The following is a 114380-nucleotide window of genomic DNA, read 5'->3' on the forward strand; positions in this document are numbered from 1 at the left end:
TACGCCCACAGCGTCTGCTTCCCCGCCGGGGCGCGGGAGTCGTCGAGCACGGAGGGCTGCGCGACCAGCACGTAGGGCCGTTCGGAGACGCGCCCCTGGGCGACGGCGTTCTCGCTCGCCCACACCTCCTCGCGGGTGCCGCCCACGTGCACGGTCGGGGCGAGGGCGACCTCCCGGTTCGTCCACGGCACCGGCCCGTCCAGGGCGAAGTCGACCTTGGCGGCGGCGGGGCCGTAGCGGTAGGCCCGGATCGCCGAGGCGTACCGGGCCGGCACGTCGCGCAGCGTGAGCGCGAGCCGCGGTGTGGTGTTGAGGAGCAGCAGATCGCCGCGGTGCGGATCCCCCCAGTCCAGCGCCGAGAGGTCGGCCACGGGGGCGTCCGTGCGGATCGCGCCGCCGTGGGCGCGCAGGTCGTCGGCCAGCGCGTCGGCGATCCGCTGCGCGCCGCCGCGCGGATACGCCCAGCCGCCCGCATGCGCCTGGGCCATGAGCAGGAGCCCGGCCGCGGCCCCGCTGAGCGCGGGCAGCGCCGTGTTCGCGTGCGCGACGACGCCGGCGACCAGCCCGGCCGCCTCGGCGGTGCGGAAGGTGCTCCGGGCCATCATCGATCCCTGTTCCAGCACCCGCAGCCCGTACCGCACCGCCGTGACCGGATCCCGGGGGATCCGCAGCAGCGACCCCCCGGTCACGTCGAGCAGGCCCTCGATGTGCGTGCTCAGGGGACGCAGCAGTGCGCGCCAGGCCCGGGCGTCCGGCCCGAGCGCGTCGGCGGTGCGCTCGAGGTCGTGCCAGGCGATGCCGGCCCTTCCGTCGTCGAGGGGATGCGCATATGCCGCTTCGGGAATGATCCACTCGACGCGGTCCCGGCCGAAGGCCCGCAGGAACGGCGAGGAGTAGGCCGCGGGGTGCACCGCCGAGCAGACGTCGTGCACGAACCCGGGGAGGGTCGACGCCGCGCTGCGCACGCCGCCGCCGATCGTCGGGGCCGCCTCGAGGACCTCGACGGCATAGCCGGCGCGGGCGAGGGAGACGGCGGCGGCGAGCCCGTTCGGTCCGCTGCCGATGACGGTGGCGCGGGGCATGCCGCCAGTCTGGCACGGAGTCGGAGTCGGAGTCGCGCGCCCGCGTGCGGAGCGCGGACGTGCAGGTCGCGTGCAGCAGGACGTGGGATCCTGGAGGGGATGAACGAAGTCCAGGGCCCGACCCCCACCGGCACCTCCCGTCCCTACAAGTCCCTCGCCGAGGCGCTGCGCGGTCAGCGCATCGATCCGGTGAACCACGACTTCATCCGCGCGATCGTCGAGGCGGTGGGCATCAGCACCTTCATCGACCGCGGTCGCTACATCGAGGCGATCCGGCGCGGCGAGGGGGCGGCGCTGCACATCGGGCGCACCTACACGAACGGCTTCGGCGAGGACGAGCAGGTCGTCGTCGCCGGACGCGTGCTGCCGCTCGCGCCCAGCGAGGGGCGGGCGCCGTACTTCTACGTCACGCATCCGAGCGAGCTGCAGGGCGCGCCCGCGGGCGTCGCCCGTCCGTCGCGCGCCGCAGGCACCCGCGCCCCGGGCACCCGCGCCGCGGCGAAGCCCAAGCCGGAGCCGCGCGCCCCGAAGGCGACCCCGCTCGCGGAGCGCGACTACGGCATCTGCGACGTGTGCTTCATGGTGAAGACGCCGTCCGGCGGCTGCGGCTGCGACTGAGTCCCATGCCGTTCTGCAGGGACCCCGCGCCGTTGTGCAGGGAGGCCCGGTCGTTGTGCAGGGAGCCCCGGCTGTTGCGCAGGGCGGCCGCGCCGTTCTGCAGGAGCCCCGGCGCGCATGCCCCGGTAGCCGCCCGTGGAATGGCCGGAATACCGGATCCCGCCCTGCACAACGGCCCCGGGTCCCTGCAGAACGCCACCGGGTCCCTGCACAACGGCCCCGGGTCCCTGCACAATGGCCCCGGGGCCCTGCGCAACGTCGGCGGACCCTGCACAACCTCCGCGGACCGCGCGGAGCGGGCGGATGCGCGCCCGACGCCCGTCAGGCGAACGCGCTCATCCCGGTGATGTTGCGGCCGATGAGCAGCGCCTGCACGCTCTCGGTGCCCTCGTAGGTGTGGATCGCCTCGATGTCGGCCATGTGCTGCATCACGCCGTTCTCGAGCAGGATGCCGTTGCCGCCGAGCAGGTCGCGCGCGGTCTGCGCGATGCGCCGCGCGGCGCGGGTGTTGTGGAACTTCGCCAGCGACGCCTGCGTGGGCCGGAGCGTCCCTGCCCCGTCCATGTCGGCCATGCGACGGCAGTACAGCTGCATCGCCGTGAGCTCCTCCAGCATGTGCGTGAGGCGCTCCTGCACCATCTGGAACCTCGCCAGCGGCTTGCCGAACTGGATCCGGGTCTTCGCATAGGCGAGCGCCGCCTCGTAGCAGGCGGTCGCGTGCCCGAGGGCCGACCAGGCCACGCCGGAGCGCGTCGCGTACAGCACGGTGGACGCGTCCTTGAAGCTGTGCGTGCCGGGCAGCACCGCGTCCAGCGGCACGCGCACGTCGTCGAGGCGGATGTGCGCCTGGTGGATCCCGCGCAGTGACACCTTGCCGGTGATCACCGTGCCCTGGTAGCCCGGGCGCTCCTGCTCGACGAGGAAGCAGCGCACGGCCCCGTGGTCCTCGGCCCCCTCGTCGTCGACGCGTGCCCACACGAACGTGATGCCGCCGGAGGCGCCGTTGCCGATCCACTTCTTCGCCCCGCGCAGCACCCAGTCGTCGCCGTCGCGACGGGCGACCGTCTCGAGCGAGACGGAATCGGATCCGTGATCGGGCTCGGTGAGGGCGAAGGATCCGAGCACGGAGCCGTCGGCGAGGGGGACGAGCCAGCGCTCCTGCTGCTCGGGGCTGCCGAACAGCGCGAGGGTGCGCAGCGCGAGTCCGCCCTGCACGGCGAGCACGGTGCCGAGGGAGCCGTCGCCGCGTGAGATCTCCATGTTGACCAGGCCCGCTGCGAGCGGGCTCATCCGGGTGAGGGCAGGGTGGTCGATGCCGTCCACGACGAGGTCCATCTCGCCCATGCGGCGGGCGACGTCGAGCGGGTACTCCGCGCGGTCCCAGGCGGCCTGCATGCGCGGGCCGACCTCGTCGACGTAGGCCTGGGCGCGCTCCCAGTGCGCGCGATCGGCGGCCGGGATGTCGGAGAAGACCTCGTAGTAGTCGGTGCCGCCGCGACCGGTCAGGTCGTAGGAGGTGACGGCTTCACCGGGGAAGCGGGCGTCGTTGCTCATGGGGTCTCCGTCCGAGGAGTGAGACTGAGTCTCAGGTTTCATGAGACAGCGTACCGCCATTCGCGAGGCGCGACGAGCATCGGATCCACCGGGGATCCGTCGTGCCGCGCCGAGCTCAGTCCAGTTCGTCGCGCAGGCGGCGGGTGATCTCCGCCATCGGCATGGAACGCGGGAACACGGCCACCACGACCGCGTCCTCGCCGGGCTCCTTCATGCCGTCCGGGTGCACGCCGTACCGGCGCAGCACGTCGTCGAGCGCGCGACGCAGGGCGGCCGCCGAGGTGCGCGATCCGCGGAGCAGCCGGCGCAGCACATGGTTGTGCACGGCGGTGACGAGGGCGGCGAAGCCGACCGCGTCGAGCGGATCCAGATCCGGGAGCGAGCGGCGCAGGTACTCGTCGAACAGGCGCTCGTAGCGGAACACCGCGACGATCTCACGATCGCGCAGGGTGGGCACCTCGCGCACCACCTGATAGCGCAGGCGCGCCAGGTCGGGGTCGGCGGCGAACGCGCGGAACACCATCATCGACGCGTCGCACACCGCGCTCCAGGGATTGGGATGCGCGCGGTCCAGATAGCGGCGCAGCCCCTCCAGGAGCTCCTCGTGGTCGGCGAAAACGACGTCGTCCTTACCGCCGAACTGGCGGAAGAAGGTGGAACGGGAGATGCCCGCGGCCCGCGCGATCTGCTCGACGGAGGTCGAATCGAAGCCCTGGGCGGAGAACAGCTCGAGCGCCGCACGCACCACGGCGGTGCGGGCGGGCGACACGTCGGCGTGCTCGGTCATAGAAGGAGAGCCTAGTTGTCCGGATCCTGCGCCGGGACTGCCGAGTCACCCGAGGTCTCGGGGGCCGGACAGGTGGCCGGGTCCGCGGTCAGGAAGCGCGATTCCGCGGTAGTAGGCTGGTTGATCGGGTCGAATCACATCGACACCCGACAGAATTCCTGTCGCGTCCCATTCGTCGCAACCAGCGAAGGACTGCACGTGGACCTCTACGAGTACCAGGCACGAGACCTTTTCGAGAAGTACGGAGTGCCGGTCCTCGCCGGCATCGTCGCCGACACCCCCGAGGAGGTGAAGGCAGCGGCGGAGAAGCTCGGCGGAGTGGTCGTCGTCAAGGCGCAGGTCAAGACCGGCGGCCGCGGCAAGGCCGGCGGCGTGAAGGTCGCGAAGAACCCCGATGAGGCGTACGAGGCCGCGAAGGCGATCCTGGGCCTGGACATCAAGGGCCACGTCGTCAAGCGCGTCATGGTCGCCGCCGGCGCCCGCATCGCCCGCGAGTTCTACTTCTCCGTGCTGCTGGACCGCTCCAACCGCTCCTACCTGAGCCTCGCCTCGGTCGAGGGCGGCATGGAGATCGAGCAGCTCGCCGTGGAGAAGCCCGAGGCGCTCGCCCGCGTCGAGGTCAACCCGCTCGAGGGCATCACCCCGGAGAAGGCGCTCGAGATCGCGAAGGCCGGCAACTTCGAGCCGGGCCTCGCCGAGAAGGTCGCCGACGTCTTCGTCAAGCTCTACGAGGTCTACAAGGGCGAGGACGCGACCCTGGTCGAGGTCAACCCGCTCGTGCAGACCGAGGACGGGGACATCATCGCCCTGGACGGCAAGGTCACGCTCGACGACAACGCCTCCGAGGTGCGCCACCCCGAGCACGAGGAGCTCGCCGACAAGGCGACCGAGAACCCGCTCGAGGCCAAGGCCAAGGAGTCGGGCCTGAACTACGTCAAGCTCGACGGCCAGGTCGGCATCATCGGCAACGGCGCGGGCCTGGTCATGTCGACCCTCGACGTCGTCGCCTACGCGGGCGAGAACCACGGCGGCGTGAAGCCGGCGAACTTCCTCGACATCGGCGGCGGCGCGAACGCGCAGGTCATGGCCTCCGGCCTCGACGTGATCCTCGGCGACGAGCAGGTCAAGAGCGTCTTCGTCAACGTCTTCGGCGGCATCACCAGCTGCGTGGCCGTGGCGGAGGGCATCGTCAAGGCGCTCGAGATCCTCGGCGACGCGGCCACCAAGCCGCTTGTCGTGCGCCTCGACGGCAACCAGGTCGAGGAGGGGCGCGCGATCCTCACGGCCGCGAACCACCCGCTCGTCACGCTCGCCGCCACCATGGACGAGGGCGCCGACAAGGCCGCCGAGCTGGCGAACGCCTGACCTTCCGACGAGACAAGGACTAGGAACATGTCTATCTACCTCAACAAGGACTCCAAGGTCATCGTCCAGGGCATCACGGGCGGCGAGGGCACCAAGCACACCGCGCTCATGCTGAAGGCCGGCACCAACGTCGTCGGCGGCGTCAACGCGCGCAAGGCCGGCACCACCGTCTCGCACACCGACAAGGACGGCAACGCCGTCGAGCTGCCGGTGTTCGCCTCGGTCGCCGAGGCCATCGAGAAGACCGGCGCCAACGTGTCCGTCGCCTTCGTGCCGCCGGCGTTCACGAAGGACGCGATGATCGAGGCCATCGACGCCGAGATCCCGCTGCTCGTCGTCATCACCGAGGGCGTGCCCGTCGGCGACTCCGCCGAGGCGTGGGCGTACGCGACCGAGAAGGGCAACAAGACCCGCATCATCGGCCCGAACTGCCCCGGCATCATCACCCCGGGCGAGGCGCTCGCGGGCATCACGCCGGCGAACATCACGGGCAAGGGCCCGATCGGCCTCGTCTCGAAGTCGGGCACCCTGACCTACCAGATGATGTTCGAGCTGCGCGACCTGGGCTTCTCCACCGCCATCGGCATCGGCGGCGACCCGATCATCGGGACCACGCACATCGACGCGCTCGCCGCGTTCGAGGCCGACCCCGAGACCAAGGCGATCGTGATGATCGGCGAGATCGGCGGCGACGCCGAGGAGCGCGCGGCCGAGTTCATCAAGGCCAACGTCACCAAGCCCGTCGTCGGCTACGTCGCGGGCTTCACCGCCCCCGAGGGCAAGACCATGGGCCACGCCGGCGCCATCGTCTCCGGCTCCGCGGGCACCGCCCAGGCGAAGAAGGAGGCCCTCGAGGCCGCCGGGGTCAAGGTCGGCAAGACGCCGTCCGAGACCGCCGCCCTGCTGCGCGAGGTGTTCGCCGCGCTGTAAGCAGCCGCCGATCGAAGGGCCCCGGGCGGATCTGCCCGGGGCCCTTCATTGTGCCGTCCGGTGAGGCCCGGAGAGCGCTCCGGCCCTGCCGGGAAGAGGTGAATCGACCGAGATCGGGCGGATCTGGCGGGATCCGCCTGATCTCGGTCGATGGTCCTGATCTGGGGGCAGGAGGCGGGCCAGGAGGCGGGCAGGAGGCGGGGCAGGACGGGCTGGAGGCGGGCCGGGAGGCGGGGCAGGAGGCAGGCCGGGACGGGCGGGACTCTGCCGGAAGCCCACGGCGCGACGGTCAGGCGGGGCCGGCGAACGCCCGGCGGTGCGCGCCCGGGGTGGTGCCGAAGCGCGCGCGGAAGTGGTGGCGCAGGGTCACGGCGCTGCCGAAGCCGGTGCGGTGCGCGACGGCCTCGACGGGCAGATCCGAGGTCTCCAGCAGCCGTCGCGCCTCGTCCAGGCGGCGCTGCAGCAGCCAGTCGCCGGGGCTGCTGCCGGTGCGGTCGCGGAAGCGCCGGGTGAACGTGCGGCGGGAGAGGTGCACGGCGCCCGCCCAGGCGTCGAGGGGCGCCGGGGTGTCGAGCCGCTCGAGCGCCCAGGCGATGGCACGGTCGATCTCGTCCCCGTCCCGGTCGGCGGCGAGCGGGCGGGAGAGGAACTGCGCCTGGGATCCCTCGCGGTGCGGCGCCATCACGAGCGAGCGGGCCAGGTCGGCGGCGACGGCGCTGCCCTGCTCCGTGCGGACGACGTGCAGGCAGCAGTCCAGGGCGGCTGCCACGCCGGCGGAGGTCACGACGTCGCCGAGGTCGGTCCACAGCGCCTCGCACCGCACCGTGAGCTCGGGGTGGCGCGCGGCGAGCTGCGGGCCCGCGGACCAGTGCGTGGAGACCTCCCTGCCCTGCGCGATGCCGCTCGCGGCCACCACGAAGGCGCCGAGGCACAGGCCGAGCACCTTCGCCCCGTGCGCGTGCGCCGTGCGGACCGCGTCCAGGAGCTCGGCGCTCGGCACCAGATCCGGATCCCAGCTCGGCAGCACGACGAGATCCGCGGTCGCGAGGAGGTCCAGCCCGTCGGTCACCAGGAGGTCGAGCCCGGCGGCGGTGCGGACGGCTCCGGGGCGCTCCGCGACGGTGACGACGCGGTAGGCGGCCTCGACCGAGCGGACGCCGACCCCGCCGAAGACCATCAGCGGGACGGAGAGGTGGAAGGGGCTGATCCCGGGGAACGCGAGGACGGCGGCGGTGCGCATGGCCCGATCTTATCGAAAGGTGTCATCAGGGCCACTCCCGCGCCGTCTACCGGCTCGACACGATGGATCCATGACCCAGAACCCTCTGACCCTCACCCTCGTCGGCGGACCGACCGCCGTGATCGACTACGCCGGCCTGCGTCTGCTCACGGATCCCACCTTCGACGCCCCGCAGACGTATCCGGGCGGCATCCCGCTGCACAAGCTCACCGGCCCCGCCCTCGACGCCGACGCGGTGGGCGAGATCGATGCGGTCCTGCTCTCGCACGACCAGCACCCGGACAACCTCGACGAGGCGGGGCGGGCCTTCCTGCCGCGCGCGGGCGTCGTGCTCTCCACCCCGGAGGCCGAGGATCGGGTGGAAGGGGTCACCGGGCTCGCGCCGTGGCAGACCCACCGCATCGGCGACGTGGAGATCACGGCGGTGCCGGCGCTGCACGGGCCGGAGGGCGCCGAGGAGCTGTCCGGCACGGTGACCGGCTTCGTGCTGAGCGCACCGGGGGAGCGGGTCGTCTACGTCTCGGGCGACAACGCCTCGGTCGCGCTCGTCACGGCCATCGCGGAGCGGATCGGGCGCATCGACGTCGCGGTGCTCTTCGCCGGTGCGGCGAACGTCGGCCGCTTCGGCGACGCCGACCTCACCCTCAACGCGCGCACCGCGGTCGAGGCGGCGCGCGAGCTCGGCGACGCCGTGATCGTGCCCGTGCACGCCGAGGGCTGGCACCACTTCTCCGAGACCCGCGAGCGGCTCGTGCGGGAGTTCGGCTACGCGGGCCTGTCCGACCGGCTGCGCGTGCCAGAGGCAGGCGTCCCGCTCCCGCTCTGAGCCCCGGGACGCGGTGCGCCGCCGGGCGCACGTCGAAGCCCCCTCTGCGCATCGAGGCCCCCTCCCGGAAACGTTCCGGGGAGGGGGCCTCGATGCTGCGAGGGGGCCTCGACGGATCTGGACGGATCCGGGCGCGGCCGGCGGATCCTCAGGCGCCGAGCAGCGCCTCGATGGGGCCGCGGGCGAAGAACAGCACGAACCCGATGCCGACCGCCCACAGCAGCGGATGGATCGTCTTCGCACGGCCGGTGAGGGCGTTCACGACGATCCAGCTGACGAAGCCGGCGCCGATGCCGTTGGCGATCGAGTAGGTCATCGGCATGACCGTGACCGTGAGGAACACCGGCAGCAGGACGCGGAAGTCGGTCAGGTCGATGTTCTTGATCTGCGACAGCATCATCGCGCCGACGAGCACGAGCGCTGCCGCCGCGACCGCGCTCGGGACCAGGGCGGTGAGCGGCGTGAAGAACATCGCGAGCAGGAACAGCACGCCGGTGACGGTGGTCGCGAGGCCCGTGCGCGCGCCCTCGCCGATGCCCGCGCCGGACTCGACGAACACGGTCGCGGACGAGGACGACGTGCCCCCGCCGACGATCGCGCCGACGCCCTCGACGACGAGCGCCGACTTGATGCGCGGGAAGTCGCCCTTCTCGTTCGCCAGGTCGGCCTCCTTCGCGAGACCGGTCATCGTGCCCATCGCGTCGAAGAAGTTCGAGAACAGCAGCGTGAAGACGAACATCACCAGGGTGACGCCGCCGACCTTCGCGAGGTCGAAGCCGAAGCCGACCCGCCCGATCAGACTGAGGTCGGGGATGCTCACGATGCTGCCCGAGAAGCCGAAGTTCAGCCCGAACGGCCAGATCAGGTTGAGGATCGCGGCGAGCACGGTTCCGCCGACGAGCGCGATCAGGATCGCTCCCTTGACCCGCAGGGCGATGAGCACCCCGCCGATCAGCAGGGTGAGCACGAACAGCAGCGTGGGGATCGAGGCGACGGATCCGCCGACGCCGAGGTCGACCGGCGGGGAGGGCTGCTTGGTCGAGGTGACGAAGCCCGCGTTCACGAAGCCGATGAAGGCGATGAAGAGGCCGATGCCGACCGTGATGGCGAGCTTGAGCTGCACGGGAACGGCGTCGAAGATGAGCTTGCGCAGTCCGGTCGCGGCGAGCAGGACGATGATGAGGCCGTTGATCATCACCAGTGCCATCGCCTCGGGCCAGGTGACCGACTTCACGACCGTGAACGCGAGGAACGCGTTGATGCCGAGCCCGGCCGCGAAGGCGAAGGGCAGCCGGGCGACGAGCCCGAACAGGATCGTCATCACGCCCGCGGTCAGCGCCGTGGCGGCGGCGACGGCAGTGCCGGGGAGGGTGTGGCCGGCGACGTCGGGCGTGGCCAGGATGATCGGGTTGAGGATCACGATGTAGGCCATCGTCACGAAGGTGACGATGCCGCCGCGGACCTCGGTGCCGAGGGTGGATCCGCGTCGGGTGATCTCGAAGAACCGGTCGAGGGCGTTCTTCGGCTCCGCGGCGGTCTGGTCGGTCGTGGGCGGGGGGACTGTTGTCATGGGGGACCTCCGCGGAAAACCGTATCGCGTCGCGGATGTCGTCCGTGTGTCGCGCTGCGGGCGGCGTCGCCCGCGTGCCCGCAGGGGAGCGCGAAGGGGAGGACGTAGGCTCGAAACCGTCATGCAACGCCTCCTCATCGTGCTCCTGGCGGCGGTCGACGCCGTGGTCGCGGCCGCGATCGGCCTCGCCCTGCTGCTCGCCCCGCTCACCGTGATCTGGGCGGTGGCGTTCGGGCAGCGCGCCGACTGGGGGGCGCTGTGGCCGACGACGGCGACGCTGTGGCAGTTCGGCCACGGGGTGCCGCTCACGGTCGCCCTGCCCGACGCGCTGGTGCGATCGACCGGACTGGATCCCTCCGCCGCGCGTTTCGTCCTGTCGGTCGCTCCGCTGCTGCTGCTCTGCTTCACGGCGATCTTCGCGGCGCGTTCCGGCCGCCGCGCGGCACTCGCCGGATCCTGGCCCAGCGGCGTGATCAGCGGCACGGTCGTCTTCGCGGCGATCTCCGCCGGCGCCGCGCTCACGGGCGCGCTCGGGGCGGTGCAGACCCCGTTGTGGATGGCGATGCTCTTCCCGCCGCTCGTCTTCCTCTGCGGTGCGCTCGCCGGTGCGATCGCCACCGCGTGGGGCGAGGGCGACGGAGGCCTCGTCGACCGGGTGCAGGACGCCCTCGACCGCCACCCCGACTGGGCGCACACGCCGGGCGACATCGTACGAGGGGCGGCCGTCGCGGTCGCCGGCGTCGTCGGTGCGGCCGCGGTCGTCGTGGCCGTCGCGGCGCTGGTGCGGGGCGGTCAGGTCGTCGCGCTGTTCGAGGCCCTGCGCGCCGACGGGCTCGGCGTCGTGGTGATCGGGCTCGCACAGCTCGCCTACGTCCCCACGCTCGTCGCGTGGGCCGTCGCCTGGATCGCAGGCCCCGGCTTCTCGATCGGCGCCGGCACCGCCGTGTCTCCGGCGGGCACCGCACTCGGAGTGGTCCCCGGAGTCCCGGCGCTGGGCCTCGTGCCGGACAGCTCCTCGCCGTGGTTCCTCATCATCGTGCTCGTGCCGATCGCCGCGGGCGCCCTCGCCGGCTGGCTCATCCGCTCGCAGCAGGTCGCCGCTGGGGCCGAGGCCCCTTTCGGCCCGCGCGCCGCGACGGCGGCGGGCATCGCGGTGCTGGCCGGGGGAGCGGGCGCGCTGCTCGCGGCGCTGTCGCGCGGATCCCTCGGGCCGGGGCGGCTCGCCGTCGCGGGGCCGGATCCGGGACCGGTGGCGCTCGCGCTCGGGCTCGAGGTCCTCGTCGGCGCCGGCATCCTGCTCCTCGCCCCTCGGCGCCGCGGTCCGCTCGACGCCGCCTGGCTCGACGACGAGGACGCGCTCCGCTCCGACCGCGTATGAGCGCGGCGCCTCCGCGGCCCGTCGCCCGCGACGACTCGCCACGGCGGACACCCCCTAGACTGTTCGGGTGCTGACGGTCGCCGTACTCATCTCGGGCACCGGCTCGAATCTTCGTGCCCTCCTCGACGCGGCCGACGACCCCGGATTCCCGGCCCGCGTCATCGTGATCGGGGCGGACCGGGAGGCCGACGGGCTCGCCCACGCCGAGGCCTTCGGGATCCCCTCGTTCGTCGTGCCGTGGGAGGCCTTCGCCACCCGGGAGGAGTGGGGCGCCGAGCTCGACGCGCAGCTGAAGGTCTGGAACCCCGACCTGATCGTGCTGTCCGGCCTCATGCGCCTGCTGCCGCACGACGTCGTGGCGGCCTGGGCGCCGAACATCATCAACACGCATCCCGCCTACCTGCCCGAGTTCCCCGGGGCGCACGGCGTGCGCGACGCGATCGCCGCGGGCGTGAGCGAGACCGGAGCCAGCGTGATCGTGGTCGACGACGGCGTCGACAGCGGACCGATCCTCGCGCAGGAGCGCGTGGCGGTGCACGAGGGCGACACCGAGTCCGCGCTGCACGAGCGCATCAAGCCCGTCGAGCGGCGCCTGCTGATCGACGTCGTCCGCCGCATCGCCGAGGGCGAGCTCGACCTCGGCGCACGCCCCCCTGCTCGGGACGCGCACCGGCCGCAGGCCGGCGACGCGACCTGACGCCAACCCGGAAGGAAACCCCGATGGCCGGTCCCGCCCACGACCCGTCCCTCTACCGTCCCCGCGATGCGGTGCGCATCCGCCGCGCTCTCGTCTCCGTGAGCGACAAGACCGGTCTCGTCCCCCTCGCGCAGGCGCTGGCCGACAACGGCATCGAGATCGTGTCGACCGGATCCACCGCCCAGACCATCCGTGCCGCGGGGCTCGACGTCACCGATGTGGCGGCCGTCACGGGCGTCGCCGAGATGCTCGACGGCCGCGTGAAGACGCTGCACCCGTCGATCCACGGGGCCGTGCTGGCCGACCTGCGGCTGGAGGACCACGAGCAGCAGCTCGCCGAGCTCGGGATCAGCCCGTTCGAGCTCGTCGTGGTGAACCTCTACCCGTTCGTGGAGACCGTCGCCTCGGGCGCGGCCGGCGACGACGTCGTGGAGCAGATCGACATCGGCGGCCCGGCGATGGTGCGCGCGGCGGCGAAGAACCACGCCAACGTCGCGATCGTCGTCTCGCCCGAGTCCTACCCGTCGCTGCTGCGCGCCCTCGAGGAGGGCGGCACCACGCTCGCGCAGCGCCGCGAGTTCGCCGCGCGCGCTTTCGCGCACACGGCCGCCTACGACACGGCCGTCGCGCAGTGGTTCTCCGACGGCACCCTGTCCAGCGACACCGAGCTGCCGGAGCACCTCACCATCTCGGCGTCGCGCCTGGCCACCCTGCGGTACGGCGAGAACTCGCACCAGCGCGCCGCGATCTACACGCGCGCGGGCGGGCATGGCATCGCCCAGGCCACGCAGCTGCAGGGCAAGGAGATGTCGTACAACAACTACGTCGACGCCGACGCCGCCCTCCGCGCGGCCTACGACATGGTGCACCCCGCGGTCGCCATCATCAAGCACGCCAACCCGTGCGGCATCGCGACGACGGCGCCGAACGCGCTGGATCCCATCGCGAGCGCGCACCTGCGCGCGCACGAGTGCGACCCCGTGTCCGCGTACGGCGGCGTGATCGCGGCGAACGGCACCGTGACGCTGAAGATGGCGGAGAACCTGAAGGACATCTTCACCGAGGTCATCGTCGCCCCCGCGTTCGAGCCGGCGGCGCTCGAGGTGTTCAAGGCGAAGAAGAACCTCCGCCTGCTGCAGCTGCCCGACGACTGGCAGCAGGAGCGCATGGACGTGCGCCTCGTCTCCGGCGGACTGCTGCTGCAGGACGCGGACCGGTTCCCGGACGACATCGTCTCGGTCGCCGCGAACTGGGAACTCGTCTCGGGCGAGCGCCCCGACGATCTGGAGATGGAGAACCTCATCTTCGCCTGGAAGGCGTGCCGCGCGGTGAAGTCGAACGCGATCGTGCTCGCCAAGGCGAACGCGACGGTCGGCGTCGGCATGGGGCAGGTCAACCGGGTCGACTCCTGCCGTCTCGCCGTCGAGCGCGCGGGCGACCGCGCGGCCGGATCCGTCGCCGCCTCCGATGCGTTCTTCCCGTTCGCGGACGGCGCCCAGGTGCTCATCGACGCCGGTGTCACGGCGATCGTGCAGCCGGGCGGATCGGTGCGGGACGAGGAGGTCGTGGACGCGGCGCGCAAGGCCGGCGTGACGATGTTCTTCACCGGGGAGCGGCACTTCTTCCACTGATCTTCCACTGAGCCGGAGGTCTCCACGGCTCCCAGCCGGCCCGAACTCTGCAGGACGATCGCACGTTTGCAGGATGGATCCGCGGATCCTGTCCTGCAGACGTGCGATCGTCCTTTTCTCTTGAGTCGAGAGGACCGGGTGGGAGCGCACTGTCATGTCCGATTTCCGCGAGCCTGCGGGAATCGGACATGACAGGGTGGAGGCATGAGCCTTCCCGCGATGACCTTCGACGAGCGGTACCGCGCCATCGACGCGCGGGACACCCGCTTCGACGGCCAGTTCGTCACGGCCGTGCGCTCGACCGGGATCTACTGCCGGCCGAGCTGTCCGGCCCGCACGCCCCGGCCCGAGAACGTCACGTTCTTCCCCACCAGCGCCGCGGCGCACGAGGCGGGCTACCGCGCCTGCAAGCGGTGCCTGCCCGAGGCGGCGCCCGGATCGCCGGAGTGGAACCTGCGCGGCGACGTCGTGGCCCGCGCGATGCGGCTCATCGCCGACGGCGTCGTCGAGCGCGAGGGCGTGCCGGGGCTCGCCGCGCGGCTCGGCTACTCCTCGCGCCACCTCACCCGGCTGCTCGCCGCCGAGCTCGGGGCGGGCCCGCTCGCGCTCGCCCGCGCCCACCGTGCACACACCGCGCGGATGCTCCTCGTCGGCACCGACCTGGCGATCGCCGACGTCGCGTTCTCGGCGGGGTTCGCGAGCGTGCGCCAGTTCAACGACACGGTGCGCGAGGTGTTCGGCCTGACCCCGGGGGAGCTGCGCGCACGCCGCCACGGCCGCGACGAGCGGACCGCCGCCGCCGCGGCGCCCGGGGAGATCGGCCTGCTGCTGCCGTACCGTGCGCCGTTCGACGCCGCAGGGCTGTTCGCGTGGATGCGGGCGCGGGCGCTGCCCGGGGTGGAGGAGGCCGGCGAGCGCTTCTTCCGCAGGAACCTGCGGCTGGACGGCGGACCGGGATGGTTCGAGCTGCGCCTCGACGACGCCGACCGGCTGCATCTGCGGGCGGGGCTGACGGGTCTCGGCGACCTCGCGCCGGTCGTCGCCCGCGCCCGGAGGCTCTTCGACCTCGACGCCGATCCGCAGGCCGTGGACGCCGCGCTGTCCGCGCACGCGCCGCTCGCGCCGCTCGTCGCCCGGGTCCCGGGCATCCGGGTGCCGGGGGCCGCGGATCCGCACGAGATGCTCATCCGCACGATGGTCGGACAGCAGGTCACCGTCGCAGCGGCGCGCACCGCGCTGACCCGGCTGGCCGAGGAGCTGGGGGAGCGGATCGGATCCGACAGCTCGTTCCCGTCGCAGAAGACGTCGTCCTCCGCCGCGGATCCGGACGACTTCGGCGACGGGAACGCGGCGGACGACCCGGAGTCGCGGATCCTGTTCCCGACGATGGCGGCGATCGCCGAGCACGGGCACGAGGTGCTGCGCGGACCCGCCGCGCGGATCAGGGCCGTCACCGGCGCCGCGGCCGCCCTCGCCGACGGCTCGCTCCGGCTCACGCTCGCGGACGACGGCGCGGAGCAGCGCAGGGCGCTCCTGGCGATGCCGGGGATCGGACCGTGGACCGCCGACTACGTGCGGATGCGGGTGCTCGGGGATCCCGACGTGTTCCTGCCCGGCGACGTGGCCGCGCGCGCCGGGGCCGGCGGCGCCGGGCTGCCGGCGGAGGCCGGTCCCCTGGACGCGTGGGCGGCCCGCACGGCCCCCTGGCGCAGCTACCTCACCGCCCACCTCTGGCGCGCGGCGCCCGCGAGGGTCGCACGGAGCGGCCGGCCGGAGGCGCCGGGCGCCGGTTCGCCGGGTGCCTCCGCGCCGCGTCCCGCCTCACGCCGATGACCCCACCCACCCCCTCGACCACGGAGAGCCCGAGAATGACCGCCATCATCCAGACCATCGCCACCCCCGACGGCCCGTTCACGATCCTCGCGGATGCACAGGACCGCGTGCTCGCGTCCGGATGGACCGCCGACCGCGACGCCATCCTGCATCGTCTCGCCGACCGGAACCGCCCGGCCGACGTCGTCGCCGGGACCACCCGGGCGGCCGCCGCGGTCGACGCGTACTACGCGGGCGACCTCGCCGCGATCGACGCCGTCGAGGTGCACCAGTCCGGCACCGGGATGCAGGACGCCGGGTGGGACGCCCTGCGGCGGATCGCGCCGGGCGCGCCGCTGACCTACACCGGGTTCGCCGCCGCGCTCGGCCGGCCGGGGGCCGTGCGCCCCGCCGCCTCGATCTGCGCCCGCAACGCCGCAGCGCTGTTCGTGCCGTGCCATCGGGTGCTGCGCGTGGACGGGACGCTCGGCGGGTTCGCCTGGGGCGAGGACGTGAAGCGCCGGCTGCTGGATCGGGAGGCCGCCCAGGCGATCCGCGCCTGAGCGCTGGCGGTCCCGACGATCCGGGATGGTCCCGCTGGTGCGGATCGACGAATCGGGAGCCCCCGGAGCGCTCTAGCCTCGACCTGAGCCGACGTCGAGGAGGACCATGCCCGAGCTCGCCACCGTCCAGGCCTGGATCGAGGAGAACCTTCCCACGCTGATGGCACGCCATCGCGTGCCCGCCGTCTCCCTGGCGATCGGCGCCGGAGACGCGACGTTCGTCTGGGCCGGGGGGATCCTCCACCGCGGCACCGGCGTCACGGCCGACCCCGGATCCGTGTTCCAGATCGGATCCGTCACCAAGGTGCTCACGGCCACACTGGTCCTGCAGCTCGTCGAGGAGGGGGTGCTGGATCCGGACGCCCCGGTGCGGAGCATCCTCCCGGGGTTCCGCGTCCTAGACGACGACGCGTCCGCGACGATCACGACGCGCCAGCTGCTCAGCCACACAGCCGGTTTCGAGGGCGACGTGTTCGTCGACACGGGCGACGGCGACGACGCCCTGGCGCGCTATGTCGGCCTCCTCGCGCAGACGCCGCAGCTCTTCGCGCCGGGGGAGATGTTCTCGTACAACAACGCGGGGTTCTCCACGCTCGGGCGCATCGTCGAGGTGCTCCGCGGAGCGCCGTACGAGCGGGTGCTGCGCGATCGCCTGCTCGCGCCCCTGGGGCTGCGTCACGCGGCGGTGGACGCCTCCGAGGCGATCCTGCATCGTGCCGCCGTGGGGCATCTGCGCCAGGACGACGGCGAGTTCGCCCCGACCGCGGTCTGGGCGATGGAACGCGCGGGGGCGGCGGCAGGTTCGCGGCTCGCGATGAGTGCGGCCGATCTGCTCGCATTCGCCCGGCTGCATCTGCGCGCCGGGGTCGCCCGGGACGGCACCCGCCTGCTCTCCCGGGAGGGAGCGGAGGCGATGCGCACCCCGCAGATCCTCCTGCCCGACATCGACCAGGGAGCCGCCTGGGGGCTCGGCTGGGAGCTGTTCGACCGCGCGGGGCGCCTGATCCCGGGTCACGACGGGAACACGATCGGGCAGTCGTCGTGCCTGCGGCTGCTGCCGGACCAGGATGCGGCGATCGCCGTGCTCGCCAACGGCGGCGACCCCCATCCCGTGTTCGCGGCGCTCGTGGACGTCGTGCTCGAGGAGCTCGCCGGCATCGCGGCGAAGCCCGCTCCCGCTCCCTCCGGTGCCGTGCCGGCGGACGCCGACCGCTTCGTCGGCCGGTACGCGTCGAGCACCGCGCTCACCACGATCAGCCGCACCGCGGACGGCCGGGTGTGGCTCGACCGCGTCCCGCACGGCGTGGTCGCCGACCTCGGCGACCTGCCGTTCCGCACGGAGCTGGTGGGCTGGCGCGGAGACGTGCTCCTGCCGGTGGAGACCGACGGCGGGATGCGGCAGCCCGTCGCCTTCCTCGGCGACGACGGCGCCGGCCGCGCCCTGTTCCTGCACACCGGCCGCGCCGACCGGCGGGTGGCGTCATGACGCCGTCGCGCGCCGCCGAGGCGCTGCACCATCGCGCGGTCGTCGCGGACGCGCACAACGACCTGCTCTGCGCGGTCGTCGCCCGTCCTCCGGAGCTGTGGGGCGCGTTCTTCCGGGAGCGCTGGCTGCCGCAGCTCGTGGCGGGCGGGGTCGACCTGCAGGTGCTCCCGGTGTTCGTCGAAGACCCGTATCGTCCCGAGGGGGCGCTGCGCCGCACGCTGCGCATGATCGAGGCGGCGCACCGTCTGGCCGAGGAGAACGCCGGACGCGTGGCCCTGTGCCGCACCGGGGCGGAGGTCGACCGCACGATCGCGGACGGCCGGATCGCGCTGGTGCTCGCCCTCGAGGGCATGCCGGGGCTGGACGGCGACGTCGAGCTCCTCGCCACGATGCACCGGCTCGGCGTGCGCGTCGGCTCGCTCACGCATGTGGGACGCGGCGCGTTCGCGGACGGGTCGGGCGAGGATGCGGCCCGCAGCCGCCTGACCGCGGCCGGCGTCGCCGCGGTCCAGGAGATGGAGCGCATCGGGATGCTCGTCGACCTCAGCCATCTCGGCGCCGCGGGGGTCTCGCACGTCCTGGAGATCGCGACCCGACCGGTGATCGCGACGCACTCCTCGGCGCGGGCGCTGCGCGACCACCACCGCAACCTCCCCGACGACCAGCTCGTGGCGATCGCGGCGGGCGGAGGGGTCGTCTGCGCCAACTTCTTCGCCCCGTTCCTCGACGACGGGCACCCCACGATCGACCGGCTCGTCGACCACCTCGAGCACATCGCCGCCGTCGCGGGTGTGGAGCACACCGGGATCGGCCCGGACTTCGTGCAGGAGGTCATCGCGGAGACCACCCCGCCCTGCTGCACCGTCACCGAGGTGCAGGGGGTGCCGGCCGACATCTATCTCCCGGGGCTGGAGGGCCCGCGGGGACTCCCGCTGCTCACGGACGCGCTGCTGCGCCGGGGGTGGCCGGAGGCCGATATCCTCGGCGTGCTCGGCGGGAACGTGCAGCGGCTGCTCCGCCGCGAACTCGGCGTGCCCGGCGGACGATGAGCGGCCAGGTCCGCGGAGTCGTGCAGGGGGACGAACTCGCACGGGTCCGTTCGACGGATCGGACGAACGAGCGGCCGACCCGGTGCCGCAGGATCATGAGAGAAGCCAAGCCCGGCGGCGCCGAACACGCGCGGCGGGCGCAAGGGAGCGCGCAATGCTGACGATTCGAGACCTCTCGGTCCAGATCCGCACCGGCGACCGGATCGTGCGTCCGATCAGCGGAGTGGACCTCGACCTCGCCCGCGGCGAGACGCTCGGCATCGTGGGCGAGACCGGCTCGGGCAAGTCGATGACCGGTCTCGCCATCATGGGGATGCTGCCGGGCGGATCCGAGATCACGAACGGATCCATCCGCTTCGACGGCGAGGAGCTCGTCGGCCGCGACCCCCGGGCGTACCGGTCGCTGCGCGGACGCCGGATCTCCATGGTGTTCCAGGACTCGCTGACCGCCCTGAACCCGACCCGGCGCATCGGCGACCAGGTCGCGGAGCCGCTGCTGCTGCACGGTCTCGCGCACCGGGCGGAGGCGCTGCGCCGGGCCGAGGAGATGCTGGCGCTGGTCGGCATCCCTCGCCCGTCCGAGCGCATGCGCGACTATCCGCACCAGCTCTCCGGCGGCATGCGGCAGCGCGTGATGATCGCCATGGCGCTCATCGCCGAGCCCGATCTGCTCATCGCCGACGAGCCGACGACCGCCCTCGACGTGACGATCCAGGCGGAGATCCTGGAGCTGCTGGGAAGGCTCAAGGAGCAGCTCGGCATGGCGATGATCCTCGTCACGCACGACATGGGCGTGGTGGCGCGGCACGCCGACCGGGTGGGCGTCATGTACGCCGGACGGCTCGTGGAGACCGGTCCGACGCGCGCGCTGTTCCGGCGCACCCGGCACCGCTACACGCGCGCGCTGCTCGATTCGATCCCCTCGCTCGAGCAGGACCGCGGCGTCGAGCTGTTCTCGATCCCCGGATCCCCGCCGGATCCCGCCGAGATGGTTCTCGGATGCCGGTTCGCGCCGCGCTGCGCCGCCGCCACGGATCGCTGCCGGGCCGAGCGCCCGCCGCTCGAGGGCGAGGGCGGGCACGTCTTCGCCTGCTGGAACCCGGTCGCCGACGCGCCGCCCGTGCTCCCGGGCCGCGCGCTCCCGGCTGCCCCCGTGGTCGAGACGTCGTCGGAGCCGCGGCTCGAGGTCGTCGACCTCGTGCAGGAGCACCCCGTCTCCGGCTGGGCTCCGAAGGGTCGCCGGCGCACGGTGAAGGCGGTCTCCGGGGTGAGCTTCACGGTGCAGGCAGGGGAGACCCTGGGGCTGGTCGGAGAGTCCGGATGCGGCAAGTCGTCGCTCGGGCGCATGCTCGTCGCGATGGACCGGCCCACGGCGGGGGAGGTGCGCCTCGAGGGCACGAAGGTCTCCGGCGTCGGCCGGCGCGGGCTCGGCGCTCGCCGGGCGCGGCTGCAGATGATGTTCCAGGACTCCGGCGCCGCGCTGGATCCGAAGATGACGATCGGCACGATCCTGCGGGAGCCCCTCGCGATCCAGGGGATCGGCACGACCGCCGAGCGGACCGAACGGGCGATCGCGCTGCTGGACGGCGTCGGCCTCGGCCCGTCGATCCTGGAACGGTATCCGCATGAGCTCTCCGGCGGGCAGCGGCAGCGCATCGGGCTCGCCCGCGCTCTCGCACTGGATCCCGACGTCCTCGTCGCGGACGAGCCGGTGAGCGCGCTCGACGTCTCGATCCGCTCCCAGGTGCTCAACCTCATGCGCACCCAGCAGCGCGAGCGCGGGCTCAGCAGCGTCGTGATCTCGCACGACCTGTCGGTCATCCGGTACCTCTCCGACCGGGTCGGCGTGATGTACCTCGGCAAGATCGTCGAGGTCGGCGCCACCGACGAGGTGTACGAGCGCCCGGCGCACCCGTACACCGCCGGCCTGCTCGCCGCGGTGCCGATCGCGGATCCGGATGCGCCGCCGCCGGACGCCGCAGAGCGCGTCCGGGGCGAGCTGCCCAGCCCCCTGGAGCCGCCGAGCGGCTGCCGGTTCCGCACCCGGTGCCCGCTCGCGACCGAGCTGTGCGCGACGGTCGAGCCGACGCTGGAGGCGGTCGGGGACGCGCACGACGTGGCGTGCCACTTCCCGCTGCAGCCCAAGGCACAGGCGCCGGCGGACGCGAGCGCCCCGGGCGCGCGGCCGGGCGAGACGGAGGCGGCGGCGTGATCTCCTACCTGCTGCGGCGGATCCTCGTCTCGCTGCTCGTGCTCATCGGCATCTCGATCGTGATCTTCGTGATGCTGCACCTCATCTCCGACAGCCCGGGCCGCGTGGTGCTCGGGCCCCAGGCCTCCGCCGCGGCGGTCGAGGCATTCAACCGGGAGAACGGCTACGACCGGCCGCTGTTCGTGCAGTACGCGGACTACGTGGTACAGCTCCTGCACGGCGACCTCGGCCGCTCCTACAAGCTGAACGAGGAGGTCACGGTGCTGTTCGCGCAGAACGCGGGACGCAGCGCCGTGCTGTCGCTCTCCGGGCTCGTGCTCGCGCTGCTCATCGCGATCCCGCTCGGGATCCTCCAGGCGGTGCGCCGCAACAGCGTCGTCGACCGGGCCGCCACCGGCGTCGCCTACCTCCTCTACGCGACCCCCTCGTTCCTCGTCGCGCTGCTGCTGATCGCGCTGCTCAGCCAGCTCGTGCCGCTCTTCCCCGCGGAGGCCTCGCAGTCGACCTCGCCCTGGGTCGTGTTCACGGATCCGCGGGCCATGGCGCTGCCGCTGATCACGCTCGCGCTCACGAACGTCGTGGTGTTCTCCCAGTACCAGCGCTCGGCGGCGCTCGAACAGCTCGGCATGGACTACATCAAGGTCGCCCGGGCCAAGGGCGCCCCGGAGCGGATCGTGCTGCTGCGCCACCTGCTGCGCAACGCCTGCATCCCGCTCATCACGCTCGTCGGAGTCACGATCCCGACGCTGCTGGCCGGAAACCTCATCGTCGAGTCGGTGTTCAACTACCCCGGCCTCGGCCTCCTGTTCCTCAACAGCCTGCATCGGGAGGACTACCCGGTGCTGCTGGCCTACACCCTCATCGGTGGCGCGCTCACCGTGCTGGGCAACCTCCTCGCCGACCTCGTGGTCGCACGCGCGGACCGACGGATCGAGCTGAGCAGATGACCACCGCACACCCCGAGATGTCCGAGAAGACCGACGTCATCGTGGCCACCGCCACGGCGGCGCGACCTCTCGCGGCCGCCGCCGTGCTGCGCGCGCTGCGACGCAGTCCGATGGCGGTGGCGGGCGCGTCGCTGCTCGTGCTGCTCGTGCTGTTCAGCTTCGTCGGACCGCTGCTGTACCCGACGAACCAGACCGACGTGAACCTCCTCGACGCGCTGCTGCCCCCCGGCGAGGGCTACCCGCTCGGCACGGATCCGAACGGCTTCGACGTGCTCGGCCGGCTCATGCTCGGCGGTCAGGTGTCGCTCGAGATCGGTCTGCTCGCCGCGGTCTTCGCGACCACCCTGGGCACCGTCTACGGCGCCGTCGCGGGACTCGTGGGCGGGGTGGTGGACGGGATCATGATGCGCTTCGTCGACGTGCTGCTGGCGATCCCGTTCCTGTTCTTCGTGCTCATCATCGCGGCGCGCTTCACCGCGACGCCGCTCACCCTGAGCCTCGTGATCGGAGGGTTCTCCTGGCTCGTCTCGGCCCGGCTGATCCGCGGCGAGGTGCTGTCCCTGCGGGTGCGCGAGTTCGTGCAGGCGGCGCGTCTCATGGGCGCCAGCGATCGCCGGCTGATCTTCACCCACCTGATCCCGAACACCATGGGCGTGATCATCGTGAACCTCACGTTCCAGGTCGCCGACGCCATCCTGGTGATCGCCGCCCTCGGATTCCTCGGCTTCGGGCTGAGCTATCCCGTCACGGACTGGGGCAGCCAGCTCTCCAGCGGCGTCGCCTACATCACCGCCGGCAACTGGTGGCTCATCTACCCCGCAGGGCTCTGCATCGTGCTCGTGGTGCTCGGGCTGAACCTGCTCGGAGACGCCCTGCGCGACGTCCTGGACCGGCGCCGATGAGCGGCCGCCGGGGTGTGTCCGCGCACACAGGCGCACCGCATCGAAACTGTCCGGATCGCTGAACGGGCGGCCGCGCCCGTCCTGCACCCTCGAATCACCGGAATACGACGCCGGCGTCCGCAGCGCCGATAGCGTCCGCCCGACCCGACCCACCCGAACAAGGAGCACAGCATGAACCCGCAGGTTCCCCGGAGGCGACGGCGCCTCCTGATCGCCCTCACGGTCGCCGCCGCACTGATCACCACGGGCTGCAGCGCCGGCACCGCCAAGGTCGACCCCTCCCAGTACCGCACCATCCCCGCCTCGAGCGGCAAGGCCGTCGACGGAGGCGTCATCACGGTCGCCATGACGCCGGGCCTCGCGCCGAACTACATCTTCCCGTACCCGCCCGCCGAGGCGAACGGCGCCGTCATCGGCTACGACCTGATGTGGCGCACCCTGTACCGGGCCGACGTCGACGGCAAGAGCAACGCGGACACGAGCCTCGCCGAGGCCCCCGTGTACGGCGACGACGGGCGCACCGTCACGATCACCCTCAAGAAGAACGACTGGTCCAACGGCAAGCCCCTCACCGCGGGCGACGTGGTCTTCTCCCTCGACATCCTCAAGGCGGCCGTCGCCGCGAGCGCGGCCAACTGGGCGTTCTACACCCCGGGCCAGTTCCCCGACGGCGTGACCGCGACCGCGAGCGGCGCCGACACCGTCGTGCTGACGCTCGAGAAGGCGTACAACCCCGCCTACCTCGAGTCGCTCCTGCAACAGCTCGTCGTGCTCCCCTCGGCGGACTGGAGCATCGCGACGGCGGGAGGGCCCGTCCTGGACTACACCGATCCGGCCAACGCGGCCGCGATCTACACGTTCCTCACCGGCCAGTCCGCCGACCAGTCGTCGTTCGCGACGAACCCGCTCTGGCAGGTCGTCAGCGGCCCCTACGCGCTGAAGAGCTTCGAGCCCACCACCGGCTCCTTCTCGCTCACGCCGAACCCCGCGTACACGGGTCCGGGCGAGCACAAGCTCGCGCAGGTCGACTTCAAGGCGTTCACGTCGGCGGCCGCTGTCTACAACCAGTATCAGGCGGGAACGGTGACCGTCGGGCGCCTCGACTCCAGCTACTCGTCGAAGATCGAGGACCTGCGCAAGAAGGGCTACGACGTCTACGCGGCTCCGGCGCCGGCGCGATCGGATCCGCTGGTGATCAACTTCGCCAACACGACCGGCGGCTTCGACAGGATCATCGCGCAGCCGTACGTGCGCCAGGCGCTGCAGCACCTCGTCGACCAGCCGGGCTACATCAAGAGCCGCGGGGTCTACAACGGGGCGGCCAGCGAGAACTACGCGACCGTGGGACTCGGCTCCGCCTTCCCTCCCGCGTTCGGGGACAAGGCCCCGTACCCGTTCGACCCGAAGGCCGCGGAGAAGCTGCTGACCGAGCACGGCTGGAAGGTCGACAAGGCCGGGACCGTCTGCGAGAAGCCGGGAGCGGGATCCGGTCAGTGCGGCGAGGGCATCGAGAAGGGGCAGAAGATCTCGTTCACGCTCGCCTCGGCGAGCTCGCCGAGCTACGTCGGCGCCCGCGATCTGGCGTTCTCCTCGGAGGCGAAGAACCTCGGCATCGACGTGAAGGTCGTCACGAAGTCGCTGAACTACATGTACGAGAACTACACGAACCCGGGCGCTCCGGCGAACGCGGACGAGTGGGGGATGCAGGACACCGGTCCCCTCGTGATGACGTCGTACCCGACGGCGAACGGCGCGTTCAACACCGACGGCAGCTTCAACCTGGGCAGCTACAGCAACCCCGAGGCCGACAAGGCGATCGAGGCGAGCGTGTTCGGCTCGGATCCGAAGGCGCTGAGCGCGGAGACCACCCTGATCTCGAAGGATCTGCCGGTGCTGTTCCTGCCGACCCCCGACAACCTCATCGTCTGGAAGAGCACGCTCTCCGGACCGCCCGAGACGTTCGAGGGCCTGCTGAAGTTCATCTACTCCCCGGAGCAGTGGTACTTCACCGAGAAGCAGAAGTAGCGGATCCGGATCCGGGGCCGGCCGAGCAAGGCCGGCCCCGGCACGGTGAGAGGATCGACCCCGATGCATGAGACGGACCGGACGCACGTCCTGCCCGTGGCGGCACCCGGCGAGCCCTGGGATCCCGCGCTCGTCAGGGAGCTGGTCGGCGATGCGCGCATCGTGCTGCTCGGCGAGGGCGCGCACGGCGTCGACGACTTCGCCCGGCTCGCCGACGGGCTGTTCCGCACGCTCGCGAGCGATCTCGGCTTCACGGCGTTCGTGAGGGAGTCGGGCTTCGCCGAGGGCATCGAGGTGGACGACTGGATCCAGGGCGGTCCCGGGGAGGTCGGCGACATCGCCCGCGCCGGGCTCACCTACGGCTTCGGCGAGTCCGAGGCGGTGCGGCGCCAGCTGACGTGGATGCGCGCGGAGAACGCCCGTGGCCGGTCGCCGCTGCGCTTCTGGGGCATGGACCTGCCCGGCTCCGCCACGTCCCCGGGCTCCGCCGTGCGGCTGTGCCTGGCCCGGATCCCCGCGGAGGCGGGCGACGACGAGCTGCGCCGGATCACCGACCTCGGAGGGCGCACGGAGGCGGCGATCGCCTGGGAGACCAGGGACGAGGCGGCCCGCGAGCAGATCCGGGCGGGCATCAGGGGGCTCCTGGACCGCGTCGAGCGTCACGGCGACGACCTCGCGCGCCGCTCGGCCGAGACCCTGCGCGCCTTCCTCGCCGAGCTGTCGTGGTCGGGCGGCGAGGGACCCTATCCACGCGAGTCGCTCATGGCCGGCACCGTGAGCTGGATCGCCGAGCGCGAGGAGCGGATCCTCGTGCTCGCGCACAACGCGCACGTCCGCCGGGAGCCGCTGCACGGCCGGCCCACCCTGGGCTCCCTGCTGCAGGAGCGCTGGGGATCCGACCTGCGTGTGATCGGCATGACCTCCGGCCGCGGCCCGGTCGTCTCCTTCGCCGAGCGCTCGCCGCGGCCCTTCGACTGGGAGGCGACGCTCGCCGAGCGGGAGCCCGTGCCCGGTTCCCTGGAGCACGCCCTCGACCCGCTCGGCGACGCGGTCGTCGACCTGCGCAGGGCGCCGGCCGCGCTCCTCGCGGGGGTCGTGGGCACGCTCGCCGGCACCGGGCTCGACCCGCTCGCCGATGCCGCCACCGCCTTCGACGCGATCGCCCACCTCCGGCGCGCGTCGCTCGTGGAGGGCCGCCTGGAGAGGCTGCGCGCCGAGTTCGGCGCCCCGGCAGCGGCCGGTGCGCCGCCGCTGGCGCGCACCGGAGCGACGGTCGAGACCGTCGCCGGGATCGCCGTCGCGGATCCGTACCGCTGGCTGGAGGGGGACGCGGCCGCCGACCCCGAGGTCGGCGCCTGGCAGCGCGCGCAGGCCGCCTACGCCGAGGAGACGATCTGGGCGGGCCGGGACCGCGACGCCGTGCGCGCCCTCATCGAGCGCAGCCACGCCGGCGCCCGCCCGGAGCTGCCCGTCGGCGCCGGCGGCCGGTGGTTCCGCGCCGAGGGGCGCCGCATCGTCGTCGCGGACGAGCCGTACGGTCCCGGGCGCGCGCTCGTCGACCTGGCGGAGTTCGACGGACCCGGGCGCACGGCGGTGCTCAGCTGGTTCGCCCCGTCCCCGGACGGCACGGTGCTCGCGGTCGGGGTCTGCACCGACGGCAGCGAGCACAACCGTGTCGAGCTGGTCGACGTGCGCTCGGCCACGCGGCGCGACGACGCCCCGCCGGAGCTGCTGCACAGCGCCTGGGGCGGCGGGATCTCGTGGCGTCCGGACAGCGGCGGATTCTCGTTCCTCGGGCTCAGCGGCCCGGCGCACGACTTCCACCAGGTCGTGTACCGCCGGGACCTGGGCGTCCGCGGCCCCTCCGAGCTCGAGCACGTGCCCCTGCCGGAGGGCTCCCGCGAGTACACCCGGATCCAGTTCTCGCCGGACGGCCGCTGGGCGGTCGCCAGCCATCGGGTCGGCACGCCGTTCCCCGTCGCGGTGCGCGACCTGCACGATCCCTCCGGCGGCTGGCGGCCCTTCCTCGCCCCGGGGCAGGAGACGGTGGCCGGGCACGTCGTCGGAGACCGCTACGTCGCCGTCACCGACCGGGGCGCGCCGCGCCGGCGGCTCGTGGCGATCCCGCTGGACGCCGCCGATCCCGACGACCCGGCCTGCTGGGCGGAGCTGGTACCGGAGAGCGACGCAGTGCTGCGGTCGGTCCTCCCCGTCGGCGACGCGCTCTACCTGAGCGAGTTCCACCGCACGGCGGCGCGGGTGCGGATCCTGCGCGGCGACGGCACCGAGCAGGGCGTGCTGCCGCTGCCCGGGGAGGGGACGCTCGCCGCCCCGTTCTTCCCGCTCACCGGGCTCGCGGCCACGAGCGACGGATCCTTCGTCTTCGCGTTCTCGACGCTCACGTCGTCCTGGGGCGTCTACCGGCACCGTCCCGGCGGCGCGCTCGAGATGCTGCGGGAGCCGGCGGTGACGATCGACGCGCACGCGGAGCTGCGCGCGGCGACCGCCCCCGACGGCACCCCGATCCCGTACCACGTGGTGCGCCCGCGCGGCGCGTCCGGGCCCGGTCCCGTGCTCATCTCGGCATATGGTGCGGCCGGGATCCCCACGCTGCCCCAGTACCAGCCCGACCTCGCGGCCTTCGTCGCCGCCGGGGGCACCCTCGTGCAGGCCTATCTGCGCGGCGGGGGAGAGTTCGGCAGCGCCTGGTTCCGCGCCGCCGACCGCGAGCGCCGCGGCGTCCGCGACGAGGACCTGCTCGCGGTCGCGGAGCACCTGCTCGCCGAGGGGGTGGCCGCGCCGGGGCGGCTGGCGCTCACCGGAGGCTCCGACGGCGGGCTGATGTGCGGCAACGCGATCACGGCCCGCCCGGAGCTGTGGCACGCCGTGCTGCCCCGCGCCCCTCTGCTCGACCTCGTCGGCGGGTTCCGCAACCCGTACCTGGACTTCGTGATCCGCAAGGCCTGGGGCGACCCCGCCGACCCCGTCGACGTGGCGCGGATGATCGCACTGTCGCCCTACGAGCGGGTGCGTCCGGCCGAGTATCCGCTGCTGTACGTGGAGGCCGGGGCCAACGATCCGCGCTGCCCTCCCTGGCAGGCGCGCAAGTTCGTCGCGCGTCTGCAGGCCGCGCAGCGCGGGCCGGCGCCGATCCTGCTGCACGTGTACGAGAACGCCGGACACGGATCCGGCACGGGCCACGACGTGATCGTCGCGCAGGACGCGGCCTGGCTGGCCTGCCTGCTGGGCGCGCTCGGGCTCCCGGATCCGGATCCGGATCCGGTCAGCGTTCCGCGTTGATCGCGCGCAGCCGCAGCTGCATCATCGCGCCGAAGCGCGCGTTCGGGTCGTCGAGGTCGATCCGGCCGACCTCGGCCACACGGCGCAGGCGGTACCGGAAGGTGTTCGGGTGCACGAACTTCGCGGCCGAGGCGACGGTCACGTCGCCGAACGCGTCCAGCCAGGCCTCGAGGGTCTCGGTGAGGCTGGATCCGTGGGTCTCGTCATAGGCGATCAGCCGCGCCAGGGGTCCTGACGGGATGTCCCGCGCGGCCCCGGCGACCTCGAGCAGCAGCGCCTCCGCGTGCACCTCGTCGAGACGGACGACCTGCCGGTCGACGATCCCGGCGCGGAGCACGCGCAGCGCGCGGTCGGCGCTGGTCCGCGAGCGGGGCAGCAGCGAGGTCTCCGCGACCGCGACCCCGACGCCGATCAGGGGACGCAGCGCCGAGCGCATCCGGGCGAGGAACTCCGTGGCGACCCGTGCCGCGCTGTCGCCCTCGTCGTCCGCGTCCGCGGCGAGGGGGAGCACCCCGTAGGCGACGTCTCCGACGAGCCCCGACACCGAGCGCGGGTGCGCGAACGAGAGGTGCACCGCGAGCGCATCGGCGACGCGTTTGCGCTCCGCGGCGAGGTGCGCGTGCGGGAGCTGCTCGGCCGCAGGGCCGTGCAGGGTCAGCGCGAGCACGACGCAGGGCTCCTCGCGCAGGCCGAGCCGGTGCACGGCCTCACCGGCGGAGGGGCCGCCGGCGAGGGCGGTGCGCAGCAGCTCGGCCCGCAGCCGTCGCTCGACGTCGGCGTCGGTGCGCTGCCACACCAGGTGCATGGCGACGAGCTTGGCGCCCTCGCGCAGTGACGCGCCGCGCTCGGGGGTGAGGGAGCCGGCGACCCAGATCGTGCCGAGCACCTCGTCGCCCGCGCGCACCGCGATCGCGGTGCGCACCTCGTCGCCGGCGGATCCGGCGGTGACCTCGACCGGCCATTCGCTGCGGGCGATCCGCGCGAGCGTCCCGCTCTCCTCCAGCGCGCGCATGTCCTGCGGCGGCAGCGGCCTGGCACGGATCCCGGGGGCCCGCTGCGACTCCGGGCCGTTGGAGAAGGCGAGCAGCTGCGCGTTGCGGTCCTCGATCGTGACGGGGGACTCCAGCAGGGCGGCGATCGCGTCCGCCACCGCGAACAGGTCTCCCGCGAGTATTCCGCCGAAGGTGACCGGACGCGCGTCGTCCGGATCCCCCGGCGTCATCAGCGAGCGCAGCATGCCGGCCAGGTGCGCCCAGGTGGTGCCGGGGTTGAGGGCGAGCACGACGACCCCGGTCGCCTCGGCCTCGGCACGCAGGGCCTCTCCCGCGGCGAACGGCGCCCGCACCACGAGCGCCGTGACCCCGGCCTGCGCGAGCAGGGGGAGCAGGCCCAGGACGAGGTCGGGATCCTCGACGCCGACGCCCATGACGAGCGAGTTGCGCGGGGCGTCCGGGACGTCGCGCGGATCGTGGATGACGATCGCCTCGACCGTGCGATCGGGCCGGACCGTCCCGCATACGACCGTGAGCAGCGTGGTGTCGAGCGCCTCGAGCACCCGCACCAGGGTCACCTGCGGACGGTGGTTCATCGGGGGCACCTTCGCGACGCTAGCACGGCGGGCGCGGGCGCTCCCGGGCGTTCGTCGCCGCCCTGGGCGGGGCCGGGACGCGTCTCGACGGGCGCCGCGCCGCTCATGACGCGAGCGGGATCCAGGCGCGCGATTCCGTGACCGCCTCCAGCAGGTCCGGATCCGGGGCCACGCCGATGCCCGGGCCCGTCGGCACCGTCATGTGCCCGTCCTCGAGCCGGAACGGCGGGGTCAGATCGGTGGCGTAATAGCGCTCCGACGCCGAGGTGTCGCCCGGCAGCGTGAAGCCGGGGAGGGCGGCGAGGGCGAGGTTGGCCGCGCGGCCGATGCCGGTCTCCAACATCCCTCCGCACCAGACCGGGACCCCGTGCGCCCGGCAGAGGTCGTGGATCCGGCGGGACTCGAGGTAGCCGCCCACGCGTCCCGGCTTGATGTTGACGATGCGGCACGCGCCGAGCTCGATCGCCTGGGCCGCATGCTCGGCGGAGAGGATCGACTCGTCCAGGCAGATCGGCGTGCCGATCCGTCGTGCGAGCGCCGCATGGCCCACGAGGTCGTCGGCGGCCAGGGGCTGCTCCAGAAGCGAGAGGTCGAACGCGTCCAGCTTCGCGAGGTGCTCGATGTCGGCTCGTCCGTAGGCGGCGTTCGCGTCCACCTGCAGCAGGATGTCGCCGAAGCGCTCGCGCACGGCGCGGACGGGCTCCAGATCCCAGCCGTGCTCGATCTTCAGCTTGATCCGCACGTAGCCGTCGGCGAGGTAGCCCTCGACGACGTCCAGGAGTGCGGGGATCGTCGGGGTGATGCCCACCGAGACCCCGCAGGCGACCCGGTCCTTCACGGCGCCGAGGTGGTACGAGAGCGGCACGTCCCGGGCGCGGAGGTCGGCGTCCAGGATCGCGGTCTCCAGCGCGGCCTTGGCCTGGCGGTGCCCCTTGAACGGCGACAGCACCGCGGCGACGCGGTGCGGATCCAGGTCCCCCTGGCCGGCGAGCGCGGGCACGAGCACGTCCGCCAGCACCGCCGACGCCGCCGGGGTGTACTCCGAGCTGTACAGCGGCAGCGCGCTCGCTCCGCACTCGCCCCAGCCCTCGCCGCCCGCGCCCACCGCTCGCACGAGCACCGCCTCGCGCACGGTCTCGGTGCCGAACGAGGTGCGGAACGGGCTCACCAGCGGCATCCGGATCGTCCGGATCTCCACGCCCTCGAGCTTCATGACCTCTCCCGTCTGTCGATGATGTACCAGCCCGCGCGGTCGAAGCCGCGCACGGTCGCGCCCTCGGCGAGGAGCGCCCCGAGCACGTCGCGCAGGGCGAGCCGCCAGTCGGCGGCTCGCCGCGGATCCGTCTCGCGCATGCCCTCGATATCGGCGGGCACCCCGATCAGCACCGTGTCGGCGTCGGACGCCGCGACGAGCGGGGCGTCGGCATCGTCCGGCCGCAGCGCGACGGCGGCGCCCTCGGCGCGCGCCCGGTCGGCGTCGACCACGAGCGGCCGGTGCGCGGCCGCGGCGAGGACCGGCGACGAGGCCAGCTCCCACCGCACCAGGATCCGGTCGGTCTCGTCGCCGCCGTTGATGCGGTCGTCGAGCGCGCCGTAGAGGCGGGGCAGATAGGCGCCGACCGATGCGGCGAGCTTGCCGAGGTTGAAGTGCGCGTTGCGGCGGATGAGCGGATCGTAGGTCCAGGTGACCGTGTCGATCCCGCGGTGCAGCGCCCAGGCGCGCTGGTGCAGCTTCAAGGCGAAGCCGAGGTGCCGCCCGCGTGCCCGCGGGACCGTGCCGGCGATGTGGCTGTGCAGGGTGCGCGCGGCGGGCGGGCCGAAGAAGCCGAAGCAGGCGCCGACGAGCTCCGGGTCGCCGCGGTCGTCGAAGGCGCCGGCGACGTAGTTGCCCGCCTGCACGAGCGCGCGCAGCAGATCGGCGGTGACCGGGGGGTTCGTCGCTCCCGTGCGCCAGATGCCCTCGTACAGCGCGCGCACGGCCGCCAGGTCGCGCACGTCGTCGAGCAGGCGGATCACCACGCCGGACGCGGCCTCCGCGTCTGCGGCCGCGCGGTCGGCGCCGGCCGCCAGGGCGCTCCGTGCGCCCGGGGCGAGGGCGGTGGCGCCGTTCATCGGGCCGTGGTCGAGATCGGGGCCGGCGTCGAGGACGCGGCCGGCGCGGGCGGGCCGGGCGGCGCGGCGCGGAGGTCGTCGATGAGACCGGCGAGCAGCCGCACCCGGGGCTCGAGCTCGGCGATCAGCACGTGCTCGTGCGCGGCGTGGGCGCCGCCGCCGACGGCACCGAGGCCGTCGAGCGTGGGCGTGCCGACGCCGGCGGTGAAGTTGCCGTCCGAGGCTCCGCCGACGCTGATCCCGGTGAGCGGGGGCAGCGCGAGCCGATCCGCGACGCGCTGCGCCCGGCGGAACAGCTCGGCGGACGAGTCTGCGGCAAGGGGGGAGCGGTTGACACCGCCGTCGACCACGACGCGGGCGCCGTCGATCCGGGGGCTGAGCGCGAGCATCCCGGCATGCACGCGCTCCTGCTCCGCGGCGGAGAGGGCGCGCACGTCGACCGAGAACGAGGCCAGCGCCGGGACGGTGTTCGTCGTCGTGCCCGAGCTCGTGCGCGTCGGGGTGACCGTGGTGCCCGCCGCGGCGTCGCCGAGGAGGGCGACGGCCTGCACCTGGTGCGCGAGCTCCAGGGTGGCGTTCACGCCTCGCTCGGGGTCGAGCCCGGCGTGCGACGCCCGGCCGTGCACCGCGATCTCGTAGCGGGAGACCCCCTTGCGGGCGATCTTCAGAGCGCCGTCCGGACCCGCGGCCTCGAGCACGAGGGCGGCGATCGAGGCACGGGCCTCGTCCTCGATGAGCGCCCGCGAGGTCGCCGAGCCGGGTTCCTCGTCGCCGGTCACGAGCACGGTGATCCCGGCCAGGTCGGTCAGCCGGCTCAGCGCGTGGAAGGCGATGACCAGCCCGGCCTTCATGTCGAAGGAACCGGGGCCGGCGAGGGTCTCGTCGTCGGCTCGGGCGGGGAGCTCGTCGAGGGATCCGACCGGCCACACCGTGTCGTGATGGCCGAGCACGAGGATCCGCGGTGCGCCGTCGAAGCGCCAGCGCAGATGGGTGCGTCCGTCGATGACGATCCGCTCCGGCGCCGCGCCGAGGCGGGTCGTGCCCAGTTCGGCCACGGCGTCGGCGCTGCGGGCGACGGCGGCGAGGTCGTCCGACGGCGACTCGCAGCGGACGAGGCGCAGGATCTCCGCGACCATCGTCTCGACGGGTTCCGGCATGGCGGCTCCTTCGGATGGGGATGGTCCCATCCTGCTGAGGCCCGGGAGCCGCCCGACTGTCCGCTCGACCGAAACCCGCTGCCCCGTTTGATCCGATCCGACGATCGGGCCGTCAGGGAAGGGATCCGGGCCGCGGGACGTTCCCCCTCGCACCGGAGAATCGCCCCGGTGCGGCGCCCGCGGCCGGTGCCGCGGGACCGTGAGACCGATTTCGGGAAAACGCTTGCGCTCCCGTGGATCCCGAACATAGGCTGGACGGCTGTCGCGTCAACCGACCGGCGGCCGTCGAACCGAGGAGGACACCATGCCCACGATCACCACTGCGTCGTCGATCAGCGCTGTCACCGGTTCGCCCCTCACCCCGGCCGAGGACTGACCGCTCCGGTCCTCCTCGGCCCACACCGGCCGCTCATCGCACGGATGCATCGCATCCGCTCCTTCTCGTCCCTTCCCTCCGTTGCCGCGATACGTCACTTCTGAGAATCATGTCTGAACACATCACGCCCTCATCCGCCTCCTCCCTGTCCACTCCCCGCGCGCTCGCGCGCCTGGCGCCCTTCGTCAAACCGGTCGCCTGGCGCCTGGTCGGCGGCGGGCTCTCGGCGCTCGCCGCCGCCGTCATCGCGCTGTGCGTGCCGCTGCTGCTGCAGGTCGTGCTCGAAGGCCCCATCGCGACCGGCGAGATCGGCGCCATCGTCTGGGGCGCCGTGGCCGTGACCGTGCTCGCCCTCGGCGAGGCGCTCATGGTGTGGCTGCGCCGCCAGTTCGTGCTGAACCCCGCGACGCAGGTGGAGTACCGCATGCGCACGCAGCTGTACTCCAACCTGCAGCGCCTCCCGGTCGCCTTCCACGACCGCTGGCAGTCCGGACAGCTGCTGAGCCGCATGATGCAGGACATCGGCCTGATCCGCCGCTGGCTGGCGTTCGGCCTCGTGCTGCTCGTCGTCAACCTGCTCACGATCGTCATCGGCGCCGCCCTGCTGTTCCGCTGGCACTGGCTGCTCGGCACGATCTTCCTGATCACGGCCGTGCCGCTGTGGATCTCGGGCTTCCTCTTCGAGAAGCGCTACGGCGTGCTCACGCGGCGCAGCCAGGACCAGGCCGGCGACCTCGCCACGAGCGTCGAGGAGAGCGTGCACGGCATCCGCGTGCTCAAGGCGTTCGGACGCGGCAAGCACGCCCTGGTCAAGTTCGCCCGGCAGGCCGAGTCCCTCCGCGAGACCGAGCTGAGCAAGGCGCGCTCGGTGGGCTGGATCTGGTTCTGGCTCGTGCTCATGCCCGAGATCGCGTTCGCGCTGAACCTCGTCGCGGGCATCTGGCTGATCGCCCAGGGAGCGCTGAACGCGCCCGAGCTCTTCGCGTACTTCGCGATGGCGACCGTGCTGCGCTGGCCGATCGAGTCGATCGGCTTCCTGTTCTCGTTCATGCTCGACGCGCGCACGGCCACCGATCGGGTGTTCGAGATCTACGACGAGCAGAACACGATCACCGACCCGGAGAACCCGGTCACCATCGCCGAGCCGCGCGGCGAGCTCGCGTTCGAGGGCGCCCGGTTCCGCTATCAGGACGCCCGGCCGCACGAGCGCGACCTGCTCGACGGCATCGATCTCGTGCTGCGGCCGGGGGAGACGATGGCGCTGGTCGGCATCACCGGATCCGGCAAGACCACGCTCACGACACTTCCGACGCGTCTGTACGACGTGACGGGAGGACGCGTGACGCTCGACGGCGTGGACGTGCGCGACCTCACCCTGGCGGAGCTGCGCACGCACATCGCCATGGCGTTCGAGGATGCGACGCTGTTCTCGGCGACCGTGCGGGAGAACGTGCTGCTCGGCCGGGCCGATCTGGACATCCGCAGCCCGGAGGCGGAGCGCGTGCTCCGCGAGGCGCTCGACGTCGCCCAGGCCTCGTTCGTCGACACGCTCCCGGAGGGCGTCGAGACGATGATCGGCGAGGAGGGCATGAGCCTGTCCGGCGGTCAGCGCCAGCGGCTCGCCCTCGCGCGCGCCGTGGCCGCGTCGCCCAAGGTGCTCGTGCTGGACGACCCGCTGTCCGCGCTCGACGTCGACACCGAGGCGCTCGTCGAGGAGGCGCTGCGCCACGTGCTCGCCGAGACCACGGCGCTCATCGTCGCGCACCGCCCGTCGACCGTGGCCCTGGCCGACCGCGTCGCGCTGCTGCAGGACGGGAGGGTGACGGCCGTGGGCACGCACTCCGAGCTGCTGCGCACGAATGCGCACTACCGCCATGTGATCTCCAGCCTGGAGGCGGAGGAGGCGGTGCGCACCGGAGCGATCCCCGTCATCACGGTGACCGAACGCGACGAAGGCGGCTCCGAGGCTCCCGAAGGGGGCTCCGAGCCCGTCGAAGAGCGCACAGAAGCAGAGGAGGTGCAGGCATGAGCGTCGTCGGAACGCAGGACGAGGACCGCTCCGTCCTGACCAAGGAGGAGAGCCGGGCGATCCGGAACAGGTCCATGCGGCTGTTCGGATCGCTGATGGCGCCGCTCAAGGTGCAGATCACGCTCACGGCGCTCGTGCTCGTGATCTCGACCGCCGCACAGGTGGCCGGTCCCGCGCTGATCGCCTACGGGCTGAACTCGGCTCTTCCCGCCGTGCTGAAGCACGGGGACTGGATGCCGACGTTCGTCGTGGGCGCGGCGTTCCTCGTGATCGGCGGACTCGGATCCGCCCTCATCGGCTGGTACGCCGTGCTCACCGCCCGGATCACCCAGGCGGTGCTGCTCGACCTGCGCAAGCGCATGTTCCTGCACACTCAGCGGCTGAGCCTGGAGTTCCACGAGAGCTACACCTCCGGCCGGATCATCTCGCGCCAGACCAGCGACCTGGACTCGATCCGGGAGCTCCTGGACGGAGGCCTGAACGAGCTCACCTCGGGACTCCTCTACGGGGTGTTCACGTTCATCGCGCTCGTGCTGGTGGACTGGGAGTCGGGCGTGGTGCTCGTGCTCGCGGGGATCCCTCTCGTGTACCTGATGCGGTGGTTCTACCAGCGCTCCCAGCTCGTGTACCGCGAGTCGCGCGTGATCAGCGCCAAGGTCATCGTGCAGTTCGTGGAGACCATGACCGGCATCCGCGCGGTGAAGGCGTTCCGCAAGGAGCCGCGCAACGACGTCTCCTTCCAGGAGGTCGCCGGAGACTACCGCGACGTGAACCGCCGCTCGATGCTGCTCTTCGGCACGTTCGAGCCCGGGCTCATGGCGGTCGCCGCGCTCACCCTCGGCGTGGTCGTGGTGTGGGGCGGCATCCGCATGGCGCAGGGCGAGATCCAGGTCGGCATCCTGCTCGCGGCGGTGCTGTACGTGCGCAACTTCTTCGCGCCGATGCAGGAGATCGCCATGTTCCTGAACTCCTTCCAGTCGGCCACGGCCGCGCTGGAGAAGGTGTCCGGGGTGCTGGAGGAGGTGCCGACGGTTCCGGATCCCGCGAAGCCGAAGGACCTGTGGGAGTCGAAGGGGCACGTGCGCTTCGACGACGTCGAGTTCGGCTACGCGGCGGATCGGGTGATCCTGCCCGACTTCACGCTGGACATCCCCGCGGGGGAGACCATCGCCCTGGTCGGCACGACCGGCGCGGGGAAGTCGACCCTGGCGAAGCTCGTGTCGCGCTTCTACGACCCGACCGCCGGATCCGTGACGCTGGACGGCGTTGATCTGCGCGATCTGCATCCGAAGGACCTCCGCCGGGCGATCGTCATGGTCACGCAGGAGGCCTACCTGTTCAGCGGCACGGTCGCCGACAACATCGCGCTGGGCAAGCCCGACGCGACGCTGGAGGAGATCCGCGCCGCGGCGAAGGCGGTGGGCGCCGACGCGTTCATCGAATCCCTGCCCGACGGCTATGCCACCGACGTGAACAAGCGCGGCGGCCGCGTCTCGGCGGGACAGCGTCAGCTGATCTCGTTCGCGCGCGCCTTCCTCGCCGATCCCGCGGTGCTGATCCTCGACGAGGCGACCGCCTCGCTCGACATCCCGTCGGAGCGGCTGATCCAGGACGCGCTGCAGACGCTGCTCGCCGACCGCACGGCGATCATCATCGCGCACCGGCTGTCCACGGTGGCGATCGCGGACCGCGTGCTGGTGATGGAGCACGGCCGCATCATCGAGGACGACGCCCCCGCCGCCCTCATCGCCGGCACGGGCAAGTTCGCGCAGCTGCACGCCGCCTGGCAGCAGACCCTGGTCTGATCGGCCAGGAGACACGATTCTGCAGGACGTTTGCAGCTCTGCAGGATGGATCCGCGTGGATCGTCCTGCAGAGTTGCGAACGTCCTGCGCGGGACGCCTCGTCGTCATGCGCGGAACGGGGCGAGATGTGCACCGCGACTGATCGCGGCGATGAGGATCCGCTCGACGCTCGGCCAGTCGTACATGATCTGCGCAGAGGAGAACCGGAACACGGTGTAGCCGCGCAGACGCAGCTCGGCGTCGTGCGCGATGTCACGGGTGCGGTCTGCCGACGACGAGTGATAGGCCCAGCCGTCGACCTGGACGATGAGGTGCGTGCCGATCACGAAGTTCACGTCGTGGCCGGCCAGATGCACCTGGAAGCGCAGGCGCACGCCCCAGCCGCTCAGCCGCACGTGGAAGATCGTCTCCAGCGAGGATCCGGTGTCGTTGCGCGTGTGCTCGGCGACGCGACGCGCAGCCGTGCTGCGCCACTTCACCTGCTGCAGGGAATCCAGGGTGATCGCCTCGGTGCGGATCGCCGATTCCCAGATCGCCGTCGCCTGGTCGAGTTCGAAGCACTCCGCTGCGTGGGCGAGCGCGTCTTCCACCGACGCCTCCAGGGATCTCGGCCGAGTCGGGCCGAGCGGCTTCGCCCAGTGCGCCCGAAGGCCGCCCTCCCGGATCGACTCGTGTCCCGGCAGGTGGACATGCAGCGCATCGTCCGCCTCGGGCGGCACCCACCACTTCCTCCGTCGCGCCAGAGAGACGCAGGTGAGCGCGCCACCGGCCGCAGCTGCTCGTTTCAGCTCGACCGGAGCGGACGGGAGCGCGATCCATCTGGCGCGGATGCGCTGAACCCCGCCCGTGCGGATCACGGCCCGCACCCGGACAGGAGAGAAGCCGGCCGCCGCGGCGTCGTCTCGGTGACCGATGCCTTCGCGAAGAGAGAGCCAGGTGAGCAGATCCATGCGGACAGCCTGCGGTGCGGCAGAGGCGAGCGGGAGCCGATCTGCGGAACAGGGGGACAGGTCGCGCCGACATGCCGATGTGGAGGACGATCCGCCGCCGGCGGGCGGTCGTGCACCCGCCGCACGTTGTGCAGGACGTCGGCGACTCTGCAGGATGGATCCGGAGGAACTTTCCTATGGAACTGCAATCGTCCTGTGGAGTGGTGCGCCGTGTGCGCGCGGGCGACGCCCCCACCATGACGGACGGCCGAGGCGGCGAGTGCGAGATCGGTAGGCTCGAGGCGTGGATCCGTTCTGGGCCGCGGCCGCGGAATTCTGGTGGGTCGCGCCGGTGCTCGCCGGCGGGGCGGTGCTGAGCGTGGCCGGCGCACGGCAGCGGCTCCGCTCCAGCGGCCGTCGCCTCGGGTACGACGCCGCGCGGCTCGATCTGCGGAACGCCCTGCGAGAGGCGAACGAGTCCCGCGTCGCCGTGCGCGTCGCCCGGGCCGAGCTCACGGGCCTGGTCGCGGGCCGCGCCGCGGGGGCGACGGATGCAGCGACGGTCGCCGAGGCGCGTCGCCTCGCCCGCGACGCCGAGCAGCGTTCGCGTGCCGCGGCGGCCGCGGTGCGCGCGCGGCGCGCCCAGCTCGACGCGGCCCGCGCGGAACTGGCGATCGGCGCGGATCCGCAGCGCCGTCCCCTTCCGCGCACCCTCGCGGCGCACGACGCGGTGCTCACCCGCTGGATGGCCTACGAGACCGATCCCGGCCTGCTCCTCGCCTTCCCGACGATGGGCGATGCGCGGGATCCCTCGACGCACGCCTTCCTGACGGCGATGGCCGAGGCCCGTGATGCGCGACCCGCGCCGACCGCCAAGGTGACGCCCGCGGAGTTCGGCGCCTATCGCGACGCCGTGGACCGCCTCCGCCGCACCTTCGGCCTGGCGGAGGCCGACGCCCGGGCGCGCGCGGAAGGACGGGATCCGCTCAGCGAGCGCGAGCGTGCGGAGCGCGCGACCGGATGGCAGGACGCGGCGCAGCAGGTGCTCGCGCTCTCGTCGGACGTGCTGGACCGCGCCACGGACGCGGCGGCCTCCTGGGTCGCCGCGTGGAACGCCCGCGGCCGGGGCTCGAAGCGTCGCGACGGGCGCGACTGAGAAGAGGGCGGCGGAGGACCGGCGGGCCGTCGGTCGGCGGCTCCGGTGCCGATGTGCAGGGCATCCGGGACGTGACTCGAGGTGACGGAGGACGACGGGGCTTCGATGGGGGAGGGGATTCGAAGCCCCGCCGCCGGTCTCAGATTACTGTGCAACCCGGCCGTACCGTGCAACTCGGCCGCACCGAAGATCAGAAACGGATCTCGGCGATCACTTCCGCGTACTCGGTCTCGCCGACCGGGCTGAAGCCGACGCGCTGGAAGAACGCCTCCGGACCCCCGTCACCGGCTTCGTAGATCACGTTCAGATGCTCGAAGCCGCGCGTGCGCGCCTCGGCGATCATGCTCTCGACGGCGAACCGGCCGACGCCGCGGCCCTGGTCGTCGGCATCGACGTTGATCCGCCACAGGACCGAGCGGAAGTGCTCCTCGGGGGCGTCGTGATCGAAGTTCGCACTGACGAAGCCGACGACCTCGTCGCCGTCCAGCACGACCCGCTGCCAGCTGGTCTGCGGGTTCATGACGGTCGAGGCGATGCCGTAGGAGACCGGCGCGAGGTACTGCTCCTGCCCGGGCTTCAGGGAGAGGTTGTTGACGGCGACGATCGTCGCCGCGGACAGTTCGACCAGTCGCAGTTCCGTCATGGTCCCCAGGCTAACCCCTGGACGGCGCTCGTGGCGGAGCGCGGTGAAACGTGGGGAGAAGTTCATCTTCGGCCCGGACCGGCCGGAGCAGGCCGCGACGGTCCGGATCCGCACGGAGCAGGACCGGGGGAAGGTATCTTGGTATCGAGACAAATCCTGCGTGAAATCCGCCCTGTGCGAAACGGAGACCCCGGTGACCGACGACGCCATCATCTACACCTACACAGACGAGGCGCCGGCTCTGGCCACGGCCTCGCTGCTGCCGATCGTCCAGGCCTACGCCCACCAGGCGGGGGTCGACATCGAGACCCGCGACATCTCGCTCGCCGGCCGGATCCTGGCCGCCTTCCCGGAGCGCCTGAGCGCAGGGCAGGCCGTCGGCGACGCGCTCGCCGAGCTCGGGGGACTGGCCACCACCCCCGAGGCCAACATCATCAAGCTGCCGAACATCTCGGCCTCCATCCCGCAGCTCAAGGCCGCCATCGCCGAGCTGCAGCAGAAGGGCTTCGACGTCCCGGACTATCCGGACGACGCGAACACGGTCGAGGAGAAGGACGTCCGCGCCCGCTACGACCGCATCAAGGGCTCCGCGGTGAACCCGGTGCTGCGCGAGGGCAACAGCGACCGCCGCGCCCCGCTCGCGGTCAAGAACTACGCGAAGAAGCACCCGCACCGCAACAAGGCGTTCGGCGCCGGATCCAAGACCCGCGTCGCGACCCTCGGGCACGACGACTTCAAGGCGAACGAGAAGAGCTGGGTCTCGCCCGGCGACGACGTGCTGATGATCCAGCACGTCTCCGGCGACGGCCAGGTCACCGTCCTCAAGGAGAACCTCAAGGTGCTCCCCGGCGAGATCGTCGACGCGACCTTCCTGAACGCAGCCGCCCTCGACGCCTTCCTCGCCGAGACCCTCGCCACGGCGGCGGCCGAGGACGTGCTGTACTCCGTGCACCTCAAGGCCACGATGATGAAGGTCTCCGACCCGATCATCTTCGGCCACGTGGTGCGCGCCTACTTCAAGGACGTGTTCGCGACCTACGGCGACACGCTCGCCGCCGCCGGGCTCACCGGCAACGACGGACTCGGCGCCATCCTCGCCGGCCTCGCGAACGTCGAGGGCGGCGCCGAGATCGCGGCGGCGTTCGCGGCGGCGATGGACAACGGCCCGCGCCTCAGCTACGTGAACTCGGACAAGGGCATCACGAACCTGCACGTGCCGAGCGATGTGATCGTGGACGCCTCGATGCCCGCGCTGGTGCGCAACGGCGGCAAGCTCTGGGGCAAGGACGGCGGCGAGGCCGACACCCTCGCGGTCATCCCCGACTCCTCCTACGCCGGCGTCTACCAGGCCACGATCGAGGACGTCATCGCGAACGGCCCGCTGGATCCCGCCACGATCGGCACCGTGCCGAACGTGGGCCTGATGGCCCAGGCCGCCGAGGAGTACGGCAGCCACGACAAGACGTTCGAGATCGCCGCGGACGGCCGCGTGCAGGTCGTGAACGCGGCCGGCGAGGTCGTCCTCGAGCACGAGGTGCACAAGGGCGACATCTGGCGTGCGACGCAGACCAAGGACGTCCCGGTGCGCGACTGGGTCAAGCTCGCCGTGAGCCGCGCCCGCGCGACCGGCGCTCCCGCCGTCTTCTGGCTGAACCCGGCGCGCTCGCACGACGCCGCGCTGATCGCCAAGGTGACCGAGTACCTGAAGGACTACGACACCACCGGGCTGACGATCGAGATCCTCACCCCGGAGGAGGCCACGCGCTACTCGCTCGCGCGCATGCGCAAGGGCGAGGACACCATCTCGGTGACCGGCAACGTGCTGCGCGACTACCTCACCGACCTCTTCCCGATCCTCGAGGTCGGCACGAGCGCGAAGATGCTGTCGATCGTCCCGCTCCTCGCGGGTGGCGGCCTGTTCGAGACCGGGGCGGGCGGGTCCGCGCCGAAGCACGTGCAGCAGCTCGTCGAGGAGAACTACCTGCGCTGGGACTCGCTGGGCGAGTTCTTCGCGCTGGCCGCCTCGTTCGAGCACTACGCCGACCGCACGGGCAATGCGAAGGCCGCGATCCTCGCGAAGACCCTCGACGCGGCGACCGGCACCTTCCTAGAGAACGACCGTTCGCCGGGCCGCGCGCTCGGCACGATCGACAACCGCGGCAGCCACTTCTACCTCGCGCTGTACTGGGCGCAGGAGCTGGCGAAGCAGACGGAGGACGCGGAGCTCGCCGCGGTGTTCGCTCCCGTGGCCGCGGCGCTCGCCGCGGACGAGGACCGCATCGTCGCCGAGCTCATCGCGGTGCAGGGCAAGCCCGCCGAGATCGGCGGCTACTACCGTCCCGACGGCGCGCTGGTGGCGAAGGTCATGCGCCCGTCCGCCACGCTCAACGCGGTCGTCGACGGCCTGAGCTGATCGGAACGCCGAAGGGGCGGACGCGCGCTGCGTCCGCCCCTTCGGCGTCTTCGCTCAAGGCCCCCCGGATGCGAGAGGATCCGGCTCAGTAGTGGACGTTGACCTCGGTGCCCTGCGGGCTCCAGTCGAACAGCCACTCGGCGCGCCACTCCGGCATGCCGACGCAGCCGTGGCTCATCGGGGTGCCCCAGTTGTCGTGCCAGTACACGCCGTGCAGCGCCTCGTCGCCGTTGAAGTACATGACCCACTTCACATCGGGCTGGTAGTAGAACGGCGCCTTCGTGAGGTCGGTGTTGCCCATGTTCTGGCTGTCGAGCTTCCAGTTCACGGTGAACGAGCCGGTGTGCGTGGCGAAGTCGCCGCGGCCCGAGGAGATCAGCCAGGAATCCACGACGTTGCCGTTCTCGGTGACCGTCAGCGTCTCAGTGCTGAGGTTGACGTCGATCTTGCGCAGCAGCGTCGTGGAGGCGAACGGGGTGTCCTTGACCGGCAGGGTGAAGCTCCCCTTGCCCTCGGCGAGCTGCGCGGCGAACGCGGCCGCCGCTCCGGAGACGTCGCCGAGCTGCCGCCCGGCGACGCCGGGGGTCACGTCGTCGAGCACGGAGCCCGAGGAGTCGACGATGCTGGTGGCGTTGACGGGCGCCCGGTTGACGAGTGCGGGCAGCGCATCGACCGACTTCTGGATGGCCGCCTGGTCGGCCCGGATGGTGAGCTTGCCGTCCTCCGGGGCGACGGTGAGCCACTTCGAGGCGGTCGCCGCGTCGATCGGGACGGTGCGCTCGGTGCCGACGTAGAAGCCGACCGTGGAGAGCAGGGTGTTGAGCTCGCCGACCGTGGCCGCGGCGTCCTTGTCGCTGATCGCCGGGGAGACCGCTGCAGGCTCGGCCCGGAACGACAGGGTGCTGCGACCCTTCTCCGCCGCGTCGGAGATCGCCGCGGTGAGCGCCTTCAGGTCGATTCCGGAGCCATTCTTGGCCGGCGTGGCGGTGTAGCCCGCGCCGGTGAACGACACGGTGGCGTCGGTGGCGTCCTGATAGACCGTGGGCACCTGCGCGCGCAGCGCGTGATCGGCGGCCCGGTCGTCGAGGGTGAGGGGCGCGCTGATCGGCGCGGCCATCCAGCTCGTGATGTTCCACATCGGGCGCTCGGCGAAGGCCTTGTCGGCGAGCTTGGTCGCATCGACGCGGACGCCCAGATCGGATCCGGTGACCTGCTTGCCGCCGCCCTCTCCGGTGAGCGTGACCTGCATCCCGTTCAGGTGGTTGCTCACGGCCTCGGCCGCGGCGCCCGCCGTCATGCCGCCGACCTGCACGCCGGCGATCGCGGTGCCGGGGGCGATGAGGATCGTCGAGGCGGCCCCGAGACCGAGCGCGATGACACCCAGTCCGATGCCGATCCAGCGGCCGATGTGGCGCTTCTTCTTCGGTGCGTCCTCTGCGGGAGCCCACTCCACGGGGCGGTCTCCTGCGCCGTCACCGCCCGCGGACTCCGCGGAACCGGTCGCATCCGTGCCGTCGACGATCGCGTTCTCCTCGGTCGGAGCCCCCGCTGCCGTTGCCAGATCCGTCACGTGCACACCCCCCCCCTGCTTCAGAGCATTGTCAGTCTTTCCAGGATACGCGAAGCCATATCACAAAACGGCAACGGAGGCACATCGGTGGAGGGTCACGTGGAGCCAGGCGGGCGGACGCGTGAGACGGCATGACGGGAAAGCCGGGCCTGGGCCTGCGGATCCGGTAACCTGTGGCAGGTCCCGAAACGCGCCACGCGCGTGAGGGCTTGATTTTCACCTCGTTCGTAAGGTGTACTTACAAACATGGTCGCACGAATGAGCAGGGTCGCCCGGTGAGCGCGGAGAACGGCGGCGCGAGTCCGCACCGCTTCGGGTCGGCGCGCCAGCTGCGCACGAGCACCAAAGTGCTGCCCGAGCACGCCCGCGGGCACAACAGGGCTCTCGTCCTGCAGACGCTCTACCACTCCGGCGCCATGAGCCGTGCCGATCTCTCCCGTGAGACCGGACTGACCCGCGTGACGATCTCCGACCTCGTCGGGGAGTTCATCCACGACGGGATCGTCGTGGAGAGGGGCATCCGGGAGACGACCGGCCCCGGCAAGCCGCCCATCCTCATCGACATCGCCCGCGAAGGGCACCGCATCGTCGGTCTCGACCTCTCCGGTCCCGGAGTCTTCGAGGGCGCCCTGATGAGCCTCGACGGGGTCGTCCTGGAGCGCCGCGAACTGCCGCGGCCCGCCGGGGGCACCGCGGCCTATGAGGCGGTGCGCTCCCTCGCCGAGGAGCTGGTCGCCCTGTCCACCGTGCCCGTGCTGGGGGTCGGCGTCGGCGCTCCGGGCATCGTGCGACCCGATGGGGTGGTGCTGAACTCGCCGAACCTCGGCTGGAGCGACTTCCCGCTCGAGGCACTGCTGGGGGCGGCGCTCGATCTGCCGGTGCTGGTGCGCAACGACGCGAACGCGGCGGTCCTCGCCGAGTACACGTTCGGCCAGGCGCTGCCCGACATGCTGCTGATCCGGATCGGCCGCGGCGTCGGCGCCGGGCTCATCTCGGACGGCCAGCCGCTCGTCGGGAGCAGGTACGCGGCCGGCGAGATCGGCCACGTCGTGGTCGGCACCGACGGGGGACCGCGCTGCGCCTGCGGCAAGCACGGCTGTCTGGAGGCGTGGCTGAACGCCACGAGCCTGCGGGCGCGCATCGCCGAGGATCCCGCCTCCGAGGAGGAGGTCCTCCGCGAGGCCGGAACCAGGCTGGGAGTGGCCATCGCCCCGATCGTGGCGGCCCTCGACCTGTCCGAGATCGTGCTCTCGGGTCCGGCGGATCTGCTCGCGGGCACCCTGATCGACGCCGCGCGCAGCACGCTGACCGCGCGGACCCTCGAGGGCGTGTTCGACGACCTCGTGATCCGTCTCACCGCCCAGGACGACATCGTGCTGCGTGGCGCCGCCGTGATGGTGCTCTCCGGCGAACTGGGCGTGTCATGAGCGCGATCCGGGTGGGCCTGGACGTCGGCGGCACGAAGATCGAGGCGCTCGCGCTCAGCGCGGAGGACACGATCCTCGCGCGCACGCGGATCCCGACGGGCTGGGGTGACGAGGGCGTCATCGCCGCCGTGTTCGCCGCGATCGCGGCGCTGTCCGACGAGGGGGGCTTCACCGCCAGCGAGGTGATCTCGATCGGCATCGGCATCCCCGGCCTCGTCGATGCCGCCGGCGGACGGGTGCTGCACGCGGTGAACCTGGGGGTGGAGGAGCTCGACCTCGCGGCGGCGATCCGCGCGCGGATCCCCGTCCCGGTCGCCGTGGAGAACGACGTGAAGGCCGCCGCCGTGGGGGCGGGGTCGCTTCGCGGCGACTCCCGGTCGATGGCCTACCTGAACCTCGGCACCGGGGTCGCCGCCGGCATCGTGATCGACGGCGTGCTCTGGCGCGGCGCGCGCGGCACCGCCGGAGAGGTCGGGCATCTCTCGGTGGATCCGGCGGGCCGCGTGTGCGGCTGCGGACAGCACGGCTGCATCGAGACGTTCTGCGGCGGGGGCGCCGTCATGAAGGCCTGGGGCCGCGGCGGGGAGCTGCCCATCCGCGACATCTTCGATCTGGCCGAGACGGGGGACCCGCTGGCCGCCGAGCTGCGCGCGGGGATCGCCTTCGGCGCCGCCTCGGCCGTGCGCAGCCTGGTGCTCAGCGCCGACGTGGAGACCGTCGTCATCGGGGGCGGGATCACCGCCCTCGGCGACCGGCTGCTCGACGACCTCCTCGCGCGACTGCGCCGCGAGAACGCGGAGTCGCCGTTCCTCGCCTCGCTGCGGCTGGACGAGCGCGTCGAGCTGCTGCCGGCGGGATCGCCGGCGGCCTCTCTCGGCGCCGCTCTGGTGGGCGCCGCGCTGCGGGAGGGCGAGAACCCGCACACAGGTCGTGTCATCCTGGGCGCGGGTGCCGCGCCGAGCATTCCCGTCGGGACCGGACGTCCCGAGATCGAAACAGAAGGAGCCGTGCATGGCTGAAGTCGTCATCGTGGAGAACTCCGCCGCCGCGGGTGAGCTGGTGGCCGCCGAGATCGGCCGGCTCATCGCCCGCCGCTCCGACGCGGTCCTGGGGCTCGCGACCGGATCCACGCCGCTGCCGGTGTACTCGGCCCTGCGCACGCAGCTGAAGGGGGTCGATCTGTCGCGGGTGCGGGGCTTCGCCCTGGACGAGTACGTCGGGATCGACCCGTCGCACCCGGAGAGCTACCGCTCGGTGATCACGCGGGAGGTCGTCGAGCCCCTGGGCCTGACCCCCTCGCTCGTGCACGTGCCGGACGGATCCGAGGACGGCATCGAGCATGCCGGAGCCGAGTACGACGCCAAGATCCACGCGGCGGGCGGCGTCGACCTGCAGCTGCTCGGCATCGGCACCGACGGGCACATCGGGTTCAACGAGCCGGGCAGCTCGTTCGCGTCCCGCACCAGGGTGAAGACGCTCACCGAGCAGACCCGCGAGGACAACGCCCGCTTCTTCGATTCCCCCGACCAGGTGCCGATGCACTGCATCACCCAGGGGCTCGGCACGATCCTCGAGGCGCGCCACCTGGTCCTGCTCGCCTACGGTGCGGGCAAGGCGCAGGCGATCGCGGACGCGGTGGAGGGTCCGTTGTCGGCCTTCGTCCCCGGATCGGCGATCCAGCTGCACCCGCACGCCACGGTCGTCGTGGACGAGGAGGCGGCGTCGAAGCTCAAGCTCGCGGACTACTACCGCTACACCTTCGCGCACAAGCCGTCGTGGCAGGGGATCTGACAAGACCCCGCCGGGGCTGCCGGGCGAGCACCGACTCGCTCAGCGGCCCCTCACGCCGGGCCACGCCAGCGGGAGCAGGTGCTCCTCGCTGAGCGGGGCCAGCGGCAGCGTCTCCGCATCGGCCGGCGTGATCCAGCGCAGCTCGGCGAGTTCGGCCTGCACGCGCACGTCGGCCGGCTCGGCCGTGGTCGCGAACGCCGTGGCGATCACGCGGTGCCCGGGTTCGTTGGCGGCGGCCGAGACGAACACGCCCAGCGGCACCAGCGCGTCCTCCTCGATCCGCAGGCCGAGCTCCTCGTGCAGCTCCCGGGCGAGCGTCTGAGCGGGCGTCTCGCCCGCCTCGGGCTTCCCGCCGGGCTGCATGAAGCGCTCGGTCCCCTCCTTGCGCACCACGAGCACGCGTCCGGCGCCGTCGGTGATGATCGCGGCCGAGACGTGGATGTCAGGCATGGGGCTCCTCGGAGGTGTGCGCGGCGGCGGGTCGTGGATCGGCGGCCTGCGGTGCGAAGACGCGGCCGGGCGCGAGGATCCCGCGCGGGTCGAAGACCCGGACGATCTCGCGCTGCAGCTCCCACTGATCCTCGCCGAGCTCGTCGGCGAGCCAGCGGCTCTTGAGGATGCCGATGCCGTGCTCGCCGGTGAGCGTGCCGCCGAGGCGGAGTGCGGCGCGGAACAGGTCGTCCGCGGCCTGCCAGACGCGGTCCGGGATCTCGGGTCCCGGCACGATGAAGTTCGGATGCAGATTGCCGTCCCCGGCGTGCGCGACCGTGGGGATCACGATGCCGTAGGCCCGCTCGATCCGGGCGATCTCGTCGAACATCGCGGGCAGCGCGCTGCGGGGCACGGACACGTCCTCGATGAGCGTGGTCCCGAGGCTGGCCATCGCCGCGTGCATTGAGCGGCGGATCCGGAGCAGCTCCTCGCCTTCCGCGGGATCGTCGGTGACGGTCACCGCGCCGCCCGCCTCGCGCAGGACCGTCGCGATCCGGTCGGCCTCGGCGGCGGCCGAACGGCCGTCCGTCCGGATGGTGAGCTGGGCGAGCTCGGCGGCAGGAGGCTCGAGCTGCAGCAGGGCGTGCACGGCGGCGAGGCTGTGCGCGTCCATGAGCTCCATGATCGCCGGCTGCGCACCCGACGCCGTCACGGCCGCCGACGCCCGTGCGGCGTCGCGCACCGCGGGGAAGGTCGCCACGATCGTGCATTCGGCGCCCGGCTCGAGGCGGCGCAGCTTGAGGGTGGCTCCGACGATCACGCCGAGTCGTCCCTCGGATCCGATCACGAGGGAGGTCAGATCCAGGCCCGTCACGCCCTTCACACTGCGATGCCCGAGGTGGAGCAGGCGTCCGTCGGCGAGCACGAGGTCGACCGCCAGCACGGCGTCGCGGACCACGCCGTACTTCGCGCAGAGCAGGCCGCCGGCCCCCGTGGCGATGTTCCCGCCGACCGTCGAGATGTCGCGACTGGCCGGATCCGGCGGCCACCACAGCCCGAGCGGAGAGAGCACCGCGTCGAGTTCGCCGTTGAGGAGTCCCGGTTCGACGACCGCCAGGAGGTCGTCGGGGCGCACCTCGAGCACGCGCCGCATCCGCAGGGTGGAGAGGACGATCTCGCCCGCGCCGGCGATCGCGGCTCCGGCGAGCCCGGTTCCGGCGCCGCGCACGACGACGGGCGTCCCGGTGTCGTGCGCGATGCGCAGCACGGCCTGCACGTCGGCGGTCGACGTGGCGTGGACCACGGCGAGCGGCGGCGTCGGGGACGAATGGCCCGAGCGGTCGGCCCGGGCGGCGTCGAGGGCTGCGGAACCGGTGTCGACGAGCTCTCCCAGGGCGGCTCGCAGCCGATCCAGCACCGAGTCGCCCACGGCAGCCCTCAGGACAGGGCGCGGCGTCCGGCCATGAGGCCGGACGCGACCGCGACGACGGCGAAACCGATGCCGATCCAGGCCTGACCCATCGTCCACCAGGCGACGGTCACCCCGGCGTAGACGACGAGCTCGACGGCGGCGCGGAGGAACGGATGCACGGCCAGCACCGGCCGCGGCGACAGGAACAGCGCCCAGAGCAGCAGGGTGATGACGGGCGCGCCGATCGCGGCGACGAGGTTCCACGGCAGGGTCCACGCGACCAGGCCCCACAGGGCCAGGGACGCCAGCGCGGCGACGAGGACGACGACGCGGACGATGTCGAGCGGCGTGGCGCGCGGCAGCATGCCCTGAGGCGGGGTCGGCACCGGCTCAGTGGGAAGCGGCGGGGTCGCCCGGGGACTTTCGGCGGCAGGGGTGTCGGCGGGCATGAGGACGATTCTACGCGGGGGCGATGGGAGGATCCGCGGAGGATCCGGCGGGCGTGCGGCTCAGGCTGCCGGGACGCTCGAGGCGGGGTCGGAGGACGGGGTCGGCTCGCCCGACGTCGCGGGCGCGGGGGAGACGGGATCCGTCTCCGGAGCGTTCTGCGGTGCGGGTGCGGGATCGACCGTCGGGGGGTCGGCGGGGGCCGGTTCGGTCGGCGCCGGTGTCTCGGCGGGAGCCGGGGTGTCCGCCGGGGCGAAGGAGTCGGCCGGAGGGGCGGCGGGATCGGTCGCGGGGGCGTCGGCGGGCGGCGTCGGGTCGGCGACGTCCGAGAGCAGGCACTCCCACCAGTGCAGCGGGCCGAGCGTGCCGAGATCGAGCACCGCCGATCCGCCGACCTTGTCGCCCAGGACGTAGGCGATCGTCACGAGGGCGCCGCTGTTGATCTGGCTGCGGCTCGGGGCGAGTTCGATCACGCCGTTTCCTGCGGCGTTCAGGACGACGCTCGTCGTGAGGTTCGCGCCGTTGTCCGAGGTCGCGCGCAGCGTGGTGCCGGGCACGCCGCTGACGGGCACGGTCACCCGGATGCCGTCGATCAGCGAGAGGATGCCGCAGTGCAGGGAGGCCGTCCCGAGCACCGGCGCCGAGGCCGGCGGAGTCGCGGGACCCGGATCGGTGCCGGGGTCCGTGCCGGGGTCGGTTCCCGGGTCCGTTCCCGGGTCCGTGCCAGGATCCGTTCCCGGGTCAGTGCCAGGATCCGTGCCGGGATCGGTACCGGGGTCGGTTCCCGGGTCCGTGCCGGGGTTGGTGGGCGGCTTCTCCTCCGCCGGGGGATCCGGAGGGAGCACGGGGTCGGCGGCGGGCTCCGGGGCGGTCGTGGTGTCGACCGGGGCGCTCACCACCGGCTTCGGCTTGTCGACGTGCGGTGCGGGGTCGGCCGGGGGCTCCGTCGGCACCGGGGCCGGCGCGGGGACGGTCGTGGTGGAGGGGGGCGTGACCTGCGCGACGATGCTGGAGTCGCCCTGGTCCGACGCGGACGGGGCGGAGGTCGATGCCGGATTCGCCGTGAGCCCGGGGACGACCGCGGCGGCGACGATGGCGCCGGCGATCACCAGTGCCGCGGAACCCGCGCCCACCAGGGCGCCGAATCCTGCGATGGCGCCGCCGGACGAGCCCGTCGCCCCGCCCGAAGCGGTCGAGGACGCCGCGGCGGCGCCGTGCGCCGCGCCGACGCCGGCCGCGCTCGCGCCACCCGCGACGACGGCCCCCTGCACGACGCTCGACGGCATCGCCGCGAGAGCCACGGCCGGCAGGGCGCCGCCCTGCAGCATCGCGAGGTAGGCGCTCGATCCGCCGACGCCCAGGACGAGCGGGAGGAGCACGAAGGCCAGCCGGTGCGAGACCTCCTTGGCCTCGGCGGCGACGATCAGGCAGCGCGCGCACTCGCCCAGATGCCGCTCCAGCTTGGCGCGATCACGGGTGCCGAGGTTGCCGCGCGAGTACGCACCGAGGCGCTCGATCGTCCATTCGCAGACGGATCCCGGCACGGCGGTGCTGAGGTGGGCCTGGATCCAGGCCTCGCGCAGGCCCTCTCTGGCCCGGAACGCGAGCTGTGCGGTCGCCCCGGCGGTCATCCCGAGCAGAGGCCCGATCTCGGCCGGCTTCATCTGCTCGATCTCGGAGTACCAGAGCACCTCCTGCCAGCGCGAGGGAAGGCTGCGGAACGCCTGGGCCGAGAGGCTGCGATCGAGGGCGTCGTTCGTGGCCTGCTCCGTCGAGGACGGATCGGCGACCGTGTCGAGCTCGTCGATCGGCGCCTCCCGGCGCGCGCGCCCCCAGCCGGCCGCGGTGTTGCGGATGCTCGTGAACAGATACGCGCGGAAGGAGCCGGTCGGGCCGCCGCCCTTCTGGATCGCCTGATAGGTGCGCGCGAACGCCTCCTGGACGAGGTCGTCGGCATCGAAGGTGCTCGTGATCGACCGTGCGACCGTGATGCCCGACGCGTAGTGACGACGCCACAACTGGGCGAAGGCTTCGGGGTCGCCTGAGCGCGTGCGCAGCACCAGATCGGCGTCGCTGCGCGGCGATGCGGCCGCGGCATCGTGCGAGTGTTCGGTGTAGTCGGTCATCTCTCGGTTCTCAGGTCGGAAGCGCTCTCGGCAAAGAGACGCGGACCCAGTCTTCTCATCACGCGGACTCCCCATTCTTCACCCTCTGGCTGGGAACGCGCCAGGGTGCGAACGAAATCCCCGAACCGAAGTCGGGTTCTGCGCTCACGGGACTCGGTGTCGGGGAGGCTGAGACGCGGTTTCCCGACACGGTGCCGGTCGGCCCCCGGCCCCGCGGATCCGGGGCTTCAGAAAAAATCCGAAGAAATCTTGCGAAGTCGCGTAATGGATCCGTTGCGACCCCATCTCTCCTGTCAGAGACAGTCTGCGAAAGCCACCGGGGGGCGGCGAACAACGACTCCGGCGGATGGGGATCCGCCGGCGGGGTCGGCCCGGCGCCTCGGGGGAGGAGTTCCGGGCCGCCCCGCTCTGAACACGGGGGGATCCTCCGATTTCGGGTTGCGTGAGGATCTGGGGAAGGGTCGAGGGTACGGGGGTCGCCGCTGGGGAGCGGCAGGCCCCCGGCCCTCGCCGGATCCGCGTCTCGCGGATCAGCGCGTCAGCGCGCCGCCGGTCCACACCACCGCGACGTCCAGGTCGGCGGTCAGGAGCACCGCGTCCCCCAGCTTTCCCGGCTCGAGGCCGCCGAGCCGGTCGCCCACGCCGATCGCCCGCGCCGGGGTGCGCGTGAGCGCGTCGATCACGTCGGGCAGCGGCACGCCGGCCTCCACGGCGCGGCGCAGCGCCACATCCTGGGTCAGCGTGGATCCCGCGATCGAGCCGCTCTCGACGCGAGCGACGCCGTCCAGGACCGTGACCCGCAGCGAGCCCAGCATGTAGTCGCCGTCGGCCGCTCCGGCCGCGGCCATGGCATCGGTGACCAGGGCGACCCGGCCAGGGGCCTCGTCGAACACGAGCTTGATCACGTGCGGGTGCAGGTGGATGTTGTCGGCGATCGCCTCGAGCGTGACGCGCTCGTCGTGCGCGGCCGTGAGCACGGGGCCCGGGTTGCGGTGGTGCACGGGGCGCATCGCGTTGAAGGCGTGCGTGAGGATCGTCGCGCCGGCGTCGAAGGCCTCGCGCAGCGTGTCGTCATCCGCATCGGTGTGCCCGACCGCTGCGGCGGCGCCCGCCGCGACGACGAGGCGGATCGCCTCCATGCCGCCGGGGAGCTCGGGTGCGAGCGTGACCTGCCGCACCGTGCCGCGGCCGGCGTCGAGCAGGCGCTGGACGTCCGCGGCTTCGGGCAGGCGCAGGAGCTCGGGGTCGTGGGCGCCCTTGTGGCCGGGATCGAGGAAGGGACCCTCCAGGTGCGAGCCCAGCAGGTCCCGGTCCGTCTCCATCAGGTCGGCGACCATGCCGATGCGCTCGGCGAGCTGGTCGAGGGCCGCGGTGATCAGCGACACCACGGCCCGGGTGGTGCCGTGGCTGCGGTGCATGGCGCGCGCGGTGCGGATCGCCTCCACGCCGTCGTCGAACGCGGCCGTCGCGCCGCCGTGCCCGTGGATGTCCACGAACCCGGGGGTGAGGATCGCTCCGGGTCCGGCCGCCTCCCGCGCGTCGACCACCGTCTCGGCCGGAGTCCAGCCGGACCCGGTTCCGCGCGCGACGACGGCGCCGTTCTCGAAGCGCACCCACCCGTCGTCGACGGAGGACCCGCCGGAGACGATGCGGGCGGAGTGGATGACGAGCGTTCCCTGCGCGGAGCTCTCGGTGCGGGCGGTCATGCGGTCTCCTGGTCGGTCGTGGTCGAAGGGGCGTGCGGGGTCTCGGTGTCCGCCGTTCGCGCCGGCGGATCGTCCTCGAGTGCGGCGCGATCGACGGCGATGCCGGCCGCCTCCCAGGCGGGGACCAGCTCCGCGACGCGCGTGCGGAACGACTCCCAGGAGCGCTCCGGGCCGTCCTGCGCCGACCAGCCGACCTCGGCCTGCGCGGCGATCCGCGGGAACGCGAGGCCGTCGGCCTCGGCGAGGGTCGTCACGGACTCGGTCCACAGCGGCGCCTCGATGCCGAGGATCGCCTCGACCGGCACTCCGTCGATCACCCGTGCGGGATCCCAGTCATAGGAGGTGCGCAGCGGCACGATGCCGGCCCAGGCCAGCCCGCGCGGATGATCGGCGCGGGGCTTCATGTCGAGGTAGGCGCGGTCGGACGGCGACAGGATCAGCGCGCCGCCGCGCTCGACGAACCGGCGCGCGTGCGCGGCGTGATCCCCCTCCGGCGTGACGGATCCCCAGTACTGGCCGATCATCCCGGCGGGGAGGCCCTCGACGGCGCCGGCCTCGTGCCAGGCCACGGGAACCTTGCCGGTCTCGGCGGCCAGCTGTCCCGCGCGCTCGAAGAACAGGGCGAAGTCGGCGGCCGAGGTGCCCAGGCACTCGTCGCCGCCGATGTGCAGGAACGGGCCGGGGGTGAGCGCGGCGATCTCGCCGAGCACGTCGCGGATGAGGTCGTAGGTGCGCTCGTTGTGGATGCGCACCGAGGAGTGCCCGACGCCCCAGCCGGCGTACTGCTCTCCGTGCACCGGCAGCGGCTGGCCGAGCTCGGCGGCCTCGGTGAGGTTCGCCTCGGTGAGGGTCGGCTCCTCGACGAGCTCGGGGTAGCCCAGGCCGACCGCGTGGGTGTGCCCGGGCAGGTCGATCTCGGGGATCACCGTGACGTGGCGCGCGGCCGCGTAGTCGACGATCGCGCGATAGTCGTCCTGGGTGTAGAAGCCGCCGGGTCCGCCGGTCGCGTCGCCGGCCGCGCCGCGACCGGTGAGCTGGGGCCATGAGGCGATCTCGATGCGCCAGCCCTGGTCGTCCGTGAGGTGCAGGTGGAGGCGGTTGAACTTCAGCCCCGCCGCGCGGTCGATGTAGCGCTGCACGTCGGCGACGGAGAAGAAGTGGCGCGCCACGTCGAGCATGACCCCGCGATAGCCGAAGCGCGGGGCGTCCTCGATGCGCACGACGGGCAGCGTCCCGTCGCGGCGCACCAACTGCAGGAGCGTGCGGGTGCCGTGGTACAGCCCGGCCCGGTCGTGCCCCGTGATGCGGACCCCGCCTGCGGACGAATCGAGCAGGTAGCCCTCGGCGGATCCGATCGCCGGATCGATCACGAGGCTGATCGCGGTGCCGCCGTCGGTCGTGAGGGCCTCTGAGCCGAGGATCGCGGCGAGGTCGGTGCGCAGCAGCGCGGCCGTCTCGGGATCCCCGTCGACCCGCACGGAGGCGATCGGGACGGATCCCTCCCCGAGGCTCGCGGAGGACGGGAACGGGATGAGCGGCAGCGCATCATGCAGGACCATGAACAAAAACTACCGCGCCCGCGGGCCGACCGGGGCATCCGCCGCTCGTCATCGCCCGACGGATCCGCATCCCGATCGGGTAGGCTCGGGATGTCGCGACTGGCGTCTGGGTGGGTCACCACCGGGGAGCGACCGTCATGGATTCGACCGCGCGCCTGGGCCGATGAGCACCCCTCTTTCGCAACCGTCAAAGGAGCACGCCATGACCGACCGTTACTTCAACGCGCCTCTCTCCGAGGTCGATCCCGAGATCGCCCAGGTCCTCGACCGTGAGCTGAAGCGTCAGCAGACCTTCCTCGAGATGATCGCCTCGGAGAACTTCGTCCCCGTCTCGGTCCTGCAGTCGCAGGGCTCGGTGCTGACGAACAAGTACGCCGAGGGCTACCCGGGCCGCCGCTACTACGGCGGCTGCGAGGAGGTCGACGTCGCCGAGGAGCTGGCGATCGCCCGCGCCAAGGAGCTGTTCGGCGCCGAGTTCGCGAACGTCCAGCCGCACTCCGGCGCGACCGCGAACGCCGCCGTGCTGCACGCGATCGCCCGTCCCGGCGACACCCTGCTCGGCCTCTCGCTCGACCAGGGCGGTCACCTCACCCACGGCATGAAGATCAACTTCTCCGGCCGCCTGTACGACATCGTCGCCTACGGCGTGAACCCGGAGACCTCGACCATCGACATGGACGAGGTGCGCCGTCTCGCGATCGAGCACAAGCCGAAGGTCATCATCGCCGGCTGGTCGGCGTACCCGCGCACGCTGGACTTCGCCGCGTTCCGCGAGATCGCCGACGAGGTCGGCGCCCTGCTGTGGGTCGACATGGCACACTTCGCCGGTCTCGTCGCCGCGGGCCTGCACCCGAACCCGGTGCCGCACGCCCACGTCGTCTCGTCGACCGTGCACAAGACCATCGGCGGCCCCCGCTCGGGCTTCATCCTCACGAACGACGCCGAGATCGCGAAGAAGATCAACTCGGCCGTCTTCCCCGGCCAGCAGGGCGGCCCGCTCATGCACGTGATCGCCGCGAAGGCGACCGCGTTCAAGATCGCCGGCACCCCGGAGTTCAAGGAGCGCCAGGAGCGCGTGCTGCGCGGTGCGGCGATCATCGCCGACCGTCTCTCGCAGCAGGACGTGAAGGATGCGGGCATCGCGGTGCGCTCGGGCGGCACCGACGTGCACCTCGTGCTCGTCGACCTGCGCGACGCCGAGATCGACGGCAAGCAGGCGGAGGACCTGCTGCACGACATCCACATCACGGTCAACCGCAACGCCGTCCCGAACGACCCGCGTCCGCCGATGGTCACCTCGGGCCTGCGCATCGGCACGCCCGCGCTCGCGACCCGCGGCTTCGGGGATGCGGAGTTCACCGAGGTGGCCGACGTCATCGCGCTCGCGCTGCAGCCCGGCGCGGACGTCGAGGCCCTGCGCGCCCGTGTCGACGCGCTCGCCGGCGCCTTCCCGCTGTACCCCGACCTGCAGCAGTAGACCCGACGGGATACTGCCCCCGGGGTCGTTGAGCGAGCACGGCCGCAGGCCGAGCGAGACGAAACGCGGCAAATGTCGCAAGAGCGCCGCGTTTCGTCTCGGTCGCCGCCGGCGTCCTCGCTCAACGCCCCCGAGGGGCGGGCGACAGAACACCTTCGACGAGAGAATGGAAGACCTCGATGACCGCGAAGATTCTTGACGGCAAGGCGGCAGCGGCGGAGATCAAGGCGGAGCTCGCCGAGCGGGTCTCCGCACTGAGGGAGCGGGGGATCGTCCCCGGCATCGGCACCGTCCTCGTCGGGGCCGATCCGGCCTCGCAGCTGTACGTGGGCATGAAGCACCGGCAGTCCGAGGCGATCGGGATGAACTCGATCCAGCGCGAGCTGCCGGCCGACGCGACCCAGGCCGAGGTCGAGGCCGTGATCGACGAGCTCAACGCGGATCCGGCCTGCCACGGCTACATCGTGCAGCTGCCGCTGCCGAAGCACCTGGACACCGATGCGATCCTGGAGCGGATCGACCCGGCGAAGGACGCGGACGGGCTGCACCCGACGAACCTCGGCCGGCTCGTGCTCAACGTGAACGCGCCGATCCACACGCCGCTGCCGTGCACGCCGCGCGGCGTGATCGAGCTGCTGCTGCGCAACGACTACGACCTCAAGGGCAAGCACGTGGTGGTCGTCGGCCGCGGCGTCACGATCGGCCGCCCGATCGGGCTGCTGCTCACCCGCCGCGACATCAACGCCACGGTGACGCAGGTGCACACCGGGACGCCGGACATGTCGCCGTATCTGCGTCAGGCCGACGTGATCGTCGCGGGCGCCGGGGTGAAGCACCTCATCCGCGCCGAGGACGTGAAGCCGGGTGCGGCGGTGCTCGACGTGGGAGTGACGCGCGAGGACGACCCGGAGACCGGGAAGAGCAGGGTCTACGGCGACGTGGAGCCCGCGGTCGCCGAGGTGGCCGGCTGGGTCTCGCCGAACCCCGGCGGGGTCGGGCCGATGACGGTCGCGCTGCTCATGACGAACGTGGTGGAGGCCGCCGAGCGCGCCGCAGCCTGAGCACGCAGACGAGAACGGGCGGATCCGACGACGCGTCGGATCCGCCCGTTCCCCGTCCGGGACGGGAGATCAGCCGAGTTCGTCGAGCATGCGACGCTGCTCGGGCGTGAGGCCGTCGTCGAGCTCCTGCCGGCCGGCGGCGGTCGCGGCGGAGGACGGTGCGGACGACGCGGAGGGCGCAGGCGAGGCCGAAGAACGGGATCCGGCGATCCTCGCCCCGGCGGCGTCGTACAGCTCACCGGCCTTGCGGGACAGCGCGTCGTCGACCTGGTCGTAGACGACCCAGCCGACCAGCAGGATCACGGGCGGGACGATCCAGCCCCAGACGTTGCCGGCGCGCACGCCGCTCAGCCAGACCGTGAGCGCCCAGATCAGGAACTCGACCGCGAACACGGCGAGGTACTGCACGAACTTCGTGCCGCTCGACGACATCGAGGTGGCGGCCCTCTTCAGCAGCGGCTTGAGGAAGAGCGTCGCCAGGGTCAGGATCACGGACGCCCACAGCGCGTGCAGGCCGACCCGCGCCGGGGTCAGCCAGCCGACCACGAGCAGCACGACCACGTTGAAGACGTAGAGCGACGCGAACCGCACGATCAGATTCCTCATGCGTCCAGACTGTCATGCGACGGAGCGCGCCGGGAGGGGCGCCGCGCCGGGCAGGGGGTGCGCGGCCGGACCGCAGGCCAATATGCTGGCCGCGTCCGCGACCCTCGAGGAGACGCACATGCAGATCGCCCTGTTCATCGCCGAACTGATCGTGGTCCTCGGCTGCATCGTCATGGGCACGCGCTCGAGCGGCGTGGGGCTCGGCCTCTGGGGAGGGACGGGCGTCGCGATCCTCGTGTTCGTGTTCCGGGTGCCGCCCGGGTCGCCGCCCGTGGATGCGCTCCTCATCGTGCTGTCGGTCGTGCTCGCCTCCTCGATGATGCAGTCAGCGGGAGGGATCGACTGGATGGTGTCGGTCGCGGCGAAGCTCATCGCGCGCAGCCCGAAGCAGATCACGCTCGTCGCCCCGCTCATCTCCTTCCTCTTCTCGGTCGGCGCGGGCACCTCGAACATCCTCTATCCGCTGCTGCCCGTGATCCAGGACCTCTCGTACCGCAACGGCATCCGGCCGTCGCGCCCCCTCTCGCTCTCCGTGGTCGCGACCGGCGTCGCGCTGGCCTGCAGCCCGGTCTCGGCGGCGATGGCCGCGATGGTGACGCTCACCGACGTGGCGCCGTGGAACTTCGAGCTCATCGACATCCTCAAGGTGACGATCCCGGCCGCCGTCGTCGGCATCGTGGTGTCGAGCTTCGTCGTGAACCGTCTCGGCAAGGAGCTCGCCGACGACCCGGAGGTGCAGGCGAAGATCGCCCGCGGCGAGCTCGCACCGCCGCGGGCGGGCGCCGCCGAGGTCAAGGCGGACGTGACCGTGACCGCCGCGGGACGCAACGCGGCGATCATCTTCCTGCTCGGCGTCGCCGTGATCGTGCTGTTCGGCCTGTTCAAGGGGCTCCGCCCGCTCGACGGCTCGGGCGACCCGGTGAGCATGACGCCGATCATCGAGATCGTGATGTTCGTGGCCGGAACCGTGATCCTCCTCGTGTCGCGCCCCAAGGTCGGCGAGATCCCGACGATGTCGGTGTTCAAGGCCGGCATGGTCTCGGCGATCGCGCTGTTCGGCCTCGCGTGGCTCACCGACACCTTCCTCGGCGCGCACGCGACGCTCATCTCGGAGGGCGTCGGCGGCCTCGTCACCGCGGCCCCGTGGATCTTCGCCCTCGGCGTCTTCCTCGTCTGCGTGCTCACGACCAGCCAGTCCACGGCCACCCGCACGATCGTGCCGATCGGCCTCGCGGCGGGGATCCCGCTCGGGCTGCTGTCGGGCATGTGGGCGGGCGCGTTCGCGGGCATCTACCTGCTGCCGACCAACGGCTCGCAGATCGCCGCGGCGAACTTCGACACCTCGGGGACGACGAAGCTCGGCACGAAGCTCGTGGACCACTCGTTCTTCGCCCCCACGCTCATCCTCGCCGTGACGACGATCGGCTTCGGCGCCCTCTTCGGCGTGCTCTGGGGCGGCTGATCCGCCCTCGTCGGCGGGCGGGCTCCGCCGGGATCAGCCCGCTCGGTACAGGTCCCAGGAGCGGCGGCAGGCCGTGGCGATCCTGTCGACGTGCGCGGGGTCCTCGGTGATCCAGTCGGTGCCGGGCCGGTGCAGCTGCGCGGTGGCCGCGTCGCCGAGCAGGAACTCGCGGAGGAACTCGGCCTGCACGGCGTCGAGCACGGCTCCCGCCGCGGCGGCCTCGTCCGCGAGCGTGCGGAAGCGGGCGCCGGCGGCGAGGATCTCCTGGCTGCCGAGATAGGGCTGGTTGAGGGCGACATCACCCGGCTGCGCGGCGTCGAAGCCGACGCGGTGCGCTTCGGCGAGGGCGCGCAGGCGCTCCGGCGCCATGGTCGGGGGGTCGGCGGGGTCGCGCTCCTCGCCGCGGGCGTCGCCCCGGTTGGAGAGCGCGACGATGTTCGGCAGGCGGTCCTTCTCGGCGCGCGGGACGTCGACCGCGCCGTCCTTCGTGGTCGTGGTGTTCATGGTGTCGTGGAACGACAGCCGGGTGAGCGCGCCTCCGGTGCGCAGCCGCTCGGCGACCATCCGCTCGGTCAGCTCGTCGCGGGTGCGCTCGTAGACGCCGAGACCGCGCTCGGCGACCTCGACGAACGTCTCGACGAGCCGGTGCAGGCCGGCCCCGGTGTCCGGCACCTCGATGATCGGGAAGAACGAGAACGTGACGGGGCGGATCGCGTCGACCCCGGAGAGGTCGACCCTCTGCCAGGGGCCGGCGGCGCGGACGCGCTCGATCGCCGCGGTCAGGTCGGCGGCGACGTCGGCGGGCCGTGCGCGGTTCGGATCGCGGACGAGACGCGGATGCGGGTTGATCACGGCGACGACCCGGGGATCCTGCGATGCCCAGCGCCGCACGACGGCCGCCGTCGCGACATCGGTGAAGTCGTACTGCAGCCGTCGCGTGAGCGCGGGGGAGAGGAACTCGGCGAGCTCCTCGGGGATCGCGGCGCCGGCGTGCGGGCAGCTGACGAGCAGGTCGGCGTCGCGCAGCGCGTCGTCGAGGGAGCGGTGCTCCGGATCCGCGTAGACGACGATGTCGTCGGGGGTGAACGTGCGGCCGGCGGGGATGAGGTCGAGGGCGCCCATGCGGCTCATGCTACCCAGCGGCCCACCGGGCGAGCGGTCCGGGCTCGCGGTCGTCCTCCGGGACCCAGCGCCCGGGGTGCACCGCGGCGATCGCGTCGAGCACCGTCGCGTACACGGCGTCGGCGTCGATCCAGGGCGGGGCGACGCGCGCGAGCTCGAGGCTGACCGCGCCGTGCACCTGCGCCCAGACGGCCAGGGTGCTGCGCAGATCGACGTCCTCGTCGACGCGATCGGCGCCGGTGAGGGTGCGGGCGAGGGGGAGGAGCGCATCCAGCTCCGGATCGGGCTCCGGGTCACCGCCGGCGCTCGGGGCGCCGTGAGGTGCTCCGGCGATCGCGCCGCTGAACATGAGCCGGTAGCGATCGGGGTGCTGCAGCGCCCAGGCGCGATACGCCTCGCCGAGAGCGCGCAGGCCCCCGGGCTCCGCCTCGCGCTGCGCGCGGGCGAACGAGGCGAAGGAGTCCGCGACCACGGCGGTGATGAGGTCCGCCTTGCTGCCGAACAGCGAGTAGACCGCCGATGTCGAAGTCCCTGCCTCGCCCGCCGCCTCGCGCACGGAGAAGCGGTCGGGGCCGTCCCGGTCGATCATCGCCGAGGCGACCTCGATCAGTCGCGAACGCAGGGCCGCGTCGTGGGTGATGGGTCTTGCCATGGAAAGGATCTTATCGTAACGTCGTTCTGTAACAATGTTCTATAACGACGTTCGCAAGGAGTGGCGATGAGCAGGCAGGTCTTCCCCGGTCGGTACACGGCAGCCGTGGACCGCAGCGACATCACGGTGTTCGTCATCGGGATGCGGGCGAACAGATGGTGGCAGCTGGGCCGGGTGCAGCGCGTGGCGCGGCAGATGCCGAAGATCCTGCGGCATCTCGCAGAGCACCCGGAGGCAGGCATGCTCGGCTGCGAGAGCTGGCTCGGGCGCACCACGATCCTGCTCTCCTACTGGGAGAGCCCGGAGCACCTGCAGCGCTTCGCCGCCGATCGGGACGCCCCGCATCTGCAGCCGTGGCGCGACTTCATGCGCACGATGCTCGGATCTGGCAGCGTCGGGGTCTGGCACGAGACGTACCAGGTGCCGGCGGGGGAGATGGAGGCGATCTACGCCGACATGCCGCTGTTCGGACTCGCCGCCGCGACGGCGCACGAGCCGGTCGGCGCGGGCCGGAACACCGCGCGCCAGCGGCTCGGCCGCTGAGCGGGCCGGCGGGCGTCTGCAGGCAGGCGACGGCCTCAGGGAGCGCCGGGCAGGCCGAGTGCCCGCATCACGAACCAGATCAGGCCGAACAGGAGCACCACGGCGGTGACGGCGACGCCCAGCGCGGTCGCCGTCCGGGGCATCCGGCGGCGGAGCAGCAGGAGGGGCGGGAAGACCACCAGGATGATCGAGAGCTGCACCGCCTCGATCCCCAGGTTGAAGACGAGGAGCGACCAGAGCAGGGTCCAGGACCACGGCTCCTCGATCTTCAGCGCGGTCGCGAAGCCGAGGCCGTGAATGAGTCCGAATCCGAACACGATCCCGAGGCGCAGGAGGGCTGCCCTGCGACTGGGCGGAGGCGCCGGCTCTCCGCGGTGGCGTGCGGCGCGGCGGAGCCGTTCCTCCCAGAGGTGCCAGCCCGCGACCGCGGCGATCGACAGCGCGATCGCGGGCTCGACGACGTTCGCGCCGATGTGCACCAGACCGAGCGCGGAGAGGAGGAACGTGATCGAGTGCGCGACCGTGAAGCATGTCGCCGCGAAGACCACGTCGCGCAGGCGCCGCGAGCTGATGACGAGCGCGACGAGGAACAGGATGTGGTCGATCCCCGTGAGCAGGTGCTCGGCCCCGAGGAGGAAGAACTCGGCGAAGCGCGCGGTCCACGGCTGAGCTGTCGAGAACTGCGGATGCGCGGCATCGAGCGCGGCGCTGCCGCTGCGCCCGTCGAGGGCGTACGTCACGATCGTCTTGGTGTCCTTGACCATGCCCTCGGAGTCGGGGAACAGCGCGCTCCGCACGACGAACGCCCCGTCGTGCCCGGCGCCGCACGCGTAGCGCACCGCGAAGCGCGCATAATCGGTCGCATCCCTGGTGTGGAATGCGGCGGGCCCGTCCGGTCGGGGGACGCAGCCTGCTCCGCCCTCGACCGCGACGCGGAAGCGCGCCGTCGTGTAGGCGAGGATCGCTGCGGCGTGGTCGGCCAGCACCTGACCCTCGGCGCCCTGCCGAGGGTGCTCGATCGCGTCGTCGAACAGCGCGGGATCGTGCTGCGCCCTCGCCGCCGAGGCGCTCAGCAGCTCGTACTGCAGATCGAATTCGACGCGGACGTCGGTCGTGCCCGCCGGGGTCAGATCTGCGTACGCAACCGTGGTCACATGCGCGGCGGCGGGGCCGGCCGAGAGCAGGAGCGCGGCGGCGACGAGCGCGAGGACGACCGCGACGCGCGGCGCCGAGCGCATCGTCGGGAGCATTGCTCCGGCCCGGGTCAGGCCTGCGGGACCTGCCCGAGCTGCGACTCGATCCCGGCGATGCGCGCGTACTCGTCGAAGCGGAACGTCGCGCTGCCGCTCGCGTCGCTGACGACCGCCGCGGAGTAGGCCTCGTCGGCCCACTGCATGCTCCAGCCGGCGAGACGGGCCAGATCCCAGACCGAGGAGCGCGCGTCGGAGAGCGTCAGCTCGGAGAGGATCCGCGGGAGCGCGACGACGGCGTCGGCGACGGTGAGCGGCGGGAGGGGCGCGTCGAGCAGGAAGATGGCGCGCGTGCCGCTGCCGACGGGCGCGGAGTAGTACGGCGAGCGGCCGGTGATCTCCTCCGCGATCGCGCCGACCTGATGCGCGGCGCCGGCGATCCAGCCGTCCAGATCGGCGTCGGCCTCGGCCGGGAACGGCAGTTCCGGGGTCGAGAGCTCGGCGATCGAGTAGGTCGTGCCGTAGTCGCGGAGTCCTGCGACCGACGGGTCGGATCCGCCCTGCGGGTGCGCCCAGGCCCACATCAGCGAGCGGGGTCCGGGCGCGATCGTCGCGACGAGCGACGCGCGTGCGACGAGGGTGCGGCTCGGATCCGTCTCGGACGTGAAGGTCAGTGTGCCCGCCGCGAGGTCTGCGTCCCAGCGGTGCTCGCCCAGGGCGGCGGTCGCGGCGACCAGCTGGTCCTGGCGGAGGGCGGCGAACAGTGCCGCGCGGTCGGCGAGGGGCGCGAGGGCGGGGAAGGTCATGGGTTCATCCTGCCGCGGACGCCTATGAATGCGCCAGTCAGACGCCATCCGGCGCCTGTTCGCGGGCGCCGGACGCGGCCGTCGCCCGTCCCATGCGCCAGATGCCGGGGATCAGCATGGTGCCCAGGGCGATGACCGCGTAGACGATCGCCGAGCCGACCATGAGCGCGGTCACGTCGGCGCGCGCGATCAGCCAGCCGAAGGCGAGCGTGCCGAGCGGCATCGCGATGTAGCTGCCGAGCATGTCGTAACTGGACACCCGGGACAGTTTGTCCTCGGGGATCTGCTCCATCATCGTGACGTTCCACCCGGTGCTGAACACCTCGACGCCCGCACCCGCGATGAACGCGGCGGCGATGAGGAGCAGGACCGAGGGGTGCACGCCCAGGAGCGTGAGCGGGATCGCGAGGGCGCTCATCCCGAGCATGCCCAGCCGCAGCGGGCGCCGCAGCGGCAGCCAGAGCAGCACGAGGGTCATCACGAGCACGCCCGCGCCCTCGGCGCTCACGACCCACCCCCAGCCGGCGATGCCGAGGAGCGGGTCGTTCTTGGCGATGTACGGACCAGCGACGCCCCAGGCGCCGACGTGGATCGCGTTGAGGACCATGAACGCGAGCACGACGATCCACAGCCAGGGGCGGGACCAGAACTCGCGCCATCCGTCGTGCAGGTCGTGGAACAGGCCCGCCCGCTGCCCGCGCACGGGCGGCGGCAGGCGCACGAGCGCGAGGAACACGATCGCGAGCGCCCAGCCCGCCGCCTGGATCACCATGACCCAGGCGGGGCCGGCGAGCGCGACGATGCCTCCTGCGACGACCGGGCCCGCGATCGTGGTGGCGGAGCGGGCGAAGGACAGCAGCGCGTTGGCCTGCTGCAGATGAGCGGGCGTCGTCAGCTGCGGGATGAGCCCCTGCATCGCGGGCATGACGAAGGCGGCGGATGCGCCGTTCAGTGCGGCGAGGCCGGCCAGCAGCGGGACCGTCGCGGTGTGCGTGAAGAGCAGTGCGGCCGTCGTGCCGATCGAGAGGATGTCGACCACGTAGCTGGTCTGGATCACGAGCGCCCGCGGCAGCCGGTCCGCGACGACGCCGCCGAGCAGCAGGAAGAGGACGTTCGCCACCGTGAACGCCGTGAGCACGATCGAGAGCGCACCGGCATCGTTGTCGATGCTCAGCACGGCGAACGCGAGGGCAATCGACGACATCGAGCCGGTGACGAGCGTGAGGGTGCGCGCCAGGAAGAACCAGCGGAACCCGCGGTCCTGCAGCGCGGCGAGGGCCTTCTTCACTCGCCCCATCCTGACAGCTTCGGCGCACCGCACGCCGGACGGCACGCACTACTCAGGCCGGATGTCGCCCGGACCGGGATCCACGGCCGGTTCCCTCGCGTGAGCGACATCCGGCCTGAATTGTGCGCACCGGACCTCGGGCACCCCGGGTGAGGAGGCCGAGGTCAGTAGCTGGAGGCGGGGCCGGTGGCCGAGGCGGGGAGGAACCGGGTCGCGAGTGCCTCCGAGGCGCGGGCGAGGAGGGCGACGTCGGCGCCCACCGCGACGAACGCGGCGCCCGCGGCGATGTACGCATCGGCCGCGGCCGGGTCGAACGCGTTCACGCCCACCGGCTTGCCCGCAGCGGTCACCGCGGCGAACACCTGCTCCACGGCGGCCATCACGTCGGGGTGCGTCTGCTGTCCGAGCAGCCCCAGCGACGCAGCGAGATCGGACGGCCCGACGAACACCGCGTCCACGCCGTCGACCGCGGCGATCTCCGCCGCCCGGGCGACGCCCGCGGCGGTCTCGATCTGCACGGTGACCGACACGTGCTGCGCGGCCTCGGCGAGGTATCCCTCGACCCGGTTCCAGCGGGCGCTGCGGGCCAGGGCGGATCCGACGCCGCGCACGCCCTGCGGCGAATAACGGGTCGCGGCGACCGCGGCGCGCGCCTCGTCGGCGGACGACACCATCGGCACGATGAGGTTCTGCGCGCCGAGGTCCAGGACCTGCTTGATGATGACGGGATCGTTCCACGGCACGCGCACGAGCGGGGTGATCGGGTAGGCCGCGGCGACCTGCAGCTGCACCTGGAGGGTGTCCAGCGTGTTGGCGGAGTGCTCGCCGTCGACGAGCAGCCAGTCCAGTCCGGATCCGGCCGCGATCTCGGTGACGACGGGGCTGCCGGTGCACGCCCACATCCCGATCAGGGGGCGGTCGGCGCCGGCGAGGCGCTCGCGGAACGTCGGGCTCAGACGAAGCGGCATTCGATGACTCCCATCGGCCCATAGTCGCAGCGCACCTCGTCGCCGCGCGAGACCCACATCGGCCGGGTGAAGGATCCGGCCAGGATGATCTCTCCCGCCTCGAGGCGCGCGCCGTGCTGGTGGAACTTGTTCGCGAGCCAGGCGACGCCCGTCGCGGGGTGACCGAGGACGCCGGCGGCGACCCCGGTCTCCTCGATCTCGCCGTTGCGGCTGAGCACCCCGGGCACCCAGCGCAGGTCGATCTCGTCCGGGCGCTTGTGCACGGTGCCGAGCACCATCGCCCCGTAGGCCGCGTTGTCGCTGATCGTGTCGACGATCGTGCGGCCCTCGAGCTCGATGTGCGAGTTGAGCACCTCGAGGGCCGGCACGGCGTAGTCGATCGCGGCGAGGGCGTCCTCGAGCGTGCAGTCGGGGCCTTCGAGCGGCTCCTTGAGCACGAACGCGAGCTCGACCTCGATCCGCACGTTCGAGAAGTGGTCGACCGGGATCTCGGATCCGGACGGGTACACCGTGTCGTCGAACATGACGCCGTAGTCGGGCTCGGTGATGCCCGTCGCCTGCTGCATCGCCTTGCTCGTCAGGCCGATCTTGCGCCCCACCAGCCGGCGTCCCGCGGCGACCTGCGCGTCGCGCCAGACGCCCTGGATCGCGTACGAGTCCTCGACGGTCGCCTCGGGGTGCCGTGCCGTGATGCGCGGGATCACCCCGTGCGCGCGGTCGGCCTCGGCGAGCTCCGCGGCGAGCTGCGCGATGGTGCCGGCGTCGAGGCTCACAGCTGGTGTCCGAGCTTGTACTCGCCCTGCTTCCACTCCGGCATGGCCTCCTCGTCGGCGGGACGGGTGTAGCTGAACCCGTCGGCGCCGATCGTGACGGCCATCTCGCTGCTGTCCGTGCGGGCCACGACCGGCTGCGGGTTGCCGTCGAGGTCGAGCACGAGCGAGGCGTCGGTGTACCAGCTCGGCACGACGGGGTTGCCCCACCAGTCGCGGCGCTGGTTGTCGTGCACGTCCCAGGTGACCACGGGGTTGTCCGGGTCGCCGGTGTAGTAGTCCTGCGTGTAGACCTCGACGCGGTGGCCGTCGGGGTCGCGGAGGTACAGGTAGAACGCGTTGCTCACGCCGTGGCGGCCGGGTCCCCGCTCGATCGCGTCGGAGCGGCGGAGCGCGCCGAGCTTGTCGCAGATCGCGAGGATGTTGTGCTTCTCATGCGTCGCGAAGCACACGTGGTGCATGCGCGGGCCGTCGCCGCCGGTCATCGCGGTGTCGTGCACGGTGGGCTTGCGGCGCATCCACGCGGCGTACACCGTGCCCTCCTCGTCCTGGATGTCCTCCGTGACGCGGAAACCGAGGTCCTGCATGTACTTCACGGCGCGCGGCACGTCGGGGGTGACCTGATTGAAGTGGTCCAGGCGCACGAGCTCGCCGGGGATGTGCAGGTCGTAGCGCCAGCTCATCCGCTCGACGTGGTCGGTCTGGTGGAAGAACTCGTACGGGAAGCCGAGCGGATCCACGACGCGCACGGAGTCGCCGATCCCCTTCACGAAGCCGTCGGGGTTGCGTCGCACGTCGCAGCCGAGCTCGGTGTAGAACGCGACGGCGAGGTCGAGGTCCGAGGGCTCCCGCACCCGGTACGAGAACGCGGCGACGGCCGCGACGGGGCCCTTGCGCAGCACGAGGTTGTGATGGATGAACTCCTCGGTGGAGCGGAGGTAGATCGTCTCGTCGTCCTCCTCCGTCACGTACAGCCCGAGCACGTCGACGTAGAAGACCCGCGAGGCGGCGAGGTCGGTGACGACGAGCTCCATGTAGGCGCAGCGGAGCACGTCCGGGGCGGGGGAGGAGGGGGTCGGGATCGGGTTGTCGGTGGAGATGGGCGCCTCCTGGCTCGTGAAGAAGCCGGAGGAGGTGAGCGTCATGTCGGCGCGATTGGTCATGTCAGCGTCCTTGCGTGAAAGAGAAGTCGGTCCGGTGATCGGGTCAGCGGGGGTCCGGGTCGTCGAGGTCCTGCTCGGCCGGCGGCGCCTGCTTGCCGAAGACCGGGTTGTGCGGGGCGCCGAGGGTGATGTGCACGCTCTGCTGGTCGGTGTAGAAGTCGATCGAGCGGTAGCCGCCCTCGTGGCCGAGGCCCGACGCCTTCACCCCGCCGAACGGAGTGCGCAGGTCCCGCACGTTGTTCGAGTTCAGCCACACCATGCCCGCCTCGACGGCGCCCGCGAAGTTGTGCGCGCGCTTGAGGTCGTTCGTCCAGATGTAGGCGGCGAGGCCGTAGCGGGTGTTGTTCGCGAGCGCCAGTGCCTCCTCGTCGGTGTCGAAGGGGGTGATCGCGACGACCGGGCCGAAGATCTCCTCCTGGAAGATGCGCGCGTCGGGGGCCACGTCGGCGAACACCGTCGGGGCGACGTAGTTGCCGGTGGAGAAGCCCTCGGGGCGCCCGCCGCCGGCGACGAGGCGGCCCTCGCCCTTGCCGATCTCGACGTAGCTCATGACCTTCTCGTAGTGCTCCGGGTGCACCAGCGCTCCGACCTCGGTGGTCGGGTCGTGCGGCAGGCCGACCTTGACGCGCTTCGCCTGCGCCGCGAAGCGCTCGACGAACTCGTCGTACACGTCGCGCTGCACGATCACGCGGGATCCGGCCGTGCACCGCTCGCCGTTCAGGGAGAAGACGCCGAAGATGCAGGCGTCGATCGCGGTGTCGAGGTCGGCGTCGGCGAAGACGACGGCCGGGCTCTTGCCGCCCAGCTCCATCGACAGGCCCTTCAGGAAGGGCGCCGCGTTGCCGAAGATCAGCTGACCGGTGCGGCTCTCGCCGGTGAACGAGATGAGCGGCACGTCGGGGTGCTTCACGAGGGCGTCGCCGGCATCCTCGCCGAGGCCGTGCACGAGGTTGAAGACGCCCTGGGGCAGCCCCGCCTCCTCGAAGATGCCCGCCCAGAGGGAAGCGGACAGCGGCGTGAACTCGGCGGGCTTCAGCACGACCGTGTTGCCCGTCGCGAGCGCGGGGCCGAGCTTCCAGGACTCGAGCATGAACGGCGTGTTCCACGGCGTAATGAGGCCGGCGACGCCGATCGGCTTGCGGTTGACGTAGTTCATCTGCTTGCCGGGCACCTTGAACGCGTCGTCGGCCTGCGCGACGATCAGGTCGGCGAAGAAGCGGAAGTTCTCGGCGGCACGGCGGGCCTGGCCGAGCGCCTGGGTGATCGGAAGACCCGAGTCGAAGGACTCGAGCTCGGCGAGGCGCGCATCGCGGGACTCGACGATGTCGGCGATCTTGTGCAGCACGCGCGAGCGCTCGCGGGGGAGCATGCGCGGCCAGGGGCCCTCGTCGAAGGCGCGCTTGGCGGCCGCGACGGCGCGCTCGATGTCGGCCTTCTTGCCGGCGGCGGCGCGCACGTAGGTCTCGTTCGTGACGGGGTTGAGCACCTCGAAGGTGTCGCCGTCGAGGGAGTCGACGAACTCGCCGTCGATGTAGTGCTGGATCTTCTCGGGGAGATCGGCGGGGGTGTAGGCGTCGGTCATCATCGTCCTTCCGGGTGGTTCCTGGGTTGTTCCGGCCCTTCTCGGGGCCGGTCGTGCGGTCAGAGTGTCTCGGAGCGGCGGGCGTCGAGGAACGCGTCCATCGTGCGCCAGCGGTGGTTGCGGGCGGCGAGCTCGATCTCGAGGGGATCGGCGCCGGAGCGGATGAGATCCAGGATCTGCACGTGCTCCTCGACGGAGTGCCCCGCCCGTCCCGGCACGAAGGCGAACGTGGAATCGCGGATCCCGGACAGCCGGGCCCAGCCGCGGTGCACGAGGTCGAGGATGTGCGGGTTGGGGCAGGGCTCGTAGAGCACGGAGTGGAACTGGCGGTTCAGCTCGGTGAAGCGGTGCGCGTCGAAGCTGTCCAGCAGCCGGGTCATGCGGTCGTTGACCTCGGCCGCGCGGGCGAGAGCATCGGCGTCGAGCAGCGGGGCGGAAAGCGCGGTCGCCGCGCCCTCGACCAGGCCCAGGGTCTGCATGGTGTGCGCGTACTCGCTCTCGTCCACGAGCGAGACCCGCGCCCCGACGTTGCGCTCGAAGGTGACGAGGCCCTCGGCCTCGAGCCGGCGGATCGCCTCGCGCACGGGCACCACGCTCATCCCGAGCTCGTCGGCGATCGTGCCGAGCACCAGCCGGAAGCCGGGGCCGAAGGCGTGCGAGGCGATGCGGGAGCGGATCCACGAGTAGGCCTGCTCCGACTTGCTCGCCGTGAGCAGGTCGGTCATGCCCCGGGCTCCGCGGATGCGGCCTTCGCGGCGTCGTACTTCGCCCGCCAGGCGGCGTTCATCGGGAACAGCCCGTCGACGGGATGCCCGGCCTCGACCTGCTCGGCGATCCAGGCGTCCTCCTCCTCCTGGGCGAGGGTGGCGTCGACGACCTCTTCGACGAGCGCGGGCGGGATCACGATCACGCCGTCGCTGTCGCCGACGATGATGTCGCCCGGCTGCACCGTGGCGCCGCCGCAGGCGATCGTCACGTCGACGTCCCACGGCACGTGCTTGCGGCCGAGCACCGAGGGGTGCGCGCCCTGGGAGAAGACCGGAAGGCCGATCTCGGCGACCGCGGCGAAGTCGCGCACGCCGCCGTCGGTGACCACGCCGGCGGCGCGGCGGGCCTGGGCGCGCAGGGCGAGGATGTCGCCGAGCGTTCCCGTGGTGGCGTCCCCCCGGGCCTCGATCACGATGATCTCGCCCTCCTCGACGGCATCGAACGCGCGCTTCTGCGCGTTGTAGCCGCCGCCGTGGGTCTTGAACAGATCCTCGCGGGCGGGGACGAACCGCAGCGTCTTCGCGGTCCCGACGATCTTGGCGCCGGGGAGGTTCGCCGAGACCCCGTCGATGAAGCAGGCGTGCAGGCCGCGCTTGCGGAGCTGGGCGCTGAGGCCCGCCGTCGGGGCGGCCGCGAGTTTGGCGCGGAGCTGCGGGTCGAGTCCGGGCTCCGTCGCGGGGGCTTCCGCGGCGGCTTCGGCGGGCAGCCCGGCCGCCTCGCGCGATCCCCAGGCCTCGGCGCGCTGCAGGTCGTCCACGGCGGGGAGGGATCCGAGGGAGCCGTCGAAGGCGACGGTGCCCTGCGTGACGGTGGTGCGCAGCCCGCCGGAGGTGAACGTCCGGGAGGAGTGCGGGGCGTCGACCTCGACGACGACGACGTCCCCAGGGACGATCACGCTGGATCCGGCCGGGGTGCCGGTGAGGATGATGTCGCCGGGTTCGAGCGTGAAGTGCTGGGAGAGGTCAGCGATCAGCTGCGGCAGCGGGAACAGGAGGCCGCTGGTCTCATCGTCCTGCCGCAGGTCGCCGTTCACCCAGGCGCGCACGCGGAGCTCGGCGGGGTCGACCTCGGCGGCCGGGATGAGGTCGGGCCCGATCGGGGTGTAGCCGTCGCCGCCCTTCGAGCGCACATTGGAGCCCTTGTCGTTCGCGCGCAGGTCGTAGAGCCCGAGGTCGTTCGACGCGGTCACCCAGGCGACGTGCGACCAGGCGTCCTCGACGCTCACCCGGTGGGCGGCGGTGCCGATGATGAGTGCGATCTCGCCCTCGAAGGCGAGCAGCTCGGTGCCGGCGGGGCGCTCCACGACGCCGTCGGTGCCGGCCATGGAGGAGGACGGCTTGAAGAAGTAGGAGGGGGTCGCGGGGGTGCGGCCGCGCTGGTCGGCACGGGAGCGGTAGTTGAGGTGGATCGCGATGATCTTGCCGGGCCGGTCGATCGGTGCGGACATGGGCGCCTCCTCGCGCGGTGGGTGCCAGGGGTGCCTTGGCGTCGTATTCGAAATCGTATATCATCGTGTCGAGCCCGGCAAGCAGGGAATCCGGATCCGTCCGCAACGGGATCCGAGGCCCCCGACGGGCACGACGACGATGTCGGCCAAGACGACGACGTCCCATGCAAAGGAGTACGCAATGTCCGCAGAATCCTCCCCGGGCTTCACGCCCACCGGCACCATCGCCTCGGCCGCCGACCGGCGCCGGGTGGTCTTCGCCACCGTCATCGGCACCACGGTCGAGTGGTACGACTTCTTCATCTACGCCACCGCGGTGGGGCTGGTGTTCGGCCAGCTCTTCTTCAAGGACCTCGGTGCGAACAGCGCCCTCGTCGGGTTCGCGACCGTCGGCGTGAGCTTCCTGTTCCGCCCTCTCGGCGCGTTCCTGGCGGGCCACTTCGGCGACAAGTTCGGCCGCAAGGCCGTGCTGATGTGGACGCTGATCCTCATGGGCGCGGCGACGGCGCTGATCGGCGTGCTGCCCGATGCGAACGCGATCGGGGTCGCGGCTCCGATCCTCCTGGTGCTGCTGCGCATCCTGCAGGGGATCTCGGCCGGCGGCGAGTGGGGCGGGGCGGTGCTGATGGCCGTCGAGCACGCCCCCAAGGCCAAGCGCGGCATCTTCGGCGCGGCGCCGCAGATCGGCGTGCCCCTGGGCCTGCTGATCGCCTCCGGCGTGATGGCGATCATGGCGCTCGTCGCGCCGGGCGACCAGTTCCTGTCCTGGGGCTGGCGGATCCCGTTCCTGCTCAGCGTGGTGCTGATCGTGGTCGGCTACTACGTGCGCCGTCGGGTCGAGGAGAGCCCGGTGTTCACCGAGCTCGCCGAGCGCAAGGAGGCCGCGAGCATGCCGATCGTGCAGCTGTTCCGCAAGCACCTGCTGCTCGTGATCATCGCCGCCCTCGTCTTCGCCGGCAACAACGCGGTCGGGTACATGACCACCGGCGGGTACATCCAGGGATACGCGACCAACCCCGAGGGCGCGCTCAAGCTCGACCGCGGACCCGTGCTCTGGGCGGTGGCCGGCTCTGCCGTCACCTGGTTGCTGTCGACCCTGGTCGCCGGGTGGATCTCGGACCGGATCGGGCGTCGCACCACCTACATCATCGGCTGGATCCTGCAGCTGATCGGCGTGTTCACGCTGTTCCCGCTGGTGAACACCGGGCAGATCGGACTGCTGTTCGTGGCCCTCGCGATCCTCACGATCGGACTCGGCTTCACCTACGGCCCGCAGGCGGCGCTCTACACCGAGCTGTTCCCCGCCTCGATCCGCTTCTCCGGGGTCTCGATCTCCTACGCGATCGGCGCCATCGTCGGAGGCGCCTTCGCGCCGACCATCGCGACCGCGATCGTGCAGGCGACGGGCTCGACGCAGGCGGTCACCTGGTACCTCGCCGGCATGACGGTGATCGGCCTCGTCGCGACGCTGCTGCTGCGCGACCGCAGCGGCATCCCGCTCGGCCCCGACGCGGAGGCCGAGCAGGCGGTGAGCCCGATCTACGGGATGTCCCGGGCCTAGACCGGAAGACCGGGCGCGGCGCCGTATTCAGGCTGGGCTGCCGGTGGTGGGGGTTCTGGCCCGTGGTTTCGCGGGGTGGGGCTGGTCTGGCCTGAGTTGGGCGGGGTCCGGCTCAGGCCCGGAGCGCGTGGCGGATGGTTGCGGCGGAGCGCCGCAGGCGCGCGGCGAGTCGCGAGTCTCGCTATCGGCCGCGCCTGCGGCGCCGTATTCAGGCTGGGCTGCCGGTGGTGGGGGTTCTGGCCCGTGGTTTCGCGGGATGGGGCTGGTCTGACCTGAGTTGGGTCGGCTCAGGCTCCGAGGGCGTCGCGGATGGTCGCGGCGGAGTGCTGCAGGCGTGCGGCGATCTCGGCGTCGGTGCGGTCGGTGGCGACGTGCACCACGGCGATCGCGGCGGGGCGCTGTCCGCGCAGGGCGAGCGGAACCGCCACCGACTGCACGGTCGGGATGACCTCGTCGTGGCTGGTCGCGAAGCCCGCCAGGCGGGATCCGGCGACCGCGTCGTGCAGCGCCGCGGGGGCTCCCTCGGGCCACTCGACCTCGGGCAGTTGCGCGAGGATCGCCTTGCCGGGGGCGCCGACCGTCACGGGATGCCGGGCGCCCGGGCGCTGCGCCACGCTCGCGACGGTGTGCCGCGGCTCGACGCTGACCAGGGTGATGCACTCCTCGCCGTCGAGCACGGCGAGGAAGCAGGTCATGCCGAGCTCGTTCGCGACGGCGGTCAGCTCGGGAAGGGCCTCGGCCTGCAGATCCTGCGCGACCCCGGCGGCGAGTGCGGCCATGCGCGGCCCCAGCGCGACGAGGCCCGCCGCGTCCCGCCCGATCAGGCGGTGGTCCTCGAGGGTGCGGAGCAGGCGGTACGCGATCGAGCGGTGCACGCCGAGGCGTGCGGCGATCTCGTCGATCGAGAGGGGGCCGCGCTCGTCGCCGAGGATCTCGAGGATCCGGATTCCGCGGCTGAGCGTCTGGGATGCAGGGGCTTCGGCCATGGATCCGCCTTCCGATGTTGATCGACGTCGCGACCTCGGCTAGTCTGTGTTCAATAGTAGAACGTTGCGTTCGAATATAGAACACGGATCACCCGGTGCGCAAGAGCCGCCGACGATCCCGAACCACGCCCGACGGCGCCGTCAGGAAGGAATCGACGACGATGCAGTTCCACCACCACGGATACGTCTCCCACGACCCGCGGGTGCTCCCGGCCGCCGGCACCGGTATCGACCGCCCCGCCGACCTCCCCGACGAGGTCGATGTGCTCATCGTCGGATCCGGGCCTGCGGGAATGCTGCTGGCGGCTCAGATGTCGCAGTACCCCGGCATCACGACCCGGATCATCGAGCGCCGCGGCGGTCGGCTGGAGCTCGGTCAGGCCGACGGGATCCAGCCGCGCAGCGTCGAGACCTTCCAGGCGTTCGGCTTCGCCGAGCGCATCGTCGCCGAGGCCTACAACATCGGCTGGATGAACTTCTGGGGGCCGGATCCGGAGAACCCGCAGAACATCGTCCGCACCGCGCGCACGGCCGACTACGCGTACGACATCTGCGAGTTCCCGCACCTCATCGTGAACCAGGCGCGGGTGCTCGACTACTTCGCCGAGGCGGCCGCCGACGGGCCCGCCCGGATCGTCCCCGACTACGGCGTGCAGTTCACCGGCCTCACCGTCCACGAGGACGGCGAGCACCCGGTCGAGGTGCAGGTGCGCTACGTCACCGGCGACCGCGAGGGGGAGGAGCGCACGATCCGCGCGACCTACGTCGTGGGCTGCGACGGCGCGCGCAGCGGGGTGCGCGAGGCGATCGGCCGCACGCACGTGGGCGCGATGGCCGCGCACGCCTGGGGCGTCATGGACGTGCTCGTGAACACCGACTTCCCGGACTGGCGCACCAAGTGCGCGATCAACGCGGAGGCCGGCAACATCCTGCACATCCCGCGCGAGGGCGGCTACCTGAGCCGCATGTACATCGACCTCGGCGAGGTCGCGGCGGGGGACGACCGCCAGGTCAGGCACACTCCCATCGAGGCGATCATCGCCAAGGCGAACGAGATCCTGCACCCCTATGCGATCGACGTGAAGCAGGTCGCCTGGCACAGCGTCTACGAGGTGGGGCACCGGATCACGGACGGCTTCGACGATGTGGGGGAGGGCAGCACCCGTCATCCGCGGGTCTTCCTCACCGGCGACGCCTGCCACACCCACAGCGCCAAGGCGGGCCAGGGCATGAACGTCTCGATGCAGGACGGGTTCAACCTCGGCTGGAAGCTGGGGTCGGTGCTCACCGGCCGCAGCCCGCAGGAGCTGCTCTCGACGTACGGCGCCGAGCGGCACCCCGTGGCGCAGCAGCTCATCGACTTCGATCGCGAGTGGTCCTCGCTCATGGCGCGCAAGCCCGAGGAGATCTCGGATCCGCAGGAGCTCGCGAACTACTACCTCGCGACCGCCGAGTTCCCCTCCGGGTTCATGACCCAGTACACGAGCTCGATGATCACCGGATCCGCCGCGCATCAGCCGCTCGCCGCGGGCTTCCCGCTCGGCAAGCGCTTCAAGAGCGCCGAGGTCGTCCGCGTCTCCGACGGCAACGTCGTGCACCTCGGACACCACGCGAAGGCGGACGGACGCTGGCGCGTGTACGCGTTCGGCGACGCGACCGGCTCCGGACTCGACGCCTGGGCCGAGGCCGCGGCGCCGGTGCTCGCCCGGTTCACGCCCGCCGACGGCGACGTGGACGCGGTGTTCGACGTGAAGGCCGTCTACCAGCAGTCCGCCGAGGACCTCGATGTCACGACCGCGCCGGCGCTCTTCCAGCCGAAGACGGGCCCGCTCGGGCTCACCGACTGGGAGAAGCTCTACGCCGCCGCGCCCTCGCACTGGTCGAAGGGCGACATCTTCGTCGAGCGCGAGCTGTCCCGCGACGGCGTCGTGATCGTCGTGCGTCCCGACCAGTACGTCGCCGCGATCCTGCCGCTCGGCGCGATCGGCGAGCTGGAGTCGTTCCTCGAGGGGGCGTTCCTGGAGGCCTGAGACTCCGGAGCCGGCGCCGGGCGTTCGGCCTCAGCCGCGGATCGGCGTCGCCCCGCCGGTGACGACGATGCCGCCGACCTCCGGGATCGTGACCGTCAGCAGGCTCGGGCGGCCGACGTGCGCGCCCTGGTGGATCCGCACCACGCGGTCCTCGGGGACGCGGCCGATCGCCCGCAGGTAGGCGCCGGTCGCCGCGGCGGCCGATCCGGTCGCCGGGTCCTCGGTGATCCGGCCGACGGGGAAGAGGTTGCGTGCGAGCAGCTCTCCGCCGGCCACCGGGTGCAGCACCGTGATCGTGCCGGTCCAGCCGCGCTCGCTCATGAGCGCGGCCACGGGCTCGGGCGCGAAGCGGAACTGATGGAAGATCTCCGGATCCCGCAGTACCAGCACCGGATGCCAGTTGCCCGCGAACGACTCGCGCGCGGGATGGGCCGGATCCAGATCCTCGGCGCGCAGCGAGAGCACCTCGAGCAGGCGGGCGAGGACGCCGGGATCCAGCTCCCGCACCACCGGCTCGACGCTGGTGAAGGCGACCTCGATGCCGCCCGCGCCGGTCGACGCCGTGAGGGCCACGTCGCCGACGGGGGTCTCGAAGGTCATGTCGCCGTCGCCCTCGCGCTCCGCGAGCAGCACGGCGGTCGCCACGGTCGCGTGTCCGCAGAACGGCACCTCCGCCGCCGGCGACCAGTACCGGATCCGGTAGCGGCGCTCGCCCGCCTCGGCGCTCCTGCCGAGCAGGAACGCCGTCTCGGGGTAGCCCACCTCGGCCGCGATCCGCTGCATGTCCGCGTCGGTCAGCGCCCCCGCGTCGAGCACGATGCCGGCGGGATTGCCGCCTTCCGGGGCGGCGGCGAAGGCGGCGTAGCGGAGGATCTCGGGGGTGGCGCTCATGGGGTCGAGCCTACGGCGACCCTGGCCCGGGGGCGTTCGGGTCGGGTTGATCGAGGGAGGCGAGGATCCGCCGGGTCGCCTCCGCGAGGGCGGGTACGCTCGCGCGCGCCGTTTCGAGCACCACCGCGTGCGCCGTGTCGAAATAGTGATGCGCCAGGTGGTCGCGCATGCGGGCGATGTGCGACCAGGCGACGCCCGGCTCCGTTTCGAGGAGTGACGTGGGCAAAGCCTTCGTCGCCTCTCCGATCTCGAAGAGCCGCATGCGGATCGCATCGAAGCGCATCCCCTCGTCGATGTCGACGGCGCCCAGATGCTCGGCGATCGCTTCGGCGGCGCTGAGGAGGTCATTCAGGCGCGCTCGTGGCGAGCGCTTCACAGCATCACGACATCTCGCGTGACAGAAGGGGTGACATCTGCCTTCAATCCGTCGCGCGGAACGAGATCGACCGAGCGGCCGAGAAGGTCTTCGAGTTCGACCTGAGCGCCGATGATAGCGAGCAGCCCCGTTCCGTCGGCGATGTCGACGAGCAGGTCGATATCGCTGGTGCTCGTCTCCTCGCCCCGCGCCACGCTGCCGAAGACGCCCACGTTCGTCAGGCCGTGCGCGGCCAGGACGTCGACGATCTCGTCGCGTCGCCGTCGGATGCGTTCCAGCTCGGAGAGCGGCGCGTACTCGATGGTGAGCCCGGCGGCCCCCAGTAGCAGGTCGACGGCGCCGAAGGAGGGCTCGCGCTTGCCGCGTTCGTAGTCGCTGATCACGTTCTGCGCGATGCCGCTGCGACGGGCGAGCTCGATCTGGGTCATGCCGGCGCGCTTTCGCGCCTCCCGGATCACTTCCGCCGCTCGTGCCATGACGCCACGATATCACTGATCCGCGATATCCCGGATCAGTGATATCGAAGAGTTCTTGGCGTGGTCCGTGTGGGGCAGGGGTGCACCGGCCGACGTTCAGGAGTTCACGCGGATGATCTCCTCCTGGTACGGGGCGATCACGTCGCCGGAGATGCGCAGGTCGAGCACGAGGAACGGGCGGGTCGCGGGATCCTCGGACGTCCAGGCGGCGAGTCGGTCGAGGTCGGCGAGGGTGCGCACCGCGACGCCCTCGGCGCCCACCGCCGCGGCGAAGGCGGCGAAGTCGACCTGCGGGATGAGCATGGGCTCGCGGGCCAGGCCCTTGAGGCCGTAGAGGTTGACCTCGGCGCCGTAGGCCGCGTCGTTCCAGATCACGGCGAGGCCCCGGCCGCCGGCGGAGCGCACGGCCGACTCCAGGTCGGCGATCGCCATGAGGCCGCCGCCGTCGCCGGAGGTGAGCACGACGGTCGCCTCCGGGCGGGCGCGGGTGGCGCCCACGACGCTCGGCCAGCCCTGGCCGATGGCCTGGAAGGCGGTGCCGATCATCATCATCCGGTCGGGGGACGCGACGGGCCAGTACATGTTCGCCCAGCCGATGAAGTGCCCGCCGTCCGAGACGACGACGCGATCCTCGGGCAGCAGCTCGGCGATGCGGCGGGCCGCGGAGCGCGGGTCGAGCCGGCCGTCGGGCGCCGCCTCGTCGCCGGGCGCGTACGCGCGGGCTGCGACGACGTCGACGCCCTCCCGCCAGCCGGATCCCTCGGCGCCCTGCAGCCGGGCGACCAGCGCCTCGGCCGCGAGCCGGGCGTCGGCCCGCACGAACCCGCCGACGTGCGCGTGCGTGGCCGCGGGCGCCACATCGATCTGGAAGACCTGCGTGCCCGGGGCGAACAGGGCGCCGAACCGCATCGTGAACTGGTTCAGCGAGGCGCCGAACACCACGGCGACGTCGGCCTCGCGGATGAGGTCCATCGCGCCCTCCGCGCCGAAGCCTCCGGTCACGCCGAGGTCGAAGCGCTGGTCGGGGAACACCCCGCGGCCGAGCGCGGAGGACGCGGTGAGCGCGCCCGTCGCGTCGGCGAGCGCGCCCAGCGCCTCGCCGGCCCCGGCGAGCCAGGCGCCGCGCCCCGCGAGCAGGAACGGGCGCTTCGCGGAACCCAGGGCCTCGGCGATGCGGTCGAGCATCCCCTCGGCGAACTCGCCCTTCACCGCGAGCGCCGCCGGCACGCGCGGCGCGGGAGCGGCGGGCACCTCGCCGGCCTCGAGGGCGGCGACGTCGTAGGGGATCGCGAGGACGACCGGCACGCGATAGGTGAGGGCGTGCTCGATCGCGATGACCGAGGTCGCGGCGGCATCGGCCCGGCCGACGGTGTACGTGCGGGCGCCGACGCCCGAGGCGAGGGCGATCTGGTCGACGTCCCAGGGGCGCGGGCCGCTCGTGGGCTCGTCGCCGACGACGAGCACGAGCGGGATGTGCGCCTGCACCGACTCGGCCAGCGCTGTGAGCGTGTTGGTGAAGCCGGCGCCATAGGTGCTGGTCGCGGCGGCGATGCGCCCGGAGGCGCGGAAGTGCGCGTCGGCGGCGACCACGGCGCCCTGCTCATGACGGACGGCGGTGAAGCCGGCATCGGTCTGCTTCTCGATCGCGTCGAGGAAGTAGGCGTTGCCGTTGCCCATCACGCCGAAGACGGCGTCGATGTGCTGGGCGAGGGTGAGCGCGACGTGCGCGGAGACGGTGGGCATGCGGAACGTCCTTTCGAGACGACAACGGAACAGGATCCGTATGTGTCTCGCCGGAGCTGCTGCGCACCGTCGTCGGTGCGTGCGCTGCGGGCTTCGTGCCCCTTTTTCGAGCACCGGCGCACGGAGGCGGGTGACGCGCGGGCGCCGGACGAGCCGATTCTATCGCGCCAGGCCGCCCCGGCGGATCCGGCGTCCTTCCCCGAGCGCGACGGTTTCGGATCCGCGCCCGATCGCGATGGTTTCGGATCCGCGCCTCACTCGCGCAGGAGTCCGCGCAGGGTGTGGATCGTGTCGGCCTCGGCGGCCGGCTTGTCGGGGCGGTAGTGCTTCACCCGGGCGAACCGCAGCGCGACGCCGCCGGGGTAGCGGGGCGAGCGCTGCACCCCGTCGATCGCGATCTCGACGACGATCTCGGGGCGCATGAACACGGCGGACGCGGTGCGCCGCGTCTCGTAGCCGGGGAAGGTCTCGGTCTGCCAGCGCAGCACCTCGTCGGTGAGCCCCTTGAAGGTCTTGCCGACCATGACGAAGCCGCCGGGCTCGCCGAACTCGCCCTCGGGATCCCGGGCCCCCAGGTGCAGGTTCGAGAGCAGGCCGCGCCGCCGCCCGGATCCCCACTCGGCGCCGAGCACGACGAGGTCGTAGGTCAGCACGGGCTTGACCTTCACCCAGCTCTTGCCGCGCCGGCCCGCCGCATAGGCGGATCCGATGGCCTTGACGACGACGCCCTCGTGCCCCGCGGCCAGCGCCTCCCTGGACACGCGCTCCGCCGCCTCGGGATCGGCGGTCACGACCCCGGGCATGCGCCACCCGCCGACCACGCGCTCGAGCTCGCCGAGACGCGCGGCGAGCGGCTCATCGATGAGATCGCGACCGTCGACGTGCAGGAGGTCGAAGAACCACGGCCGCAGGGCGAGTTCGCGGGAGGCGTCCGCGCCGAAACGGGACATGGTCTCCTGGAACGGCCGCGGGCCGCCGTCCTCGTCGAGCGCGAGCGTCTCCCCGTCCAGGATGAGGTCGTGCGCGGGCAGGGCGCGCACGATGTCGACGATCTCGGGGAGCCGGTGCGTCACATCGGCGAGGCTGCGCGTGAAGACGCGGACCTCATCGCCGTGCCGGTGCACCTGGATGCGCGCTCCGTCGAGCTTGTACTCGACCGACGCCTCGCCGGTGATCTCCAGTGCCGCGCCCGGAGTCGTGGCGCTCGCCGCGAGCATCGGGAGCACCGGCCGGCCCACCGCGAGCCCCACCGCCTCCAGGTCCTCCGCGGTGCCGGTGAGGGCGATGAGCGCGGTCGCGCCGAGGTCGCCCGAGAGCATCGCGGCCCGTCGGACCGCCGCGGGAGCGCGGTCCGACGCGCGGGCGACCGCATCGAGCAGCACGCCTGCGAGCGCGCCGGTACGGAGCTCGCCGAGCATCGCGCGCGCCAGGAAGTCCCATTCCGTGGCGGTGGCACGGGCGGCGAGCCCTTCGAGCGCGGCGGAGCGCGCGGACGAGGACCCCGAACCGGAGACCGCGGCGAGCTCATCCAGGGCGCGGTCGACGTCGGCGATCGTCAGGGATGCCGATTCGGCGGGCGCCACGTCGACGGCGGCGATGCCCCGCCAGCCGACTCCGAGCCTGCCCTGCCTCGGCGAGGCGAGCAGCAGCCCGACGAGGGGCGCGAGCTCGTCGGGCTCGGCGCCGCGCAGCAGTCCCGCCAAGACGTCGATCTTGGCCAGGCGCGACGAGGTGGCGGCGGCCCGGCCGACCGCGGCGACGACCTCGCTGAGCTTCATGACGGCATTGTCGCACCGGGGTCGGACATCGTGAGCGCGCTCGTCCGCCCCGCACCGCTCTCAGCGCGAGCGGTCGATGAGCGCGAGCAGGGCACGCCCGTACGCCTCGGACGGATCCGGATGCTCGAAGCGCAGCTGCTCCGGGCCGATCTCGATCTCGACGCGGAACGCGTCGTCGAGTCGCGTGAGCTGTCGGAACGTGCCACGCAGCAGGTCGCGCAGCTGGTCCTCGCGGGGCAGCCAGACCGCCTCCGTGAGCGGCACCGCGTCGAGCGCCCACTCGGTCGTGCCGTTGAACGCGAGGATCATGCCGGTCGGCGTGCGCCGGGCCTCGATCGTCATCGTGCTGACGGTGAAGACGTCGGCCTCGACCTCCAGCTCCACCTCGTCGGGCAGGACGAGCTGGAAGCGGTCGCCCTCGGCCGGGTGCCACACCAGGCCGGCGTCGCGCAGCGCGATCGCGAGTTCACGCGTGATCACGAGACGGGCCTCGGCGCGATTGCGGCGCGGAGACCGGTCGTCCGTCGCGCCGATGTGCTCATCGTCCGAGCGTAGCCGGATGCCCGGGAAGGACGGCCGCGCGCATGTCGGAGGAGTGCGGCAGGCTGGGAGCATGACGCAGCACGGCTCCTCGCCCGAGACGCACGCCGCAGCCCTCGCGGCGCTGCGGTCCCTCGTCGGCCGCCCCGACGCCGAGTTCCACGACGGGCAGTACGCGGCGATCGAGGCGCTGGTCGCCGAGCGGCGGCGGGCGCTGGTGGTGCAGCGCACCGGCTGGGGCAAGTCGGCGGTCTACTTCGTCGCGACGCTGCTGCTGCGTCAGCAGGGGGCCGGGCCCACTGTGCTCGTCTCCCCGCTCCTCGCGCTCATGCGCGACCAGATCGCCGCGGCCGAGCGCGCGGGCGTGCGCGCGGTGGCGATCAACTCCACGAACGCGCACGAGTGGGCCGACGTGCTCGCGCAGCTGGACCGCGACGAGGTCGACGTGCTCCTGGTGTCTCCCGAGCGGCTCAACAACCCGTCGTTCCGCGAAGAGCAGCTGCCCGCGCTCGTGCGCCGCATCGGCATGCTCGTCGTCGACGAGGCGCACTGCATCAGCGACTGGGGGCACGACTTCCGCCCCGACTACCGGCGGTTGCGCGAGCTCATCGCGCGGATGCCCGCCGACGTGCCGGTGCTCGCCACCACCGCGACCGCGAACAGCCGGGTCGTCGCCGACGTCGCCGAGCAGCTCGGCGCCGCGGAGGCGGGAGGCGGATCCGAGGTGCTCACGATCCGGGGCCCGCTCGCCCGCGCCTCCCTCCGGCTCGGGGTGCTGCGCCTGCCCGATGCGCCCAGCCGGCTGGCCTGGCTGCTCAGCCATCTGGACGAGCTGCCCGGATCCGGCATCATCTACGCGCTGACGGTCGCGGCGGCCGTGGACACGGCGCGCCTGCTGCGCGAGCGCGGGCACGAGGTCCGCGCCTACACGGGCCAGACGGATCCGGAGGAGCGCGCCGAGTCGGAGTCGATGCTCAAGCGCAACGAGGTGAAGGCGCTGGTCGCGACGAGTGCGCTGGGGATGGGGTTCGACAAGCCCGATCTCGGGTTCGTGCTGCATCTGGGGGCTCCGTCCTCTCCGGTCGCGTACTACCAGCAGGTGGGCCGCGCCGGGCGCGCGAGCGAGAGCGCGGACGTGCTGCTGCTGCCGGGGGCCGAGGACCGCGACATCTGGCACTACTTCGCGACCGCGTCGATGCCGGATCGGGAGCGGGCGGAGCGGGTCATCGCGGCGCTGGGGGACGCGCCGGTGTCGACCCCCGTCCTCGAGGCGATGGTCGACATCCGCCGCACGCCGCTGGAGCTGCTGCTCAAGGTGCTCGACGTCGACGGTGCGGTGCGCCGGGTGCAGGGCGGCTGGGTCGCGACGGGCGAGCCCTGGGTCTACGACGCCGAGCGGTACGAGCGGATCGCGGCGGAGCGCCGGGCGGAGCAGCAGCACATGGTGGAGTACGAGCAGGGCTCGGGATGCCGCATGGAATTCCTGCAGCGCACGCTCGACGATGACACCGCCGCACCCTGCGGGCGGTGCGACAACTGCGCCGGGGCCTGGTATCCGACCGGCGTCGGCGCCGATGCGAGTGCCGCGGCCTCGGCGTCGCTCGATCGCGTCGGAGTGCCGGTCGAGCCCCGGCGGGCGTGGCCGACCGGCGCCGACCGGCTCGGCGTCCCGGTGAAGGGACGCATCGCCGTGGACGAGCAGGCGGGGGAGGGGCGCGCGCTCGCCCGTCTCACCGACCTCGGCTGGGGCGGTGCGCTGCGCGAGCTCTTCACCGCCGGAGCGCCGGATGCCCCGGTTCCCGATCGGCTGCGCGACGCCTGCGTGCGCGTACTCGCCGGCTGGGGCTGGGCCGAGCGTCCGGTCGCGGTCGTCTCGGTGCCCTCGCGCACCCGACCGCTTCTCGTCGGGTCGCTCGCGCGGAGCCTCGCCGAGATCGGCCGGCTGCCGTACCTGGGCGAGCTGGCCACGACCGGAGGAGGGCCGAGCGGCGGGCCCGGCGGCAACAGCGCGTTCCGCCTCGCCGGCGTCTGGGACCGGTTCTCCGCCGATGCCCTTGCCGTCCCGGCCGGGCCGGTGCTGCTCGTGGACGATCAGGCCGACAGCCGCTGGACGCTCACCGTCGCCGCCCGATCCCTCCGTCGTGCCGGAGCGACCGACGTGCTCCCGTTCGTGCTCGCGCTGCGGGGCTGAGCCGAGCGATCGCCGATCGGGGGCCGCGACGCCCCTCGGGGCGTCGCCCGGGTCTCAGCGTCCGTCGGCGAGCGGGCGCCGCTCCAGGCACAGGATCATCACCGCGGCGGCGAACGCCAGCGGGGCGATCGCCAGGAACAGCGGGGGAAGCGCCTGAGCGTAGGCGTCCGACACCGCGGCGCGCACCGGCGCGGACAGGAAGGCGAGTTCGCCCGGCGACACGGCGGTGAGGGAGACCCCGGATGGGATCGTCGTGCCGTGCGCGCGGATCGACGCGTCCAGCGCGTCCTGGATCCGGGCCGCGAAGGCCAGGCCGATGAGCGAGATCCCGAGGGTCGCGCCCGCCTGGCGGAAGAAGTTGTTGGCCGCGGTGCCCACGCCGATGCTCGCGGCGGGGATCGCGTTCTGCGCGAGCAGGGTCAACAGCAGCACGTTCGTGCCCACTCCGGCGCCGAGGAGCGCGGCCGACAGGGCGAGCACGTGGGGGCCGCCGTGCGGGCCGACCAGCCCGAGCAGGAGCAGGCCCGTTCCCACCGCGCAGGCGCCGCTCGCCGGGATGAGGACGTACCGGCCGGTGCGGGTCACGGCGAATCCGGTCAGCGTGGAGGCGAGCACCGTGCTGACGATCATCGGCAGCAGGAGCAGGCCCGCCTGGAAGGCGGTCAGCCCGAACACCATCTGGAGGAACGACGGCAGATAGGAGAGCACGACGAAGGAGGAGACGCCGCTGGAGAGGGTCCCGGCCAGCGTCGCGAGCACGAAGGTGCGGCTGCGGAACAGCACCGCGGGAAGGACGGGCTGCGCGGCCCGGCGCTCCACGAGCACGAGTCCGAGCACCGCGGCGATCCCCGTGCCCGCCGCAACCCAGACCCCTCCCGGCGCCAGGGACGGCGAGGTCGCGGCGACCAGGGCCGTCGTGGCGACGCAGAGCAGGAGCATCCCCGGGACGTCGGGGGTCGCTCTCGCGGACGTGGGCGCGGATGCGGGGATCGCCCGCAGCGACAGCACGGTCGCGGCCACTGCGAGGGGGATCGTGCCCCCGAACACCCAGCGCCATCCCGGGCCGTCGGTGAGCCAGCCGCCGATGAGCACGCCTCCGGTCGTCGCCACGGCCCACACGGACCCGAAGGCACCGGCGTACTTCGCGCGCTCCCGCGACGGCACCGCGGCGGCCATGATCGTCTGGGTGAGGACCATCACCGCCCCACCGCCGACGCCCTGGACGAGGCGGGCGGCGATGAGCAGGTCGAGACTCCCCGCGACGGCCCCGCCCAGGGTCCCCAGAGTGAACAGGGCGCTCGCGCCGATCAGGAGGCGCTTGCGGTCCAGGACATCGGAGACGGCGCCGGTGAGCGGCATCGCCAGCGTCGCGGTGAGCACGAAGGCGGCGACGATCCAGCCGATCCTGTCCAGTCCGCCGAGTTCGGCGACGATCGTGGGCAGGGCGGTGTTCAGCACCGTCTGATTGAACGAGACGACCAGCATCGAGGCCATCAGGCTCAGGACGAGCATCCGCACCGAGCGCGTCCCGGAGCGGCCGGGCATGCCGGCCCTCAGCAGGCGGGCCGGCTGAGCACGTCGGAGGACACGCGCTGCTGCTGAAGCTCGCCGAGCGGGCCGGTCATCATCGTACGGTCCTCGACGATCACGTTCCCGCGCAGCAGCGTCATCGTGTTCCAGGCGCGCGTGCGGTAGCCCTCCCAGGCCGTGTAGTCGGCCTCGTGCAGGTCGGCGGCGGCGACGCGCCTGTCGACGTCGACGTCGAGCACGGCGAGGTCGGCGTCGCTGCCCACCGCGATCGCTCCCTTGCGGGGATAGAGTCCGAGGATCTTGGCCGCGTTGGCGGAGGTCAGATCGACGAAGCGGACGAGGTCGAGACCGCGGTCCACGACGCCCTCGGTGTACGCCACGGCCATCCGCATCTCGACGCCGGCGAAACCGCCCGTCGCGTCGAAGATGGTCTTGCCGCGGGTCTTCACGTCGAAGTCGGTGCAGACGCCGTCGGTCGCCAGAGTGCTCAGGGTGCCGTCGATCAGGGCGGGCCACATGCCGTCTCGGTCGTGCTCGTCCTTGAGCGAGGGGTAGGTGTGGTAGATCGCGCCATGCGGTTGGCGGTAGTCCTCCGCCGAGAAGTAGGCGTAGTGCGGCAGGATCTCGCCGTAGATGGGCGCGCCCTCGCCGCGGGCCTGGCGGATCGCCTCGATCCCGGCGTTCGCGCTCACGTGCATGAGGTAGATGGCGGCGCCGACGTGCCGGGCGAGCGTGATCGCGCGCTGGAACGACAGGCGCTCGGAGAGCACGTTGTGCGCGTGGTGCATGTTCTCCAGGCCGATGGCGCCCTGGCGCTGCAGGCGGCGGTACGCGTACATGACGATGTCGTCGTCCTCGGCGTGCACGGCGAGCATAGCCCCGGCCGCCGCGGTCTGCTCCATGATCCCCCACATGGTGCCGAGGTCGGTCTTCTGATGCGGCCGGGTGGGGGTGGTGTTCGTCATCCACACCTTCCAGCTGCCGTGGCCGTTCCGCACCGCATCGGGGATCTGCTCCAGCACGGAGAAGGGCACCTCCGGCTCCTTGAACGTGCCGTGGAACGCGAAGTCGGTGAAGCTGAGCCCGTTCCATTCCGTGGCCTTGCGCCGGAACGAGTCCTCCAGGTCGTCGCCGGGCTGCCAGTGCGCGAAGTCGACGAGGGTGGTCGTGCCGCCGTAGACGGCGCCCTCGCTCACCCGGTCGGAGCCGAAGCACTTGATGCCGCTCTCGGCGGCCGTGGGCAGCACCGAGTTCGTGTGCACGTGCGGGTCGATGCCGCCCGGGACGACGAGCTTGCCGGCGACGTCGATGACGCGGTGCGCGTCGTCGTGCGGCGTGCTCCCGGCGAGCGCGAGTGCGGCGATCCTGCCGTCTGCGATGGCGACGTCCAGGCGCGCGGGGCCGGACGGGGTGACGACGATACCGCCGGTGATGAGGAGGTCGTACATGTCAATCCTCTTTCCGTTCGAAGGGGCAGGTGAGCAGATAGCGCTCGTCGAGGGAGACCTTGACGCCCTTGCGGGCGTTGACGAGCTGGGTGACGGAGACGTCGGCGGCCGCCGAGAGCAGCATCGCCGTGCGCTCCCTGGTCCAGCCGCGGTCGGCGCGGAGGATCGCCATCGTCTCGTCGAGCGCGAGGGTCGCCGCCTCGTCGAGGGTCTCGCCGTCGCCGATGACGACCATCCGCCCCTCCGCGAACACCACGGGGCCGCGGACGGGGCCGGGGCGCACGATGCGCACGGACAGCTCGACCGCGCCCTCCATCTCGACGGCCGTCAGGGAGCACTCGCCGTCGCCCTGGACGGCATGCAGATCGCCGGCGTACAGGAGCCCGCCGTCGACCTGGGCGGTCACGAACAGCGAGGCGCCGGCGATGACGTCGCGGCAGTCCATGTTGCCGCCGTAGCGGCCGACCGTCGAGGAGTTCGGGCTCTCGCCGGCCGGAGCGACGCCGATCTTGCCGATCATGGGGCGGATCGGCACCAGGACGTCGTCGGGGAAACACGCGTGGCCGTCGCGCACCGGAACGACGAGGCCGGCCATCTCCAGCGGCTCGCCGAACCCGCCGCGACCGGGGAGCGTCACCATGCCGCCGCGGTCGGCGAGGCGGATCTCGTGCACGTCGATGCGCAGCAGGTCGCCGGGTCGCACATCGGCGATCGCGACGGGGCCGGTGACCGGGATCGCAGCGCCGCGGAAGTCGGTGGCGGTCTCGAAGGTGCCGTCGGTGAGCAGGCTGCGCGCCTCGAGCAGGAAGCGCTCGCCCTGGCGCACCCGCAGCACGGGCCGCGCCGCGGGGTCGAACTCGGTCCTCGCATGCAGGAAGCCGGCGTGCGGCGCCGTCGCCGTCACCGGTCGCCCGAGGTCGCGTAGACCGGCGTCACCCAGTGCTCCAGGCCCGGCACGCGGCCGCGCACGGCGCGCTGGTACAGCTCCTGCAGCTGCTGCGTGATCGGGCCGGCGCTCGCCCCGTCGCCGATCGGGGTGCGATCGACCGAGGTGACGTGGTTGACCTCTGCCGCACTGCCGCAGACGAAGATCTCGTCGGCGGAGTAGAGCTCGGTGCGGTCGATGGGGCGCAGGTCGACGTCGAGCCCGAGCTGCGTCGCCGCCAGCTGCAGCACGCTGTCGCGGGTGATGCCCTCGAGGATGCTCTCGGTCGACGGGGGAGTGCACAACCGCCCCTGGCGCACGACGAACACGTTGTACCCGGCGCCCTCGGCGACGTGTCCGCTCTCGGTGAGCAGGAGCGCGGCGCCGTAGCCGTTGCGTCGCGCCTCGAGCAGCGCGAGGCGCCCGTTCTGATAGTTCGCGATCGACTTCACACGAGGCGGCATCGCCCGATCGGAGAGGCGCGCCCAGCTGGAGATCTGCACGTCGAGACCGGTCGCCCCGAAATAGTTGCCCATCGGGATCGCGGCCATGTAGACCGTGGACGGACCCGTGTCGTCGGGCTTGCCGTCGGGGGAGTCGACGAACACCTGGGTGCGCATGTGCAGGTTCGCGCGCAGCTCGTTGGCGCGGATGAGTCCGAGCAGCTGCTGCGAGAGCAGGGCGATGTCGGTCGGGCCGTCGATCTCGACGACGCGCATCGAGTCGACGAGCCGGCGCATGTGGTCGGCGACACGGAAGGCGTACAGCTCGCCGTCCTCCTCGCTCCAGTACGCGCGGAAGCCCTCGAACACGCCGACGCCGTACTTGGCCGTGGTGGAGAGCACGTGCAGGCGGGCGTCGGCGTATTCGACGAGCTCGCCGTCGTGCAGCAGGTAGCGGACCGGAGCGGAAGAGGTCGACATCGTCGGGAACCATCCTGTCTGTCTTCATTGAAAGAAGGTTGTCATCACCATAATGAAGATGATGCCGGTGGATGTCAACGTTCGATGAAGACGCGATAGCGCGTCTGAGGCCTGCCGCGGGCGATTCATCGCCTTGTTCTTCTGGAATAGAGAGCCAAGGGGCTTGACGCGGCGGGGGGATCATGTCTTCAATAAAGTGATGATCCGATCGGGTCATCGCGACGATGAGGTCACCACGGGAGTTCTGATGCCGGAACCATCGCAGTCCCCCGCGCTCCGCCGGAGCGCCCGAGACGCCGGGCGGGGCGCATGAGCGCGCCGGGGTTCCCGCAGACGTCCCCGAGCATCCGGGCGGTCCGCTGGAGCAGGCGGGGCAGGCTGCGCCTGAGCGGCCACGCCGGCGTCGTCGCCGTCGCGCTCGCGCTGCTCGTGCTCATCGGCCTGCCCCTGCTCGCGATCCTCGGCGCCTATCCGGCGGACCCGCTGCACCCGGATCCGAACGCCATCGGCATCGGTCCGGGCGCGCAGCACTGGTTCGGCACCGACGGCAACGGCATGGACGTCTTCTCGCGCACGATCGAGGCGGCCAAGCTCGACGTGCCCATCTCGATCGCCGCGACGGTGCTGGCGCTGGTGGTCGGGGTCCCGATCGGGCTGTTCGCGACCTCGGGCCGCGTCGGCGACGCCGTCATGCGCGTCGTGGACGCCTTCGCCGCGCTGCCGATCATCGTGCTCGCGATCGTCGCCATCCAGCTCATGGGCGGCGGGCCCGCGAACGTCATCCTGGCGATCGCGATCGTCGGCGCACCGCGATTCGTCCGGCTGTCGCGGGCCGCGGCGCTCTCGCTGCGCTCCTCGCGCTACGTCGAGGCCGCGGTCGCGATCGGGTGCTCGCCCCTGCGCGTCGCCTTCAACCACGTGTTCCGCAACGCCTACGGCGTCGTGCTCGTGCAGGCCACGCTGACCGCGGCGAACGCGCTCGGCACGATCGCCGCACTGAACTTCCTCGGCGTCGGGGTGAAGCCTCCGACGCCGTCCTGGGGCGCGATGATCAGCGACGGCGCGAGCATGCTGATCCGCGGGCAGTGGTGGGCGGCGGCGTTCCCCACGCTGGCCATGCTGCTCGTGATCGCCTCCTTCAACGTGATCGCCGGTGCGATCGAGAACAGGATCGAGCGAGTGGAGCGGGCGCGATGAGCGAGGGGCTCGAGGTGACCGGCCTGGTCACCGACTTCGAGACGAGGCGCAGCTCGATCCGGGCGCTGCACGGCGTCTCGTTCGAGGTGGGCGAGAGCGAGATCGTCGGGATCGTCGGCGAGTCGGGCTCCGGCAAGTCGACCGTCGTGCGCTCGATCATCAAGCTGCTGATGCCGCCCGGACGAGTGACGGAGGGACACGTCGACTTCTTCGGCCGCTCGCTGCTGGACATGCGCGAGCGCGACCTCAGGGCGATCCGGGGCAAGGAGATCGGCTTCGTCGCGCAGAACCCGTTCAGCGCGCTCAACCCCGTGCTCCGCATCGAGCGGCAGTTCCGCAACATCGCGAAGGCGCACGGCGTCGACCGCGGGGATCAGACGCGCGTGCACGCGATCGAGCTGCTCGACGCGACGGGCGTGAAGGATCCGGACCGCGTGATCGACGGCTATGCGCACGAGCTCTCCGGAGGCATGGCGCAGCGCGTCGTCATCGCGATGGCGTTGTTCCTGAACCCGCGTCTCGTGATCGCCGACGAACCGACCACCGCACTCGACCTGACCGTGCAGCGGCAGGTGCTGGACACCCTGGCCCGGCTGACCAGCGGCAGCGGCCGGTCGATGCTGATCGTGACGCACGATCTCGGCGTCGTCGCGAACTACTGCGACCGGGTGCTCGTGATGTATCAGGGGCGGCTCGTCGAGCAGGGCCCCGTGTCGCGCGTCTTCGTGACGCCGGAGCACGAGTACACCGCATCGCTGCTGGAATCGGTGGTCCGGCCCGACGCCGCGCCCCCCGGGGGGACGGCGACGATCGCGACCGCGGGCGCGGGAAGGGCGGGGCGCTGACATGGCCCTCATCGAACTGGACGACGTCACGAAGACGTTCGCGCTTCCGCACGGCGGGACCAAGGTCGCCGTCGATGGGATCACGCTCGCCGTCGAGCGCGGGGAGTGCCTCGGCATCATCGGAGAGTCGGGGTCGGGCAAATCGACCCTCGGCCGGCTGATCCTGCGTCTGCTGGAGGCGGACAGCGGCACCATCCGGCTGGAGGGGCAGGACATCCGGGCGCTCGGAGCGCGAGAGCTGCGCCGCAACCGGCATCGCTGGCAGATCGTGTTCCAAGAGCCGTTCGCCTCGCTGAACCCGCGGCTCACGATCGGCCAGATCGTCGAGGAGCCGCTCATCGTCGCCGGCGGCTACGGATCGCGCGCCGAGCGGCGCCGGCGCGTGATCGACACGCTGGAGGAGGTCGGTCTCTCCGAGGACTTCCTCGACCGGCGCCCGGCGAACCTCTCCGGCGGGCAGCAGCAGCGGGTCGGCATCGCCCGCGCCCTCGTGACGGATCCCTCCCTCGTCGTGCTGGACGAGCCCACGGCCTCGCTCGACCTGACGATCCGGGCCTCGATCCTCCGGATGCTGAACCGACTCCGCGAGGCACGCGGGCTCACCTACGTGTTCATCTCCCACGACATCGAGACGGTGCGTCATTTCTGCTCGCACGTGGTCGTGATGCATCACGGCCGCTTCGTGGAGAGCGGCTCGGCGCAGCAGGTCCTGGACGAGCCGCGCGAGGAGTACACCCGCAACCTCATGGCGGCCGCGATGCCGCCGATCCCGTACCGCGGTCGCGCGGAGGCCGCAGGCGCCACGTCAGGAGCATCATGATCCGCTACATCGTCTCCCGGGTCCTCATCGCCGTCGTGCTGCTGTGGGGCCTGATCACGCTGAGCTTCGGCCTCGTCTCGCTGCTGCCCGGCAACCCCGCGGTCGCGCTCCTCGGCGAATACGCGACGCCGACCGATGTCGCCCGGATCAACGCGCAGCTGGGCCTGGACAAGCCGTTCCTCGAGCGTTACCTCGACTACCTGGTGCGCGTGCTGCACGGCGATCTCGGCACCTCGTTCTTCACCGGGTCCTCGGTCTCGCAGGAGCTGTGGACGCGTCTGCCCAACACCCTGGTCTACCTCGTTCCCGGGCTGCTGCTCGCCCTGGCGATCGGGCTCGGACTCGGCGCCCTGGCCGCCTATCGTGCGGGCCGGGCGGCGGACAAGGTCTTCGGCGTCTCGGTCTCCCTCCTCATGGCGATGCCGGAGTTCGTGCTCGCCCTGCTCCTGCTGTTCGTGTTCTACCAGCAGTTGCACATCGCGCCGGCTCCGCTCGGAATGCTCTCGCCGGCCGACCCCACGCCGCCGAAGATCACCGGCCTCGTCCCGATCGACGTCGTGCTCGCCGGTCAGTGGCAGACGGTCGGCTCGATCCTGAGCCGCGCGGCCTTGCCGATCCTCACGCTGGGCCTGTTCTTCGCGGCGCCGTTCGGCAAGACCGTGCGCTCCGGCCTCCTGCAGATCCTGAACTCGCCGCAGATCGAGTTCGCCAAGGCCTGCGGGCTGCGACCGGGGCAGGTCTTCCGGTACGCCCTGACCGATGTGCGCGGAGCCCTGATGACCTACATGGTGCTGCTGTTCGCCGCATCCCTGAGCGGCGCGGCCATCATCGAGAGCGTCTTCTCCTGGCCGGGCGTCGGCGGATGGTCGCTCGACGGCGTACTCAAGGGCGACGTGCCCGTGATCCAGGGCTTCGTGCTCATCATGGGCGCCACGAGCCTGCTCGGCTACGTGATCCTCGACACCCTCATCACCCTGATGGATCCGCGCGCGCGGCAGCTCTCCGGGGTCTCCCGCCGGACGCGCGACGGTGCGTCCCGCTCCGCGCTCGCGAAGGCCGCCTGAGCAGGGAATTCCCGCGTGGAATCCCTTGACAACGGCTCCTGACTTCAATAAGTTGAAGGCATGTTCACTAAAGTGCATGACGGCGGGCTGACCGTTCTCGGCGGGGCCTACCCGCTCGACGACCGGGTCAGCTGGGTGCCTCGTGGATCCACCGGTTTCCAGAGCTCGAACTGCTACCTGCTGTCCGAGGGCGATGAGCATCTGCTCATCGACTCCGGGATGGCCGTGCACAGCGAGGCCGTGCTGGACGACCTGGCCGAACTGCTCGGCGAGGGCGGGGGAGTGTCGATCTTCTTCACCCGGCCCGAGATGGACTGCGTCTCCAACCTCGAGCCGATCTCGCGGCGCTTCGACATCCTGCGCCTCTTCACCGGCGGAGTGATCAACCCCTTCGACGCCTTCGACGACGTGAGCCGCTTCGCGCTGCGCGGACGGCGCCAGCAGATCGACGGCACCCGCACCACCGAGGGCGACGCGCTCGAGCGCTCCATGAGCATCGAGGTCGCCCCGGGGCGCGTGCTCGACGTGCAGTCCCCGCTGCTGCGGCTCCTGCCGACGTTCTGGGGATGGGACGCGAAGACCGGCGCACTGTTCACGTCGGACACCTTCACGCACGGTGTGCTGGACCGTGCGGACGGATACCGCTTCATCGACGACACGGTGCAGGACGACACGACGAGCGACCAGGTCGCCGCTCATCTGTTCGCCAAGTACGAATGGCTGCCGCGGGCCACGAAGCACCCGCTGCGGGACTGGCTCGTCGCGACCTTCGACGACCTGGATCCGGAGATCATCGCACCCTCGCGCGGATCCGTGATCCGCGGCAGGAGCTCGGTCCGCCGCCACCTCGACCTCATGCTGGCCGCGCTGGCCGACGCCGCCTAGGAGAACGCCATGGATCAGACCGAAGAGATCGTCACAGAGACGATGAGCGCGGACTTCCCGCGCGAGATCAAGCCCGGAGTGTTCTGGATGGGCGCCTGCCTGCCGTTCCACCTGGCCGACCGGGTCATCCACGGCCACAACTCCGCGTACGTCGTGCGCGGCGCCGACGCGTCGATCATCATCGACACCGGCAACCCGTCGAGCTGGCCGACCATCTCCGCCAAGCTCGACGAGCTCCTCGGCGACGAGCCGCTCACCTACGTCTTCCCGACCCATCCCGAGCTACCGCACACCGGGAACCTGCCCCGGCTGGTCGAGAAGTACCCCGACATCACGATCGTCGGAGATCTGCACGACTACCACCTCTTCTACCCGCAGATCGTCGGCAATCTGCACCCGCGCGTCCCCGGGGATGTGATCGACCTCGGCGGAGGGCAGCGGATCCGCATCGTCGAGGCGCTCATCCGCGACCTCCCCAACACCCAGTGGGCGTTCGCCGAGGAGGGCAGGGTGCTCTTCACCGCCGACGGCTTCTGCTACATGCACCGCCCGGACCTCGACGACGAGGATCCGCTGCACCTCCCGGGCGAATGCGCGCTGACGACGGACGAGCTCTCGCAGCCGATCGCTGTCGAGAACGCGGCCTTCTTCACGGGCAGCGCTCTGTACTGGGCACGCTTCAACGACGACGCCGACCGCGTCTACGACCGCGTGCTCCAGTTGGTGGACGACCTCGGCGTCGAGGCCGTCGCACCGACCCACGGCAACGTCATCACCAACGTGCGCGACGTCGAGCCGATCATCCGCGCGGGCCACAAGCAGGCGTACCGGTACTGACCGGTCCGCCCCGCGTCCACCGCCCCTCCACCGGCAGTTCCCTCTACACCCGAAAACCAGAACGGAACGATGCAATGAAGCATTCACGTCTGGCCGCGGTCGGCGCTCTCGCCGCAGCGGCACTCGCCCTCGCCGGCTGCTCCGGCGGCGCCTCCGGTTCCCCGACGCAGTCCAAGGCGGCTCAGCCCGCCAGCGTCGTCGTCGCCGTCGGCGCCCTGCCCGACAGCCTCACCCCGGCGCCCTGGGGCGGGAGCGCGTCGCACGTCGTGCTGAGCGGGCTCGGCTCGCAACTGCTCGCGTACGACAGCGGATCCTCCGACAAGGCCGCCTGCGCGGCATCTCCCACCGAGGTGACCGGCCGCCTGGCCGAGAGCGCCGAGATCAACCCCGACAAGACCGGCGTCATCGTCAAGCTCAAGAAGATGACCAGCCAGTTCGGGAACACCCTCTCCGCCGAGGACGTCGCGTGGAGCCTGCAGATCGGCATGGTCCGTCAGCCCGTGATGAAGGGCACTCTCAAGAGCAGCGGGTTCAACGTCGACAACCTCACCACGGTCATCGACGACCACACGATCCAGCTGAACACCACTTCGATCACCTCGTACACGCTGGCCTCGCTGCAGAACAACCTCTTCTACATCCATGACAGCGTGGAGGCGAAGAAGCACGTCACACCGGACGACCCGACCGCGAACAACTGGCTGTCCAAGAACCTGGCCGACTACTCGGGCTGGGACCTCGAGGAGTTCACGCCCGGCACCTCGCTCACGCTCAAGGCGGACCCGAAGTGGGAGGGGACACGCGGATCCGTGAAGCGGATCGTCGTCAAGGCGGTCCCCAGCACCGCGACCCGCAGCCAGCTCGTCGAATCGGGTGAGGCTCAGGTCGCCGGATCCTTCGAGTACAGCCAGTACGCGTCGCTCGCCAAGGCCACCGGGGTCGAGGTCTCCGACTGCACCAGCCAGACCCGCGACACCATGATGATGAACACCAAGACGGGCCCGCTGGCGAACGCCGAGGTGCGCCGCGCCATCTCCATGGCGATCGATCGCAAGGCCCTCGTCAAGGGCGCCTATGCGGGCTACGGCGATCCGGCCACCGCGATCTTCCCCGGTGCGGACCCGACCGCGAGCTACACCTTCGACCCGGACGCCGCGAAGAAGGCCCTCGCCGCCGCGGGGTACGCGAACGGATTCGACCTGACGCTGAGCTACAGCGTGACCCGCCCCGGTCCCGTGGCCGAGCGCTCGGCCGTGCTGATCCAGTCGATGCTGGGCAAGGTCGGCGTCAAGGTCGAGCTGCAGAACATCGCGAGCTCGACGGACTTCTCGACGGCGCTCATCGAGGGCCGCTTCCAGGCGGTGCTCTACTCCGAGCCGATCGTGATCGCCGACCCCGCGTTCTACAGCTACGCGTTCTACGCCGGCGACGCGCCGAGCAACAGCACCGGCTGGAAGGACCCGCGATTCGACGAGGCGCGGCTCGCTCTCGCCGGCACGCCGACCACGGACACGGCGGCGCGCACCAAGCTGCTCAACCAGATGGCGGGCTACGTCGACGAGGGCGCTCCGATCCTCTCCCTGGTGCAGACGAAGAACATGCTCGCGCACTCCGCGGGGCTGACCGGGGCGGTCCCGCTCACCAACGGTCAGATCTACTTCAACGCCCTCGGTCGCTGACCGGGAAGACCCCACCAGACCTCGGGGGCCGGCCGGCCCGATCCGGCCGGCTCCCGGGCAGAAAGGACAAGGACATGATCGAGATCTGCGGAAAGCCCGTGCGCGACACGTTCGCCGAGCTGCTGGATCCGACCACGACGGCCCTCGTCGTCATCGACATGCAGAAGGGCGCCGTCTCGAAAGGCGGTGCGATCGCCGACTCGGGGCACGACATGAGCATGATGCCGCGGATCGTGGACCAGTGCGCCAGAGCGATCCGCGCCGCGCGGGCCGCAGGGGTGCCGGTCTTCCACATCTGCGTGGAGAACCTGCCCGACGGTCGCAGTTCGACGCCCGCATGGCTGCGGGCGCTCTACACCGTCGGCCACGGTCGCTCGACCGACCTCGGCCGGCTCAGCGCGAAGGGCGACCCGCTCACCGAGTTCACCGAGTCCTGCGCGCCGGAGGGCGACGAGATCGTCATCCGCAAGCGCCGGCAGAGCGCCTTCGTCGGCACCGAGCTCGCGCTGCTGCTGCGCAGCCAGGGCATCGAGTCGGTCGCGATCGTCGGCGTCTCCACGGGGGGCTGCGTCGAGGCGACGCTGCGCGACGCGGGCTCCCATGACTTCTACGCCGTGCTCCTGGACGACGCCGTCGGCGCCTACGACGAGGTCGTGCACGAGGCGGCGCTCACCGTGATGCGCGCTCGGCACGACACCTGCTCGCTGGACGAGGCCATCGCGGTCTGGGAAGGCGCCACCCGCTGACGCGGGGCGAGCGGTCACCGGGATGTCCCTCACGACCATCCACCGTCTCGGCGGGACGATCGAGCTCGACGAGCGGGTCAGCTGGTGCCCTCCCGGCACCCGTTCGACCCAGCCGGTGAACTGCTACCTCATCCGCGGCGAGCACGGCGCGCTGCTCGTCGACACCGGATTGCGCGTGCACGAAGCGGAGATCCTCGAGGGTCTCGGCGCCCTGCTCGCCGATGGCACGCGGCTCTCCGTGCTGCTCACCCGCACCGAGATGGAGTGCTGCCTGAACCTGCCCGCGATCGAGGAGCGGTTCGGCCTCGACGCCGTCTGGTACACGGGCGGGATCACGGTCCCGCGCAGCCGCGCCGAGGCCCGCCGCGTGAGCGTCGAGCCCGGCACCGCGCAGTGGGTGGAGCCCTATCCGGGCCTGCGGATCGAGCTGATCTCGCCGCTGCTGCGGCTGCTGCCCACGCTGTGGGTGCACGAGCCCGCGAGCGGCTGGCTGCTCACCTCGGACGCCTTCACCCACGGGGACGCGGCGGCCGCGGACGGCCTCAGCAAGTTCCGCTGGTTCTCCCTGGCGGACACGCGGCCGATCGCGGAGCACGTGCGGGCCGTCGTCGACGGACGCGCGGTGCGCGCGGTCGGTCCGGGCTACGGACGTCTGTTCGCCGCGGATGAAGTCGCCGCCGCAACCGGGGCCGTGGCCGCGGAGATCGAGAGGAGGGGGATCGCATGAGTGTCGTCTTCGAAAGCGCACGGCCGATCGCCGACGGCGTGCACTGGCTCGGCGGATGCCTGTCGGCCTTCGGGCACGGCGAGGAGGTGCACTATCACGTCAACGCCTACCTCGTGATCGGCCGGCGGCGCACCGCCCTCATCGACACCGGGGATCCCGCGCACCGGGATCTCGTGCTCGCGCAGCTCGACGAGGCGCTCGCGGGGCGCACGCTGGACTACCTCGTGCCGACGCACCCCGAGATCCCGCACGCCGGCAATCTGCCTGCGCTGCTGGAGCGCTATCCGGATGCGCTCGTCGTGGGCGAGACCCGCGACTACCACCTGCACTTCCCGGAGCATGCGCACCGGCTGCGGCCGCGCGCGGCGGGGGAGTCGATCGACCTCGGGGGGCGCGAGCTGGTGCTCCTGCCCGCGCACATCCGGGACCTGGAGAACACGACCTGGGCCTGGGACTCGGGAGCCGGCGTGCTCTTCGTCTCGGACGGGTTCTCGTTCATCCACGACGTCCCCGGTCCCGACGACGAGGACGAGCCGGTGCACCGTCCCGGCCAGTGCCGGCTTCTGTCCGGCGAGATGCCCGAGCCGCCGAGTGTCGCCCAGGCGGCGTACGGCACCGGCCGCGCGCTGTACTGGACCAGGTTCGTCGACGTGAGCGAAGCGTTCGGCGCGATCGAGCGGGTGCTCGACGCCCACCCCACGACGCTCATCGGGCCGGCGCACGGCAACGTCATCGACGACGTGGACGGGATGCTGCGCACGTCGCTCGCTGCGCACCGTGCGGTCTACGCGGGAGGCGGGCTGGGGCAGTGATTCAGAATAGTGAAGATGTGTTTGATTTGATGAACATCCACACGGATCCGGGCGCGACGAGGCGTCCGGGTCCCGGCGAGGAAGCAGGCGGACGCAATGCGTGATCTCATCGGCTATGGAGAGCACCCGCCGGTCGTCGGCTGGCCCGGCGGAGCGAGGGTCGCGGTCTCCCTGGTCCTCAACTTCGAAGAGGGCGCCGAGAGCTCGATCGAGGCGGGGGACGCACGGGACGAGGACATCTCGATCTTCGGCGGCTGGTCCGCGGATCCGACACGGCGCAGTCTCATGAAGGAGTCCTTCTTCGAATACGGCAGCCGGGTGGGCATCTGGCGTTATCTCGGCCTGTTCCGCGAGTTCGGCGTCCGCTCCACCGTCATGGCCTGCGGGATCGCGCTCGAGCGCAACCCCGAGGCGGCCAGGGCGATCGCCCGCGACGGACACGAGATCTGCGGGCACGGGTACAAGTGGCAGGGCCTGGTGGGGATGAACGCCGAGGAGCAGCGGGCGGAGATCCGCCGCTGCGTCGCGGCGATCGAGCGGACCGCGGGGGTGCGCCCCTCGGGGTGGTACGTGCGCGAGGGCATCACCGAGGAGACCAGGGCCGTGCTCGTGCAGGAGGGATTCCTGTACGACTCGAACTCCTACTCCGACGACCTTCCGTACTACGTCGGCACCGCGGAGGGTCCGCACCTGGTCGTTCCGTACTCCGGGGACACCAATGACGCCCGGTTCTGGGGCACGGGGAGCCTCGGCAGCCCCGACGACTTCTTCTCCGTGCTCCGGGACTCGCTGGACTGCCTGCTGCTCGAGGCCGACGAGGTGCCGCGGATGATGTCGGTCGGCATCCATCTGCGCATCGGGGGGCGCCCGAGCGTCGCGATGGCGGTGCGCCGCTTCCTCGAGTACGCGCAGGCGCGGGAGGGCGTATGGTTCGCCACCCGCGAGGAGATCGCCCGCTGGTGGGCGCAGCACGCCCCCGCCGATGCGGCGGCCGCGCTGGAGGAGGCGAAGCGATGACCCGAGCCCCCGCCGACCTCGGCCGGCTCGTGCACAACGCGCACGAGATCGGCTTCACCGACCTCGCCAAGACCGGGCTGAAGGGGCAGCAGGACCAGGGTCAGGTGTGCACCCTGATCTCCCGCGACCTCAGCGGATCCGACGACCTCAACGTGAGCCTCGGCCGGATCCTGCCCGGCCAGCATCACCTGTGTCACCATCACCCCGACGCATCCGAGTTCTACGTCGTGGTCTCGGGCACGCCCCTCGTGCACCTCGACGGCAGCGAGCACCGCGCGCGGCCCGGCGACGGGATCTACATCCCCCGCGGCACCGTGCACGGGATCACGAACGACACGGGCGAGATCGTCGAGCTCGTGGTCGGGATGAGCAAGCCCGCCGACTGGGAGTTCGTGTCCGACGAATGAACGCGCAGACCCCACGCCGTCCCGAGGTCGGCCTCATCACCGCGGATCCGACCCCGACCCTGCTCGGCCTGCTCGAGGTCGTCGGGATCGGATCCGTCGTCATCGACGCGGAGCAGACCGGCCTCGGGCCCGCGCAGTGCGCCGACGCGGTGCAGCGCCTGCGCGGCAGCGGGGTCGCCGTGGGCGTACGGGTGCCTTCCCTCGACCCCGACAGCCTGCTCTCGTTCGCCAACACCGGCGTCGACGAGCTGGTGCTGCCGCGCGTCCGCTCGACCGCAGAGCTGGAGCGGGCGCACCGGGCGACCCGGTTCCCACCCGAGGGCGACCGGCCGCGACAGGTCTCCCCGGCCTCGGGGTACGGCACCCGGTACACGCACGCGCCCGTGCTCTCGGTGCTGTTCGAGACCGTGGACGCGCTCGACGGCGTGGCCGAGTTCGCCCGGCATCCGCTGTTCCAGGGCGGCTGGATCGGTCCGACCGACCTCCTGGACGACCTGGCCCGATCCGGCCGGGGCGAGGCGGTCGACGCGGCCGTGCAGCGGATCATCGACGTCGTCGCCGGGGCGGGGCATCGCATCGGCATGCCGGCGCCGAGCGCCGCGAGGGCGGGCGAGGTGCACGCCAGAGGAGCGGACCGCGCCGCCGTGTACTGGGAGCGCGAGGTCGCGCTGACGCTGCGCAGCCTCGCCGCGGCAGTGGTGGACGGGTAGACCATGCGGACCGATAGAATGACGCACCTCCGAGCGAACGAAGGACGGCCTGTGGACGGGACGGCAGCAGCGGCGAAGCCGACGACGGACGAAGGACCGGATCGCGACTTCTGGATCTCGCATCTCGGGGCGCAGCTGCGCGAGCAGCGCACAGGCCGCTACACGGTCGAGGAGCTCGCGGAGCGCGCGGGCGTCAGCGCCGGGTTGATCAGCCAGATCGAGCGCGGCATCGGCAATCCGTCGTTCGCGACGCTGCTGCGGCTCGCGAACTCGCTCGATCTTCCGCTTGCGAGCATGTTCGCGGATCCCGATGCCGGCAACGACCACATGGTGGTGCGCCGTGCGGACCGCCGGCGCATCGAGTTCCCGTCGCAGGGCATCATCATGGAACTCATCGTGCCCGACTCGGAGCGCAAGCTCGGGGTCGTCAACATGACGATCCCCGCGCACTTCGACGGCGCCAGCGTGCCCCATTCGCACGAGGGCGAGGAATGCGTCATGGTGACGGCCGGGAGTCTCGTGGCGTCCGTCGCCGGACGCGAGGTCGAGCTCGAGGCAGGAGACAGCCTCACCTACGACGCCTCGCTGCCGCACTGGTGGAGCAACCGCACGGACTCCGCGGCCGTGATGCTCGCGATCTCCACGCCGCCGTCGCTCGGCCGGGCGCACTGAGACCGTGAGCGCGCAGAGCCCGCACGACGCGGGCGCCGTTCCCGTGGGCGTCGCACCCGGGCCGTCCCGCCGCCTGGGCGTGCTGGTGCCCTCCTCGAACTCGAATGCCGAGTCGTCGATCCTGCGCATGCTCGCTGCCGAGGACGACGTCTCCGCGCACTTCAGCAGGTTCCGGCTGCCGGCCGACCTCGGCGACCGGATCGACGCGGGCGTCCTCGGCGACGCCCCGGCCCTCCTGGCCGACGCGGAGCCGGATGCCGTGGCCTTCCACGGCACCTCCGGATCCTGGACCGGGTTCGCCGGGGAGCGCTCGCTCTGCGCCCAGCTCGAGACGGTGGTCGGGGCGCCGGCCACGACGGCGACGCTCGCGGTGCGCGCCGCGCTCGCCGAGCTGGGCCTGGAGCGGGTGGGGCTCGTCTTCCCCGGTCCTCGGGCGATCGCCGAGGACATCGTCGTGCAGTATGCGGCCGACGGCATCGGGATGCCGGTGATCTCGGTGCCGGACGTCCAGCTGGCCAATGCCGAGATCGCCCGGGTGGGCGGCGATCGGATCGATGCCCTGATGCGGCCGGCGTTCCGCGAGGGCGTCGACGGAGTGGTCTGCATCGGCACCAATCTGCGCTCCGCCTATCGGGTCGCCGCGTTCGAGGCCGAATACGGGATCCCCGTGGTCGACAGTGCGACGGCCACGCTCTGGCACCTGCTGCGCCGAGCCGGTGCGCGCCGCGCGATCGCGGGCTGGGGCGCGCTCCTCGCGTCCTGAGGGCGGCCGCGCTCGCCCGCGGCTCGTCGTCGCTCGGCGCTTCAGGCGGAGGTCGCGGAGGCCCAGGCCGCGGCGATGTCCCGGCGGGTGGCGATCCACGCTCCGGCGTCGGCGGCGCGCGAGAGGAAGACGTCGAGGGCGCCGATGTACGCCGGCCGCCCGATGATGCGCGGGTGCAGTCCCACGCTGAGCACCGAGGGGCCCCGCCGCGGCTCGGCCCCGAGCAGGTCGAGCGCGCCGCACAGGAACGACGAGAAGGCGGCGCCGGTCGGGTACTGCGAGAGCAGCGCCGAGTCGTTGGTGTCTCCGGCGTACGGGATCACCGGAAGCGGGAGGCCGTCCGCGCCCGGATGCGGCAGGTCGTCGTCGAAGCTGTTCGAGTCGTAGCCGAACCCCTCGCCGAGCATCGCGCTGCGTGAGTGCAGCGTCAGGCCGTCGCGCGAGTACCAGGTCGTGGGCCGCACGCCGGTGAGGTCCTCGATGATCCGGCGCGAGCGGTGCATGAGGCCGGCCTCGACCTCGGGGGCGAGCGCCGAATGCGCGTCCCAGCCGAGGCCGTGGTCCGCGATCTCGTGCCCGTCGCGCACGAGGGCGCGGGCGACGGTCGGGTTCGCCTGCAGAGCGGTGGCGCAGCAGAACGCGGTCGCCCTGGCCTCGTGCCGGCGCAGTGTGCGCAGCACCCGCCAGATGCCGCTGCGGGCGCCGTACTCGAACGCGGACTCCAGATCGAGGTCGCGGCGGCCCGGCAGGGGTCGGTGGCGCAGCCAGTGCGCTCCGAGATCGTCGGCGACGCCGCCCCGGGCGATGCTGCGCTCGGCGCCGTCCTCGATGTTCACCACGAGGGAGACGGCGACGCGGGCGCCCCCGGGCCAGCGCACGTCCGGCGGGTGCTCGCCGTAGCCGCGCAGGTCGCGGGGGAGAGGGAAGGCCGTCATCGATCCTCCTGGTTATAGTGAAGATACTTCGATATGATGAATCTATCCGGCGAGGAGGCCGGCGTCGAGAGGAAGCGGCGATGCGGACGCTGATCCGAGCAGGGGTCGTGGTCCCCGCGACCGGGGGCAGGACCATCGAGGGCGGCGGCGTCGTCATCGAGAACGGCCGGATCCTCGACGTCCTCGGCGCGCGCAGCGCCGCGGAGCCGTTCGCAGGCCGGATCGTCGACGTGCCGGACTGCGCCGTGCTCCCCGGCCTGGTGAACCTGCACTCCCACGGGGTGAGTCCGTCGCCCCTGTTCCCGAGCGGCGCCGCGCCGCTGCCGGAGGAGCGCTGGCGCGGGCATCTCGATAGCCACCTCGCCGCCGGAACGACGACCGTGCTCAGCACGTGCGGGCTCGGGACGATGGACGAGATCCGCGAGGCCGACCGCCGGCACGCCGTCCACGTGCGCGGGGCCACGGCGCACACGCCCGGTGCGCTCGCCGCCGCGCTCGCCGCGGACGGCGCCGGACTCGGACCCGAGCACCGCGCGATGACCGTCGAGCGGATGCTCGAGGACGGAGCGGTCGCGATCGGCGAGCTCGGCGGCGGGCAGACGCTCGGCGGCGGCGGGCAGGACCTCGTGTACCTCCCTGCCGCGATCCGGCGGCGCACCGGTCGCACCGTCACGCAGGAGCAGGCCCGTGCTCTCAAAGAGGCGCTGCTGGGGCGGTTCCTGGAGGAGGGGGCCGGTGACCCCGAGCTGTTCGCGGAGCGCGCCGCCGAGGCCGGACTCGACGACGTCCCGGTGGCGGAGCTGCGCGCCCTGGTGTCCGGCACGGTGATGCCCTCGATCGCGCAGGCCAGGGCCGGGATCCGTGAGGGGGTCGCAGCAGCCGGGCGGCTCGGCGTGCCCGCGCTCGTGCACTCCGCGGCCGCCACGGCGGACCTGCTGCGCGCGCTGCTGGCCGAACCGGGCCGCCGCGCGACCGTGATCGCCGGGCACGTCAACCACACCTCCCACACGGTGGAGGAGGCGGTGCGACTCGCCGAGGCCGGCCGCGACGCCGGCTGGTACGGGGAGGCGAGCGTCTTCGATCTGCTCGAGGCGCGGGAGACGGTGCGCACCAGAGAGCACTGGGACGCGCTCCTGGCGGGCAGCGGGCTCGTCGACGTGATCGCCACCGACTACGGGCACGACGGACGGCACGATCCGCTCATCGCCGCGGTGCAGGACGTCATCGACGCCGGGCATCGCACGCTCGCCGAGGCCGTCGAGATGGTCACCTCGGTGCCTGCCGCCCTCGTACCCGGCCTCGTCGAGGGCGGCGCGATGCTGCGCCGCGGAGCGCCGGCCGACGTCGTGATCGCGCGGCGCGCCGATCTGCGCGACGTGGTCGCCGTCCTCGTCGGCGGGGAGGACGTCGTGCGGCACGGACGTCTCCTGCAGGGCACCGCGGCATGACCGGACTCGACCTGCGAGACCTCGCCGTGGTGCGGGATCTGCTGGGCGCAGAGCTCGCGGCGCAGGATGCGGCGGCCGTGGCCGCGGCGATCGATGACCTGCGCGCGGGACTGCCGGCGTTCCGTCGCGATGCGGCGCGGCTCCTCGCCGAGGAGACGGACCGGTGAGCGACCCCTGGCGCGACGGCGTCCCGGAGGCGGCGACCGCGCTCGCCGAGGGACGCACCACCAGCGCGCGGCTCGTGGCGGCGGCGATCGAGCGCATCGGCGCGACCGAGGAGCGGGTGCACGCCTGGGCGCACGTCGACGAGGAGGGCGCGCTCGCCGCGGCCAGGGCGAGTGACGAGCGCCGCGAAGCGGGCCGGGCTCGCGGGCCGCTGGACGGGATCCCGATCGGCGTCAAGGACGTGATCGACGTGGCGGGGATGCCGACCCGCGGCGGATCCGCCGTGTTCCGGGATGCGACGCCCGCGGTGCACGACGCCGTCGCCGTCGCGCGCCTGCGCGCAGCGGGCGGCGTGCTGCTCGGCAAGACCGTCACCTATGAGTTCGCCTTCGGGCAGGGCAGCCCGCCCACCCGCAACCCCCGCGACCCGGAGCGCTACGCGGGCGGATCCAGCATCGGCTCCGGCGTCGCCGTCGCGGTCGGTGCGGTGCCCGCGGCGCTCGGCACGGACACCGGCGGGTCGGTGCGCAACCCGGCGTCGATCAACGGCCTGGTCGGTCTCAAGCCGAGTGCCGGACTGGTGTCGCGCATCGGCTCGATGACGGTGAGCGGCACGATGGACGCCATCGGCCCGATCGCCGCGTCGGTGCGCGGCGCGGCGCTCGTGCTCGACGCGATCTCGGAGCCCGCCGTGCTGCGTGAGCGCTTCGGCGGCTCGGTCGCCGGCGCCGCCGGGCGCGTGGTCGCCGGGCGCGTCGGCGTCGATCGCGCGCAGTGGGAGCGCTGGGGCGTGACCGCCGCGGTGCGCGCCCTCGTCGACGAGGCGCTCGCCGTACTGGAGCACGAGGGGATCGAGGTCGTGGAGGTGGACGCCTCCGATCTCGATCTCGCGCTCACCGCCGGCCTGGTCGTATCGCTGTCCGAGGCTGCGGCCCTGCACCGGCTGCGGCTGCGCGCCGCCGCGGGAGACTACCTGCCGGAGACCCGGGTCATGATCGCGTCGGGCGCGCTCCTGCGCACCGACGACGTCGAGCTCGCGCTGCACCTGCGCCCCGCGCTGCGCGCCCGCATCGAGAAGCTGCTCGCGGCGCGCGGTCTCGACGCGCTGGTCGGTCCGACGCTGCCGGCGGGCGCTCCCCGGCTCGCCTCCATGGCCGCCGAGCTGACCAGCGCGGACGACGCCGAGGGGCTCGGCAGCGCACTGCGGATGCTCTGCGCGGCGAACCTCACCGGCCTGCCCGGGCTCAGTGTCGCCTGCGGGGAGGTCGAAGCCGGCCCGGTCGGCATGCACCTGCTCGGACGCGCTCACGGCGACGCCGTGATCCTCGCCCTCGCCGAGCGCTACGAGCAGGCGGCGCCGTGGCGGGCGAGGGTGCCGCTCGACCCGCGCTGAGGCTCCGCGCCGCACGCGGAGCGGCCGGGACGCGCCTCGAAGCGGGCCGAGTCCCGGCCGCCGGTCAGCGCACCCGGCCGAAGGCGCGGGCCGGGTGCTCCAGCAGCTCCATCACACGGCGCAGGAACGACGCCGCGTAGCCGCCGTCGCACACCCGGTGGTCGAAGACGAGCGAGAGCTGGGCGATCCGGCGGGCCACGACGGCGCCGTCGACGACCCAGGGGCGCTCGATCATCCGGCCGATGCCGAGGATCGCGACGTCGGGGTGGTTGATGATCGCCGCGGACCCGTCGACGCCGAGCCCGCCGTAGTTGTTGAGCGTGAAGGTGGATCCCCGCAGCCGCTCCGGAGGCATGGCGCCGGCGCGCGCGGTCGCGGCGAGCTCGCGCAGCGCGACGTCGAGCTCCTCGACGCTGAGCTCGTGCGCCCGGGGGATCACCGGAACCATGAGCCCGCGGTCGGTGTCGGCGGCGACGCCGAGGTTCACCCCGGCGAAGGAGATGATCTCGGATGCGTCGTCGCTGAGCCGGGAGCCGAGCAGCGGGTGCTCGGCCAGCGCGATGAGCACGAAACGGGCGACGAGCGCGGTGAGCGACGGCGCGCGGCCGCCCTCGGGGGCCATCGCGGCGCGCAGCGCCCACAGCTCGGTGACGTCGACGTCGACCCAGACGGTCGCCTCGGGGATCTCGGAGCGGCTGCGGGCGAGCTTGGCGCTCACCGCCTTGCGCAGCGGCGACATGCGCTCCCGGGACGCGACCACGAGGCCGTCCAGGCTCTCGCCCGCCGACGGCGCCGCGGATGTCGCCGCGCCCGGGACGGCCCGGGGCGCTGCGGCGCCGCCGGCGTGGAGCGCCTGCAGCGAGACGCCGTCGACGGCCTGGTCCACCGCCGCGCGGAGCACGTCGGCCCGGGTCACGGCGCCGTCGGATCCGGTCGCGGCGATGCGGCGCACGTCGACGCCGAGGTCGCGGGCGAGCCGGCGCACGAGGGGGGAGCGCACGGCGACCGGGCCCCGGGGCAGGCGCTCCCCGTCCGTCGGCTCCGCCGGCGCGGGGGTGCGGTCCGCGAGCGGCCGCGGCGCGTCGTCGGCCGACGGCGCGGGGGGCGTGACGCTCGGGCGGCCCGCGGGGGAGCCGTCGCCGCGCACCGGGCCCGCGGTGCGGCGCGCTCTGCGGCGGCCGGATCCCGCCCGCTCGCTGGTGCCGTAGCCGATGAGCACGTTGCCGGAACCGGATCCGGCCCGCTCCTCGGCGCGATAGGCCTCCTTCTCGACCGAGACCGCTTCGACCGCGACCGCCGCGGACGGGCCGGAGGGGAGGGCGGCGTCGGGGTCGGCGACCTCGAGCACGGGGGCGCCCACGTCGATGGTGCCGCCCGGTTCGCCGTGCAGCGCCGTGACGACGCCGGCGAACGGCGACGGCAGCTCGACGACGCTCTTGGCCGTCTCGACCTCGGCGATCGGCTGGTCGGTGCGGATCGTGTCGCCCACCTGGACGAGCCATTGCACGAGCCCGGCCTCGGTGAGGCCCTCGCCGAGGTCCGGGAGGCGGAAAACACGCGGCGCGATCGTGCTCATCGTGCACCTCCCGTGGTCTCATCGTGCGCGTCCTCGTCGAAGTGCAGCGTGTCGAGCGCATCCAGCACCCGGTCGGCGTCGGGGAGGTACCAGTGCTCGAACTTCGGCGGGGCGAAGGGGGTGTCGAAGCCGGTGACCTTGCGCACGGGCGCCTCGAGGAACTCGAAGCAGCGCTCGAACACCCGGGACTGGATCTCGCTGGCCACGCTCGCGAAGCCCGGTGCCTCGGCGACCACCACGGCGCGGCCCGTCGAGCGCACGGCGGCGGTGATCGTCGCGTCGTCGATCGGGGTGAGGGTGCGCACGTCGATCACCTGCACGCTGCGTCCCTCCGCGGCCGCGATCTCGGCGGCCTCGAGGCAGGTGGCGACCGAGGAGCCGTAGGAGATGAGGGTGACGTCGGCGCCCTCGCGGGCGATGCGGGCGGATCCGATCGCCGTGACGATCGAGGTGTCGACCTCCCCCTTGGTCCAGTAGAGCTTCTTCGGCTCGAGGAAGATCACCGGATCCGGCGAGGCGATCGCCGCGCGCAGCAGCGAGTACGCGTCCTGCGGGGTGGACGGGCAGACGACGGTGAGTCCCGGTGTGTGCGCGTAGTACGCCTCGGAGGAGTCGCAGTGGTGCTCCACGCCGCCGATGCCGCCGCCCGTGGGGATGCGGATGACCATCGGCATCCGCAGTGCGCCGCGGGTGCGGTTGCCGAGCTTGGCGACGTGGCTGACGACCTGCTCGAAGGCGGGCAGCGCGAAGGCGTCGAACTGCATCTCGATCACGGGGCGCATGCCGTTCATCGCCATGCCGACGGCGGTGCCGACGATGCCCGACTCCGCGAGCGGGGTGTCGAAGCAGCGGTCCTCGCCGTAGCGCGCGGTCAGGCCGTCGGTGATGCGGAACACGCCGCCGAGGGCGCCGACGTCCTCGCCGAACACGACGACGTCGGGATCGGCCTCGATGGCGTCGGCGAGGGCGCGGTTGAGCGCCGCCGCCATCGTCATCGTCTGCACGGTCGGAGCCGCCGGGGTCTGGGGGTGTGCGGCATCCACGCGGACGTCCTCGTGCGCGATGGTCATCGGGTGCCTCCTTCGGAGATGGATCCGGATCGCTCCAGTTCGTCGCGCAGCTGCTGCCACTGCTCCTGCAGCTGCGCAGACCGGGTGCTCCGCACGAAGCGGAACAGGTCCTCGGGGTCGAGGTCGGCGTCGGTGTTGAGCGCCTCGCGGAGCGCCGCGGCGATCGTCTCCGCCCCCTCGGCGAGCTGCTGCTCCCGCGCCTCGTCGAGGAGGCCGCGTGAGGTCAGATGCGTGCGGAGGCGGGTCAGCGGATCCTTCTGCGCCCAGGCCTGCACCTCGGCGCGCTCGCGGTAGCGGGTGTCGTCGTCGGCGTTCGTGTGCGCCTGCATGCGATAGGTGTGCGCCTCGACGAGCGTGGGCCCGCCGCCCGCGCGGGCCTGCTCGACCGCGACGCCCAGGACCGCGAGCAGGGCCGCCACGTCGTTGCCGTCCACGCGCCGGCCCGGCATGCCGTACCCGATCGCCTTGTGCGCGAGCGACGGCGCGGCGGTCTGGCGGGAGAGCGGCACCGAGATCGCGAACTCGTTGTTCTGCACGAAGAACACGACGGGCAGGTGGAAGACCGCGGCGAAGTTCAGCGCCTCGTGGAAGTCGCCCTCGCTCGTGGATCCGTCGCCGCACATCGCCAGCACCACGGTGTCCTCGCCGCGGTGCTTCGCGGCCTGGGCGAAGCCCGCCGCGTGCAGCAGCTGGGTCGCGAGCGGCGTGGTCTGCGGGGCGACCCGGTGGACGCGCGGGTCGTAGCCGGAGTGCCAGTCGCCCTTCAGCAGCACCATGGCGTCGGCGGGGGAGACACCGCGCGCGATCACCGACACGGAGTCGCGGTAGGTCGGGAACAGCCAGTCCTCGTCGCCGAGGATGAGGGAGGCGGCGATCTGGCAGGCCTCCTGGCCGTGCGAAGAGGGGTAGACCGCGAGCCGTCCCTGGCGCACCAGCGCATTGGCCTGGTCGTTGATGCGGCGTCCCTCGACGAGTCCGCGGTAGGCCCGGTCGAGCACGTCGTCCGGGGGCATCGGGTAGTCGTCGTCGACGCGGGCGGCGCCCGTCTCGTCGATGAGCTGCACGGGCTCGTCGCGGGGGAGCAGCTCGCGCGGATCCGCGTCGCGGGTGTGGCTCTGGGCAGGCATGGTGTGCTGCATCGGGTCCGCCTTCCTTGCCGAACGTGATGCCTCCAGTGTGCTTCCGGATGTGCATTCGTCCAATCGATTCCGGCAGAATCTGGACGATTGCATTCTCTTGCCCTGAGAATGAGTCAGAGTGTCACTGATACATCGACCGAGAGGCGTGCGCATGGCGGAGCTGGACGACATCGACCGGGCGATCCTCGACGAGCTGCGCCGAGACGCGCGCGTCTCGATGACGGCGATCGCCGAGACCGTGCACATCTCCCGCGCCGGGGCGCACGCGCGCATCAAGCGCCTCACCGACCTCGGCGTCATCACCGGCTACACGGTGCGCACGGATCCGGTGCTGCTCGGCCACCACGCCTCGGCGTACGTGATGCTGTCGCTCGAGCAGCCGGCGTGGCAGGAGGTGCAGGAGCAGCTGCAGCGGATCCCGGAGGTCGAGCACATGGCGCTCGTGGGCGGGGACTTCGATGTGATCCTGCTCGTGCGCGCGAGCGACGCCCGCGACCTCCGCCGGATCGTGCTCGAGGACATCCAGGCGATCTCCGCGGTGCGCTCCACGCGCACCACCCTGATCTTCGAGGACTTCGGCCGGAGCTGAGGCCCGCGGATCACCGGCCGCGGGTCAGGCGACGAGCCCGCGGGCGCTGCGGTAGGCGGAGGGCGTGGATCCGGTCTCCCGGCGGAAGAACCGGGAGAAGTAGGACGGGTCCCCGAAGTCCAGCTCGGCGGCGATCTGCGCGCAGGTGAGCGCGGTGCGGCACAGCAGCCGCTCGGCCTCCAGCAGCACGGCGGCGCGGATGACGGCGCTCGGTGTACGGCCGAGGTCGGCGGCCACGACCTCGGCGAGGTGGTTGCCGGTGACGTTCAGCCGCCGCGCGCAGTCGGCCACGGTGAGGGTGGCGCGGGGTTCGGCGCGCACGATCCGCAGGAACGCCCGGGCCAGGGTGTGGCGGGGGCGGGCCGGCTCGATCCGCGTGCGCGCGCACATCGTCACGAGCGCCGACAGCAGGTACCGCACGACCTCGTCCCGGTCCTCGGCGTCGCCGTCGAGCTCGTCGCGCAGATCCTCCAGCATCCGGTCGATGCGCCGGGCGGTGGCGGCGTCGGGCACCGTCATCCCGCCGCGGATCGTGCGGGCCGGAAGATCCGCCGCGCTCACCAGGAACTCCTCGCGGAACAGCACGAGCGTGCCGTCCAGCGCCTGTCCGTCCGGGCTCCAGCAGTGCACCTGACCGGGCGCGATGATGTGCAGGGTGCGCGGGGCGACGCGGAACTCCGACGTGTCGATGAGGTGGGCGCCGGATCCCTGCGAGATCCAGATCAGCTCGACGAAGTCGTGCCGGTGCGGCTGCGTCATGTGCGGACCGGGTCCGTCCTCGCGGAACGAGCCCACCAGGGCCGATCCGTGCAGCGTGGTGGCGCGCTCCTCGATGTTGTACTCCGCGAAGGCGCGCGCGGAGGGGGCAGTCGGCGTTGACCTCACGCACCCAGTGGAGGCGGTGCGGGGCGGCCGCGCAAGACGCGCGGCGGGGCGGCGCGCCCGGGGGACAGGATCGTGCGCGCGCGGGCAAGCGGGGGTGCCGGAGCGCCGGCGGCGGCGCGGGGGAGCGCCCCGTGCAGGAGTGCCAGAGCACCCGTGCTGAGTGCCTGGAGCAGCCCGGATCCGCCGCCCTAGCGTGAGAGCACATTCCGAAGGAGGACAGATGACCGGCACTTACGAGCACCTCATCGTGCGGCACATGGGGGACGTCAGCGACGACCTCGTCAACGAGGGGGCGATCGCCACGGGCGAGCCCCGGCCGGCGCACATCGGCGACGCGTTCGCGCTCATGCGGGCCGAGGACGTGCCCGGGGCGAGGATCCACATGACGTACTCGTGGATCCACCCCACCGACGAGGGCAGCCACTGGGTCAACGAGCACGAGCACGACTACGACGAGGTGCTGGTGTTCCTCGGCAGCGACCCGGAGAACCCGCACGACCTGGGCGGCGAGGCCTACCTGTGGATCGGCGGCGAGAAGTACACGATCGACACCTCCGGCGCGGTCTACATCCCCGCAGGGGTGCGGCACTGCCCGCTCGACTGGGGAACGGTGACCCGGCCGATCCGCTTCAACGCGATCTCGCTGTCCAGCGACGGCAGCTACTCGTCCGACGAGAACGTCCCGCAGGCCTGAGCATCATGGGCGCCTATGACGACCTGTTCATCGTCGACATGAACGTCGTTGCCGACGACATGGTGAACGAGGGGGAGGCGGGCGGCGAGACGCTGCCGCCGAACCTCAGCGTGCCGTACGGCATCATGCGTCAGCTCGACGTGCCGGCCTCGACCGTCTTCGGGGCCTACAGCTGGGTGATGCCGATCGGCGAGGAGACCTTCTGGGTGCACGAGCACGTGCACGACGACTTCGACGAGATCCTCGTGTGGATGGGCAACGACCCGGAGAACCCCGGCGAGCTCGGCGGCGACCTGTACATGACGATCGAGGGGGAGCGCCACCTGGTGTCCACCACCGGCGCCGTCTACATCCCGAAGGGCACCTACCACTGCCCCCTCGGCTTCGAGAAGGTCGACCGGCCGTTCACGTTCATCGCGATCACGCTGAGCCCGGACTACGCCTCGCATCGCCGCGCGGACGAGGACGCGAGGGCCGGCGCCTGACTGCGGGCCGTGCGGCGGATCCAGCTCCGTCGCACGGTGCCCGCGTCCCCCGGTCGCCGCGTCGTCCGGAAACATCGGCGCCCGCGGCGCCGCACCGCATCAGGCCCGCGATCCGGCCCGAAGGATCGCTTTCGCGCGCTCACCGCCGAGCGCGTCAGGCACCGTTCGAAGGAGACACCGTGTCCGCATCCCCATCCCGCTCCCGTCGCCTCGCCCGCCGTCTCGGGGCCGGCCTCACCGCCGCGGTCGTCGTCGCCGCGCTCGCCGCCTGCTCCTCCCCGGGATCCGGCGCTGGACCCTCCGGCGCCGCCGGATCCGGGACCGGCACGCTGAACCTCGGCCTGGTCGGCAGCGTCAACGACACGCTGTTCCCGTACGTCGCGCAGAGCACCGCGGGCGAGGGCGCGATCTGGCTGAACACCCTCGACACGCTGACCCGCCTCGACGACAAGGGCGTGCTGCAGATGGGGCTCGCGGAGTCGTTCACCCCGAACGCCGACAACACCGTGTGGACCGTCAAGCTGCGCCCGGACGTCGCGCTGCACAGCGGCGCGACCTTCGGCGCAGACGACGTGATCTTCAGCATCAGGAAGATGTTCGAGCTCAAGGACTCGTTCGGCGCGATCACGCAGATCTCGTCCTTCGTGTCGCCGGACGAGGTCAAGAAGATCGACGACCTCACGGTGGAGTTCACGCTCAGCAAGCCGTACGGGATCTTCCCGAGCGCCTGGGCGTACGAGCAGCTCGCCATGATCGGCAAGACCTCGACCGAGAAGAAGGTCGACGGCACCGGGCCGTTCACCGTCGGATCCTTCGAGCCGAACCAGCAGGCGAGCCTGACCCGCTTCGACGACTACTGGGGCGAGAAGCCCGGCTTCGACAAGCTCGAGGTGTACTTCTTCGCCGATCAGCAGGCGATCGTGAACGCGCTGCAGGGCGGCCAGATCGACCTGACCTCGGCGGTGCCGCTGTCGAACGTCGACGCGCTCAAGGCGGCGGGCATCCAGTTCCTGGAGAGCGACAGCGCCACCCATCTCACGCTGGACATGCGCACCGACGTGGCGCCGTTCGACGACCCGCGCGTGCGCCAGGCGCTGCAGCTGATCGTGGACCGCGACGCGGTCGTCGAGACCGCCTACAACGGCTATGCGAAGGTCGGCAACGACGTCGATCTCGCGAGCGGATGCCCGGCCCCCGACCTCCCGCAGCGGAAGCAGGACCTGCAGAAGGCCAAGCAGCTGCTCGCCGAGGCCGGCAAGCCGGACCTGACCGTCGACCTCGTCACGGACGGGGCGTTCCAGGGCATGACCGAGGTCGCCCAGCTCATCAACCAGGACGCGGCGCAGATCGGCGTGACCGTGAACGTCAAGACGATGGACACCGGATCCCTGCTGGACAAGTGGCTGCAGTGGCCGTTCGTCGTCAACCTGGTCGGATCGTCCTACCTGACGAGCATGCCGGGGCACCTGCTCCCGGACGGGCAGGACAACGCCTCGCACTGGAACAACGCCGACTTCGCGAACCTCGCCACCGAGCTGTTCAACACCACCGACGCGAGCGCGCAGTGCGCCGTGATCGCGAAGCTGCAGGCCGTGCAGTACGCGGACTCGCCGTCGATCATCCCCGCCCTGCCGAAGGACCTGACCCCGCACTCCGCCCGGGTCAAGGGCCTGCACACCGACCCCTACGGGCACACGTCGGAGTCTTTCGCCGGCGTCACGGTCACGGACTGAGCAGGACGGGCCGGTGACGACGACCATGAGCACGACCGAGCTGCTGGCGACGCTGCCGGCCCTTCCCCGCCGCCCGCTGGCGTGGGTCGGGCCGGCGGCCGGCAAGCTGGTCCAGGCGGTGGTGACGCTGCTG

The 114380-nt window shown here is 72.1% G+C and carries 99 protein-coding genes and 1 riboswitch (2 of these 100 running past the window's edge); of the genes, 53 read left to right on the forward strand and 46 right to left on the reverse strand.

Going from position 1 to position 114380, the window contains the following annotated elements; translation table 11 throughout:
• Window positions 1–1082, reverse strand: the 5' portion of a protein-coding gene (locus WFJ17_RS11700; protein ID WP_336648500.1) for a phytoene desaturase family protein. 397 nt of this gene lie to the left of the window's left edge; 1082 of the gene's 1479 nt are visible here — the first part of the coding sequence; the start codon lies at window positions 1080–1082; the stop codon falls past the left edge of the window.
• 99 nt (window positions 1083–1181) lie between these two features.
• Between WFJ17_RS11700 and WFJ17_RS11705 the strand changes: the two genes are divergently transcribed.
• Window positions 1182–1700, forward strand: a complete 519-nt coding sequence (locus WFJ17_RS11705; protein ID WP_251438682.1) for a hypothetical protein — start codon at window positions 1182–1184, stop codon at window positions 1698–1700.
• Window positions 1701–2021: 321 nt separating this feature from the next.
• Here the strand turns inward: WFJ17_RS11705 and WFJ17_RS11710 are convergent, their stop codons facing one another.
• Together WFJ17_RS11710 and WFJ17_RS11715 are read right to left on the reverse strand one after the other, a co-directional pair.
• Window positions 2022–3254 carry an acyl-CoA dehydrogenase family protein gene (locus WFJ17_RS11710; protein ID WP_336648501.1) on the reverse strand — a complete coding sequence of 411 codons (1233 nt, stop codon included), beginning with the start codon at window positions 3252–3254 and terminating at the stop codon, window positions 2022–2024.
• A 115-nt stretch (window positions 3255–3369) separates the two neighbouring features.
• The gene (locus tag WFJ17_RS11715; protein WP_251438680.1) at window positions 3370–4041 is read right to left on the reverse strand and encodes a TetR family transcriptional regulator; all 672 of its coding nucleotides are present in this window, start codon (window positions 4039–4041) and stop codon (window positions 3370–3372) included.
• Window positions 4042–4239: 198 nt separating this feature from the next.
• Between WFJ17_RS11715 and sucC the strand changes: the two genes are divergently transcribed.
• Complete coding sequence (sucC, locus tag WFJ17_RS11720) at window positions 4240–5406, forward strand: ADP-forming succinate--CoA ligase subunit beta (protein ID WP_251438679.1); 1167 nt, start codon at window positions 4240–4242, stop codon at window positions 5404–5406.
• Between the two features lie 27 nt (window positions 5407–5433).
• Window positions 5434–6336, forward strand: a complete 903-nt coding sequence (sucD, locus tag WFJ17_RS11725; protein WP_251438678.1) for a succinate--CoA ligase subunit alpha — start codon at window positions 5434–5436, stop codon at window positions 6334–6336.
• Between the two features lie 289 nt (window positions 6337–6625).
• Here sucD and WFJ17_RS11730 read toward each other — a convergent pair whose 3' ends face one another.
• Window positions 6626–7576, reverse strand: a complete 951-nt coding sequence (locus WFJ17_RS11730; RefSeq protein ID WP_336648502.1) for a GlxA family transcriptional regulator — start codon at window positions 7574–7576, stop codon at window positions 6626–6628.
• A gap of 70 nt (window positions 7577–7646) precedes the next feature.
• On the opposite strand from WFJ17_RS11730, the gene WFJ17_RS11735 reads away from it, so the two are divergent.
• Entirely contained in the window at window positions 7647–8402 is a 756-nt protein-coding gene (locus WFJ17_RS11735) for an MBL fold metallo-hydrolase (RefSeq protein ID WP_251438676.1), read from the forward strand.
• A gap of 148 nt (window positions 8403–8550) precedes the next feature.
• On the opposite strand, the gene WFJ17_RS11740 is transcribed toward WFJ17_RS11735, so the two are convergent.
• Window positions 8551–9972 (reverse strand): NCS2 family permease, encoded by a 1422-nt coding sequence (locus WFJ17_RS11740; RefSeq protein ID WP_336648503.1) that lies wholly within the window; start codon window positions 9970–9972, stop codon window positions 8551–8553.
• 121 nt (window positions 9973–10093) lie between these two features.
• Here WFJ17_RS11740 and WFJ17_RS11745 point away from each other — a divergent pair, with 121 nt between their 5' ends.
• The 12 genes from WFJ17_RS11745 to WFJ17_RS11800 all read left to right on the forward strand — a co-directional run bounded on the left by WFJ17_RS11745 (window position 10094) and on the right by WFJ17_RS11800 (window position 27974).
• A complete protein-coding gene (locus WFJ17_RS11745) occupies window positions 10094–11350 on the forward strand; it encodes a cell division protein PerM (protein WP_336648504.1) in 1257 nt (418 codons plus the stop codon).
• Window positions 11351–11417: 67 nt separating this feature from the next.
• The gene (gene purN, locus WFJ17_RS11750; RefSeq protein ID WP_251438673.1) at window positions 11418–12047 is read left to right on the forward strand and encodes a phosphoribosylglycinamide formyltransferase; all 630 of its coding nucleotides are present in this window, start codon (window positions 11418–11420) and stop codon (window positions 12045–12047) included.
• A gap of 23 nt (window positions 12048–12070) precedes the next feature.
• Window positions 12071–13678, forward strand: a complete 1608-nt coding sequence (purH, locus tag WFJ17_RS11755; protein ID WP_336648505.1) for a bifunctional phosphoribosylaminoimidazolecarboxamide formyltransferase/IMP cyclohydrolase — start codon at window positions 12071–12073, stop codon at window positions 13676–13678.
• 204 nt (window positions 13679–13882) lie between these two features.
• Entirely contained in the window at window positions 13883–15511 is a 1629-nt protein-coding gene (locus tag WFJ17_RS11760) for a DNA-3-methyladenine glycosylase 2 family protein (protein WP_336648506.1), read from the forward strand.
• Window positions 15512–15546: 35 nt separating this feature from the next.
• Window positions 15547–16053, forward strand: coding sequence for a methylated-DNA--[protein]-cysteine S-methyltransferase (locus tag WFJ17_RS11765; RefSeq protein ID WP_251438670.1), 507 nt, complete (start codon window positions 15547–15549; stop codon window positions 16051–16053).
• 106 nt (window positions 16054–16159) lie between these two features.
• Window positions 16160–17539, forward strand: coding sequence for a serine hydrolase domain-containing protein (locus WFJ17_RS11770; RefSeq protein WP_336648507.1), 1380 nt, complete (start codon window positions 16160–16162; stop codon window positions 17537–17539).
• Window positions 17536–18588, forward strand: a complete 1053-nt coding sequence (locus WFJ17_RS11775) for a dipeptidase (protein ID WP_336648508.1) — start codon at window positions 17536–17538, stop codon at window positions 18586–18588. The genes WFJ17_RS11770 and WFJ17_RS11775 overlap by 4 nt, the downstream gene beginning before the upstream one ends.
• Before the next feature lie 154 nt (window positions 18589–18742).
• Window positions 18743–20800, forward strand: a complete 2058-nt coding sequence (locus WFJ17_RS11780; protein ID WP_336648509.1) for an ABC transporter ATP-binding protein — start codon at window positions 18743–18745, stop codon at window positions 20798–20800.
• Window positions 20797–21747 carry an ABC transporter permease gene (locus tag WFJ17_RS11785; protein WP_336648510.1) on the forward strand — a complete coding sequence of 317 codons (951 nt, stop codon included), beginning with the start codon at window positions 20797–20799 and terminating at the stop codon, window positions 21745–21747. The genes WFJ17_RS11780 and WFJ17_RS11785 overlap by 4 nt, the downstream gene beginning before the upstream one ends.
• Complete coding sequence (locus WFJ17_RS11790) at window positions 21744–22649, forward strand: ABC transporter permease (RefSeq protein ID WP_251438665.1); 906 nt, start codon at window positions 21744–21746, stop codon at window positions 22647–22649. Before WFJ17_RS11785 ends, WFJ17_RS11790 begins: the two co-directional genes overlap by 4 nt.
• 171 nt (window positions 22650–22820) lie before the next feature.
• Window positions 22821–24674 carry an ABC transporter substrate-binding protein gene (locus tag WFJ17_RS11795; protein WP_336648511.1) on the forward strand — a complete coding sequence of 618 codons (1854 nt, stop codon included), beginning with the start codon at window positions 22821–22823 and terminating at the stop codon, window positions 24672–24674.
• Between the two features lie 63 nt (window positions 24675–24737).
• Window positions 24738–27974 carry an erythromycin esterase family protein gene (locus WFJ17_RS11800; protein ID WP_336648512.1) on the forward strand — a complete coding sequence of 1079 codons (3237 nt, stop codon included), beginning with the start codon at window positions 24738–24740 and terminating at the stop codon, window positions 27972–27974.
• On the opposite strand, the gene WFJ17_RS11805 is transcribed toward WFJ17_RS11800, so the two are convergent.
• The 4 genes from WFJ17_RS11805 to WFJ17_RS11820 form a co-directional block, all read right to left on the reverse strand.
• Window positions 27958–29562, reverse strand: a complete 1605-nt coding sequence (locus tag WFJ17_RS11805; RefSeq protein ID WP_251438662.1) for a PucR family transcriptional regulator — start codon at window positions 29560–29562, stop codon at window positions 27958–27960. The genes WFJ17_RS11800 and WFJ17_RS11805 overlap by 17 nt on opposite strands.
• Before the next feature lie 103 nt (window positions 29563–29665).
• Window positions 29666–30775, reverse strand: a complete 1110-nt coding sequence (gene menC / locus WFJ17_RS11810; protein WP_336648513.1) for an o-succinylbenzoate synthase — start codon at window positions 30773–30775, stop codon at window positions 29666–29668.
• The gene (locus tag WFJ17_RS11815; RefSeq protein WP_336648514.1) at window positions 30772–31674 is read right to left on the reverse strand and encodes a GNAT family N-acetyltransferase; all 903 of its coding nucleotides are present in this window, start codon (window positions 31672–31674) and stop codon (window positions 30772–30774) included. Before WFJ17_RS11815 ends, menC begins: the two co-directional genes overlap by 4 nt.
• Window positions 31671–32831 carry a M20/M25/M40 family metallo-hydrolase gene (locus tag WFJ17_RS11820; RefSeq protein ID WP_336648515.1) on the reverse strand — a complete coding sequence of 387 codons (1161 nt, stop codon included), beginning with the start codon at window positions 32829–32831 and terminating at the stop codon, window positions 31671–31673. Before WFJ17_RS11820 ends, WFJ17_RS11815 begins: the two co-directional genes overlap by 4 nt.
• Window positions 32832–33316: 485 nt before the next feature.
• Here WFJ17_RS11820 and WFJ17_RS11825 point away from each other — a divergent pair, with 485 nt between their 5' ends.
• Together WFJ17_RS11825 and WFJ17_RS11830 are read left to right on the forward strand one after the other, a co-directional pair.
• Window positions 33317–35236, forward strand: coding sequence for an ABC transporter ATP-binding protein (locus WFJ17_RS11825; protein WP_336648516.1), 1920 nt, complete (start codon window positions 33317–33319; stop codon window positions 35234–35236).
• Window positions 35233–37041, forward strand: a complete 1809-nt coding sequence (locus WFJ17_RS11830) for an ABC transporter ATP-binding protein (protein WP_336648517.1) — start codon at window positions 35233–35235, stop codon at window positions 37039–37041. The genes WFJ17_RS11825 and WFJ17_RS11830 overlap by 4 nt, the downstream gene beginning before the upstream one ends.
• 104 nt (window positions 37042–37145) lie before the next feature.
• Here WFJ17_RS11830 and WFJ17_RS11835 read toward each other — a convergent pair whose 3' ends face one another.
• Window positions 37146–37991 (reverse strand): endonuclease domain-containing protein, encoded by an 846-nt coding sequence (locus tag WFJ17_RS11835; protein ID WP_336648518.1) that lies wholly within the window; start codon window positions 37989–37991, stop codon window positions 37146–37148.
• Window positions 37992–38274: 283 nt separating this feature from the next.
• Between WFJ17_RS11835 and WFJ17_RS11840 the strand changes: the two genes are divergently transcribed.
• On the forward strand, window positions 38275–39126 hold the full coding sequence (locus WFJ17_RS11840; protein WP_336648519.1) for a hypothetical protein: 852 nt from the start codon (window positions 38275–38277) through the stop codon (window positions 39124–39126).
• A 190-nt stretch (window positions 39127–39316) separates the two neighbouring features.
• Here WFJ17_RS11840 and WFJ17_RS11845 read toward each other — a convergent pair whose 3' ends face one another.
• Window positions 39317–39769 carry a GNAT family N-acetyltransferase gene (locus WFJ17_RS11845; protein ID WP_251438653.1) on the reverse strand — a complete coding sequence of 151 codons (453 nt, stop codon included), beginning with the start codon at window positions 39767–39769 and terminating at the stop codon, window positions 39317–39319.
• 193 nt (window positions 39770–39962) lie between these two features.
• Here WFJ17_RS11845 and WFJ17_RS11850 point away from each other — a divergent pair, with 193 nt between their 5' ends.
• Complete coding sequence (locus WFJ17_RS11850) at window positions 39963–42182, forward strand: NADP-dependent isocitrate dehydrogenase (RefSeq protein ID WP_336648520.1); 2220 nt, start codon at window positions 39963–39965, stop codon at window positions 42180–42182.
• An 85-nt stretch (window positions 42183–42267) separates the two neighbouring features.
• Here the strand turns inward: WFJ17_RS11850 and WFJ17_RS11855 are convergent, their stop codons facing one another.
• Entirely contained in the window at window positions 42268–43752 is a 1485-nt protein-coding gene (locus tag WFJ17_RS11855; protein ID WP_336648521.1) for a L,D-transpeptidase family protein, read from the reverse strand.
• Between the two features lie 275 nt (window positions 43753–44027).
• Between WFJ17_RS11855 and WFJ17_RS11860 the strand changes: the two genes are divergently transcribed.
• From WFJ17_RS11860 to nagB, 3 genes are read left to right on the forward strand one after another with little or no spacing between them, the layout of a single operon-like run.
• Window positions 44028–45179, forward strand: coding sequence for an ROK family transcriptional regulator (locus WFJ17_RS11860; protein WP_251438650.1), 1152 nt, complete (start codon window positions 44028–44030; stop codon window positions 45177–45179).
• Window positions 45176–46198 (forward strand): ROK family protein, encoded by a 1023-nt coding sequence (locus tag WFJ17_RS11865; RefSeq protein WP_285813933.1) that lies wholly within the window; start codon window positions 45176–45178, stop codon window positions 46196–46198. Before WFJ17_RS11860 ends, WFJ17_RS11865 begins: the two co-directional genes overlap by 4 nt.
• Entirely contained in the window at window positions 46191–46970 is a 780-nt protein-coding gene (gene nagB, locus WFJ17_RS11870) for a glucosamine-6-phosphate deaminase (RefSeq protein WP_251438649.1), read from the forward strand. The genes WFJ17_RS11865 and nagB overlap by 8 nt, the downstream gene beginning before the upstream one ends.
• Before the next feature lie 39 nt (window positions 46971–47009).
• On the opposite strand, the gene WFJ17_RS11875 is transcribed toward nagB, so the two are convergent.
• The 6 genes from WFJ17_RS11875 to WFJ17_RS11900 form a co-directional block, all read right to left on the reverse strand.
• Window positions 47010–47420 carry an NUDIX hydrolase gene (locus WFJ17_RS11875; RefSeq protein WP_251438648.1) on the reverse strand — a complete coding sequence of 137 codons (411 nt, stop codon included), beginning with the start codon at window positions 47418–47420 and terminating at the stop codon, window positions 47010–47012.
• Window positions 47413–48831: an FAD-binding oxidoreductase gene (locus WFJ17_RS11880; RefSeq protein ID WP_336648522.1), complete on the reverse strand. Its 1419-nt coding sequence runs from the start codon at window positions 48829–48831 to the stop codon at window positions 47413–47415. Before WFJ17_RS11880 ends, WFJ17_RS11875 begins: the two co-directional genes overlap by 8 nt.
• Before the next feature lie 8 nt (window positions 48832–48839).
• Window positions 48840–49262 (reverse strand): YrdB family protein, encoded by a 423-nt coding sequence (locus tag WFJ17_RS11885; RefSeq protein WP_336648523.1) that lies wholly within the window; start codon window positions 49260–49262, stop codon window positions 48840–48842.
• A gap of 60 nt (window positions 49263–49322) precedes the next feature.
• Window positions 49323–51386: a sigma-70 family RNA polymerase sigma factor gene (locus tag WFJ17_RS11890; RefSeq protein WP_336648524.1), complete on the reverse strand. Its 2064-nt coding sequence runs from the start codon at window positions 51384–51386 to the stop codon at window positions 49323–49325.
• A gap of 530 nt (window positions 51387–51916) precedes the next feature.
• On the reverse strand, window positions 51917–53092 hold the full coding sequence (nagA, locus tag WFJ17_RS11895; protein WP_336648525.1) for an N-acetylglucosamine-6-phosphate deacetylase: 1176 nt from the start codon (window positions 53090–53092) through the stop codon (window positions 51917–51919).
• A complete protein-coding gene (locus tag WFJ17_RS11900; protein WP_336648526.1) occupies window positions 53089–54651 on the reverse strand; it encodes a family 20 glycosylhydrolase in 1563 nt (520 codons plus the stop codon). Before WFJ17_RS11900 ends, nagA begins: the two co-directional genes overlap by 4 nt.
• An 85-nt stretch (window positions 54652–54736) precedes the next feature.
• Window positions 54737–54819, forward strand: a riboswitch (ZMP/ZTP riboswitch).
• A 34-nt stretch (window positions 54820–54853) separates the two neighbouring features.
• Between WFJ17_RS11900 and glyA the strand changes: the two genes are divergently transcribed.
• Window positions 54854–56128 carry a serine hydroxymethyltransferase gene (gene glyA / locus WFJ17_RS11905; protein WP_251438643.1) on the forward strand — a complete coding sequence of 425 codons (1275 nt, stop codon included), beginning with the start codon at window positions 54854–54856 and terminating at the stop codon, window positions 56126–56128.
• Between the two features lie 179 nt (window positions 56129–56307).
• Window positions 56308–57189, forward strand: a complete 882-nt coding sequence (locus tag WFJ17_RS11910) for a bifunctional methylenetetrahydrofolate dehydrogenase/methenyltetrahydrofolate cyclohydrolase (RefSeq protein ID WP_292884919.1) — start codon at window positions 56308–56310, stop codon at window positions 57187–57189.
• 69 nt (window positions 57190–57258) lie between these two features.
• On the opposite strand, the gene WFJ17_RS11915 is transcribed toward WFJ17_RS11910, so the two are convergent.
• Window positions 57259–57795 carry a hypothetical protein gene (locus WFJ17_RS11915; protein ID WP_251438641.1) on the reverse strand — a complete coding sequence of 179 codons (537 nt, stop codon included), beginning with the start codon at window positions 57793–57795 and terminating at the stop codon, window positions 57259–57261.
• 118 nt (window positions 57796–57913) lie between these two features.
• Here WFJ17_RS11915 and WFJ17_RS11920 point away from each other — a divergent pair, with 118 nt between their 5' ends.
• The gene (locus WFJ17_RS11920) at window positions 57914–59257 is read left to right on the forward strand and encodes an anaerobic C4-dicarboxylate transporter family protein (protein ID WP_336648527.1); all 1344 of its coding nucleotides are present in this window, start codon (window positions 57914–57916) and stop codon (window positions 59255–59257) included.
• A 33-nt stretch (window positions 59258–59290) separates the two neighbouring features.
• Here the strand turns inward: WFJ17_RS11920 and WFJ17_RS11925 are convergent, their stop codons facing one another.
• Both WFJ17_RS11925 and WFJ17_RS11930 read right to left on the reverse strand, forming a co-directional pair.
• On the reverse strand, window positions 59291–60379 hold the full coding sequence (locus WFJ17_RS11925) for an N-formylglutamate amidohydrolase (protein WP_336648528.1): 1089 nt from the start codon (window positions 60377–60379) through the stop codon (window positions 59291–59293).
• Between the two features lie 10 nt (window positions 60380–60389).
• The gene (locus WFJ17_RS11930) at window positions 60390–61031 is read right to left on the reverse strand and encodes a TetR/AcrR family transcriptional regulator (RefSeq protein WP_336648529.1); all 642 of its coding nucleotides are present in this window, start codon (window positions 61029–61031) and stop codon (window positions 60390–60392) included.
• A 66-nt stretch (window positions 61032–61097) separates the two neighbouring features.
• Between WFJ17_RS11930 and WFJ17_RS11935 the strand changes: the two genes are divergently transcribed.
• Window positions 61098–61574 carry a DUF4188 domain-containing protein gene (locus WFJ17_RS11935; protein WP_336648530.1) on the forward strand — a complete coding sequence of 159 codons (477 nt, stop codon included), beginning with the start codon at window positions 61098–61100 and terminating at the stop codon, window positions 61572–61574.
• Window positions 61575–61609: 35 nt separating this feature from the next.
• Here the strand turns inward: WFJ17_RS11935 and WFJ17_RS11940 are convergent, their stop codons facing one another.
• From WFJ17_RS11940 to WFJ17_RS11980, 9 genes are all read right to left on the reverse strand, one after another.
• Complete coding sequence (locus WFJ17_RS11940; RefSeq protein WP_336648531.1) at window positions 61610–62812, reverse strand: HupE/UreJ family protein; 1203 nt, start codon at window positions 62810–62812, stop codon at window positions 61610–61612.
• A 26-nt stretch (window positions 62813–62838) separates the two neighbouring features.
• Window positions 62839–63570, reverse strand: coding sequence for a DUF6882 domain-containing protein (locus WFJ17_RS11945; RefSeq protein ID WP_336648532.1), 732 nt, complete (start codon window positions 63568–63570; stop codon window positions 62839–62841).
• A gap of 37 nt (window positions 63571–63607) precedes the next feature.
• A complete protein-coding gene (locus WFJ17_RS11950; protein WP_295033317.1) occupies window positions 63608–64858 on the reverse strand; it encodes an MFS transporter in 1251 nt (416 codons plus the stop codon).
• A 164-nt stretch (window positions 64859–65022) separates the two neighbouring features.
• On the reverse strand, window positions 65023–65826 hold the full coding sequence (locus WFJ17_RS11955; RefSeq protein ID WP_336648533.1) for an HpcH/HpaI aldolase family protein: 804 nt from the start codon (window positions 65824–65826) through the stop codon (window positions 65023–65025).
• Window positions 65811–66599, reverse strand: a complete 789-nt coding sequence (locus WFJ17_RS11960; RefSeq protein WP_251438633.1) for a 2-keto-4-pentenoate hydratase — start codon at window positions 66597–66599, stop codon at window positions 65811–65813. Before WFJ17_RS11960 ends, WFJ17_RS11955 begins: the two co-directional genes overlap by 16 nt.
• Window positions 66596–67759 carry a 3,4-dihydroxyphenylacetate 2,3-dioxygenase gene (gene hpaD, locus WFJ17_RS11965; protein ID WP_336629450.1) on the reverse strand — a complete coding sequence of 388 codons (1164 nt, stop codon included), beginning with the start codon at window positions 67757–67759 and terminating at the stop codon, window positions 66596–66598. Before hpaD ends, WFJ17_RS11960 begins: the two co-directional genes overlap by 4 nt.
• 43 nt (window positions 67760–67802) lie before the next feature.
• The gene (gene hpaE, locus WFJ17_RS11970) at window positions 67803–69341 is read right to left on the reverse strand and encodes a 5-carboxymethyl-2-hydroxymuconate semialdehyde dehydrogenase (protein WP_336648534.1); all 1539 of its coding nucleotides are present in this window, start codon (window positions 69339–69341) and stop codon (window positions 67803–67805) included.
• A gap of 59 nt (window positions 69342–69400) precedes the next feature.
• Window positions 69401–70066 (reverse strand): GntR family transcriptional regulator, encoded by a 666-nt coding sequence (locus tag WFJ17_RS11975; RefSeq protein WP_251438630.1) that lies wholly within the window; start codon window positions 70064–70066, stop codon window positions 69401–69403.
• Window positions 70063–71556, reverse strand: coding sequence for a fumarylacetoacetate hydrolase family protein (locus WFJ17_RS11980; RefSeq protein ID WP_292884898.1), 1494 nt, complete (start codon window positions 71554–71556; stop codon window positions 70063–70065). The genes WFJ17_RS11975 and WFJ17_RS11980 overlap by 4 nt, the downstream gene beginning before the upstream one ends.
• Before the next feature lie 181 nt (window positions 71557–71737).
• Here WFJ17_RS11980 and WFJ17_RS11985 point away from each other — a divergent pair, with 181 nt between their 5' ends.
• Entirely contained in the window at window positions 71738–73117 is a 1380-nt protein-coding gene (locus WFJ17_RS11985) for an MFS transporter (protein WP_251438628.1), read from the forward strand.
• 287 nt (window positions 73118–73404) lie between these two features.
• Here the strand turns inward: WFJ17_RS11985 and WFJ17_RS11990 are convergent, their stop codons facing one another.
• The gene (locus WFJ17_RS11990) at window positions 73405–74103 is read right to left on the reverse strand and encodes an IclR family transcriptional regulator (protein WP_336648535.1); all 699 of its coding nucleotides are present in this window, start codon (window positions 74101–74103) and stop codon (window positions 73405–73407) included.
• Window positions 74104–74264: 161 nt separating this feature from the next.
• Here WFJ17_RS11990 and WFJ17_RS11995 point away from each other — a divergent pair, with 161 nt between their 5' ends.
• Window positions 74265–76133 carry an FAD-dependent monooxygenase gene (locus WFJ17_RS11995; protein ID WP_336648536.1) on the forward strand — a complete coding sequence of 623 codons (1869 nt, stop codon included), beginning with the start codon at window positions 74265–74267 and terminating at the stop codon, window positions 76131–76133.
• A gap of 30 nt (window positions 76134–76163) precedes the next feature.
• On the opposite strand, the gene WFJ17_RS12000 is transcribed toward WFJ17_RS11995, so the two are convergent.
• The 6 genes from WFJ17_RS12000 to WFJ17_RS12025 form a co-directional block, all read right to left on the reverse strand.
• Window positions 76164–77024 (reverse strand): PhzF family phenazine biosynthesis protein, encoded by an 861-nt coding sequence (locus tag WFJ17_RS12000; RefSeq protein WP_336648537.1) that lies wholly within the window; start codon window positions 77022–77024, stop codon window positions 76164–76166.
• Window positions 77025–77034: 10 nt separating this feature from the next.
• Entirely contained in the window at window positions 77035–77400 is a 366-nt protein-coding gene (locus tag WFJ17_RS12005; RefSeq protein ID WP_336648538.1) for a HepT-like ribonuclease domain-containing protein, read from the reverse strand.
• Entirely contained in the window at window positions 77397–77876 is a 480-nt protein-coding gene (locus tag WFJ17_RS12010; protein WP_251438623.1) for a helix-turn-helix domain-containing protein, read from the reverse strand. The genes WFJ17_RS12005 and WFJ17_RS12010 overlap by 4 nt, the downstream gene beginning before the upstream one ends.
• 96 nt (window positions 77877–77972) lie before the next feature.
• Window positions 77973–79619, reverse strand: a complete 1647-nt coding sequence (locus WFJ17_RS12015) for a thiamine pyrophosphate-binding protein (RefSeq protein WP_336648539.1) — start codon at window positions 79617–79619, stop codon at window positions 77973–77975.
• 254 nt (window positions 79620–79873) lie between these two features.
• Window positions 79874–81397 carry an ATP-dependent DNA ligase gene (locus WFJ17_RS12020; protein ID WP_336648540.1) on the reverse strand — a complete coding sequence of 508 codons (1524 nt, stop codon included), beginning with the start codon at window positions 81395–81397 and terminating at the stop codon, window positions 79874–79876.
• A gap of 60 nt (window positions 81398–81457) precedes the next feature.
• Window positions 81458–81877 (reverse strand): pilus assembly protein CpaE, encoded by a 420-nt coding sequence (locus tag WFJ17_RS12025; protein WP_336648541.1) that lies wholly within the window; start codon window positions 81875–81877, stop codon window positions 81458–81460.
• A 133-nt stretch (window positions 81878–82010) separates the two neighbouring features.
• On the opposite strand from WFJ17_RS12025, the gene WFJ17_RS12030 reads away from it, so the two are divergent.
• Window positions 82011–84128, forward strand: coding sequence for a DEAD/DEAH box helicase (locus WFJ17_RS12030; protein ID WP_336648542.1), 2118 nt, complete (start codon window positions 82011–82013; stop codon window positions 84126–84128).
• A 54-nt stretch (window positions 84129–84182) separates the two neighbouring features.
• On the opposite strand, the gene WFJ17_RS12035 is transcribed toward WFJ17_RS12030, so the two are convergent.
• From WFJ17_RS12035 to WFJ17_RS12050, 4 genes are read right to left on the reverse strand one after another with little or no spacing between them, the layout of a single operon-like run.
• On the reverse strand, window positions 84183–85673 hold the full coding sequence (locus tag WFJ17_RS12035; protein ID WP_336648543.1) for an MFS transporter: 1491 nt from the start codon (window positions 85671–85673) through the stop codon (window positions 84183–84185).
• An 8-nt stretch (window positions 85674–85681) separates the two neighbouring features.
• A complete protein-coding gene (locus tag WFJ17_RS12040) occupies window positions 85682–87106 on the reverse strand; it encodes a dihydroorotase (protein ID WP_251438617.1) in 1425 nt (474 codons plus the stop codon).
• Window position 87107: 1 nt separating this feature from the next.
• Window positions 87108–88010, reverse strand: coding sequence for an acetamidase/formamidase family protein (locus WFJ17_RS12045; protein WP_336648544.1), 903 nt, complete (start codon window positions 88008–88010; stop codon window positions 87108–87110).
• On the reverse strand, window positions 88007–88954 hold the full coding sequence (locus WFJ17_RS12050) for a branched-chain amino acid transaminase (RefSeq protein ID WP_251438615.1): 948 nt from the start codon (window positions 88952–88954) through the stop codon (window positions 88007–88009). The genes WFJ17_RS12045 and WFJ17_RS12050 overlap by 4 nt, the downstream gene beginning before the upstream one ends.
• 309 nt (window positions 88955–89263) lie before the next feature.
• On the opposite strand from WFJ17_RS12050, the gene WFJ17_RS12055 reads away from it, so the two are divergent.
• From WFJ17_RS12055 to WFJ17_RS12125, 15 genes are all read left to right on the forward strand, one after another.
• Window positions 89264–90151, forward strand: coding sequence for an ABC transporter permease (locus WFJ17_RS12055; protein WP_251438614.1), 888 nt, complete (start codon window positions 89264–89266; stop codon window positions 90149–90151).
• A complete protein-coding gene (locus tag WFJ17_RS12060) occupies window positions 90148–90996 on the forward strand; it encodes an ABC transporter ATP-binding protein (protein ID WP_292884860.1) in 849 nt (282 codons plus the stop codon). The genes WFJ17_RS12055 and WFJ17_RS12060 overlap by 4 nt, the downstream gene beginning before the upstream one ends.
• Before the next feature lies 1 nt (window position 90997).
• Window positions 90998–91816 carry an ABC transporter ATP-binding protein gene (locus WFJ17_RS12065; RefSeq protein ID WP_336648545.1) on the forward strand — a complete coding sequence of 273 codons (819 nt, stop codon included), beginning with the start codon at window positions 90998–91000 and terminating at the stop codon, window positions 91814–91816.
• Window positions 91813–92880, forward strand: coding sequence for an ABC transporter permease (locus tag WFJ17_RS12070; RefSeq protein WP_336648546.1), 1068 nt, complete (start codon window positions 91813–91815; stop codon window positions 92878–92880). The genes WFJ17_RS12065 and WFJ17_RS12070 overlap by 4 nt, the downstream gene beginning before the upstream one ends.
• Before the next feature lie 60 nt (window positions 92881–92940).
• A complete protein-coding gene (locus WFJ17_RS12075; RefSeq protein ID WP_251438610.1) occupies window positions 92941–93765 on the forward strand; it encodes a hypothetical protein in 825 nt (274 codons plus the stop codon).
• 9 nt (window positions 93766–93774) lie between these two features.
• Window positions 93775–94602, forward strand: coding sequence for an MBL fold metallo-hydrolase (locus tag WFJ17_RS12080; RefSeq protein ID WP_251438609.1), 828 nt, complete (start codon window positions 93775–93777; stop codon window positions 94600–94602).
• 74 nt (window positions 94603–94676) lie between these two features.
• Window positions 94677–96281: an ABC transporter substrate-binding protein gene (locus WFJ17_RS12085; protein ID WP_336648547.1), complete on the forward strand. Its 1605-nt coding sequence runs from the start codon at window positions 94677–94679 to the stop codon at window positions 96279–96281.
• 74 nt (window positions 96282–96355) lie between these two features.
• A complete protein-coding gene (locus WFJ17_RS12090; RefSeq protein WP_251438607.1) occupies window positions 96356–97027 on the forward strand; it encodes a cysteine hydrolase family protein in 672 nt (223 codons plus the stop codon).
• 22 nt (window positions 97028–97049) lie between these two features.
• Window positions 97050–97754, forward strand: a complete 705-nt coding sequence (locus WFJ17_RS12095; RefSeq protein ID WP_251438606.1) for an MBL fold metallo-hydrolase — start codon at window positions 97050–97052, stop codon at window positions 97752–97754.
• Window positions 97751–98566: an MBL fold metallo-hydrolase gene (locus WFJ17_RS12100; RefSeq protein WP_251438605.1), complete on the forward strand. Its 816-nt coding sequence runs from the start codon at window positions 97751–97753 to the stop codon at window positions 98564–98566. The genes WFJ17_RS12095 and WFJ17_RS12100 overlap by 4 nt, the downstream gene beginning before the upstream one ends.
• Before the next feature lie 96 nt (window positions 98567–98662).
• Complete coding sequence (locus WFJ17_RS12105) at window positions 98663–99583, forward strand: polysaccharide deacetylase family protein (RefSeq protein ID WP_251438604.1); 921 nt, start codon at window positions 98663–98665, stop codon at window positions 99581–99583.
• Window positions 99580–99990, forward strand: a complete 411-nt coding sequence (locus tag WFJ17_RS12110; protein WP_251438603.1) for a cupin domain-containing protein — start codon at window positions 99580–99582, stop codon at window positions 99988–99990. The genes WFJ17_RS12105 and WFJ17_RS12110 overlap by 4 nt, the downstream gene beginning before the upstream one ends.
• On the forward strand, window positions 99987–100700 hold the full coding sequence (locus WFJ17_RS12115) for an aldolase/citrate lyase family protein (RefSeq protein WP_292884836.1): 714 nt from the start codon (window positions 99987–99989) through the stop codon (window positions 100698–100700). The genes WFJ17_RS12110 and WFJ17_RS12115 overlap by 4 nt, the downstream gene beginning before the upstream one ends.
• Before the next feature lie 51 nt (window positions 100701–100751).
• Window positions 100752–101372, forward strand: coding sequence for a helix-turn-helix domain-containing protein (locus tag WFJ17_RS12120; protein ID WP_336648548.1), 621 nt, complete (start codon window positions 100752–100754; stop codon window positions 101370–101372).
• A gap of 4 nt (window positions 101373–101376) precedes the next feature.
• Window positions 101377–102135 (forward strand): maleate cis-trans isomerase family protein, encoded by a 759-nt coding sequence (locus WFJ17_RS12125; RefSeq protein WP_336648549.1) that lies wholly within the window; start codon window positions 101377–101379, stop codon window positions 102133–102135.
• 41 nt (window positions 102136–102176) lie between these two features.
• On the opposite strand, the gene WFJ17_RS12130 is transcribed toward WFJ17_RS12125, so the two are convergent.
• Window positions 102177–103070 (reverse strand): polysaccharide deacetylase family protein, encoded by an 894-nt coding sequence (locus WFJ17_RS12130; RefSeq protein WP_292884831.1) that lies wholly within the window; start codon window positions 103068–103070, stop codon window positions 102177–102179.
• 80 nt (window positions 103071–103150) lie between these two features.
• Between WFJ17_RS12130 and WFJ17_RS12135 the strand changes: the two genes are divergently transcribed.
• From WFJ17_RS12135 to WFJ17_RS12145, 3 genes are read left to right on the forward strand one after another with little or no spacing between them, the layout of a single operon-like run.
• Window positions 103151–104518, forward strand: coding sequence for a hypothetical protein (locus WFJ17_RS12135; protein ID WP_336648550.1), 1368 nt, complete (start codon window positions 103151–103153; stop codon window positions 104516–104518).
• Window positions 104515–104685, forward strand: a complete 171-nt coding sequence (locus WFJ17_RS12140; RefSeq protein WP_292884825.1) for a hypothetical protein — start codon at window positions 104515–104517, stop codon at window positions 104683–104685. Before WFJ17_RS12135 ends, WFJ17_RS12140 begins: the two co-directional genes overlap by 4 nt.
• Complete coding sequence (locus WFJ17_RS12145; RefSeq protein ID WP_336648551.1) at window positions 104682–106076, forward strand: amidase; 1395 nt, start codon at window positions 104682–104684, stop codon at window positions 106074–106076. The genes WFJ17_RS12140 and WFJ17_RS12145 overlap by 4 nt, the downstream gene beginning before the upstream one ends.
• Window positions 106077–106140: 64 nt before the next feature.
• Here the strand turns inward: WFJ17_RS12145 and WFJ17_RS12150 are convergent, their stop codons facing one another.
• Genes WFJ17_RS12150 through WFJ17_RS12160 form a run of 3 tightly spaced genes read right to left on the reverse strand, consistent with a single transcriptional unit; the run spans window position 106141 to window position 109861 of the window.
• Window positions 106141–107652, reverse strand: a complete 1512-nt coding sequence (locus tag WFJ17_RS12150) for a dihydrolipoamide acetyltransferase family protein (protein WP_336648552.1) — start codon at window positions 107650–107652, stop codon at window positions 106141–106143.
• Entirely contained in the window at window positions 107649–108722 is a 1074-nt protein-coding gene (locus WFJ17_RS12155; protein ID WP_336648553.1) for an alpha-ketoacid dehydrogenase subunit beta, read from the reverse strand. The genes WFJ17_RS12150 and WFJ17_RS12155 overlap by 4 nt, the downstream gene beginning before the upstream one ends.
• On the reverse strand, window positions 108719–109861 hold the full coding sequence (locus WFJ17_RS12160) for a thiamine pyrophosphate-dependent dehydrogenase E1 component subunit alpha (RefSeq protein ID WP_251438593.1): 1143 nt from the start codon (window positions 109859–109861) through the stop codon (window positions 108719–108721). The genes WFJ17_RS12155 and WFJ17_RS12160 overlap by 4 nt, the downstream gene beginning before the upstream one ends.
• Window positions 109862–110012: 151 nt before the next feature.
• Here WFJ17_RS12160 and WFJ17_RS12165 point away from each other — a divergent pair, with 151 nt between their 5' ends.
• Window positions 110013–110450, forward strand: a complete 438-nt coding sequence (locus tag WFJ17_RS12165) for an Lrp/AsnC family transcriptional regulator (protein WP_251438592.1) — start codon at window positions 110013–110015, stop codon at window positions 110448–110450.
• Window positions 110451–110474: 24 nt separating this feature from the next.
• Here the strand turns inward: WFJ17_RS12165 and WFJ17_RS12170 are convergent, their stop codons facing one another.
• Window positions 110475–111335 (reverse strand): helix-turn-helix domain-containing protein, encoded by an 861-nt coding sequence (locus tag WFJ17_RS12170; RefSeq protein WP_251438591.1) that lies wholly within the window; start codon window positions 111333–111335, stop codon window positions 110475–110477.
• Between the two features lie 220 nt (window positions 111336–111555).
• On the opposite strand from WFJ17_RS12170, the gene WFJ17_RS12175 reads away from it, so the two are divergent.
• The 4 genes from WFJ17_RS12175 to WFJ17_RS12190 form a co-directional block, all read left to right on the forward strand.
• Window positions 111556–112029 carry a hypothetical protein gene (locus tag WFJ17_RS12175; protein ID WP_251438590.1) on the forward strand — a complete coding sequence of 158 codons (474 nt, stop codon included), beginning with the start codon at window positions 111556–111558 and terminating at the stop codon, window positions 112027–112029.
• Window positions 112030–112034: 5 nt separating this feature from the next.
• The gene (locus tag WFJ17_RS12180) at window positions 112035–112514 is read left to right on the forward strand and encodes a hypothetical protein (protein ID WP_295034569.1); all 480 of its coding nucleotides are present in this window, start codon (window positions 112035–112037) and stop codon (window positions 112512–112514) included.
• Between the two features lie 179 nt (window positions 112515–112693).
• Window positions 112694–114247 (forward strand): ABC transporter substrate-binding protein, encoded by a 1554-nt coding sequence (locus tag WFJ17_RS12185; protein WP_251438588.1) that lies wholly within the window; start codon window positions 112694–112696, stop codon window positions 114245–114247.
• A 13-nt stretch (window positions 114248–114260) separates the two neighbouring features.
• Window positions 114261–114380 carry the 5' end (the start) of an ABC transporter permease gene (locus WFJ17_RS12190; RefSeq protein WP_336648554.1) on the forward strand. The gene runs 882 nt beyond the window's last position, so only the first 120 of its 1002 coding nucleotides appear in the window; the start codon lies at window positions 114261–114263; the stop codon falls past the right edge of the window.

This window comes from Microbacterium sp. MMO-10 (assembly GCF_037148715.1).
Classification (GTDB): Bacteria; Actinomycetota; Actinomycetes; order Actinomycetales; family Microbacteriaceae; genus Microbacterium.

Coding starts and splice junctions, on each gene's coding strand:
- WFJ17_RS11890 (WP_336648524.1), bottom strand. CDS start 51,386: ATGACCGACTACACCGAACACTCGCACGATGCCGCGGCCGCATCGCCG.
- WFJ17_RS12115 (WP_292884836.1), top strand. CDS start 99,987: ATGAACGCGCAGACCCCACGCCGTCCCGAGGTCGGCCTCATCACCGCG.
- WFJ17_RS11945 (WP_336648532.1), bottom strand. CDS start 63,570: ATGACCTTCCCCGCCCTCGCGCCCCTCGCCGACCGCGCGGCACTGTTC.
- WFJ17_RS12055 (WP_251438614.1), top strand. CDS start 89,264: ATGAGCGCGCCGGGGTTCCCGCAGACGTCCCCGAGCATCCGGGCGGTC.
- WFJ17_RS11705 (WP_251438682.1), top strand. CDS start 1,182: ATGAACGAAGTCCAGGGCCCGACCCCCACCGGCACCTCCCGTCCCTAC.
- WFJ17_RS11730 (WP_336648502.1), bottom strand. CDS start 7,576: ATGCGCACCGCCGCCGTCCTCGCGTTCCCCGGGATCAGCCCCTTCCAC.
- WFJ17_RS11975 (WP_251438630.1), bottom strand. CDS start 70,066: ATGACCGACCTGCTCACGGCGAGCAAGTCGGAGCAGGCCTACTCGTGG.
- WFJ17_RS11885 (WP_336648523.1), bottom strand. CDS start 49,262: ATGCCCGCCGACACCCCTGCCGCCGAAAGTCCCCGGGCGACCCCGCCG.
- WFJ17_RS12035 (WP_336648543.1), bottom strand. CDS start 85,673: ATGCCCGGCCGCTCCGGGACGCGCTCGGTGCGGATGCTCGTCCTGAGC.
- WFJ17_RS11740 (WP_336648503.1), bottom strand. CDS start 9,972: ATGACAACAGTCCCCCCGCCCACGACCGACCAGACCGCCGCGGAGCCG.
- purH (WP_336648505.1), top strand. CDS start 12,071: ATGGCCGGTCCCGCCCACGACCCGTCCCTCTACCGTCCCCGCGATGCG.
- WFJ17_RS12105 (WP_251438604.1), top strand. CDS start 98,663: ATGCGTGATCTCATCGGCTATGGAGAGCACCCGCCGGTCGTCGGCTGG.
- WFJ17_RS11820 (WP_336648515.1), bottom strand. CDS start 32,831: ATGCCGGAACCCGTCGAGACGATGGTCGCGGAGATCCTGCGCCTCGTC.
- WFJ17_RS12150 (WP_336648552.1), bottom strand. CDS start 107,652: ATGAGCACGATCGCGCCGCGTGTTTTCCGCCTCCCGGACCTCGGCGAG.
- WFJ17_RS11940 (WP_336648531.1), bottom strand. CDS start 62,812: ATGCGCTCGGCGCCGCGCGTCGCGGTCGTCCTCGCGCTCGTCGCCGCC.
- WFJ17_RS11920 (WP_336648527.1), top strand. CDS start 57,914: ATGCAGATCGCCCTGTTCATCGCCGAACTGATCGTGGTCCTCGGCTGC.
- WFJ17_RS11935 (WP_336648530.1), top strand. CDS start 61,098: ATGAGCAGGCAGGTCTTCCCCGGTCGGTACACGGCAGCCGTGGACCGC.
- WFJ17_RS11825 (WP_336648516.1), top strand. CDS start 33,317: ATGTCTGAACACATCACGCCCTCATCCGCCTCCTCCCTGTCCACTCCC.
- sucD (WP_251438678.1), top strand. CDS start 5,434: ATGTCTATCTACCTCAACAAGGACTCCAAGGTCATCGTCCAGGGCATC.
- WFJ17_RS11980 (WP_292884898.1), bottom strand. CDS start 71,556: ATGTCCGCACCGATCGACCGGCCCGGCAAGATCATCGCGATCCACCTC.
- WFJ17_RS12130 (WP_292884831.1), bottom strand. CDS start 103,070: ATGACGGCCTTCCCTCTCCCCCGCGACCTGCGCGGCTACGGCGAGCAC.
- WFJ17_RS11830 (WP_336648517.1), top strand. CDS start 35,233: ATGAGCGTCGTCGGAACGCAGGACGAGGACCGCTCCGTCCTGACCAAG.
- WFJ17_RS11775 (WP_336648508.1), top strand. CDS start 17,536: ATGACGCCGTCGCGCGCCGCCGAGGCGCTGCACCATCGCGCGGTCGTC.
- WFJ17_RS12070 (WP_336648546.1), top strand. CDS start 91,813: ATGATCCGCTACATCGTCTCCCGGGTCCTCATCGCCGTCGTGCTGCTG.
- WFJ17_RS11790 (WP_251438665.1), top strand. CDS start 21,744: ATGACCACCGCACACCCCGAGATGTCCGAGAAGACCGACGTCATCGTG.
- WFJ17_RS11990 (WP_336648535.1), bottom strand. CDS start 74,103: ATGGCCGAAGCCCCTGCATCCCAGACGCTCAGCCGCGGAATCCGGATC.
- WFJ17_RS12160 (WP_251438593.1), bottom strand. CDS start 109,861: ATGCAGCACACCATGCCTGCCCAGAGCCACACCCGCGACGCGGATCCG.
- hpaD (WP_336629450.1), bottom strand. CDS start 67,759: ATGACCAATCGCGCCGACATGACGCTCACCTCCTCCGGCTTCTTCACG.
- WFJ17_RS11865 (WP_285813933.1), top strand. CDS start 45,176: ATGAGCGCGATCCGGGTGGGCCTGGACGTCGGCGGCACGAAGATCGAG.
- WFJ17_RS12155 (WP_336648553.1), bottom strand. CDS start 108,722: ATGACCATCGCGCACGAGGACGTCCGCGTGGATGCCGCACACCCCCAG.
- WFJ17_RS12180 (WP_295034569.1), top strand. CDS start 112,035: ATGGGCGCCTATGACGACCTGTTCATCGTCGACATGAACGTCGTTGCC.
- WFJ17_RS11925 (WP_336648528.1), bottom strand. CDS start 60,379: ATGGGCGCCCTCGACCTCATCCCCGCCGGCCGCACGTTCACCCCCGAC.
- WFJ17_RS11765 (WP_251438670.1), top strand. CDS start 15,547: ATGACCGCCATCATCCAGACCATCGCCACCCCCGACGGCCCGTTCACG.
- WFJ17_RS11805 (WP_251438662.1), bottom strand. CDS start 29,562: ATGAACCACCGTCCGCAGGTGACCCTGGTGCGGGTGCTCGAGGCGCTC.
- WFJ17_RS11710 (WP_336648501.1), bottom strand. CDS start 3,254: ATGAGCAACGACGCCCGCTTCCCCGGTGAAGCCGTCACCTCCTACGAC.
- WFJ17_RS11985 (WP_251438628.1), top strand. CDS start 71,738: ATGTCCGCAGAATCCTCCCCGGGCTTCACGCCCACCGGCACCATCGCC.
- WFJ17_RS12040 (WP_251438617.1), bottom strand. CDS start 87,106: ATGTACGACCTCCTCATCACCGGCGGTATCGTCGTCACCCCGTCCGGC.
- nagB (WP_251438649.1), top strand. CDS start 46,191: ATGGCTGAAGTCGTCATCGTGGAGAACTCCGCCGCCGCGGGTGAGCTG.
- WFJ17_RS11845 (WP_251438653.1), bottom strand. CDS start 39,769: ATGACGGAACTGCGACTGGTCGAACTGTCCGCGGCGACGATCGTCGCC.
- WFJ17_RS12050 (WP_251438615.1), bottom strand. CDS start 88,954: ATGTCGACCTCTTCCGCTCCGGTCCGCTACCTGCTGCACGACGGCGAG.
- WFJ17_RS12090 (WP_251438607.1), top strand. CDS start 96,356: ATGATCGAGATCTGCGGAAAGCCCGTGCGCGACACGTTCGCCGAGCTG.
- WFJ17_RS12135 (WP_336648550.1), top strand. CDS start 103,151: ATGCGGACGCTGATCCGAGCAGGGGTCGTGGTCCCCGCGACCGGGGGC.
- WFJ17_RS12100 (WP_251438605.1), top strand. CDS start 97,751: ATGAGTGTCGTCTTCGAAAGCGCACGGCCGATCGCCGACGGCGTGCAC.
- WFJ17_RS12060 (WP_292884860.1), top strand. CDS start 90,148: ATGAGCGAGGGGCTCGAGGTGACCGGCCTGGTCACCGACTTCGAGACG.
- WFJ17_RS11795 (WP_336648511.1), top strand. CDS start 22,821: ATGAACCCGCAGGTTCCCCGGAGGCGACGGCGCCTCCTGATCGCCCTC.
- WFJ17_RS12095 (WP_251438606.1), top strand. CDS start 97,050: ATGTCCCTCACGACCATCCACCGTCTCGGCGGGACGATCGAGCTCGAC.
- WFJ17_RS12110 (WP_251438603.1), top strand. CDS start 99,580: ATGACCCGAGCCCCCGCCGACCTCGGCCGGCTCGTGCACAACGCGCAC.
- WFJ17_RS11955 (WP_336648533.1), bottom strand. CDS start 65,826: ATGCCGCTTCGTCTGAGCCCGACGTTCCGCGAGCGCCTCGCCGGCGCC.
- WFJ17_RS11910 (WP_292884919.1), top strand. CDS start 56,308: ATGACCGCGAAGATTCTTGACGGCAAGGCGGCAGCGGCGGAGATCAAG.
- WFJ17_RS11800 (WP_336648512.1), top strand. CDS start 24,738: ATGCATGAGACGGACCGGACGCACGTCCTGCCCGTGGCGGCACCCGGC.
- WFJ17_RS11715 (WP_251438680.1), bottom strand. CDS start 4,041: ATGACCGAGCACGCCGACGTGTCGCCCGCCCGCACCGCCGTGGTGCGT.
- WFJ17_RS11815 (WP_336648514.1), bottom strand. CDS start 31,674: ATGAACGGCGCCACCGCCCTCGCCCCGGGCGCACGGAGCGCCCTGGCG.
- WFJ17_RS12020 (WP_336648540.1), bottom strand. CDS start 81,397: ATGAAGCTCAGCGAGGTCGTCGCCGCGGTCGGCCGGGCCGCCGCCACC.
- WFJ17_RS12010 (WP_251438623.1), bottom strand. CDS start 77,876: ATGGCACGAGCGGCGGAAGTGATCCGGGAGGCGCGAAAGCGCGCCGGC.
- hpaE (WP_336648534.1), bottom strand. CDS start 69,341: ATGACCGACGCCTACACCCCCGCCGATCTCCCCGAGAAGATCCAGCAC.
- WFJ17_RS11915 (WP_251438641.1), bottom strand. CDS start 57,795: ATGAGGAATCTGATCGTGCGGTTCGCGTCGCTCTACGTCTTCAACGTG.
- menC (WP_336648513.1), bottom strand. CDS start 30,775: ATGAAGCTCGAGGGCGTGGAGATCCGGACGATCCGGATGCCGCTGGTG.
- WFJ17_RS12085 (WP_336648547.1), top strand. CDS start 94,677: ATGAAGCATTCACGTCTGGCCGCGGTCGGCGCTCTCGCCGCAGCGGCA.
- WFJ17_RS12165 (WP_251438592.1), top strand. CDS start 110,013: ATGGCGGAGCTGGACGACATCGACCGGGCGATCCTCGACGAGCTGCGC.
- WFJ17_RS12015 (WP_336648539.1), bottom strand. CDS start 79,619: ATGCCCACCGTCTCCGCGCACGTCGCGCTCACCCTCGCCCAGCACATC.
- WFJ17_RS11930 (WP_336648529.1), bottom strand. CDS start 61,031: ATGGCAAGACCCATCACCCACGACGCGGCCCTGCGTTCGCGACTGATC.
- nagA (WP_336648525.1), bottom strand. CDS start 53,092: ATGACCGCCCGCACCGAGAGCTCCGCGCAGGGAACGCTCGTCATCCAC.
- WFJ17_RS12140 (WP_292884825.1), top strand. CDS start 104,515: ATGACCGGACTCGACCTGCGAGACCTCGCCGTGGTGCGGGATCTGCTG.
- WFJ17_RS11875 (WP_251438648.1), bottom strand. CDS start 47,420: ATGCCTGACATCCACGTCTCGGCCGCGATCATCACCGACGGCGCCGGA.
- WFJ17_RS11780 (WP_336648509.1), top strand. CDS start 18,743: ATGCTGACGATTCGAGACCTCTCGGTCCAGATCCGCACCGGCGACCGG.
- WFJ17_RS11735 (WP_251438676.1), top strand. CDS start 7,647: ATGACCCAGAACCCTCTGACCCTCACCCTCGTCGGCGGACCGACCGCC.
- WFJ17_RS11995 (WP_336648536.1), top strand. CDS start 74,265: ATGCAGTTCCACCACCACGGATACGTCTCCCACGACCCGCGGGTGCTC.
- WFJ17_RS11760 (WP_336648506.1), top strand. CDS start 13,883: ATGAGCCTTCCCGCGATGACCTTCGACGAGCGGTACCGCGCCATCGAC.
- glyA (WP_251438643.1), top strand. CDS start 54,854: ATGACCGACCGTTACTTCAACGCGCCTCTCTCCGAGGTCGATCCCGAG.
- WFJ17_RS11900 (WP_336648526.1), bottom strand. CDS start 54,651: ATGGTCCTGCATGATGCGCTGCCGCTCATCCCGTTCCCGTCCTCCGCG.
- WFJ17_RS11835 (WP_336648518.1), bottom strand. CDS start 37,991: ATGGATCTGCTCACCTGGCTCTCTCTTCGCGAAGGCATCGGTCACCGA.
- WFJ17_RS12030 (WP_336648542.1), top strand. CDS start 82,011: ATGACGCAGCACGGCTCCTCGCCCGAGACGCACGCCGCAGCCCTCGCG.
- WFJ17_RS12065 (WP_336648545.1), top strand. CDS start 90,998: ATGGCCCTCATCGAACTGGACGACGTCACGAAGACGTTCGCGCTTCCG.
- WFJ17_RS12000 (WP_336648537.1), bottom strand. CDS start 77,024: ATGAGCGCCACCCCCGAGATCCTCCGCTACGCCGCCTTCGCCGCCGCC.
- WFJ17_RS12080 (WP_251438609.1), top strand. CDS start 93,775: ATGGATCAGACCGAAGAGATCGTCACAGAGACGATGAGCGCGGACTTC.
- WFJ17_RS11745 (WP_336648504.1), top strand. CDS start 10,094: ATGCAACGCCTCCTCATCGTGCTCCTGGCGGCGGTCGACGCCGTGGTC.
- WFJ17_RS12175 (WP_251438590.1), top strand. CDS start 111,556: ATGACCGGCACTTACGAGCACCTCATCGTGCGGCACATGGGGGACGTC.
- WFJ17_RS11770 (WP_336648507.1), top strand. CDS start 16,160: ATGCCCGAGCTCGCCACCGTCCAGGCCTGGATCGAGGAGAACCTTCCC.
- WFJ17_RS12075 (WP_251438610.1), top strand. CDS start 92,941: ATGTTCACTAAAGTGCATGACGGCGGGCTGACCGTTCTCGGCGGGGCC.